The following is a 112,473-nucleotide window of genomic DNA, read 5'->3' as shown; positions in this document are numbered from 1 at the left end:
CAGGATCCGGGGGCCGGCGAGTCCCAGCGTGGCCTTGTGCAGTTCCAGCGCCAGCCGCGCCGCGGCCTCGTCGGAGGACGGGTATACGGTGATGAACTTGCCCGAGCTCCCCCGTGGCGTGGCGCGGGAATTGAGCGCGCTCACCTGTTCGAGCGAGCGGACGAACTTGAATCCCGAATCCTCGCGGAGCAGCACTTCCAGGGCCTTCTCCAGCACTTCCGGTGCGGAGGCGGACGTCGCGGAGACGTGCAATTTCCAGCCTTGCCGGCGCTGCATTCCGGACTGGTGCACAAGGAGGCACCACATCTCGTGTACGTCGGCCGTCCAACGGGCGTCGGCGCCTGTGGTCTGTAACGCCCGGCGGAGCAGACTTTCGAGGTCGACTTCGGTTGCGTGACTCGTCATGCGTGTCCCTCTCAACGGCGAGAACCGCTGGCTGGAATTTCTCCTCGGCGAGAAAAAACGTACAACACGTGCCCGCCGTAAGTCATTTGCCGCGTGAGAGCGCACGGTGTCGCATCGACAATAGGTGGCGCAGTCCGGCGCGAATGGAGGCGTATAAACGCGACCACACCGGAAAATAATCCACGCGTTCGACCGGCGCGGCCGGCCGTACACCGGAACAATAAACAGTGTGCACCAATTAACTCTGAATCAAATCCCGGCGGTAAAGAGGGATTCAGGAGACCTGCGGTGACACGCTGACCTCAACTTCCACAGCGGATCCTATGCCATCGACGACAAAGAGGAGGCATTCCTTCCTTCTTTATCGACCGATCCGCCATTTCGATCTCGGTACCACTTCCCGCGCATCTTTCGATTCCGCTCGATTCCGCTCGGCTCCGCTCGATTCCGCTCGGTTTCGGCATAACGGAAACGGGCGCAGCTCGATGATCACCTCAATTCCATTGGCATCGAGGTGAGTCGGCGGTGCGACGGGTGTGCCGGGGAGGCCGGCCTAGCTCCGCGCCAGGCTCAGCGCCAGCAGGGCGACGTCGTCCTCGCGGTCGCGGCCGAAGCAGGCGAGGAGGGTGTCGCAGAGGGCGTCCAGGCCGGGCAGGGCGCCGACGGCGGCGGAGCGGAGGTGCTCCATCGAGACCGTGAGGTCGGTGCCCCGGGTCTCGATCAGGCCGTCGGTGACCATGAGGAGCCGGTCGGCGGGCTGGAGGACCAGCTCGGTGGGCGGCGGGTGGGGCAGGCCCACCCCCAGCAGCGGACCGGACGCCTTGACGTACTCGGCGCTGCCGTCCTCGCCGAGTATCAGCGGCGGGATGTGGCCCGCGTTGGCGATGCGGGTGCGTCCGGTCGCCGGATCGATCAGGGCCAGGCAGACGGTGGCCGTGACCTCGGCGTGGTAGTGCTGCAGGAGCTGGTCGAGCCGCTCGGCCAGCGCGGCCGGGTCGCTCTCCGCGAGACAGTAGGCGCGCAGCGCGTGCCGCAGCTCGACCATGACGGTGGCCGCCTCCAGCGAGTGCCCCACGACGTCCCCGACCGCGGTGAGCACCTCGTCGCCGACCCGGAGCGCGGCGTAGAAGTCGCCGCCGATCTCGGTCTCCTGGGAGGCGGGCTCGTAGCGCACCGCTATGTCGACGCCCGGCAGTTCGGGCAGCTGGTGCGGGCGGGGCAGGAAGCTGTGCTGGAGGGTGAGCGCGACATGCCGCTCCACCTGGTACATGAGCAGGGGCTCGGCGGTGAGGGCGGTGGCCTGGGCCAGCTGGGCCAGCAGCGCCTCGTTCTCGGGGTTGATCCTGCGCTGCCCGCGGGTGGGCGTGGCCAGGCAGACCGGGACCTTGCCGTCCTGGGTGAGGACCAGCGTCAGCCGGGCGTCGTGCTGGACGCCCGGCCGGAAGAACCCGGTGGGCCACAGCGGCGCCGGCACGGTGGTGATCCGCACCCCGGACTGCCCCCGGGTGAGCCGCCGCAGCAGGCCGGCCACCTCCCGGTGGGCGCCCTCGTCCGGGAGGGCGAGGGAGGTGCGTTCCCGGCAGAGGCCGCGGTACAGCTCGTCGTCCTGGTCGAGGACGAAGACGGCGGCGGGGGTGCCCAGGAGGCGGGCGGCGCCGTCCGCGGCGGCGTCGGCCAGTTCGTGCAGCGAGCGCGCCGCCTGGATGGAGACGATCGTCTCCGACAGCAGTTTCAGCCGCCGTACCAGCGCCTGGTCGTCGGCGCGCAGCCGGGCGGCGCGGACCGCGGCCCGGACGGCCGCGTCGATGTCCTCCGGCTCGGCGGGCACCGTCAGATACGCCTCGGCCCCGGTGTCCAGTCCCGGGCAGCGGTCCGCCGGGGCGACGGAGAGAGCGGAGAAGTGCACGACGGGCAGCCCGGCCATGTGCGGCCGTTCCCTGAGCCGGCGGCACAGCTCGAAGCCGCTCATGTCCGGCAGGTGCACGTCTATGAGGGCCACGTCGGGCAGATGGCCCTTGCGCAGCCGTACGTCGAGTTCGCTGAGCGCCTCCGCGCCGCCGCCGACCGCGACGACCTCGTGCCCGGCCCGGCGCAGCACGGTGCCGATCGCGAACCGGCTCGCGGGCTCGTCGTCCACGACCAGGACGGTCGTGTCTGTCAGCTTGCCGTTGACGTCCATTCTCCCAGCCCCTGGACAACGCCGGTGGGGCAGGCCCGGTGCCGGGCCCGCCCCACCAACCTAACGCCACTGTCACCTGGTCCGGGAGAACACCGCCACCGTGCGTCCCGGAACGAGGAACGTACCCGTATCCGCCGCGTACGAAGCGGACTTGACAACGGAATCCGCCCCCGAGGCCTGCACCGGGTGCAGCCGGTAGCCGGTACCGGCCAGGGCCGCCACCCGCTGCTCCCGCTGCCCCGGCGTCGCGTTGAACACGACGACGAGGTCACCGAGTCGCATGGTGATGACACCGGGTGTCTCGTCCTTCCCGGACAGCGGGAAGGAGAGCTTCGACTGCACCTGTCCAGCGGTGTCCAGCGAGAACGCGTTCTCGGTCGTACGGATTCTCAGCAGATCACGGTAGGCGGCCGAGGCGCCCTCGATCTGTGCGCAGCCGACGCTCACCGAGGTCAGCAGGGGCTTGGCGTACGGCCACTTGGACTCGTTGTCGGCGGCCGTCGGCAGCCCGCGCCCGAAGCCGTTGCCGTCGGCGCAGTTCCAGTGGATGGCGTTGAACCAGTCTCCGCTGTCGAAGGAGTTGCGGTCCAGGGACTTGGAGCGCAGCAGGTCCGTGCCCGCCTGGGAGAGCGACGGGCCCTGCGAGAGGGCGGCCGTGGCCATCGCCAGGACCTGCATCCGGGCCCGGTCGGACGCGGAGGTGTCCTTCGGCAGCTTGTACGTCAACGCGTCGAACAGCGATTCGTTGTCGTGCGCGTCGACATAGGCGAGGGCGTCACCCGGGGCGTCCGCGTATCCGGCGGGCGCGCCGTTGTAGTCGACCTCGGCGCCGGTGACCTCCTTGCCGTCGTCGTCGGTGAACCGGTACTTCGCGAGGTTGCCGGTCAGGCCGACCTTGATCAGGTCCTGGTAGTGCAGCAGCCGGGCCTTCTGCTCGGCCGTCGTGCCGTTGGCGGTGGAGGAGTTGGGGTCGGTGTACAGGCCGGAGGCGAAGCCCTGCACGCCGGGGTCGTCGTCGAAGGGGCCGCCGCCGCGCACCGCGTCCCGGGCCCGGTCGGAGAAGGTCGCGATGCCCGTCCCCGCCATGTTCTGCTGGGTGGCCTGCACGAACCGGGCGTCGTTCGCGACCTCGCCGAAGTTCCAGCCCTCGCCGTACAGGATGATCTTCTTGCCGTCGACGCCGTCCTTCTTCAGGGTCAGCGCGTCCAGCGCCTTGCGGACCGCCAGGATGTTGGCCTTCGGGTGGTGGCCCATCAGGTCGAAGCGGAAGCCGTCGACCTTGTACTCCTTGGCCCAGGTGACGATCGAGTCCACCACCAGCTTGCCCATCATCGCGTTCTCGGGCGCGGTGTTGGAGCAGCAGGTGCTGTTGGCGACGCTGCCGTCGGCGAGCAGCCGCTGGTAGTACCCCGGCACGATCCGGTCGAGGACGGAGGTGTCCGCCTGCCCGCTGGCCGCCGTGTGGTTGTAGACGACGTCCATGACGACCCGGAGCCCGTCCTGGTTGAGGGACTTCACCATCTGCCGGAACTGCACCGTGCGCGCGGTGCCGTCCGGATCGGTGGCGTACGACCCCTCGGGGACCGTGAAGTGGTACGGGTCGTAGCCCCAGTTGTAGGCGTCCTTCGCGGCGACCGCCGAGACGCACTCCTGCTGCTTCTGCGAGTCGGCCGCGTAGGAGGCGAGGTCGCAGTCGGGCGTCGCCTGGTCGGCCTTCTTCTCGGGGACCGTGGCGAAGTCGAAGGCCGGGAGCAGATGCACGTACGAAGTCCCGGACTTGGCAAGGGACTTGAGGTGCTTGGAGCCGTCGCTGCCCTGGTCGGTGAAGGCCAGGTACGTGCCCCGGTCCGCGGCCGGGACCGTGCTGTCCGCCACCGAGAAGTCCCGGACGTGCAGCTCCTGGATCTGGGCGTCCTTCAGCGGTACGGCCTTGGGCTTGGTGTACGTCGACCAGCCGCCCGGCGCCAGGGACCGGTCGTCCAGGTCGACGACGAGACTGCGCTCGGAGTTCGCGGTGAGGGCGACCGAGTAAGGGTCGGTGACCTTGTTGGTGACGATCTTCCGGACGCTGGGCGCCCAGACCTTCACGACGTACCGGTAGGGCTTGTTCTTCCAGGACCTGGCACCGGTGACGGACCAGACGCCGGTGGCGGGGTCGCGGTGCATCGGCTTGACCGCGCCGTCGAGTTCGAGGGCGACGGACTGCGCGGTCGGGGCCCAGACGGAGAGGGTGGGCTTCCCGTGGTGGAAGACCGGGCCGAGGGCGGCCCTGGTGGCCGTCGCGTACACGTCGTCGAGGACCCCGGCGATCTGTACGCCGGTCGCGGCCAGCACCGCGCCGTTCGCCGCGCGCTGGGAGGCGACGAGCTGACCGCTGAGCGCCTCCCGCACCCGGCCGCGGTCGCGCGGGTCGACCGACCAGGCCGTGTAGTCCTTCAGGTGCGGGAACTTCGCCTTCTGGGCGTCGGTGAGGGTGGTCTTCGTCAGCCGCAGCCAGCGCTCGTCGCCGCTGGTCAGCGTCCCGTCCTGGACGGCGATCGAGCCGTCGTGGGAGTACAGCAGCTGGGTGGAGGCGGCACCGTCGACACCGTTCCAGGCGACCGTGTCCCGGTCGATCCAGATCGCCTTGGAGGTGGTCAGGTCGAGCGCGGCGGCGCTGCCGGCGGGCTGCGGGAGCAGGTGCTTCTCCTGGCCGTTCAACAGCCACACCTCGTAGCCGTCGGACTTGAGGTCCAGCGACTGGTCGGCGGAGAGGTCCTTCTCGTCGCCGTTGTGGATGATGTAGCTGAGGCTGGTGGCACCCTCGGTGAGCGGTACCTCGAAGACCGCGCCATAGGCATCAGTCTTCACCGGCTTCAGCGGGTTCGACCAGTCGGTGGGGTTCGCGGCGCCCGTCCAGACGTGCAGGCCCCAGCCGTCGTACTCCCCGTCGGCGCGGTGGTAATGGATGACCGCCTTGGTGGTGTCCTGGGCGGGGTAGTCGGCGGTCGGCCTCTCGGTCAGGACGTCCGCCTTGCCCTGCTCGATCCAGACCTCGCCGGTCTTGGTGACGTCGATGGAGCGGTCGGCGGAGACGTCCTTGTTCCCGTCCTTGTCGATGACGAGGAAGCCGACGTTCGAGGCACCCGGCTTCAGCTTGACGTAGGCGAAGGCGCCGTAGGCGTCCCGGCCGGTGAAGGGGTGGCTCGCGGGCCAGGTGGTCGCCTCGCCGTCGGCGAGGTCGCCCCAGGCGTACAGGCCCCAGTCGGCGTAGTCGTCGTCGGCGCGCTTGTAGTGGACGACCGCGTAGTCGCGGGAGGAGGCGGTGGGCGTCTCGGCGGCGGGCGGGGTGCCGCTGGTGCTCGCGGCCAGGGCGCCGGCGGTGTGCCCGGCGGAGTCGACCACGACCGCCTTGTAGCGCAGGGCGGTACCGGCCGGGACGTCCTTCGCGATGGTCTGGGTGACCTTGTAGGGGGCGTGGTCGGCTGAGCCGAGGACGGTCCACTTCCCGTTGCCGACCTGGGCGGCGAAGACGACGCGGTCGAGCTGTCCGCCGGTGACGTCCGCGGTGAGGTCGACGGTGCCGGTGGCGCCGGCGGCCGGGGCGGTGAGGGTCAGGGCGGGGGCGGTGGTGGGCTTGGCGAGGGCGCCGGTGGCCTTGTAGACGACGGCGGACTCGGCCGGGACGGTGACGGTCACCCGGTTGTCCGTGCCGGAGGTGACGGTGCCGTCGGTGCCGTGGAGCGCGCGGTAGCGCATGCCCGCGGAACCGGTGGCGAAGGTCGCCGTCTGCGCGGTGTCGGCGTTGTTGAACGCGACGACGTACTCCTGGCCGGTCTTCGCGTCCGTCCGGGTGAACGCGTAGATCCCGGCGCCGTCGGCCGCGTAGCGCTCGGTCTGGACGCCGTCGGCGAGGGCGGGGTTGGCCGCGCGGAGCTTGGACAGAGCGCTGATCTGCCGGTAGAGCGGCGCACTCGTGTCGTAGGCGTCACTGGCGTGCGTGCGGTCGGTGCCGATCTCGTCGTCGTCGAGGTAGTCGGCGACCTTCGAGGCGAACATCGTCTGCCGGGCGTCCTTGTCGCCGCCGGAGCCGGTGAAGCCCTGCTCGTCGCCGTAGTAGACGACCGGGTTGCCCCGGCTGAGGAACATCACCTCGTTGGCGAGCCTGTCCTTGGCGAGCAGTTCGGCGTCGGTGGCCTTCGGGTTGTCCTGCTCCAGGAAGGACCCGATCCGGCCCATGTCGTGGTTGCCGAGGAAGGTGACCTGCTCGTAGGCGTTGGCCTTGCCGGTCGTGTACTTGTAGTCGTCGCCGAAGACCGCCGACAGCTTCCGCGCGCTGCCGCCCTGGGAGGCGTAGGAGCGGGCCGCGTCCTGGAAGGGGAAGTCGAGGGTCGCGTCGAGCCGCCCCTGGGTGACGTACGGCGAGGTGACCGACGTGTCGGCGGAGTAGACCTCGCCGAACATGAAGAAGTTCTTACGGCCGTGCCGGGCCGCGTACTGGTCGAGCGCGGTCGCCCACTGCGTCCAGAACTCCATGTTCACGTGCTTCACGGTGTCGATCCGGAAGCCGTCGATGTCGAAGTCCCGCACCCAGCGTTCGTAGATCTTCTCCATCCCGCTGACGACCTCGGGCCGTTCGGTCCACAGGTCGTCGAGCCCGGAGAAGTCGCCGTAGGTGGTGGACTCGCCGGCGTACGTGGAGTCGCCCCGGTTGTGGTACATCGTCGGGTCGTTGAGCCACGACGGCACCTTGCTGTCGCTGGTGACGGTCGGGGTGCGCGGGAAGGAGGCGGTGGAGACCGCCGGGAACTCCTTCTTCCCGTCCGCGTAGTCGGCGTCGTCGAAGGGCTGCCCGTCCTTGGTCAGGTAGGGGAAGGCGCCCTTGGAGAGGTAGTCGTAGGACTTCTCCTCGTAGTCGACGACGTCGGCGGTGTGGTTGGTGATGACGTCGAAGAAGACCTTCATGCCCTTGGCGTGCGCCTTGGAGATGAGGGTCTCCAGGTCCTTGTTGGTCCCGAAGTGCGGGTCGACCTGGGTGAAGTCGGTGATCCAGTAGCCGTGGTAGCCGGCGGAGGCGTTGCTGCCCGTCCCCTGGACCGGCTTGTTCTTGAAGATCGGCGCCATCCAGATGGCGGTGGTGCCGAGCCCCTTGATGTAGTCGAGCCGGTTGGTCAGGCCCTTGAGGTCACCGCCCTGGTAGAAGCCCTTGTCGGTGGGGTCGTAGCCGGTGGAGAGGCGGGAGCCGGTGAGGCCGCCCTTGTCGTTGCCCGTGTCGCCGTTGGCGAAACGGTCCGGCATGACGAAGTAGAACTGCTCGCGGGTGTCGTCGTGCCGGGCGGGCTCGGCGGCGAGTCGCGCGTCGGAGGGTGGCGCGGGCGGGGCGGCGGCGTGTGCGGCGACCGGCTGCACGAGCGCGGCGGCGAGGGCGGCGACGGCGACGGCCGCGACCCGTCTGACATGTATCACCGGCGTGAACTCCTAGCGATAGCGGCTCTCTTGGATCCGTCTGGGTCCGACCCCGCGCGACCGTATCGCTAACGAAAGGTTTACAGCAAGAGGCTTGAAACTCACAGCAAGAACTTTCACGAGGCGTATTGACGCGTTGTCTCAACTGGCCCACGCTCCAGGGTTGTTGAAGCCTGTCCCTCTTGTTTCGGAGCCGCACATGACCGGACACCGACCCCCGGGTGTCTTCAGACGCACGGCCGTCGCGATCGCCGCGGGCGCCCTGGCACTCGCGGGCGTCGTCGCCCTGCCGGCCACCGCCGCGCAGGCGGACACCACCGCCAAGGGCGACGTGATCGCCAACCTCTGGGAATGGAACTGGAACTCGATCGCGTCCGAGTGCACCAACGTGCTCGGACCGGCCGGGTACGGCGCGGTGCAGGTCGCCCCGCCCTCCGAGTCCCTCAAGCAGTCCAGCTACTACTGGTGGGACGTCTACCAGCCCTACTCGTACACCCTGAACAGCCGCTTCGGGACGGCGACCCAGTTCGCCGCGATGGTCACCGCCTGCCACACCGCGGGCGTCAAGGTCTACACCGACGCGGTGATCAACCACACCGCCGCCCAGACCGGCACCGGCTACGACGGCACCACCATCACCAACAAGTACGACACCCCGGACTGGGACCCGAGCGACTACCACACCTCCGCCGACTGCCCCACCTCCGACCTGACCATCCAGGACTACTCGAACCTCACCCAGGTCCAGAACTGCGAACTGCTCGGCCTGCCCGACCTCAAGACCAGCGCGGACAACGTCCGTTCGGGCCTCGCCGCCTTCCTCAACAAGCAGATCGCGCTGGGCGTCGACGGCTTCCGCGTCGACTCGGCCAAGCACATCCCGGCCACCGACATGGCCGCCATCGTCGCCAAGCTGAACACCACCACGTCCGGCGCGGCGCCCTACATCTTCGACGAGGTGTACCCGGGCTCGACCCCGCAGCCCAGCGACTACTACGGCTCCGGTGACGTCCTGGACTTCACCTACGCGAGCAAGATGAAGTCGGCCTTCCAGGGCAACGTGAGCGACCTGTCCTCCCTGGGGAGCAGCGGCATCCTGCCCGCCGCCAACTCGGTGTCCTTCGTGACCAACCACGACACCGAGCGCAACGGCCTGCACATGAGCTACAAGGACGGCGACAGCTACAAGCTCGCCAACCTCTTCGAGCTGGCCTACAAGTGGTCGACCCCGACCATCTACTCCAGCTGGCAGTGGACCCAGAGCGACCAGGCACCGCCGAACTCGTCCGGCTTCGTCACCGACACGAACTGCTCCAGCGGCTGGAACTGCCTCGACCGCGACACCGCCGTCGTCGGCATGGTCGCCTGGCACAACGCGGCCGGCAGCGCGGCCGTCTCCAACTGGCAGACCATGTCGTCCAACGTCATCGGCTTCGGCCGCAGCGGCGCCGGGTTCTTCGCCGTCAACAACGGCTCCTCGTCGGCCACCTACACCTTCGCGACGGGCATGGCCGACGGCACGTACTCCAACGTGATCGACGGCGGCGCGAGCACAGTGACCGTCTCCGGCGGCAACGCGTCGATCACCATCCCCGCGAAGGACGCCGTCGCCTTCTACAACTCCTCCTACACCTGCACCGTCGGCTGCGACGACGGCGGCAGCGGTGGCGGCGGCTCCACCTCCACGGTGACCGCGACCTTCAACGAGTACGCCTCCACCACGACCGGCACCAACGTCTACGTCGTCGGTTCCATCGACGCCCTGGGCGGCTGGGACACCTCGAAGGCGATCCAGCTCTCGTCCTCCGGATACCCGATCTGGTCGGGCGCGGCGAGCGTGCCGATCAACACGTCCTTCACGTACAAATACATCAAAAAGGATAGTTCAGGCAATGTGACCTGGGAGTCCAACGCCAACAGATCGGCGACCACCACCACTTCGGCGGTCTCCCTCAACAACTCCTGGAACGTGGCGAACGCCGACGCCACCGACGTCACCTTCAACGAATACGCCACCACCGACTACGGCACCAACGTCTACGTCGTCGGCTCCATCGCCTCCCTCGGCTCCTGGAACACCAGCGACGCGATCCCGCTGTCCTCGGAGTCGTACCCGACGTGGAGCAAGCTGGTGATCGTCCCGAAGAGCACGACCTTCGCCTACAAGTACGTCAAGAAGGACTCATCCGGGAACGTGACCTGGGAGTCGGGCACCAACCGGTCGTACACGACCGGCACCTCGTCCGGCTACACGGCCAGTGACACCTGGAAGTAGCACTCCGTCCGACCGATGAGCGGGCCGCCACCGGGTACTTCTCCCCCGGTGGCGGCCTCTCACGCGCCCGCTCCCCCGTCCACCTGGAGGATCGCGCCGGAGACGAAGGAGGCGCGGTCGCTGAGGAGCCAGGCGGCGGCTTCGGCTATCTCCTCGGGGGCGGCGGTGCGGCGCAGGGGGGTCACGGTCTTCATGTGGTCGATGACGCCGGGGGTGGCCGCGTCCCAGTCGCGGACCATCTCGGTGAGGGTGCCGCCGGGGGCGACGGCGTTGACGCGGATGCCTTCGGGGCCGTAGGTGACGGCGGCGGACTGGGTGAGGCTGTTGACGGCGCGCTTGAGGGCGCCGTAGACGGGGAGGACGGGGTTGGCGCGCAGGCTGCCGATGGAGGAGTTGTTGACGATGGCGCCGGTGCCGGCGGTGGCGCGGATGGCGGCGATCTCGGCGTTCATGGCGAGCCAGACGCTCTTGAGGTTGACGGCGGTGACCTGGTCGAAGTCGGCCTCGGGGAGTTCGTCCAGGGGGCCGGGGCGCTGGGCGATCGCGCCGTTGTTGAAGGCGAGGTCGAGGCGGCCGTAGACCTCCACGGTGCGGTCCACGGCGGCGCGGACGCTCGCCGCGTCGGCCAGGTCGCAGACCACGTGGTCCACGGTGCCGCCCGCCGCGCGGATCTCCTCGGCCACCGTCTTGAGCTGGTCCTCCGTGCGGGCCGCCAGCAGGACCCGGGCGCCCTCGCGGGCGAAGAGGCGGGCGGCGGCGGCCCCGATGCCGCGTCCGGCTCCGCTGATGAAGGCGACCTTGCCGGTCAGCAGGCCCTGGTAGGTGATCGCGGTGTTTTCCATGGCTTCGAGCCTGGGCCCGGGCCCACGGCTCATCCAGGCACCGGCGGTACCTGGATGAGCGCGGGTGACCGGCGCAGACTGGGGGTGTGGACAGGCGAGAACTGGCGGCGTTCCTGCGGAGCCGGCGGGAGCGGATCTCCCCGGGCGAGGTGGGGCTGCCGTGCGGCCCGCGGCGGCGTACGCCCGGGCTGCGGCGCGAGGAGGTGGCGCAGCTGGCGTTCATCTCGACGGAGTACTACACGCGGCTGGAGCAGGCGCGGGGGCCGCGGCCGTCGCGGGAGGTGCTGGGCGGTCTGGCGCGGGCGCTGCGGCTGTCGGACGCCGAGCGGGTCCATCTGCACCACCTCGCCGGTGCCCCGCCGGCGCCGCCGCCCGGGCCGCCGCGTGAGGTGCGGCAGAGTCTGCTCGACCTGCTGCGCCGGCTCCCGCAGGCCGCCTCCTTCGTGACGTCCGCGACCTGCGAGGTGCTGGCCTGGAACGATCTGGCGGCGGCCCTCATGGAGGACTTCTCCGCGCTGCCGCCGCGCGAGCGCAACCTCATGCGCCGTGCCTTCCTCGGCCCGGGCCCGGTGGGCCGCAGGCTGTACGGGGTGTCGGACGTGGACGCCTTCGCGCGGCACTCGGCGCGTCGGCTGCGGGCCACCGCGGCCCGCTATCCCGACGCGCCCGAGGTGACCGGTCTGGTGGCGGAACTCCTCGCCGGGAGCGAGGAGTTCCGGCGCCTGTGGGAGTCGCACGAGGTGTCCGCCGAGCCCACCCTGACCAAGACCTTCCGGCACCCGGTGGTGGGCCCGGTGACCGTCAACTGCGACGCCCTCGACATCACCGACCGGGACCAGCAGGTGGTGATCTACACCGCCACCCCGGGGTCGCCGTCGGAGGAGGCGCTGCGGCTGCTGTCGGTGATCGGGACGCAGCGGATGGACCGGGCCGATCAGCAGGTGGACTTCCCGGCGTAGATCGCCAGGGCCGTGTTCGAGGCCAGGGTGGCGGTGAACTGCCCGGAGCTGTTGACGGTCACGCTCGTGTTGTTCTGCACGTTGCAGTACGTCCCCGCGGGCAGCGAGGTCTGGTAGGTCCGGGACAGTGAGCTCGACTCGTGGTTGATGGCGACGTATCCCTTGGCGCCCCGGCCGAAGGCGATCGCGTCGCCGCCGTTGTCCCACCAGTTCGTCATCGACTCGCCGCGCACCGCGTTGCGGAAGGCGACCATGCGGATGATCTCGGGCCAGGCGTGCTGGCACTTCCAGCCATCCTGCCAGCAGGCGTTGACGACACCGTTGTCGGGCGGACCCGCGTCGGTGTCCGACCACTCGTAGCCGGAGTTGATGTCGGGGGCGCCGTAGGGGTAGGCGAGCATGAAGACGTTGGCGAGCGTGTAGTTCGCGCCGTCCTTGTAGTTGAGCGTGGAGCCGTTGCGCTCGGTGTCGTGGTTGTCGACGAAGACCCCGGCGACCGAGCTGCTCATGTACCCCCAGCCCTCGCCGTAGTTCTTCAGGTAGGCGAGGTTCTCGTTGTTGAAGACGCGCTTGAGGTCGTAGGCGTAACGGAACTCCTGGACGTCCCCGTTGCCGGTGTACTCGGTGGGCTGGACGGCCTCTCCGGAGCCGTAGATGACCTCCTGCTTCCAGTACACGGACGGGTTGGTCAGCCGGGTCTTGATGTTGGCGAGGTCCTCGGCCGGGATGTGCTTGGCCGCGTCGATGCGGAAGCCGTCGACGCCGAGGCTCAGCAGGTCGTTCATGTAGCCGGCGATGGTCTTGCGGACGTACTCCTCGCCGGTGTCCAGGTCGGCCAGGCCGACGAGTTCGCAGTGCTGGACGTTCCAGCGGTCGGCGTAGTTGGAGACGAGGGAGGTGCAGTCGTCGAAGTCGTAGGAGGAGTACAGGCCGGGGTAGTCGTACTTCGTGTACGACGAGCCGCCGGTGCCGGTGCCGCTGCCCGCCGACATGTGGTTGACGACGGTGTCGACGACGACCTTCACCCCGGCCGTGTGGCAGGTGCTCACCATGTTCTGGAAGGAGGTGCGGTCACCGAGCCGTCCGGCGATCTTGTACGACACCGGTTGGTACGAGGTCCACCACTGCGAGCCCTGTATGTGCTCGGCGGGCGGGGAGACCTGGACGTATCCGTAGCCGGCCGGGCCGAGGGTGTTGGTGCACTCCTTGGCGACGGAGCCGTAGTTCCACTCGAAGAGGACGGCGGTGACGTCCTTGGTGCCGGGCGGGGAGGCCGACGCGACGGACGGGGTCATGACAACGCTACAGGCGGCCAGCGCCAGTGCGGCGGAGAGGGTCTTACGTGCCATGTGGGGTTCCTTCGTCATTGAAGGCCGAGCTGAAGGCTCTTGCAGAAACCTTGCTGAAACCTTGCGGTTGCGCAGATGCTAAAGGCCCGCCACCCAGTTGGGTAGCGGGCCATGTGAAGTTGCTGCAAGAAGTTACCGAGTGACGGCCTGTCAGAACATCAGGCCGTCGTCCACCACACGGTCGTGTCGGCCGGCACCTTCGCCTCGCCGTCGGCCTCCGTCAGCTCACCGCTGGCCAGCAGCACCCGGCCGTAGGCGGGCACCGTCACCGACTCCCCGCTGGTGTTCGCGACGCACACGAACTCCCCGCGCCGGAACGCGAGTACGCCCTCCGGGGCGCGCAGCCACTCCACCGCGTCGCCGGCGCCGAGGTCGGGCTGGGCACGCCGGGTGCTCAGCGCGGCGCGGTACAGCTCCAGCGTCGAACCGGCCACCCCCGTCTGCGCCTCCACGCTCAGCTCGCCCCAGCTGGCGGGCTGCGGCAGCCAGCTGCCCCCGCCGCCGAAGCCGTACGAGGAGCCCTCCCGCGTCCACGGGATCGGCACCCGGCACCCGTCGCGGAAGCCGTCCTGGCCGGCGCCCCGGAAGTACGCGGGGTCCTGGCGGACCTCGTCGGGCAGGTCGACGACGTCCGGAAGGCCCAGCTCCTCGCCCTGGTAGACGTACGCCGAACCGGGCAGTGCCAGCATCAGCAGCGTCGCCGCCCGGGCCCGGCGCAGCCCGAGGTCCCGGTCCCCCGCCGTACGGATCTGGGTGCCAAGGCCCGGCGGATTGGCGAACCGGGTGGCATGCCGGGTGACGTCGTGGTTGGACAGCACCCAGGTGGCGGGGGCGCCGACCGGCCGCATCGCCTCCAGGGTCCGGTCGATGACCGCCCGCAGCTCCTTCGCGTCCCACTCCGTGCTCAGGTACTGGAAGTTGAAGGCCTGGTGGAGCTCGTCCGGGCGGACGTAGTTGGCGGTGCGCTCGACGGTCGGCGTCCAGGCCTCCGCGACGAAGATCCGCTCACCGGCGTACTCGTCGAGGACGTGCCGCCACTGCCGGTAGACGTCGTGCACCCCGTCCTGGTCGAAGAACGGCATGACATCGTTGCCCAGCAGCTTGAGTTGGTCGGCGTCCCCGATGTCCGGGAGCCCCTCCGCCTTCACCAGGCCGTGGGCGACGTCGATCCGGAACCCGTCCACGCCCATGTCCAGCCAGAACCGCAGGATGGAACGGAACTCGTCGCCGACGGCCGGGTGCTCCCAGTTGAAGTCGGGCTGCTCGGGCGCGAAGAGGTGCAGGTACCACTCGCCGTCGGCGACCCGCGTCCAGGCCGGGCCACCGAAGATGGACTCCCAGTCGTTGGGCGGGAGTTCGCCGTTCTCGCCCTTGCCCGGGCGGAAGTGGTACCGGTCGCGCGACGGCGATCCCGGCCCCTCCGCCAGCGCCCGCTTGAACCACTCGTGCTGGTCCGAGGAGTGGTTGGGCACCAGGTCGACGATGATCCGCAGCCCCAGCGCGTGCGCGTCCCGGATGAGCGCGTCCGCGTCCAGCAGGTTGCCGAACATCGGGTCCACGGCCCGGTAGTCGGCGACGTCGTAACCGGCGTCGGCCTGCGGCGAGGCGTAGAAGGGGCTCAGCCAGACGGCGTCGACACCGAGGTCACGCAGGTACGGGAGTCTGGCGCGCACACCCTCCAGGTCGCCCATGCCGTCACCGTTGCTGTCGGCGAAGCTGCGCGGATAGACCTGGTAGATCACCGCGTCCCTCCACCAGTCCCGGCGTCGGGCGACGGTGGCGATGGCGGGGGCCGGTGCGGCGGAATGCTGCTGGCTCATGGCGTCCTTGATGCGTCGTAACTGGGTCATCGGGTCAAAGGGTGGGGTGTAGAGGCGGCCGTGGCCTCAGCGGGGTCGGATGGAGACCACGGCCGCCACCCGTGCCCCGTAAGGGGCGCGGGACTCTATCGATCTGCGGCTTCCGCCGCGTGGGCGCGACCAGCCACAACGGCGCCGCACACACACGACGGCCGACGCAGCTTTTCCGGCAACCGGCGTTACCCCTTCGTGCCGCCGGCGGTGAGCCCGGTCACCAGGTTCTTCTGTACGAGGTAGAAGAACACGGCCACCGGTATCGCGATCAGCACCGCCGTCGCCGTCATCAGGTTCCGCTGTGCGTCGTGCTCGCTGATGAAGCTCTGCAGCCCCACCGCGAACGTGTACTTGTCGTCGCTGAGCATGAACGTGGACGCGAACGCGACCTCGCCGAAGGCGGTGAGGAAGTTGTAGAACGCGGCGACCGCGAGGCCGGGCTTGGCGAGCGGCAGGATCAGCCGGGCGAAGGTGCCGAAGGGGGAGAGTCCGTCGACCCGGCCGGCCTCGTCGATCTCGAAGGGGATCGTGTCGAAGTAGCCCTTGAGCAGCCAGGCCGTGTACGGCACGACGGTGGTGCAGTAGACGAGGATCAGGCCGAGATAGCTGTCGATGAGACCGAGCCGCGACATGATCTGGTACATCGGCACGATCAGCACGGCGATCGGGAACATCTGGGTCACCAGCAGCAGCCACATGAACTTCCGGTAGCCCGGGAAGCGCATCCGGGAGACCGCGTAGCCGGTGGTCGAGGCGAGGATGAGCCCGATGATCGTCGTACCGCCGACGACGATCATCGTCGTGGTGAACCAGTCCCAGAAGCCGGTGTGCTGGAGGACGAAGGAGTAGTTGTCCAGCGTCATCTTGTGCCAGATGCCGCTCGGGTGCAGGTAGTCGTCCTTGTCCGGGCCGAGGGAGAGGAAGATCAGCCAGCCGACCGGGAAGAACGCGATCAGGCTCGCGACGCCCAGGACGCCGTGGGTGACGGCGGTGCCGAGCGGGCCGCGCTCGCCACGGCCGCGGGGGCGGCGGGTGCTGGTCACGGGGGTCTCCTCGGCGACCTGGGCGGAGGTCTCGACGGTGGTCGTACTCATGGGAACTCCTGCCTCAGATCGCGAGCTGCTGGTCGTTGCGGTTGAGCCAGCGGCGGTAGAAGGAGGTGAAGACGATCAGGATGGCCAGCAGCAGCATGCCGTAGGCGGCGGACTGGGCGAAGTCGCGCGGCTGCTGTCCGAAGCCGAGGTAGTAGGCCCAGGTGACCAGGATCTGCGCGTCCGGGGCGGTGTTGCCGAACAGCAGGAAGATGACGGCGAACTGGTTGAACGTCCAGATGATGCCGAGCAGTACGACGGTGGAGCTGACGGACCTCAGTCCCGGCAGGGTGACGTACCGGAACCGCTGCCAGGCGCTCGCGCCGTCCATCTCGGCGGCCTCGTACAGGGTGCCGTCGATGGCCTGGAGGCCGCCGAGCAGCGAGAGCATCATGAACGGCACACCGCACCAGGTGTTGACGAGGATCGCGGCGGCCCGCTGCCAGAACGTGTCCTCCAGCCAGTCGGGTTGCGGCAGATGGAGGAAGTGCAGGGTCGCGTTGATGATGCCGCCGTCGGCGAGCATGAACCGCCAGCCGAAGACGGTGACGAAGGTCGGCACCGCCCAGGGCAGCACCAGGACCATGCGGTAGAGGGTGCGGCCGCGGAACTTCTCGTTGAGCAGCAGGGCGAGGCCGAGGCCGATCGTGTAGTGCAGGGTGACGCAGAGCGCGGTCCAGACAATCGTCCAGAGGAAGTGGGACCAGAAGCGGTCGTAGGACGTCGGGCCGAACAGGATGTCCTTGTAGTTGTCCAGGCCGATGAACTTGTAGGTGGCGTCGATGTGGTTGACGCCGATGGTGCGGGCGGTGTTGAGGCTGTTGGCGTCCGTCAACGTCAGGTAGAAGCCGTACACCAACGGGTAGACGACGAGGGCCCCGAGCACGACGGCGACGGGAGCGATCATCGCGTAGGCGTACCAGTACTTCTGGTAGCCGTTCCTGATCCGCTGGCCCAGCCCGGGGCGGGGCGCGCGGTCACCGTGGCGTTTGCCGGTCGCGCGGTCGATGGCGACTGTCATGGTTCGACACCTTCTGGAAAATCCGGGATGGGCGGGCTGGGCGGGCCGGGCGGCCTGGACACAGGCCGGTGACCGCCGGAGCGCTCCCCCCTGAACGGGGCGCGCTCCGGCGGTCACGCGGGGCCTACTTGCTGAAGTCGGGGACGAGCTTCTCGATCCCGAGTTCGGCGGTGCTCAGCCCCTTGTCCAGGGACTCCTTGCCACCGGCGATCTTGGTCAGCTCGGTGCCGACCGGACCCCACAGGGAGGAGTACTCGGCGAGCGCCGGGCGCGGCTGGGCGGAGGCGAGGACGGCCTGGTAGCCGGCGATGCCCGGGTCGGCCTTGACCGCGGCGGTGTACGCGTCGGAGCGGGTCGGCAGGGTGGAGTTCTTCAGGGCGATCTCCGTCTGGGACTTCGCGGAGGTCATGAAGGCGACGAACTTCTCGGAGGCGGCCTGGTGGGCCTTGTCGATGCCGGCGTAGATCGAGAGGTTGTGGCCGCCGGTCGGGGCGCCCGCCTTGCCGGTGGAGCCGGCCGGGACGGTGGCGATGCCGAGGTTGGACTTGTCGCTGAACGCGGAGCCCTTGTAGAAGTTGGTGATCTCCCAGGGGCCCTCGATGGTCATCGCGACCTTGCCGTTGACGAAGGCGTCCTGGCGGTGGGCGTAGGCGTCGGCGGTGACGTCGGCCTTGTGCAGGCCCTTGCCGGAGTAGAGGTCCAGCCAGGTCTGGTAGCCCTTCTTGGCCGCCGCCGAGGTGATGGTGATCTTCTTGGCGGCGGCGTCGACCATGTCGGTGCCCTCGCCGTAGAGGAAGGGCTGCGTGTAGTACGCGGCCTCGGGGCCCCAGTAGCCGGTGGTCTTGGCCTTGTCCTGGATCTTGGCGGCGTCGGCCTTGACCTCGTCCCAGGTGGTGGGGGCGGCGGTGATGCCGGCCTTCTTGAACAGCGCCTTGTTGTATACGAGCGCGAGGGTGTCGGTGACCAGCGGCACGCCGTAGGTCTTGCCTTCGTACTGGGCCTGGGTGATCAGGCTGGACTGGAACTTGTCCTTGTCCGCGAGCGCGGCGGTGCCGTCCAGCGGCACGAAGTAGCCGGCCTTGGCGAAGGCGGGGGTCCAGCCGACCTCGGAGCGCAGCACGTCGGGGGCGCCCTTGCCGGACTGGGCGGCCGTGTCGAACTTGTTCTGCGCCTGGTCGAACTGGACGTTGACGTACTTGACCTTGATGTTCTTGTTGGCGGCCTCGAACTGCTTGATCAAGGCCTGGTACGTCGGTGCCTCATTGGTGGCGTTGGAGGTGTCCCACCAGGTGATGGTGACCGGGCCGTCCGACTTGCTGTCGCTGTCGCTCCCGCCGCACGCCGTCGCCGTGAGGGCGAGGGACGCCACCAGCGCGGAGGCCGCTATGCCACGCCGCATGAGTTCTCCTTGGGGTGAATGCCCGGGCCTTCGCTGCCGCCGGGCGTCAGGGAACGTAACAGCGATGTAAGCCTTGCGAAAGACCTTGCAGCAAAAAAGTGCAAGAGATCTCCGAAGTTATCCGGGCGTGACCTCTCGGCGACCGCCGTGAGACGCTTGTTTACGGCGGTAGAGCGCTACGGCGGCGACTTGTGCAAGACTCTGCAAGCTCTTGCCGTCACGTTTCATGAGGGAGTGCGATGACGCAGCAGCCCGGACCGGGCCGCCCCCCAGGCCGCATCAGGCGCCCGATCGGTGTGCAAGGGGACATACGGCCGGTACAGTCCAGTGCCGTGACCACACGGCTTGCCGACATCGCAGCGCAGGCGGGGGTGAGCGAGGCGACGGTGAGCCGGGTCCTGAACGGGAAGCCGGGCGTCGCGGCCACCACCCGCCAGTCCGTGCTGGCCGCGCTCGACGTCCTCGGCTACGAGCGTCCGGTGCGGCTGCGGCAGCGCAGCGAGGGCCTGGTGGGCCTGATCACCCCCGAGCTGGAGAACCCGATATTCCCGGCGCTCGCCCAGGTCATCGGGCAGGCGCTGACCCGGCAGGGCTACACCCCGGTGCTGGCCACCCAGACCCCGGGCGGGTCCACGGAGGACGAGCTGACCGAGATGCTGGTGGACCGCGGGGTCGCGGGAATCATCTACGTCTCCGGGCTGCACGCGGACACCACCGCCGACATGCAGCGCTACGAGCGGCTGCGGGCGCAGGGCGTGCCGTACGTCCTCGTGGACGGTTTCTCGCCGAAGGTGCAGGCGCCGTTCATCTCCCCCGACGACCGGGCCGCGATGATCCTGGCCGTCACCCACCTCGTCTCGCTGGGCCACGCCCGGATCGGCCTCGCGCTCGGCCCGAAGCGGTTCGTCCCCGTGCAGCGCAAGATCGAGGGCTTCGTGCGGGCGATGCAGGACCAGTTGGGCCTGGCGGCGGACGTGATCGAGTCGGAGCTCGTGCAGCACTCGCTGTACACCCTGGAGGGCGGTCAGGCGGCCACCACGGCGCTGATCGACCGCGGTTGCACGGCGGTCGTCTGCGCCAGCGACATGATGGCGCTCGGCGCGATACGGGCGGCCCGGCAGCGCGGCCTCGACGTCCCCCGGGACGTCTCGGTGGTCGGCTTCGACGACTCCCCCCTCATCGCCTTCACCGACCCGCCCCTCACCACCATCCGCAAGCCGGTACCGGCGATGGGCCAGGCCGCGGTGCGCACCCTGCTGGAGGAGATCGGGGGCACCCCGGCTCCGCACAGCGAGTTCGTCTTCATGCCGGAGTTGGTGGTGCGCGGTTCCACGGCGTCCGCGCCGAACCTGGGAAACAACCGTGCGGTACTCGCGAAGTAGTCGCGCTGCCGTAGAACATGCGGCGTGAACCCAACCTTGGGATGATCTGTCGAGGACGCCTTTTCTGGCAGACTCTGTGCCTATGAGTGACTCGACCGTGACAGAGCCGGAAGGTCGCGCACAGCAGACCCTTCCGCGGACCGTCACGGGCGAGGGGGAACAGGGGTTCCTACGACGGCTGCGCACGCCGCGCCGGCCCCGGCTCTGGTTCGAGATCCTGCTGATCGCGGTGAGTTACTGGACCTACTCGCTGATCCGCAACGCGGTACCGGAGCAGAAGGCGCAGGCGCTGCGCAACGCGGACTGGATCTGGCGGACCGAGCACCGTCTGGGGATCGCCGTCGAGGAGTCGGTCAACCACGCCGTGAACTCGGTGACTTGGCTGATCGTCGGGATGAACTACTACTACGCGACCCTGCACTTCGTGGTGACGCTGGGCGTCCTGGTCTGGCTCTACCGCAGCCATCCGGGCCGCTACGCGGCGGCCCGTCTCGCCCTCTTCGCCACGACCGGTGTCGCCCTTCTCGGCTACTACCTGTTCCCGCTCGCCCCGCCGCGCCTGATGACCGGGGGCGGCTTCGTCGATACGGTGACGGTCCACCACACCTGGGGCTCGATGGCCTCCGGCGACCTCAAGCACATGTCCAACCAGTACGCCGCGATGCCGTCCATGCACATCGGCTGGTCCCTCTGGTGCGGCCTGACCGTCTTCGCCCTCGCGTCGGTCCCCTGGGTACGCCTCCTCGGCCTCCTCTACCCCACCGCCACCCTCCTCGTCATCGTCGCCACCGCCAACCACTTCTGGCTCGACGCGGTCGGCGGCGCCCTCTGCCTCACCTTCGGCTTCACCGTGGCCCGCCTCTGGTACGGCACCCTCCCGTACGCCCTTCCCCGGCAGCCGACGGGGACGAGTCTGCTGCGGAGCCCTGCGGGCGGCTGAGCCGACTTCGGTACGGGGCGCACGGCCGGTTCGGCACCGCCGGTTCCCACCGTGGTGGCTGAGCGCCGCTGCGGCGGAGAAATAACGGGGAGCCGTCGGCTCAGAAACACCCGCCGGGCCCTGCCCTCTGAGGACACCCGCCGGTCTCTGTCGTCCGCCGCGACGGCGCGCAGCCACGACGGCGGTGACCGGTGGTGCCGAACCGGCCTCGGAGTCGCGCGAGCGCGGTTCCGGAGGAGCCGTCGGCCCCACCTTCCCCCGCCGCGACGGCGCGCAGCCACGACGGCGGGGGCCGGTGGTGCCGGAACCGCCTCGGCCCGGCGGCGGCTCACTTGGCCCGGTGCACCACGTGTCCCCCGGTCACCGTGAGTCGTACCGGTGCCTCGGTCAGTTCGTCTGTCGGGGCGGTCACCGGGTCGAGGGCGAACGCGGTGAGGTCGGCGCGGTGGCCCACCGTGATGCGGCCCGCCGTGTCCCCCTCCCCCGCTGCCCGTGCCGCGTGGCTCGTGCAGCCCTCCAGTGCCTCCAGGCCGGTCAGACCCGGGCCCGATGCCGCGCCGCGCGGGGCGCGGGCCGTCGCGAGGACGGCGCGTACGTCGTAGGGGGCGATGGGCCAGTCCGAGCCGAGGGCGACCGTGGCGCCCGCGTCGCGGAGGTCGCGGAGGCGCCAGGCGCGGTCGGCGCGGTCGGTGCCCAGTCGGCGGGACCACTCGTCGGTGCGGTCGGCGCGCGTGTACGCGGTGTGCGGCGGCTGCATCGACGCGGCCACCCCCAGCTCGGCGAAGCGCGGCAGCAGCGCGTCCGGCGCCGTCTCGATGTGCTCGATCCGGTGCCGGCCTGCCGCGCCGGGCCCCAGCCCCGCCATCACGTCCAGGACGTTCCGTACCGCCGCGTCCCCGATGGCGTGCGTGGCCGTGCGCACCCCGGCCGCGTGCAGGTGCCGTACGGCCGCCCCGTACGCCTCGGGATCCGGCCAGAACGCCTCCGTGCCCTGCCCGTGGCAGTCCGCGTGCTCCAGCCAGGCGGTGCCCCCTTCCACCGTCCCGTCCATGAAGAACTTGACCCCGTCGACCGTCCAGTGCCGGCCGCCCCGCCCCTGCGCCGCGACCAGCTCCGCCAGCCCGGCCCCGTCCACGCCCGGCATGCACCAGGGCGCGAAGCGCAGCCGCAGCGGCAGCACGGTCTCCTCGGCCACCGCCCCGACCAGCTCCGCGTCCCCCGCGTCCATGACGTGCGCCCCGGTCAGCCCGGTGGCCGCCATCGCGGCGAGCAGTTCGACGAGGCGGGCCCGGCGGGCCGCGTACGACGGGCGGGGCATGACCCGCTCGACCAGTTGCATCGCCGCGTGCTCGACGAGGTGCCCGGTGGGGCGGCCCCCGGGGTCGCAGACGACCGCCGACCGCTGGGCGAAGGGCCGGGGGCCGGTGACCCCCGCCGCGGCCAGCGCCGCGCCACTGGCCAGGGCGGAGTGGCCGTCGTAGAGCCGGAGGAAGGCGGGTGCGCCGCCGAGGACGTCCTCGACGAGGGCGCGGTCGACGGGGCGGCCCTCGAACGCGTTGTGGTCGAGGCCGAAGCCGATGACCCAGCCGTCGATCCGTTCGGCGCCGGTGAGCGCCGCCCGCAGGCCCGCCAGGTCGCGGACGCCGGACAGGTCGGCGCCGGTGGCCATGTCCAGGCCCCACACCGGGTGGCTGTGGGCGTCCACCAGGCCCGGCACCAGGTGCGCGCCGTCCAGCGCCACGACCTCGGTGCCGGGGCCCCGCCACTCCCGTACGTCCCGCTCGTCGCCGACGGCGGCGATCACCCCGTCGCGCACGGCGACGGCGGTGGCGTGCGGCCGGGCGGGGTCGAGGGTGCGGACCTCGGCGCCGGTCAGGATCAGGTCGGGGGCGGCGGTGGCGGTCATGGTGCGGTGAACTCCCTTGTTCGGTTGGACTGTTCGGCTACTCGGCCGGTTCGGACGCGAAGTCCGCGTACACCTCGGGCCGTGCGCGGCGCAGCCACCACGCGAGGCCCAGGCCCGCGGCGAAGACGGCGGGCGCGATGACGATCAGCAGGGTGTTGACCGTGTCCGAGGCGCCGGTGAACAGGTCGATGTGGGTGATGACGAGCCCTATCGCGGTGGCGAGGAGGACGGCGGCGACGGTCGGGGCGACCACGGTCCGCAGGGTGCCCTCCTCGTGCCGTACCCGCCGGAAGTAGCAGGGCACCGCGATCGCGGCGAGCAGCTGGAGCGCGAACAGGCCGATCATTCCGGGGGTGTTGACCCACAGCAGCAGCTGGTTGTACGGGTCGGCGCCCGCCGCCCAGAAGCCGATCACGACGACGGCGCCGAGGACGGTCTGGGCGACACCGGCCAGGTACGGGGAGCGGTGGCGCGGGTGGATCCTGCCCAGGGACCCGGGCAGCACGCCCTCCTCGGCGAGGGCGAGGGCGTAGCGGTTGATCGCGTTGTGGAAGGCGAGGAGCGAGGCGATGATGCTGGTCACGATGAAGACGTGCATCAGGTCGGCCGCCCAGCCGCCCACGTAGGTGGTGATGGCGGTGAAGAAGAGGCCCCCGGGGTCCTTGGCGGCGGCCGCGATGACGTCCTGGTTGCCGAAGGCCTGGATGATGATCCACACCATGAAGGCGTAGAAGAGGCCGAGGAAGGCGACGGCCACGTAGGTGGCGCGCGGGACCGTGCGGTTCGGGTCGCGGGCCTCGCGGCGGTAGATGACGGTCGACTCGAAGCCGGTGAAGGCGGCGAAGGCGAAGGCGAGGACGACCGCCGTACCGGAGACGAAGACGTGGCCGGGGGCGAAGGACGCGCCGGACAGGCCGTGCGCGCCGCCCTTCACCAGCACTCCGCCGGCGAGCAGGACGAGGATGCCGGTCTCGGCGACCAGCAGTACGCCGAGCAGTTTGGCGCCGAACTCGATGGAGCGGTAGCCGCCGTAGCCGATGAGGACGAGTCCGGCGAGGGCGATCGGCAGCCACGGGACGTCGATGCCGAAGAGGGCCTTCGCGGTGTCCCGGCCCGCGCTGCCGAGCAGGCCGTAGACGCCGATCTCCATGCCGTTGTAGCCGATGAGGGCGAGCAGGGCGGCGCCGATGCCGACGGGGCGGCCGAGGCCGCGGGTGATGTAGGCGTAGAAGGCGCCGCCGCTCCTGACGTGCCGGCTCATGGTGGTGAAGCCGACAGCGAAGACGGCGAGGGTGATGCCGGCGATGAGGTAGCCGGCCGGGGCGCCGATGCCGCCGAGCAGGACGGCGAGCGGGGCGACGCCGGCCATCACGGTGAGCGGGGCGGCGGCGGAGATGACGAAGAAGGCGATGTCGGCGGTGCCGAGCGAGCCGGAGCGGAGGGTCGCCACGGCGGGTGGCGTGCTCTCCTCGCGAGCGGTGACGGACATGGAGGGGGAGCCCTTCGAGCGCGACGGACGGGGAGGGTTCCGGGCGTGCGGGATGACCGGCGCTACCAGGGCAGGGACTGCCCCGGACCCGTAAATCTAAAGCCTTTCGGTTTTGGCAATGTAGCCTCCTCCTGGACATCCGGGAAGACCCGTTTCACACCTCCGGGGGAGAACACACACATGGGACGGCCGCGCACCGCGCTCCTCGACCGGGAGCGGATCACCACGACCGCGCTGCAACTCGTGGACGAGCAGGGCGACTTCAGCGTCCCGCAGATCGCGAAGCGGCTCGGCACCCAGGCCGGTTCGCTGTATCACCATGTGGACGGCCGGGACGGCATCGTCGAGCTGCTGCGCGAACGGGTCGCGGCGGCGATCGACCCCGCGACGCTGGACCTGGCCCCCTGGGACACCGCCGTGGAGTCCTGGGCCCGCTCCTACCGGGCCGCGTTCGCCGCCCACCCGAGGGCGATCCCGCTCCTGATGACCTCGCCGGTGCGGGCACCCCGGGTCCTGGAGCAGTACGAGCGCGCGGTCGCGGTGCTGCTGGCCGCTGGTTTCGCCCCGGCGGACGTGATGCCCCTGCTGATAGCCCTGGAGAACCTGGTCCTGGGTTCGGCGCTGGACCTGGCGGCCCCGGAGACGATGTGGGAACTGACCACGGAGACACCGACCCCGCACCTGGCGGAGGCCCTGGCGGCGGTGGGGGCGGGCCGGGCGGACCGGGCGTTCGAGGTGGGCCTGACGGGCCTCATGGACCACGCCCGGGCCCTGCTCCGGCGCCCATGACGTACACCGTCCCGGGTATCGCGGGCGTATCGAGAACCGCATACACGGCCGCAACGCCCCGGCGGCTGTCATGGGAGCGTGAACCGAAACGCACCCCTGCCGGCACCTGCCCGCCGCACACGCACGCGCACCGCCCTGCTTCTCTCCCTGGCGGTCCTCGGCCTGGCGAGCGCCGCGTTCGCCCTGCGGCGGCCGCTCATGATGGCCGCCCCGAGGTGCGTGGCCGGGCAGTGGCACGGCTGCTTCGACACGTTCAACGGTGTGGTGCTGATGACGTTGGCCACGCTGCCGCTGGCCGTGCTGGTGGCCTGGGCGCTGGCCCACCGTCGGCGGGCCGCTGGTGTCCCGTGGGCGTGGCGGACGTCGCTGGCGGAGGTGGGCATGGTCCACGGGACGGTGCCGTTCCTGTGGCTGACGATGATGCCCGGCGAGGGGGCCGGCACCGCCCCGGCCCGGGTGAGCCTCGTACCGCTGCGGGACCTGGTCACGATGGGGGCGCTCGGGATCGTCGGCAACCTGCTGGTCTTCGCGTCGCTGGGGTTCTTCGCGCCGGTGCGGTGGGCGGCGATGGCGTCCCTGCCGCGGGTCCTCGCGCTCGGGGCGGGCTGCTCGGTCCTGGTGGAGACCGCCCAGTACGTGCTGCGTCTGGACCGGGTGTCCTCCGTGGACGACGTCCTGGTCAACACCGTCGGCGCCGTGCTGGCCGGGCTGGCGTCGCGCCGCTGGTGGCGTTCCGCGGCGCAGGCGCCCTCGGACGAGCCGCGCCCCGCGCCGACGGCAGCGGGGCCGGCACGCTGAGCCCGTCGCGGCGGCACCCGTGAAGAGGCGCCCGGAGTTCGGTGTCCGGCTGAAACTCACCCTCAGCTACGCCGGGTTCCTGCTCGTCGCCGGCGTCCTCATGCTGGCCGTGATGTGGGTGTTCGTGCTGCGCTGGCTGCCGAACGCCGACGCCAGGTCCATCCAGAAGCGGTTCGGCGCCGTGATCATCCTCGGCCCCAAGCGCTCCGACCTCCTGAACGGCTTCGCCCCCGCCGCGACCGCCGCGCTGGCCTTCCTCCTGGTGTTCGGGCTGGTGGGCGGCTGGCTCCTGGCCGGGCGGATGCTGACGCCCCTCACCCGGATCGCGTACGCGGCCCGGCTGGCCTCGAACGGATCGCTCTCCCACCGGATCCGTATGCAGGGCCCCAGGGACGAGTTCCGTGAACTCGCCGACGTGTTCGACACGATGCTCGAACGACTGGAGTCCCAGGTCGGCGAACAGCAGCGGTTCGCCGCGAACGCCTCGCACGAGCTGCGCACCCCGCTGGCCGTCACCCGGGCGCTCCTGGAGGCCGCCGCCCACGATCCCGCCGAGGACCAGGGCGCGCTCGTCGAACGTCTGCGGACGGTCAACACGCGGGCGATCGACCTCACCGAGGCGCTCCTGCTGCTCAGCCGCGCCGACGGCAGGGGCTTCAGCCGTGAGCCCGTCGACCTGTCCCTCCTCGCCGAGGAGGCCGCCGAGACGCTGCTGCCGCTCGCCGAGAAGCGCCGGATCACGCTCGACGTCACCGGCGGGCCGACCCGGGCCGTCGGCTCCGCTGCGCTCCTCCTGCGGATGGTGACGAACCTCGTCCAGAACGCGATCGTCCACAACCTTCCCGCCGGCGGCACCGTGACGGTGCACACCGAACCGCGGGACGGCGGGAGCGTGCTGCGGGTCGAGAACACCGGCCCCGCGCTGCCGTCGGACCTGGTACCGACCCTCACCGAACCCTTCCGGCGCGGAACCGACCGCGTCCGCGGCGACGAACACGCGGGCGTCGGCCTCGGGCTGGCCATCGTGCACAGCGTGGTCCGCGCGCACGACGGCACCCTCGACCTCGCGCCGCGCCCCTCAGGCGGCCTCCTGGTCACCGTCCGGCTGCCGGACGGGGCGGACCTCAGGCCCCGTAGAAAAGCTCCTCCACGACCGCCCGGGCCCGGCGGGTAGTACGCCGGTACGCGTCGAGCATGTCCCCGGCGTGCCCGTCCCCGTAGCCCAGGTACCGCCCGACGGCGGCCAGTTCACGGCTCTCGGTGGGGAACGTGTCGCCGGCCCGGCCCCGCACCAGCATCACGGCGTTGCGCACCCGGGTGGCCAGCACCCACGCCTCATCCAGTATCGCGGCGTCCTCGGCCCCCAGCAGGCCCGCCGCCTGCGCCGCGGCCAGCGCCTGCCGGGTCCGGGTGGTCCGCAGTCCCGGCTCGGCCCACCCGTGGCGCAGCTGCAGCAGCTGCACGGTCCACTCGACGTCGGACAGCCCGCCGGGACCGAGCTTGGTGTGCAGCTTCGGGTCGGCGCCGCGCGGCAGCCGTTCCGACTCCATGCGGGCCTTCAGCCGCCGGATCTCGCGGACCGCGTCCTCGCCGAGCCCCTCCGCCGGGTACCGCAGCGGGTCGATCAGTTCGACGAACCGGCGCCCCAGCTCCTCGTCCCCGGCGACCGGGTCGGCGCGCAGCAGGGCCTGCGACTCCCACACCAGCGACCAGCGGCGGTAGTAGGCCTCGTAGGACTTGAGGGTGCGCACCAGCGGCCCGGACTTGCCCTCGGGGCGCAGGTCGGCGTCGATGAGCAGCGGCGGGTCGGCGCTCGGGACCTGGAGGAGCCGGCGCATCTCGGCGACCACCTTGTTGGCGGCGTCGGCGGCCTCGCGCTCGTCCACGCCCTCCTGCGGCTCGTGCACGAACACGACGTCGGCGTCGGAGCCGTAGCCCAGCTCGTGCCCGCCGAAGCGGCCCATGCCGATCATCGCGAACCGGGTGGGCAGGGTGTCGCCCCAGCCGTCGCGGACGACCGCCCGCAGGGTGCCGGCCAGGGTGGCCGCCGTCAGGTCGGAGACGGCCGCGCCGACCCGGTCGACGAGGGCGCCCTGGTCGGCCTCGGCGGGCTTGGTCTCGGTGCCGTAGGAGTCGACGATGTCGGCGGCGGCCGTACGGAACAGCTCGCGGCGGCGCACACCGCGCGCCGCCCGTACCCCGTCCTCGGCGTTCTCGGCGCGGCCGACGGCGGCGAGGAGCTCCTGCTCCAGCTGGGCGCGGCCGCGCAGTTCGAGGCCGCCGGCGTCGCCGTCGCCCAGCAGGGCCACGGCCTCCGGGGCGCGCATCAGCAGGTCGGGGGCGAGCCGGCCGGCCGACAGCACCCGGGCGAGGTTCTCGGCGGCGGCGCCCTCGTCCCGCAACAACCGTAGATACCAAGGGGTCTTGCCGAGGGCGTCGGAGACCTTGCGGAAGTTCAGCAGGCCCGCGTCCGGGTCGGCGGAGTCGGCGAACCAGCCCAGCAGGACGGGCAGCAGGGTGCGTTGGATGGCGGCCTTGCGGGTGACTCCGGAGGCGAGGGCCTCCAAGTGGCGCAGGGCGGCGGCCGGGTCGGCGTAGCCGAGGGCCTCCAGGCGTTCCCGGGCCGCCTTGGGGCTCAGCCGTGCCTCGCCGGGGCCGAGTTGGGCGACGGCGTCGAGCAGCGGGCGGTAGAAGAGCTTCTCGTGCAGCCGTCGTACGACGCCCGAGTGCCGCTTCCACTCGCGGGTCAGCTCGGTCACCGGGTCGGCGCGCAGGCCCAGCGAGCGGCCGAGGCGGCGCAGGTCGGCCTCGCCCTCGGGGACCAGGTGGGTGCGGCGCAGCCGGTAGAGCTGGATGCGGTGTTCCATGGAGCGCAGGAAGCGGTAGGCGTCGTCGAGCTGGACGGCGTCGGCGCGGCCCACGTAGCCGCCGGCCGCGAGCGCCTGGAGGGCGTCGAGGGTGGTGCCGGAGCGGAGCGTGGCGTCGGCGCGTCCGTGCACCAACTGGAGGAGCTGGACGGCGAACTCGACGTCGCGCAGGCCGCCTGGGCCGAGCTTCAGTTCGCGCTCGATCTCGGCGGCGGGGATGTTCTCGACCACCCTGCGGCGCATCTTCTGCACGTCGGCGACGAAGTTCTCGCGCTCGGCGGCCTTCCACACCAGGGGTTCGAGCGCGGCGATGTACTCGGCGCCGAGGTCGAGGTCGCCGGCGACCGGGCGGGCCTTGAGCAGGGCCTGGAACTCCCAGGTCTTGGCCCAGCGCTGGTAGTAGGCGAGGTGGCTGCTGAGGGTGCGCACGAGCGGGCCGTTGCGGCCCTCGGGGCGGAGGTTGGCGTCGACGGGCCAGATGGAGCCCTCCACCGTCGTCTCCGAGCAGATCCGCATCATGTGCGAGGCGAGCTTGGTGGCGGAGCGCAGCGCCTTGGCCTCGTCGGCGCCTTCGGCGGCCTCGCCGACGAAGATGACGTCGACGTCGGAGACGTAGTTCAGCTCGTGGCCGCCGCACTTGCCCATGGCGATCACGGCGAGCCGGCAGGCGGCGGCGTCCGCGGGCGCGGCGCGCTCGGCGAGGGTGAGGGCGGCGCGCAGGGTGGCGGTGGCCAGGTCGGCGAGCTCGGCGGCGGTCTCGGCGACGTCGGTGGTGCCGCAGACGTCCCGGGCGGCGATGGACAGCAGGCAGCGCCGGTAGGCGACCCGGAGGGAGATCGGGTCGGCGGCCTCGGCCAGGCCGCGTTCGAACTCGGCGACGCCGGGGTGCAGGTCCCGGGGCTCGTAGGTGACCAGGGCCTCCCAGTCGCGCGGGTGCCGGGCGAGGTGGTCGGCGAGGGCGGCGGAGGCGCCCAGGACGCCCAGGAGGCGGTCCCGGAGCGGCTTGGCCGCTATCAGGGTGTCGAGGAGCTCCCGGCGCGCGGTGTGTCCGGGCTGGGCCTCCAGGAGCCGTACCAGGCCGTGCAGGGCGAGATCCGGGTCGGCCGTGGCACCGAGTGCCTCCAGGAGGACCGGGTCGTCGCGTACGGCGGCCAGCTCCGGGCTGTCCAGCAGCCGCTCGGCGGCCGAGGCATCGGTGAAGCCGTGCCGCAGCAGTCGCGTGAAGGTACTGCTCCTGCGCCCCGGCGTCATGTGCGGCCTCCCCTTGGGATCACGATCATGCTGGCCAGACGAGCCTAACCGCAGAGGCTGTCCCGGGCGCCGATGAGTTTCGCGCCGGATCGTGGTCTGTACGGGCAGACGACGGTGGGAGGCATCATGCGTGAACCCCGGGGCGTACTGGACGCCCGGTACAGCAGCGAGGGCACCTCGGCGCACGACTGGTCCGGGGCGGAGAAGGTGCTGACGGAGTCCGAGCTGTTCTGGATCTCGACGGTACGGCCGGACGGGCGCCCCCATGTCACCCCGCTGCTCGCGGTCTGGCACGGCGGCGCGCTGCACTTCGCCACCGGCCCCGGCGAGCGCAAGGCGCGCAACCTCGCCGGGAACCCGCACGTCGTGCTGACGACCGGCACCAACAGCTCGACCGAGGGGTACGACGTCACGGTCGAGGGCGAGGCGGTGCGGGTCACCGACGACGGGCGGCTGCGCGAGCTGGCGGCGGCCTGGGAGGCGAAGTACGGCCCGTTCTGGCACTACGACGTGGCCGACGGGTACTTCCAGCACGGTTCGGGCCGGGCCCTGGTCTTCGCCGTGGCGCCGCGCAGGGTGCTCGGCTTCGGCAAGGGCGAGCCGTTCAGCCAGACGAAGTGGGAGTAGTTCACCGGCTTTTCATCCGCACGGTCCGATGCGATGGAAAAGGGGAATGTTGGCGTGTGCATGCTCTGTCCGCACCGCCACCAGCCCCTCCCTTCTCCAGCACCGGAGGTTGATGTGTCCGGCAGTTCCGCACGTCCTGGAATGCTGCGCCGCGCCCGTACGGCGGTGGCGTCCGCCACCGCCTTCACCGCGGCCGCGGTCGGCCTGTGGACCGGGCTCGGCGGCACGTCCGCGCACGCCGCGAGCGCCGTACCGACCCCGGACCACGTGATCGTCGTGGTCTTCGAGAACCACGCGTACAGCCAGGTCATCGGCTCGTCCAGCGCCCCGTACATCAACTCGCTGGTCTCCGGCGGCGCCAACCTGACCCAGATGTACGCCGAGACCCACCCGAGCCAGCCCAACTACTTCGCCCTGTTCTCCGGCTCCACCCAGGGCATCACCGACGACAGCTGCTACACTGCGGGCTTCTCCTCGGCCGCCAACCTGGCCTCCGAGCAGCTCGCCGCCGGCCGCACCTGGGCCAGCTACAACGAGACCCTGCCCAGCCAGGGCTCGACCACGTGCAGCAGCGGCAACTACGCGCGCAAGCACAACCCGTGGTTCGGCTTCAGCAACGTCCCGACGTCGACCGCGAAGACCTTCGCCCAGTTCCCGACCGACTACACCACCCTCCCCCAGCTGTCCTTCGTGGTCCCCAACCTGTGCAGCGACATGCACGACTGCTCGGTGTCCACCGGTGACACCTGGCTGAAGAACAACCTCGGCGCGTACGCGACCTGGGCCAAGACCCACAACAGCCTCCTCGTCGTCACCATGGACGAGGACAACCGGCTGGCGGGCAACCGCATCCCGACGGTCCTGTACGGCCAGCCGGTGACGGCGGGCTCGTCCTCCGCCACCACCTACGACCACTACGACCTGCTGCGCACCCTGGAGGACGGCCAGGGCCTGAGCGCGCACGCGGGCAACGCGGCGTCCTCCTCCGACATCACCGGGATCTGGACGTCCTGACGTGTACGTAGCGGACAGCCGCGCGAGCACTCCGGCGACGGCGTCCGTGGAAGGTACCGCCCGGCCCACCGCGGCCGGGCGGTACCGCTCCACGATCGCCCCCACCGTCCTCGCCCTCGGCACGGTCAGCCTGGTCACGGACGTGTCCTCCGAGATGGTGACGGCGGTCCTCCCGCTGTACCTGGTGACGGGCCTGGGCCTGTCCCCGCTGGGCTTCGGCCTCCTGGACGGCGTCTACAACGGCTTCTCGGCGGTCGTACGCCTGGTCGGGGGCCATCTGGCCGACCGGGGCGGCGGCCGGCACAAGTGGGTGGCCGGCGCGGGCTACGCCCTCTCGGCGCTCTGCAAGCCCCTGCTGCTGATCGCCCACACCCTCACCCCCATCGGCCTGATCCTGGCGGCGGACCGTACCGGCAAGGGCCTGCGCACGGCTCCCCGCGACGCCCTGATCTCCCTCTCCTCCACCCCGGAGACCCGGGGCCGCGCCTTCGGCGTCCACCGCGCGATGGACACGGCGGGCGCGCTGCTCGGCCCGCTGGCCGCGTTCCTCATCCTGCGCGCCACGGTGGACGGCTACGACGCGGTGTTCACGGTGAGCTTCTGCGTGGCGGTGGTCGGGGTCCTGGTCCTGGTGCTGTTCGTTCCGGGTCGGCGCTCCTCCCCTACGGCGGACACCGGCACCCGCCCCACCCTGCGCGCCGCGCTCGGCCTGCTCGCCCACCGCGACCTGCGCCGGATCACCGTCTGCGCCCTCCTCCTCGGCCTCGCCACGGTGAGCGACTCGTTCGTGTACCTGCTGCTGCAGCGCCGCCTCGACGTCCCGGACGGCTGGTTCCCGCTGCTCCCGCTGGGCACCGCCGCCGCGTTCCTGCTGCTCGCCGTCCCCCTGGGCCGGCTCGCCGACCGCTGGGGCCGCTGGCGCGTCTTCCTGACCGGGCACGGGGCGCTCCTCGCGGCGTACGCGCTGCTGCTCACCTCCTGGCACGGCTCCGCGCTCCCGTACGCTGCCCTCGCCCTGCACGGCACGTTCTACGCGGCGACCGACGGGGTCCTGATGGCGGCCGCGTCGGACAGCGTCCCGGAGGCCCTGCGCTCCTCGGGCCTGGCACTGGTCCAGACGGGTCAGGCCGGGGCACGTTTCGCCTGCTCGCTGGCGTTCGGCGCGGCCTGGACGCTGTGGGGCGACCGTACGGCGCTGCTCGCGGCCGCGGCGGCCCTGGCGCTCTGCGCCGCCTACGCCCTCACGCTCCGCCCCTTCCGGGAGGCCGCCGTATGACCCTGAGGTCCCGCATCCTGATCCTCGCCGCCGCGCTGGCCGTCCTGGCGGCGATCGCGCTGGCCTCCGTGCTGCACGCGTCGGCCCGGGCGGAGCTCCGCGACCACACCCGGGCGGGCGGCCCGGAGATCACCCCGGGAACGGTGACCCTCACCACCCCGGGCCGCATGGTCTTCCGCAACATGGCCTGGGGTCCGCACCGCGACGAACTGACCACCACCCCCTCCTCGGACCCCGCCGGCCCCCGCACCGCCTCCGGCGTCAAGTGCCTGCGCTTCTACGCCGCCTCGGGCACCGGAGTCTGCCTCCAGGCCGTCCACGGCCCGGTCTCGGACACCTACCGGGCCCTGATCCTGGACGCGCACCTGAAGGAACGGGCCCGCTACGACGTCCCCGGCATCCCGTCCCGGGCCCGGGTCTCCCCCACCGGCCACTACGCGGCGTGGACGGCGTTCGTCGGCGGCGACTCCTACGCCGGCACGAACTTCTCGACCCGCACGGCGATCGTGGACACGCGCACGGGGGCCTACATCCCGTCGCTGGAGGCCTTCCGCATCCGCAAGGACGGCAGGGCCTACCGGTCGGCGGACGTCAACTTCTGGGGCGTCACCTTCGCCCCCGACGACACCACCTTCTACGCGACCCTGGCCACCAAGGGCTCCACCTACCTGGTCCGGGGCGACCTGCGCACCCGCACGGTCACCACCCTCCACCAGAACGTCGAATGCCCGTCCCTCTCCCCCGACGGCACCCGTATCGCCTACAAGAAGCGGGTGCGGGGCCTCCCGAAGGACGCCCCCTGGCACCTGTACGTCCTGGACCTGCGCACCATGCGCGAAACCCCCCTCGCGGAGACCCGGAGCGTGGACGACCAGGCGGTGTGGAAGGACACCCACACGGTCGTGTACGCCCTGCCGGGCGACTACGGGGCGGACCTGTACGAGGTCCCGGCGGACGGCACCGGATCCTCGCGGCGGATCAGCGTCTCGGCGGTGTCTCCGGCGTACGTCGGCTCCGGCGTCGGCTGAGGCGGCCGGGAGCGGCCCGGGATCTCCTCACAGGCGCACGATGACCAGGGCGGTGTCGTCGGTGGCGCCGCCGGGCGGGAGCAGGTCGTCGAGCACCGCGTCGGCGAGGGCTTCGGGGCCGGCCGCCCGGTGGCGGGCGAGCGAGTCGGCCAGCCGGGCCAGGCCGGTGTCGATGTCCTCGCCACGGCGTTCGATCAGGCCGTCGGTGTAGAGCACGAGGACGGCGCCCTCCTCGAAGGCCACGTCGGCCTGGATCCGCGGGGCGTGCTGCGGACGGGCGGCCAGGGGCGGATCGGTGGCCCGGTTGAGGAACTCGACGCTCCCGTCCCCGTGCAGCAGCGCGGGCGGGGGGTGCCCGGCGCTGCTGTAGGTGAGGGTGCGGGTCTCCCAGTCGACGAACGCCGTGGCCACGGTCGTGTTCTCGGCGCCGTCGACGGTACGGGCGTACAGCCCGAGGACCTCCAGGGCGCGGGCGGGGCCCTCGGCGACCAGGGAGGCGGCGGTGAGGGCGCTGCGCAGTTGCCCCATGACGCCGGCGGCGGACAGACCGTGCCCGACGACGTCGCCGACGGCCACGGCGATCCGGTCGCCGGGCAGGTCGACCAGGTCGTACCAGTCACCGGCCACGTTCAGCGCTTCGGCGGCGGGCCGGTACCGCACGGCCGCCGGATGCCGGCCGACCGGGCGGGGAGCGGGCAGCATGGCCTCCTGCAGGGTCAGCGCGACCTCACGGGCGCGGATGAGTTCGGTGACGTCCTCCACCCGGTGCAGCAGCAGCGTCACCCGCCCGTCCGGCCCGATCACGGGCGTGTTGGTCAGGTCGTAGTACCGCTGGTCCCATGCCCCGGGCTGGTCGGGGTCCCCCCGGTCGTACTGCATCGCCACGATGCTGTGCTCACCGGTGTCCGCCGCCCGCCGCAGCGACGCCAGGATCTTGAGCAGGAAGGGCTCGGTGGGGTCCTTGGGCGGAGTGTCGTCGGGCAGGAACCGCCCGACCACCTGCTCACGCGGAAGGCCCCGCAGACGCACGAACTCCGCGTTGGCGTCCACGATGGTCAACTCCGGGGTCACCAGCGCCACCGCCCCGGGGAGCGTCTGGAACACGGCCTCGTAGTCGACCGCGGGTACCTTCATGACATTCCTGCCTCGCCACCGTGTCCGTGCTCTTCTCACGATACGAGTGCACGCGCGGACACCGCGGGGCCGACGGTCCGTGACCGCCGACCCCTTCGCCCGATGAGCGGAACCCCCGCTCTGACCTGCCCCTACAGCACCGGCAGGTTCTTGCGCAGCTCGAAGGCGGTGACCTCGGAGCGGTACTCCTCCCACTCCTGCTTCTTGTTGCGCAGGAAGTGGCGCGGCCCAGAAGCGACCTCACGCGATCGACGTCGGCGCAGCGTTGGCCGGTAGCCGCGAGGTCGTCAGTGGTCGTCGTTGGTCGCCCTGGGCCGCCCTTCGACGGCCCACAGACGGCCCGACGACGCTGGCCCCTGCACCTGGTCCCCAACGCGAAGAGGCCCTGTCCGTCGGCAACTTCAAAGGCACCTCTCTTGAGATGTAGGTGCCGTATCATCCAAGCCGTTGCGCTGATCTATAGAGACACGAGGGGAGAGATCACTCTGTCTATAGCAAGATCGCGATTGGGGTTTCTCCACACACGCAGAGGCCTTTCCCTTTTCTTTGCCGAAACGCTTGTAATTTTCGGAATCCTCTCTGGGTGTTTACAGATCGCATTCTCCCTATGGCCTAGCTCAGTCACCAATGGCGTATGGCTACTAGGATTGTCAGTTGCAACCTCAACCCTCATCGCCGTGGTAAAAGTCGCACCCGGCGAGCACGTAGAACATTCAATCTCGCATCCCGATGTGACAATTTCGATAAGTAAAGGCGATTTGCTCGCAAGGGATTCGCAGTTAATCATTGGCTTTACGGATACTTTCGACACGGACACCGCCGACGGTGTAGTAATTTCACCCAGCAGCGTGCAAGGGCAGTTTCAAAATCGCTTCTACCCTCATTTGCTATCGAATCTCGATGCCGACCTTAGTGCCGCACTGGAGCATCGAGAAATTACGAGCTGTGAGACCAGGGAAAACAAGTCGCGCGGCAAGCTTGCCCGGTACCCTATTGGAACAGTGGCAATCTTAAATCTGCCAGGCAAGCGAATATTCTGCGTCGCCTACGGCAGGATGGGAAATGACTACATAGTCAAGTCCAACGTGGATGACCTATGGAAAAGCCTGAGCCGGACATGGGAAGCAATACGTCAGCACGGTAATCTGCAACCAGTGGCGATATCGGTAATCGGTTCGGAAATGGCACGCGTGACAGCACTCAATCGCGAGAGCCTGCTGAAAATGATAATTCTCTCATTTATTGCACATTCGCGAGAGCGGATAGTAACAAAATCGCTACACGTAGTGATTCACCCTAATGATTTTACTGATTTCGACATGCTCGAAATCAGAGCTTTCTTGCGTAGCCTCTAATATAATCACGGCGGGAGGGGAATCGATGAAGGTATTCCTAAGCTGGTCCGGAGACCGAGCCAAAGCAATGGCAGAGTATTTGCATAATTGGCTCCCGGATGTTATTCAAGCAATTGATCCGTGGGTATCATCTCAAAGCATCTCACAGGGATCCCGCCCTTTGCCGAGCATCGCTGACGAGCTGTCGGGGTGCAACTTCGGAATCGTGTGCGTAACTCCTGAGAGTAGAGGATCCGCGTGGGTTAACTTCGAGGCTGGAGCCCTGTCTAAGGTGCTCGAAGAGTCTGTAGTGGTTCCTCTGCTACTAGACATTGAGAAAGCACAGGTCACGGGACCCCTTTCGCAATTTCAGATGACAATTGGCACCGACCGAGATGAAGTCTTCAAGCTGGTGTCAGACATGAATAAAAACTTGGGCGAATCGAAGCTCGCACCTGACCGACTGGTGCGTTCATTTGAGCAGAATTGGCCCAAGCTGGAGACCGAGTTCAATCGAATTGCGGGACTACAGCAAGCCGGGGTAGAGCTGGCGCATCAAAAAAGATCAGCGGATGACCGTCTGGACGAAGTACTTTTGCTAGCCCGACAGCAAGATAGGAGGCTGTCAGCGCTCGAAAGGTCCCTTGCTACCATCAATCTAAGGTCCCTTGATGCCATCAATCTAGGGACCGGCAATAAGAGCACAGGAAGGTGGCCAGTTAGCAAGAACGCCTCCTCGCATACGCCACAGGAACTCCCAGAGGGCGAACATAATTGGCAAATTGAGGAAAAGGAACGCCAGGTAGTTGACCTAATCTTCAACCAATTGGGGAAGTACAACGTGACGCGAGTCTCTTACGGGACCGACTCGATCAACGCGACCGTCGAAGAATTTCCGAACAGTGACACTGCCCTCGCTGCCGAATTTCGAGACACAGTTGGGAAACTGGCAGAAGACATCCAACGCAGCGTAACCGTCTCCGGACCTGCCACGCAAAAGTACACGCACGCGTGGCCATTCTGATTTTTATCGGGATGGTTCCAGTTTCTTCTAATGGGGCGAAATCTAGGTCTAAGCAGTCGGCTGCAATGATCCTGTAGAGCCCTTTGCTCTCACGGCCGCTCATGGTGAGGGGGCCCTGACAGTTTGTCCGGGTCCCGGCGCCATGAGCGGCTCACACTTGCTCTGGCGAAACAGAGCGAGACCAGCTTCCCAGCTTCCCCGCCCCGCCAGCAGCTCTGTATCCTGAAATAGCCCCGCAACCCGCAGGAGGCAACGCATGCGTGGTCTAGGAGATCACCTCAGTGTTGGTGAGCGCATAGCGTTCTACCGTAGGCGTCGCGGCTACACGCAAGAAGTGCTTGCCGGTCTGGTCGGACGTAGCACGGACTGGTTGGCGAAGATCGAGACGGGGCGCCGGAAGCCACCCCGAATCGACATGCTCGCGGAGCTGTCACGCATCCTGCGCGTACCCCTCGGGGACCTGCTCGGTCAGACCGTGCTCATGGAGGACGAGAAGCAGCAGGACGACGTTCCGGCTGTACGCGACGCTCTCATGAACCCACGCCGGCTGTCTCGTCTACTTTTCGGCCCCGAGGCTGAGGCGCAGCTCCCCACTCCGGCGCCCGTGGCCGTACGTGTGGAGCAGGCGTGGAACGACTACCAAGGTGGGCGACTCGGTAGCGTCATCGCCGCACTTCCCGGGCTCCTCCAGACTGCGCAAGAGTTGGAGGAGCGAGCCGCACGGCACGGCGAGGATCGTAGCGACTGCTGGGCAGTGTCAGCCCGTACCCATCACCTCGCAGCAACGACCCTCGCGAAAATCGGCGAATCGGACATCTCATGGCTCGCCGCCGAACGAGCGATGCGTGCCGCAGACGAGTCTGACGACCCACTCGTGTTGGCGTCCGCCGCACGGTCCGGCACGCATGCCCTACTGGCCAACGGCAGGTACGACGATGCGTTGGAACTAGGCAACACGGCCGCTGCGTGGCTCTCGTCTCGGGTCACGAACAGCGATCCAGCAGCGCTGAGTTTGCTGGGCATGATCCACCTGCGAGCCGCCGTCGCAGCGGCGCGTCACCAGAACCGCCCCACCGCAACCGACCTCTTGGATCGAGCCGAGGAACTCGCGGATGACCTCGGCTCGGATGAGAACTACTGGCAAACCGGCTTCGGACCAACGAACGTCCTGCTTCACCGCCTCTCGGTTGAACTAGATCTCGACAACGTGTCATACGTGGTGGAACACGGCCGGATCAATGTCGATCACATGCCACAGGAACGCAGCGTGTCGCACCGCATCGACTTCGCGCGCGCTCTCTCGCTCAACGGTCAGAGCGATGAGGCGTTCACAGAACTCCGCACGGCCGAACGCACGTCGCCGCAGCTCGTACGCAACAATCCGAGGGTTCGCGAGACGCTGCGGGATCTAATCAAGCAATCACCGGTCACCGGCGGCTCGCGATCGTCCGAGGTGTTCGTGATGGCTCAACGGTGCAGGGCGGTGCAGTGAGTTCAGGCAAGCATGGGGTGCTCGGAGTGGTCGGGTCGGCGGCCGGAGGCGTAGAGGCGTTGCGCACCGGTCTGGTTGAGCCCGCGATGGGGCGCGGCTGGCAGGTGGCTGTCACTCTGACGCCGACCGCTGGCCAGTGGCTACGGATGAGCGGCGAGGTCGAGCAGTTGGAGAAGTTGACCGGCCTACCCGTGCGCGATGAACCGCGCCTTCCTGGCGAGGCACGACCGCACCCACCGGTTGACTGCTACGTGGTAGCCCCCGCGTCGGCCAACATGGTGGCCAAGCTCGCCACGGGCCTGATGGACAACCAGGCACTAACCCAGGTGGGCGAGGCGATTGGCACCCTCGGGTTGCCCGTCGTCGTCTTCCCTCGGGTGAACGCGGCGCACGCCCGCCACCCGGCGTGGCAGAACCACATCGACACTCTCCGGGCGGGGGGCGTGCGCATCGTCTACGGCCTGGAGGTGTGGCCGCTGTACGAACCGCGCGAGGCGCCGGCGGGCCGTGAGCTGCCGTGGGGGGCAGTGCTTGATGCCGTGGACGAAGCGACCCGATGACGAGTCGTCAACCATCCTGACCTGCAAGGAAAGAGGACCCGGACACTCTGTCCGGGTCCTCTGCCGTTCACGGCTACATGCTCATTGGCATGCCAGGGATCAATGAGCGAAGCGGCGAGCTGAAATGCGTGACTCCTGCTGAACTCGCTTTGATCAAAGCGAGTTTGAGGGACGTGCGCCTCAGGGTCGAACGACTACTGAGGCGCACGGATGAACTCACGGCGACGGTGGAGTCTCGCTACCCACAAGCCGCTCAAGCCGGTCAAGCCGCTCACCGAGCAACCGGAGAGCGTCATGAATCGTGCTGAGCTCTGTAGCCAGGGCCGCGAAGGCAGGGCTGCTGCCAGGCTCAGTACCGAGGGGTGTCGCTGGGTCGCGGACGAACGTCCCGCGCCCCTGCTGGGTAAGGATCAACCCCTCGTCACGGAGTTGGCCGTAGGCGCTCTGAACAGTCATGAGCTGCACGCCAAGTTCCTTGGCAAGCGCGCGGGCTGCTGGAAGCCGATCCCCCGCGCCGTACTCGCGATCGGGGCCCGTGATCTTGTCGCGGAACTGCGCCGCAATCTCCTTGGCCGTCGGCGTGGGCTTGGGCACTTCGGGGCTCTGATCCATGCCCCCGAGAGTAACCGGACCTAGGTCAATCTCACGCTGTTCTGTCGCACCCTCTTGACAGTTCAGATTGACCCAGGTCAATCTGAACTCACGCCGGAGCGAGCCCCCAAAAGGGCTTCACCGGCCGTGTTGGCAAGCGCTTGACCTGCACGAATGCAAAGGGCGGGGACGCTGCAATCCCGCTAAAGGCCAGGTGGAACAGGGCTTCGGCCCGTACTGGCGAGGTGGCCCGGTGACCGCGAGCAACGGCCGGCGTGTGGGGACACAGTCCCCCTTGCAGTGCGTTTTCCCTGTTCAGCGGTCTGAAGGAGTGGCAGTGAGTCGACGAAAGCGTTGGGCGCGGCCGTGATCGACCGGTATGGCGGCGCCGTTCTATCCCTGGTTCGTGAGCACCTCGGGGTGCTGCGGACGACCGGTCATCTTCCACCGTTTCGCGGCGGCTAGCGCCGCGCCGGTTGCCTCTTCCCGCCCGTGCGGAGCGCGCCTGGTGCGCGGGTCCGTCCGGGCGGGGTGGGGGGAGCCGGAGTCTCACGGCCCCACCACAAGAGCGGTCCCCGGGTCGCACCCCGGGGACCGCGTGCAGGCACCTGGTTGGAGGACCTGTGGTCACCAGTCTGACAGACGCGGAGCGGGCGGAACTTGCTCGTAAGGCCGCGCAGGCGAACAAGCGCAGCGAGGACAACGCCCGTGTGCGGGGCGGTCGTTGATGGCCGACTCGGAGCACGAGAAGACGAAGGATCCCCTTCCGCAGCGCCCTCGCGGGCCGCACCCGTACCTGGTCGGTCACACGGCCGGGTGCGCCGGGTTCGAGGGGATGCGCTGATGGCGACGGACCCGAAGGCCTGGCGCTTGGAGGCGAGTGCGGACGCGTGGGCCGCCGACCTCGGCCGGCAGGACCCCGCTCCGGCCGCGGCTGAGCTGGCCTGGCAGCAGCAGGAGATCCGCACCGCCTACGAGGACGCGGCTCACCTGACCGAGCAGCCCCGGTAACACCCGCTCGCCTACAGCCCCGGCATTCAGCCGTGAGGGCGCCGGATCGAATCCGGCCCGGGGCGCGCAGTACCCAGTCACTCAACCCGGAAGGAGCCCGACATGGGCAAGAACTTCAGCTGGACCGCGAAGGTCGACGGCAAGACGGTCGCTGACGGAACGTCCAGCGGCGCCGACGACCACACCGCGGACCGCGTCGAACAGGAGGCGTCGCTCAACGTGTCCCTGGCGGCTGGGGTCCCCCGCGGCAAGGTCGACGTCACCGTGACGGAGCGGAAGAGCAACCGGCAGCAGGTCGCCGAAGCCCGCGCCGCCCACAACGGCCGCTGACCGGCTGCCCGATCCGCCGGTCCTGTACCGGTCATCAGCCCCGGCACCGCCGTGATGGCGCGGGATCGAATCCCGCCCGGGGCGCTCTCCCCTTGCCGCGCTGCGGCCCGGGGTTCTTCCCGGGGCGGTCGCCGTCTCACCACACGCCTGCGACCGCTCCGGCTCTCCCGTCCCTCCGACTCAGGAGCCCTTATGCGCACGTACATCGGCCCGCATCAGGCCGTCTCCCCGTACGACTTCGTCGAGCTGGCCCTTGGTACCCCGGTTGAGCTGTGGCTCGGGGTCGAGGGCGAGTCCAGCGCGGAGCGCGCGGCCCGCGAGGACGCGGCGCGCGACATCCTCGCCGACGACCCCGGCCTTCCCGACGGTCTGATCCGCATCGCGGCGCAGGTCATCGAGGAGAACCCGGACCTGTTCGACGTCGTCCCGCTGCCCCGCCCCGCCCGGCGGCGCCGCGCGGCCCGCAAGGGGGTGGCCGCGTGACCACCACAACGCTCGCCCCCGAGGCGCCCGCGTCCGGGGTGCCGCCGCTCACGAAGCCCGAGATGGGGCTTGCCGGCGTCGGCGCGCTCGCCGCGGCCGGCGTCGGCGCGCTCGGTCTGATCTCCTCCTTCGACGCCGTGTCGGCTGCCGCGCTGCGCTGGGGCTTTCACGCTCCGTGGATGCTGCCGGTCGGGATCGACGTGGCCATCCCGGTGTTCACCGTGGCCAACCTGCTGTTGATCCGGATGGACATGGCGCTGGCGTGGGTGCGGTTCGTGCCCTGGGCGCTCACGCTCATCACGTGCGGGCTGAACGTCGCGGCCGGAGTGGGCATGTGGGCCAAGGTCGCGCACGGCACCATGCCGCTGCTGTGGGTGGTGTTCTCGGAGATCGGGGCGCACATCTACGCGGTGCGGATCGGCGCGGCCACCGGCCGGCGTATGGAGAAGATCCGGTTCTCTCGCTGGCTGCTCGCCTTCCCTTCCACCTTCGCGCTGTGGCGCCGCATGACGCTGTGGGAGATCACCTCCTACTCCGAGGCGCTGGCCCGGGAGAAGGAACGGCAGTTGGCCCGCGCGGACCTGCGCGAGCGCTACGGCCGTGGGTGGCGCTCGAAGACCCCGCGGCGCGAGCGCGTGATGCTGCGCATGGGCGACCTGGCCCCCGCCACCGAGCAGGAGACACCCGCACCGCCCGCGGCGGACAACCCGCCGACGCCGGTCAACTCCACCCCGCGCCCGCGCCGCCGGACTCCCGCCAAGGGCAAGGCCAAGGCACAGCGCACCTTCGAGGAGGCGCTGACCGAGGCGCGCACGGCCACCGCAGGGTGGACCGAGGCGGAGCTGACCGCGGAACGTCTGCGGACCACGCTGCGTGTCTCGCAGGCCAACGCCCGCAAGCTGCGCGAGCAGTTGAAGGCGGAGCGCGCCGACGGCCGTCCGCTGTACTCCGTGGACGACGCGGAGGGCGACGGCACGGCGGCTGAGGCTGCCTGATGTTCGCCAAGTGCTTCGACCCGACCGGCGCGCGGCACGGGCTGCCCACCTACCCGTGGCGCTGCGCCCCCGACGGACTCGCCACCAAACGGCAGTTACGGGCCCGCGGCTTAAGGCCTGGCGGGCAGTCGGTCGCGGCGCAGGTGCTGCGTCCGCGCTACCGGCGCGGCCCGCTGGTCGCCTACCTCTACCGCGTCGACCGCTCCAAGCCTGTCCGGCCGATGACACCGAGCAAGTGGGCCGCGCTCGCCAAGGCGAACGAGGCTCGCCGCACCTGTCCCGCGTGCCGACTCGACGCCGGATACGTCATCCCGACCTCGCTCGGCATGTGCGTGCCCTGCGCCTACCCCGAGGAACAGCGCGCCGCCTGAACTGCACATCACCAACCGGCGGTGCCCGTCCGTCACCTCCCCCAGCGACGGCCGGACCCTGCCTCCTGCCCATTCCTCTGAAGGAGTACAGGCGTGAGCCTGAAATGGATCACTGATCTGTTCCGCGGCTCGGGCGGCTCGCTCCATCAGCCGCTTCCCGCCGACTCGGCACGGTTCGTCTGCCTGTCAGGCAGCAAGTTCGGCGTCCACGGCGTGATCCCGGCGTCCCACGCCCGCTTCACGATCAGCCGACGCCGGGCATGGGGACACGACGTCCGCACCTACCCGACCACCGCCCGGGACGGCAGCCCGTTCACGGCCGTCTACACCCGCGTCGCCTACGCCGACGACCTCGGCCTTGAAGTCCTGGTCACTGTCTTCGAGTTCCCCACGGGCAGCGCACTCCCGCCCGGCATGTAAGCAGACGGACCCGGCCGCCCACCTCCTACAGCGACGGCCGGACCCGCTCTCCCTCACACCCGTAAGTGGAAGGACATTCAGTGAAGCACCCCGACGACGACAAGGAACTCTTCAACTGGCTCGAAGCCGAGATGACGGCCGACGAAATCCATGTCGTCGACAACGGCCGTGACCTCGAAGCGTTGCGCGACCTCGACTCCCGCGTGGTCGACCTCGACAAGGCGCGGTCGGCCCGTTCGGAGTCGGCCGACCCGAGCACCCGACCCGGCTCCGACCCGTCGGCTGACTCCGGCGCCGGTGGGTCGGGTGCCGAGTCGGGCGACCCGACCGCGCGCGTGATAGTCGACCAGCCGACCCCGACCGCGACCGCGACGGGTCCGGGCTACCTCGGTCGGCTGCTCGGTGCCCAGCGCCGTGCGGTCGTTCCTGCGTGGCTGCGGTCGAAGGCGGAGCTGCGGACCGCCGCCGCGTGGGTGGCCCGCCACTACGCCCATTCGGTCGGCTATCACGCCCTGCGCTCCCCGGTCTACGCCGCCCGCCTCACCCTCCAAGCCCCGACGGGCGCCGCCCGGTTCGTGGGCGGCACGGTGCGGTGGGTGGCCGACCGCGAGGGCGAACCGGTCCGGCTCGCCGCGGTCCGCCGCGAGGACGCGGCGGAGTACCTGAAGCTGTCACGGCAGCGTGACGGACGGGTCCGGCTGCGCACCCTGGTGGCCGTGCTCGGCATGTTCGTCGGGCTCGGCTCCGCGCTCGCCCTGTACGTGCTCGCCCCCGACTGGCTTCAGGCCGTGTCCGTCGGCACGGTCGTGATGGCGCTCGGGTTCGCCGGCCGCCGCGCGGACGCCCCGGTCATCCAGCGCGCGGTGGAACTGCCCAAGGCCGTCAAGCTCACCAGTGACATCGTGCTGCGCGCTCTCGGCGCGCTGGGGATTCCGGCGATCAACCAGGCGCAGGGCAAGGGCCGGGACGGGTTCGAGTTCACCGCGCCGATCACCCGCGACGGGCCCGGCTGGCGTGCGGAGGGCAACCTCCCCTACGGCGTCACGGTCACCGACGTCATCGAGCGGCGCGACCGGCTCGCTTCCGGCCTGCGCCGCCCGCTGGGGTGCGTGTGGCCCGAGGCGGTACCCAACGAGCACACCGGGCACCTCGTGCTGTGGGTGGGGGACCAGGACATGTCCCGCGCCAAACAGCCCACGTGGCCGCTGCTCAAGTCGGGTTCGGTGGACCTGTTCAAGCCGGTCGCCTACGGCACCGACCAGCGCGGACGCTGGGTCGAAGCGACCCTGATGTACATCGCGGGCGTGATCGGCGCCATCCCGCGCATGGGCAAGACGTTCCTGCTGCGTCTGCTGCTGCTCATCGCGGCCCTGGACCCGCGGGCGGAACTGCACACCTACGACATGAAGGGCACCGGCGACCTCGACCCGGTCGGCGACGCCGTCTCCCACCGGCACGCCGCGGGCGACGACGACGAGTCCATCACCTACTGCCTCAACGACTTCCGGGCGCTGCGCGAGGAACTGCGGCGCCGTACCAAGGTGATCCGCTCGCTTCCGCGGGACGTCTGCCCGGAGTCGAAGGTGACCAGCCAGCTTGCCGACAAGCGCTCCCTGGGTCTGCACCCGATCGTGATCGGGGTGGACGAGTGCCAGGTGCTGTTCGAGCACCCCGAGCACGCCAAGGAGTTCGAGGAGATCGCCACCGACCTGGTCAAGCGCGGTCCGGCCACCGGCATCGTGCTCCTGCTCGCCACCCAGCGCCCGGACGCCAAGGCACTCCCGACGGGTATCTCCGCGAACGCGTCCGCCCGGTGGTGCCTGAAGGTCATGGGCCAGCTCGAAAACGACATGGTCCTCGGCACGTCCGCGTACAAGCGCGGGGTCCGGGCGACCATGTTCGCCTGGGGTGACAAGGGCATCCACTACTTCGTCGGTGAAGGCTCCGACGCCCGGATCGTGCGCTCCGTCTACGTCGACGGCCAGGGCGCCGACGCCATCGGCGCCCGCGCCCGCCGCCTGCGCGAGGAAGCCGGAACCCTGTCCGGGCACGCGCTCGGGGAGGCACCCGAGCCGGTCACCAGCGCGTACGACCTGCTGCGCGACATCCTCGCCGTGGTGCCGGCCGACGAGCCCAAGGCATGGTCCGAGACCGTCGCCGCCCGGCTCGCCGAACTGCGGCCGGAGGTCTACGACGGCTGGGACCCCGAAGGGCTCGCCGCGGCCCTCAAGCCGCACGGCGTGACCACGATCCAGGTGGGGCGCCGGGTGAAGGGCAAGGTCGTCAACCGGCGCGGTATCGACCGCTCCCACATCACCACCGCGATTGCGGAGCGTGACGGAAAGCGGGACGCGGGCTGAGACTCCGGGGCCGCTAGCACTAGCGGCACACCCCGCTAACGTTAGCGGCCCCGCTAGCGCCCCAAACCCACTCTGATCTGGCCGCTAGCGGATAGCGGCCCACCTGCGGAAACCCCTGAAACCCGCCCCGGAGGGCCCGTCATGACCCCCGTCCTGCTCGCTATCACCCTGATTCTCGGTATAACGCTGTGTTACGTCGCGGTGTGTGCTGCCTCGCCGTTCGGCAACTGCCGCAAGTGCAACGGCTGGGGCTTCCAGATGAAGACCGACCGCAAGGGCCGCCAGAAGCGCGGCAAGGACTGCCGCCGCTGCCAGGCCACCGGCAAGCGCATCCGCATCGGCCGCTGGCTCTACAACCGGTGGGCCCGGATCTACCGCGCCGGCGCCTCCTGAGCGCAGGACAGACGACCGTCCGCCATGAGACGGACCCCGCTCCTAGCTGGAGCCAGGCGGGCACGGTCGCCGGTCAGCGCCCCGAGCTTGCCAGCACCCGGGACGCCCGGAGCGTATCCACCCGTCCACCCCGCCCGAAAGCGAGTTTCGCCGTGCCCTTGACCATCTCCGCCGTGCTGCTGTTCGGCGCCGCGTCCGCGTTCGCCGTCAAGACCAAGTCCGCCGGGGGCGGCGCCGCCCTGGTGCTGTTCCTGTTCGGGTTCTTCGCCGCCGGGACCGGCGCGTACGAGCCCATCCACAACCTCGTGCAGGCGTCCGCCGACGCCCTGTCCGCCCTCGGCAACTAGGAAGGCACGCCGTGAACGAACCCGCCCTGTACGGCCGCGACGAGCACGTGCCGACGGCCGTGCAAGTCCACCACCCCACCCCGGTCACCCCCGCGCACACGGCGCCGCTCATGCCCGTGCAGCGCGGCGCCATCCCGGCGGTGGCGAGCGTCATCCTGCCCGACGGCCGGGTCATCACCGGCTACGCGATGGAGCCCGCCAAACCCGAACCCGTCGCCGCCAAGCCGGCCGTCTCCCGTGCAGCGGTGAACATCGCGCTCGGGGGCATCGGGTTCGCCGCGGTGTGCGGCGGACTGTTCCTGCTGACCACGTTCATCGCCGTACTTACCGCGCTCATCCACCAGCTCATCGTCCTCGCCGCCGTCATCTTCGGGGGCTGGGTGGCCGTGCAGGTGTTCAGCGCGAGCGGCCACCGGGGCGGGACCACGGTCAACATCCGCAAGGCCGTCATCAAGCGGAACAAGTTCTACAGCTAGCTACGCCCGGGGCGGGCGCCGTCTCACCACAAGCCTGCGCCCGCCCCGGTCCTCCCGTCCCTCCAAGAGACCAGGAGAACCCCCAGCATGACCCAACCGACCGACATCCGGCGAGTACCGGTCGTGTCCCGGCCCTTCAGGGTTGTGGACGCGTTCCCGGCCAGGAGCGACCCAGAGAGCATCGTTGAACTGTTCCGCGGACCTGGTGGCTGGGCAGAGGGCCTGCGCATGCTCGGCCTGGCCGACATCGGCCTGGAATGGGACACCGCGGCGTGCAGGACCGCGCACGCCGCCGGCCACGCGACCATTCAGACCGACGTGGCCGCCTACCCGACCGGTCCGTTCATAGACCGCGTCACCGGGCTCATCGCGTCGCCGCCGTGCCAGGCCTGGTCCCGTGCCGGGAAGCGCGGCGGGCTCGCCGATCAGGCGCTCGTGCACCAGGCCGTTCACGACCTCGCCCATGGCCGCGACTCCCGCGCCGAGCTCCTCGCTCAGTGCAAGGACGCGCGGTCCCTGCTCGCCGCTGAGCCGATGCGCTGGCTGCACGGCCTGCGCCCCGAGTGGGTGTGCCTGGAGGAAGTCCCCGACGTCCTCCCGCTATGGAAGCAGTACGCCCTGTGCCTCCAGCAGTGGGGCTACAGCACCTGGTGCGGTGTCCTCAACGCCGCCGACTTCGGGGTGCCGCAGACCCGGAAGCGGGCCATCCTGATCGCGTCCCGCATGCGGCCCGTGACGGCGCCCGCGCCCACGCACGCCAAGGACCCGGCGCGCGACCTGTTCGGTGACTGCCTCCAGCCGTGGGTGTCCATGGCGGACGCCCTCGGCTGGGGCGCCACCGACCGCGTCGCCCCCACCGTCACGGCAGGCGGCGGCAAGACAGGCGGTGCCGAACCCTTCCCGTCTCAGGCGCGGCAGGCGCTCCTTGACGCGCAGGGCAGGGGGGCGTGGGTGCTGCACACCAACCGCAATCAGCAGCCCGACGGCAGTCGGCAGACCACTGACCCGCATGGCGCGCCCGCCCCGGCGTTTACCGCGAAGGCGGGCGGCCAGTGGGTGCTGAAGCGCCCCGCCACCACGGTCTGTGCTACCGGCCGGATCGCCCCGCCCGGCCACCGCAACCGTGAGACGGGCGGCGAGTCCCAGTTCGCCAGCCCCGACACCGTCCGCATCACCGTCGCCGAGGCGGCTGTACTCCAGTCATTCCGGCCGGACTACCCGTTCCACGGCACCAAGACCAAGCAGTTCGAGCAGATAGGCAACGCTGTGCCGCCACTGCTCGCCGCACACATCGTCTCCGTGCCAACCGGCATCCCGGTTCGACCGGCCTTGAGGACGGCGGCATGAGCGAGCACCTGTTGCGGTCCGCCCTCGACGCGGCCGCCCGCGGCTGGCACGTCTTCCCCCTGCGCCCGGGAACCAAGCGCCCCGCGCTGCACGGGGAAGCCATCTGCCCCCGCACCGGCCACTGCGCCGACGGGCACGCGAAGTGGGAGCAGCGCGCCACCACCGACCCCGCCCGCATCCGCGCCGCCTGGTCGGCCGGCACGTTCAACATCGGCATCGCCACGGGCCCGTCCGGGCTGGTCGTCGTCGACCTCGACATGCCCAAGACCAACAGCAGTGCGGACGCGCCTAACGGCGCGACGACCTTTGAGGCGCTCTGCGAGCGCGCCGGACACGCCGTCCCGGACACCTACCGGGTGCGGACCGCGAGCGGCGGCACGCACCTGTACTTCACCGCCCCCGACGGCGCCCGGCTGGCCAACACGGCAGGAACCATCGGCGAGTTGGTCGACACCCGCGCATGGGGCGGCTACGTCGTCGCCGCGGGCAGCACCACCGACACCGGACCGTACGAAGCCGTGAGCGGCCCTGTGGCGGCCCCGCTGCCCGAATGGCTACAAACCATCCTGAAACCCTCCCCTGCGCGCTCTATGGGGCCGCTGAGGCTCCCTGCGGTCGACGGGAGCCGCGCGGCCCTGTCCGCACTCGAAGCCGAGTGCGCCGTCGTATCCGCGGCACCGGACAAGCAGCGCAACACCATCCTCAACCGGTGCGCCTTCAAGGTGGGGCGCTTCGTCGCATGGGGCGACATCCCCCGGCACGTGGTCGAAGAGGCCTTCCAAGGGGCGGGCCAGGCGCGGGGGCTCACCGCGGCCGAGTGCCGCGCCACGATCCGCAGCGCCCTGGACAGCTCCATCCGCAAGGCCCGGCCCCGGGAGGCGGCATGAACGCCCCCGCCCGCGCCCCCTTGGAAGGCCAACCCCCCGCCAACGGGGCGCAGGTCGCCGAACTCGCCGCGCCCGCACCGGCCGTGGGCGTCCCGAAGAGTGTCGCCGAAGGCGTCCGAAGTGCTCTTGGTACTGACCCGCACGGCGACGACGGGCGCCGCCCCATCGCGTGGCTGCACATCAACGCGCCTGGTCACGGCGCCATCCCCACGGCCACGTCATGGTGCGCGTGCGGACGCGACCGCTCCGCCGTCGGCATCCGCCGCGTGCTCGCGCTCGCCGCTGATCACGACGCGCACCGCACCACCTGCCTGTTGCGCAACTCCCAGGAAGGACGGGCCGCATGACCGACCAGACCCCCGCCCCGCCCACCATCGACGGCGCCGCGCTCCTCAACGAGGTGGAAGCCTTCCACCGGCGCTTCAACGTCTTCCCCACCGAGGCCGCCTACGTCGCCGTCACCCTGTGGGACGCGCACGCTCACCTGCTCGACTGCTTCGAGTCCACCCCCCGCCTCGCCTTCCTCAGCCCCGAACCCGGCTCCGGGAAGTCACGGGCGCTGGAGATCGTGGAAACCCTCGTGCCCAACCCCATGGCCGCGGTCGACGCGTCCGCCGCCGCCCTGTTCCGCGCGGTCTCCGGGGTCGACGGCAAGCGGCCCACGATCCTGTTCGACGAGATCGACACCATCTTCGGCCCCAAGGCCGGAGAGAACGAACAGCTCCGCGGGTTCATCAACGCCGGACACCGACGCGGCAAGCCGATGTACCGGTGCGTCGGCGACGGCGCCAACCAGACCGTGCAGGCCTTCCCCTCCTACACCGCCGTCGCCGTCGCCGGTCTCGGCTCCCTGCCCGACACGATCCTGACCCGCTCGGTCATCATCCGCATGCGCCGGCGAGCCCGGAACGAGAAGGCGGAGCCCTACCGCTCCCGCATCCACGAGAAGGAGGGCTTCGCCCTGCGCGACCGGCTCGCCGCATGGGCCGAAGCCGCCGGCGGGTTCGTCATGGGCGCGTGGCCGGAGATGCCCGAAGGTGTCACCGACCGGCCGGCGGACGTGTGGGAACCGCTGCTCGCCGTCGCGGACGCCGTCGGGGGCAACTGGCCCCGGCGCGCCCGCGAAGCCTGCACCGAACTGGTCAAGGCCTCCCAGGCCAACGACAAGGGCAGCATCGGCATCCGCCTGCTCACCGACCTGCGCGACCACGTGATGGTGGGCGTCGACCGGCTGCCCACCATCGCCGTCCTCGACCGGCTCAACGCCCTCGACGACGCCCCGTGGGCCGACCTCGACGGCAAGGCGCTCGACAACCGGCGCCTGTCGAAGATGCTCGCCCAGTACGTCACCGCGGAGGGAACCCCCGTCGCCTCCCGGAACATCCGCACGGCCGGCGGGGTCCTCAAGGGCTACTACAGCGAAGACCTCGAAGACGCGTGGGCCCGCTACTGCCCGCCGCCGTCCCCGTAGGTCCGCTACAGCCGCTACAGCCGCTACACCCCAGGTCAAAGGCACATTTCCTGTAGCGGCAGGCACCCGATGTAGCGGCTACGGCCACACCCCCGCACAGCGCCGTAGCCGCTACATCCCGCACGTCCGCTACACAAAAACCCCCGCTGACCTGCGATGTAGCGGCGTAGCGGATGTAGCGGACTTCCCAGAAGGGGTGCACCCCAACGGGCGACAAGGAGAGTCATGCGACCGGATACAGCCCGCATCCCGTCCCTCATTGATTCCACCCTTCGCGGCGGGCTCCCTGACCGGTACCTCACCCCCGACGACATCGCCGAAATGTTCGAGGTACCGAAAGAGACCGTCTACCAGTGGCGGAAGAAACGCACAGGTCCCCCTGGATTCCGCATAGGCAAGTACGTCCGCTACGACCCCGCCGACGTCCGCGCCTACATCGTCCAGCGCAAGAACGCCGATCAAGAAGCCGCATAGCCGAGCCACTACCGCACAGCAGGGAGAGCCCGCTCCGGCTCTCCCTGCTGTGCGTCGAGAGAGGACCGCCGCCATATGGCTGGCCACATCCAAGACCGCTGGTACAAGACCGAGAAGGACGCAAACGGGAAGGAGGTCAAGGTCAGGAGCGACCGCTACGGCACCGGTCTACGCTACCGGGCCCGGTACATCGGTCCTGACGGCACCGAGAAGTCCAAGAGCTACCCCGACGGTCAGAAGCGGCTCGCCGAGAAGTGGCTCACGAAGACGGAAGCCGACATGGACAGCGGCACCTACGTGGACCCGGCCGCCAGCCGAACGACGTTCGGGCAGTACGCCGAGAAGTGGCTGAGCACCCAGACCACCGACCTGACCACCCGCGAGACGGTGACCTCATCGGTTCGCGGTCACGCGATCCCCTACATCGGGACGCGCCCCCTCGGGTCCTTCAAGCCGGAACACATCCGGGACTGGCTGAGTGCGTTGGAACGGGCCGTACCCGCGTCGTCGTACCGACGGGTGATCTACAACAACGTGTCGACGATCCTCAATGCGGCCGTTGACGACGGCCACCTGTTGAAGAACCCGTGCCACGCGCAGTCCGTACGCCCTCCTGCCCCAGGAACCGGCCGGGTAGTGCCGTGGACGGCTGACCGTGTCTTCGGCATCCGGGAGGCACTGCCGGAGCGCTTCCGCGCGGCGGTCGACCTCGGGGCGGGATGCGGCCTTCGGCAAGGCGAGATCTTCGGGCTACCCGTCGACGAAATCGACTTCGATTCCGGATGGCTGCACATCGTGAACCAGGTCAAGGTGACGACCGGGGGGCTCGTGTTCGGTCCACCGAAGCGGAACAAACTCCGTGACGTTCCCCTGTCCGGTCGAGTGGCGGACGTCCTCCAGAGCCACATGAAGGCGTTTCCGCCAGTCTCGGTCACCCTGCCGTGGCTCCGGAAGGACGGCCGCCTGGTGACGCGACGGCTGCTGTTCGCCCGCCTTGACGGCGCCGGCGCGGTACGGCGAACCGACTTCAACGACCGCGCCTGGAAGCCCGCTCTCGTCGCGGCCGGGGTGATACCGAAGCCGAAGCCGGGCGAGCGTCACCAGGCCGCCCGCGAACACGGCATGCACGCCCTGAGGCACTTCTACGCGTCGGTCCTCTTGAACGCCGGGGAGAACGTCAAAGCGCTGAGCCGCTACCTGGGGCACAACGATCCGGGGTTCACTCTCCGGGTGTACACCCACCTCATGCCGAACAGCGATGCGCGCGCCCGCATGGCCGTGGACCGCCTGTACGGGGTGGCCGATCCGGCGCCGGACGGCCCACAGACGGCCCAGGGGCAGTAAGACAGGGTGAGGCCGACGGTACGCGGCCGTCGGCCCCACTCGTTCAATCGGCGAGAAACCCGCTCTGACCTGCGACTACAGCACCGGCAGGTTCTTGCGCAGTTCGAAGGCGGTGACCTCGGAGCGGTACTCCTCCCACTCCTGCTTCTTGTTGCGCAGGAAGAAGTCGAAGACGTGCTCGCCGAGCGTCTCGGCGACCAGGTCGCTGCGCTCCATGAGGGTGAGGGCCTCGCCGAGGTTCTGCGGGAGGGGCTCGATGCCCATGGCGCGGCGTTCGGCGTCGGAGAGGGCCCAGACGTCGTCCTCGGCGCCCGGCGGGAGCTCGTAGCCCTCTTCGATGCCCTTGAGGCCGGAGGCGAGGAGGAGGGCGTAGGCCAGGTACGGGTTGGCGCCGGAGTCGATGGAGCGGACCTCGACGCGGGCCGAGCCGGTCTTGCCGGGCTTGTACATCGGGACGCGGACCAGCGCGCTGCGGTTGTTGTGGCCCCAGCAGATGTACGAGGGGGCCTCGCCGCCGGCGCCCGCCGTGCGCTCGGAGCCGCCCCAGATGCGCTTGTAGGAGTTCACCCACTGGTTGGTGACCGCCGAGATCTCGGCGGCGTGCTTCAGCAGGCCCGCGATGAAGGACCGGCCGACCTTGGAGAGCTGGAACTCCGCGCCCGACTCGTAGAAGGCGTTGCGGTCGCCCTCGAAGAGGGAGAGGTGGGTGTGCATGCCCGAGCCCGGGTGCTCGGAGAACGGCTTGGGCATGAACGTCGCCTGGACGCCCTGCTCCAGCGCCACCTGCTTCATGACCAGCCGGAACGTCATGATGTTGTCGGCCGTGGAGAGCGCGTCCGCGTACCGCAGGTCGATCTCCTGCTGGCCCGGCGCGCCCTCGTGGTGCGAGAACTCGACCGAGATGCCCATCGACTCCAGCATGGTGATCGCCTGGCGGCGGAAGTCCATGCCGATGTTCTGCGGGGTGTGGTCGAAGTAGCCGGAGTTGTCGGCGGGGGTGGGGCGCGAGCCGTCGAGCGGGCGGTCCTTCAGGAGGAAGAACTCGATCTCGGGGTGGGTGTAGAAGGTGAAGCCGAGGTCCGAGGTGCGGGCCAGGGCGCGCTTGAGGACGTACCGCGGGTCCGCGAAGGACGGCGAGCCGTCGGGCATCAGGATGTCGCAGAACATCCGGGCCGTGCCGGGGGCCTCGGCGCGCCACGGCAGCACCTGGAAGGTGGACGGGTCGGGCTTGGCGATCATGTCGGACTCGTAGACCCGGGCGAAGCCCTCGATCGCCGAGCCGTCGAAACCGATGCCCTCGTCGAAGGCCTGTTCCAGTTCGGCCGGGGCCACGGCGACGGACTTGAGGAAGCCCAGCACGTCCGTGAACCACAGGCGTACGAACCGGATGTCGCGCTCCTCCAAGGTCCGGAGCACGAACTCCTGCTGCTTGTCCATCTTCCGCTTCCCCATCCTTGCTGGTCAGGCCGCCTGCTCCCGGTCCCACGGGAGAGCGGTCGGGCACCCGAGCATCACACCACAACAGCATTTCATGCGCGTTGCGGACCTTGATCGCACCGGCGTCCTCGGCCTGAACGGCTCCCATACGGCAGGTGTACTGCTCTGCCGCCCATCTTGCCTGCTCGCGGCGACATCCGTAATGGCCGATCCCGGTTCCTGGTGACGGACGCCACGGCTCTTAAATTTGAATCTCAGATGCAAGTTTTAATAGCGTGGACACCAGCCGAGCCGTTCGGTCGAGCCACAAGGAGCCCCGATGCTGTCCGAGCCGTCCGCAGCCACCGTCCGCGCCAGCCTTCCCGCCGTCGGCGCGGCCATCGGCGAGATCACCGAGCGTTTCTACGCCCGGCTCTTCGCCGCCCACCCCGACCTGCTGAAGAACCTCTTCAACCGCGGCAACCAGGCCGCCGGCACCCAGCGGCAGGCGCTCGCCGGCTCCATCGCCGCGTTCGCCGCGCACCTGCTGGACCATCCGGACCAGCGGCCCGACGCGATGCTCGGGCGCATCGCCCACAAGCACGCCTCCCTCGGGGTCGCCCCCGAGCAGTACGACGTCGTCCACGAGCACCTCTTCGCCGCCATCGTCGAGGTGCTCGGCGAGGCCGTCACCCCCGAGGTCGCGGCCGCCTGGGACGAGGTCTACTGGCTGATGGCGAACGCGCTCATCGCGATCGAGAAGCGGCTGTACGAGGAGAGCGGCGCGGCCGGGCTCCAGCCGTGGGAGGTCGTGGAGCGGGTCCCGGAGACCGCCGACGTCGTGACCTTCCGAGTGCGGCCGGCGGACGGCGGGGCGGCGGTGCGCGGCTTCCGCGCCGGGCAGTACGTCTCCGTGGGCGTCACCCTTCCCGACGGCGCCCGCCAGATACGCCAGTACAGCCTCTCCGGCGCGCCGGGCGAGTCGGTCCGCCAGTTCAGCGTCAAGGCGGACGGCGAGGTCTCCCGGCACCTGCACGCGCACGTGCGCGAAGGTGACGTCGTGGAGCTGTCGGAGCCGTACGGCGACCTCGTCATCGAGGACGGCGGCGACCGCCCCCTGCTGCTCGCCTCCGCCGGCATCGGCGTGACCCCCATGGTCGCGATGCTGGCCGCGCTCGCGGCCGACGGTCACGACGCCCCGGTGACGGTCGTGCACGGCGACCGCTCCCCCGCGGACCACGCCCTGCGCGCGGACCACGACACCTACGCCGCGAAGCTCCCGGACGCCGCCGTCCACCTCTTCTACGAGCGCGACGCCGAGCCGGGGACACGGACCGGCCTGGTCGACCTCACCGGCATCGACATCGCACCCGGCACCCGCGCGTACCTGTGCGGCCCCCTCCCCTTCATGCGCGCGGTCCGCACCCAGCTGATCGAAAAGGGCGTCTCCCCGGCCGACATCCACTACGAGGTCTTCGGCCCGGACCTCTGGCTGGCGTCCGCTTGAACGCCCCCGAAAGGGGCGCGGGGAACTGCGCGACCAGCCACATCGCACCCGCAGTCGCGCACAGCAGACCGCCGCACCCCCCTAGGCGCTAGACCAACCCCGGCCGCCTGGAAATACCGAGCAGCAGAGCCCCCGTCGGCTCCCCCACCATGTCCGCCACCGTCACCGGGTCCAGCGAGGCGAAGAACGCCTCCTGGGCCCGCCGCAGCGCCCCGCGCAACCGGCACGCCGAGCTGAGCGGGCAGGGCGTGACGCTGGTCGCGGTGCCGTCGCAGTCGACGACGTCACCGTCCCCCTCGAACCTCCGCACCAGCGCCCCCACCGAGGCCGTACGCCCCTTCCCGGTCAGCGTGAGCCCGCCGCCCCGGCCGCGCCGGGCGTCGACCAGCCCGAGGTGCTGCAGTTCGGCGACCACCTTCGCGGCGTGCGTGTACGGCACGTCCATGTCCGCCGCGACCTCGCGGGTCGTCGGGCTGGACTCGCCCGCTACGGCGAGCCGCATCAGGAGACGCAGAGCCAGGTCGGTGGAGCGCAACAGCCTCATGACGGCCAGCGTAGGTAATGCGCATCCGTGATTCAAATTATCGGTTTCCTGTCGATTCGCAGGTCTTTCCAGCTCTTTCCTGTGCCCTCCCTACGACTGGCCCCATCTCCCCCATTACGATCAGCGAGCCCCACCGTCCACGTCCCTTTCCCCCAGAAGGACACATCCCATGGGTTCCGCGAAGAACAAGGCCGCCAGTGCCGAACGCAAGGCGCGCATAGAGCAGATGCGCCGCGCGGAGCAGGCCCGTGAGCGGCGCAACCGGATGCTGACGATCGGCGCGAGCGTCGTGGTCGTGGCCGGTCTCGTCGTCGGCGGTGTGGTGCTCGTCAACTCGCAGTCGGACAAGAGCGACAGCTCCAGTGACGCGAAGGGCAGCTCCGGGGACTCCGGGCACTTCACCACCGGCAGCGACGGCGTGCGGACCTGGTCGGGCAAGCTCTCCCGCACCCATGTCGCGGGGACCGTGAAGTACCCGATGCACCCGCCGGTCGGCGGCAACCACAACCCGGTGTGGCTCAACTGCAACGGCAACGTCTACACCAAGGCCGTGAAGGACGAGAACGCCGTGCACGCGCTCGAACACGGCGCGGTCTGGGTGACGTACACCGACAAGGCGAAGAAGTCGGACGTGGACACGCTGGCGGCGAAGGTGAGGCAGACGCCGTACTCGCTGATGAGCCCGTACACGAACCAGACCTCCCCGATCGAGCTGTCGGCGTGGGGCCACCAGCTGAGCGTGACGAGCGCCGACGACCCGAAGGTCGCGAAGTTCTTCGAGACGTACGTGCAGGGCAAGCAGACCCCGGAGCCGGGCGCCTCCTGCACCGGCGGGACGATGTGACGTGAAGAAGCACATCGGCTGGATCGCCGGGACCACGGCGGCCGTGCTGGTCGCGGCCGGTGCGATCACCTACGCGGTCGCCGAGGACGGCGGCGGCTCCGGCCAGGACGTGCCGAGCGCGGACGGGGCGGACGCGGGGTTCGCGCGGGACATGGCGGTCCACCACCAGCAGGCCGTGGAGATGTCGTACATCGTCCGCGACCGCACGACGAACACGGACGTACGGCGGCTCGCCTACGACATCGCGCAGACGCAGGCCAACCAGCGGGGCATGCTGCTGGGCTGGCTGGACCTGTGGGACCTGCCGAAGGTGTCGGCGAAGCCGCCGATGTCCTGGATGGGCATGGGGGACATGCCCGAGCGCGGGGACGGTTCGCTGATGCCGGGCATGGCGACCGACACGGAGCTGAAGAAGCTCGGGACCCTGAACGGCAAGCAGGCGGAGATCTTCTACCTGCAACTGATGACGGACCACCACAAGGGCGGCATCCACATGGCCGAGGGGTGCGTGGCCAAGTGCACCGTCGAGGTGGAGAAGAACCTCGCGCAGGGCATGGTGGACGCGCAGCAGTCGGAGCTGGCGACGATGAAGCAGATGCTGAAGGAGCGGGGCGCGAAGCCGCGCGACTGAACGGGCGTACAAGCAGGGGGATTTGTCGACTTAACGGCACCGCAAGGGTCTGCCGACAATCGCAATCAATCCGTAACGTTCGGCGCGCGACCGAAAACCGGCCAAAGACCCCCAATAAACGTCCACTTGGGGTTTCCTTGGCTCTTTCATTCCCCTGGCATGAACAGTTCACCGAAAGAGTGACGTCCACCGCGTGATCGATTCACGGGCCGTTCCGCCGCTGGCCTCCTGGTGATCACGCGCGACCGACCACTCCATGCGACGAACCGCATAGCAGGGGGCAGTATGAGATCCAACCGTGCCAAGGTGCGGGCCAGCGTGAGCATGGCAGCGACACTGCCGATGATCGCCGGCGCGCTCGCGCTCGGCATACCCGCGGCGCACGCCGCGGACAACCCGGCCCGTGACACCCTCAAGGGCACCAAGCCCACGTGGGCCACGGCCAAGGCGGACAAGGGCGCCACCAACAACGGCGCGCAGGTCAAGGCCCGGGTCTACCTGGCCGGCCAGGATGCCAAGGGCCTCGCGGCCTACGCGAAGGCGGTGTCCGACCCGAGCTCGCCGCTGTACGGCAAGTACCTCAGCGCCAAGCAGGTGCAGGCCCGCTACGGCGCCACCAAGGCCCAGGTGAAGGCCGTCAAGTCCTGGCTGACCGCGTCCGGCCTGACGGTCACCGAGGTCACCCAGCACTACATCGCCGTCTCCGGTGACGTCTCCGCCGCCGAGCAGGCGTTCGGCACCCAGCTGCACAACTACGCCAAGGGCTCGAAGACGTACCGCGCCCCGGCGAAGACCGCGTCGGTGCCGGCCTCCGTCAGCTCCGCCGTCCTGACCGTCACCGGCCTGGACAACGCGCCGCACAAGGCGACCCACGACGACACGCTGCCTCCCCCGGCCGGCGTGTTCAAGAACTCCGGGCCGTTCTCGTCGTACTACGGCTCGAACGTCGCGACCTCGCTGCCGAGCGCGTACGGCTCGAAGATCCCGTACGCCGTCCAGGGCTACACCGGCAAGCAGCTGCGCGCCGCCTACGGCGCCGGCTCCTACACCGGCAAGCACGTGCGCGTCGCGATCACCGACGCGTTCGCCTCGCCGACCATCGCCTACGACGCCGGCACCTACGCCAAGGCGCACGGCGACGCGGCCTGGAAGACCAGCCAGCTGCACCAGGTGCTCCCGGCGAACTACACCAACACCGGTGCCGACGAGTGCGACGCCTCCGGCTGGTACGGCGAGGAGACCCTCGACGTCGAGGCCGTGCACGCGGTCGCGCCGGACGCCGACGTCACCTATGTGGGCGCCGCGTCCTGCATGGACAACGACCTCCTCGACGCCCTCGGCAAGGTGGTCGACAACCACCTGGCCGACATCGTCTCCAACTCCTGGGGCGACATCGAGGCCAACGAGACCCCGGACGTCGCGGCCGCCTACGACCAGGTCTTCCAGCTGGGCGCGGTGCAGGGCATCGGCTTCTACTTCTCCTCCGGCGACAACGGCGACGAGGTCGCCAACACCGGTACGAAGCAGGTCGACACCCCGGCCAACTCCGCCTGGGTGACGGCGGTCGGCGGTACCTCGCTGGCCGTCGGCAAGGGCGACAAGTACCTGTGGGAGACCGGCTGGGGCACCGAGAAGGCCTCGCTGTCCACCGACGGCAAGAGCTGGACCAACTTCCCCGGCGCGTTCACCTCGGGCGCGGGCGGCGGCACCAGCAAGACGGTGACCGAGCCGTACTACCAGAAGGGTGTCGTCCCGGACTCCCTCGCGAAGGCCAACAGCACCACCGGCAACCGCGTGGTCCCGGACATCTCGGCGATCGCCGACCCCAACACGGGCTTCAAGGTCGGCCAGACCCAGACCCAGGCAGACGGCACCGAGGCGTACAGCGAGTACCGCATCGGCGGCACCTCGCTGGCCGCGCCGGTCATCGCCGCGGTCCAGGCCCTGGCCCAGGAGGCGCGCGGCGGGAAGGCGATCGGCTTCGCCAACCCGCTGATCTACTCCAAGTACGGCACCAAGGCCTACCACGACGTCACCGACAACCCGACCGGCTCCGGCCTCGCCGTCGCCCGCGTCGACTTCGCCAACGGCTACGACGCCACCGACGGCCTGCTGACCTCGGTCCGCAGCCTCGGCAAGGACAGCTCCCTGTCCGCGGTCAAGGGCTACGACGACGTCACCGGCGTCGGCACCCCGGCCGGCGGCTACGTCACCTCGTACCGCAACACCAAGCACTGACCCGCTGAACGAAGGGGCGTGGGGTCCGCACAGGACCTCACGCCCCTTTGCGTTGCCGCTACTTGCGCTGCTCCCCGGCGCGGAGACGCAGGAGTCGGCGGAGACCTGGCCGGCGGTGGTGCCGTCTCAGGCGCGGTTCCTGCGGTCCCTGCGGTTCATGCGACGCGTGGCGCTCACGGTGCCCACGACGGCCACGAGTGCCGACCCGGCGATCGAGATGCGGATGGTCAGTGTGTCGGGGAGGTGGTGATGCCGGACCCAGTAGATTCCGTCGGCCACGGCCACCCCCGCCAGGCAGGCAGCCCAGATCGACAGAGCTTTGGATGCGAACAACCGGAGACGTCTGGCGGCCATGAAGGCATGATGCGGCCACACGCCTGCGCCTGGCCAGAGGACGGGCCGCGACGGCGGGACCGGCGCGGGTACACGGTTGTGAGGGTTCGGGGCAGGAAGCGGGACCCTGGTTGCCGTCGGTGTGGACGGCATGGAGTATCGGCGCAATTGCCGTTGCTCCGGGGGGAGTTGTCGTGCCGATTCTGTTCGCTCTGTTGGCGGCCGCCGGGGTGGCCGTCCTGTTGATGCTGTCGGTGCAGCGCCGCGAGCAGCACCGGGAGACGTTGCGGGCCACTCTGTTGCAGACGCAGGTGGAGCTGCTCAAGGCCGCCGCGGCCGATCCGGAGCTGGCCAGGGCCGCGGCGGGGCCGCAGTTCGGCGGCTCGGACGGTGAAGAGGCGCGCCGGCACCTGTTCTTCGAGGCGCAGGTGACCGCCTGGGAGCTGCAGTGGCGCATCGGCGCCATGTCCCGGCACCAGCTCCACACACAGGCCTCGGCCCTGCTGGCCGCCGAGGAGGGGCGCCGGTACTGGGAGCGGGCCCGCGCCAACCGGGCCGGCCTGACCGGCGACGACGACAAGCTGCGGGCCTTCACCAAGGTCTTCGACGAGGCCCGGCAGACGCTGCGACCCGCCGACGCGAGCTGAGAGCCCGGGGCCAAGAGGGCCGGACGCCACGGACGCGTCCGGCCCCTCGCACGTCAGGAGTGCACCGGCTCCGCGGCCTCCGGGACATGCGAGGCGATCACGCGCTCGCGGGTAGCCGGCGGAGCCGACTGGCGGCGGTCCACCGCGAACGCCACGCTCGCGACGCCCAGGCCGAGGACCGCGAGGGCGGCGCCCGCGAGGGCCGGGGAGGTGGCGCCGAAGCCCGCGGCGAGGGCGGCGCCGCCGATCCAGGCGCCGCCGGCGTTGGCGAGGTTGAAGGCGGCCTGGTTGGCGGAGGAGGCGAGGGAGGGGCCGGCGGCGGCGCGTTCCATGACCATGAGCTGGAGGGGCGAGCCGGTGATGAACGCCGCGACGCCCAGCAGCACCACCGCCAGGGCCGCGCTCCACTCCGCCCGCATCAGGACCGGGAAGACGAGCAGGACGGCGACCATGGACGCGAGGCCGCCGAAGAGCGTGCCGCGCATCGCGTGGTCGGCGAGGCGGCCGCCGACGAGGTTGCCGATGGTGGCGCCGACGCCGAAGAGGGCGAGGAGCAGGGTGACGCTGCCCTCGGCGTAACCGGCGGAGTGGGTCAGCATCGGCGTGATGTAGCTGTAGGCGGAGAAGAGGGCGCCGAAGCCGACCACGGTCGTGGCGAGGGCCAGCCAGACCGGCAGGGAGCGCAGGGCGGTGAGTTCGCCGCGCAGGCCGGTGGCGGGGGCCGGGGTGTGCGTGGGGTGGATCAGGAAGTACACCGCGGCCATCGCCGCGACGCCGATCAGGCTCACGCCGAGGAAGGTGGCCCGCCAGCCGAGGTGCTGGCCCATGAGGGTGGCGACCGGGACGCCCGCGATGTTGGCGACCGTCAGGCCCATGAACATCAGGGAGACCGAGCGGGCCTTGCGCTCCGGGGCCACCAGGCCGGTGGCGACGACCGCGCCGACGCCGAAGAACGCGCCGTGCGGGAGGCCGCTGAGGAAGCGGGCGGCGAGCAGGGAGTCGTAGCCGGGGGCCAGCGCCGAGAGCGCGTTGCCGGCCACGAACAGGCCCATCAGGGAGATGAGGACCGTGCGGCGGGGCAGGCGCGCGGTGAGCGCGGCCAGGAGCGGGGCGCCTATGACGACGCCCAGCGCGTACGCCGAGACCAGGTGGCCGGCGGTGGGGATCGAGATGTGCAGGTCGTCGGCGACGTCGGGCAGCAGCCCCATCATCACGAATTCGGTGGTGCCGAGACCAAAAGCGCCGACGGCCAGGGCGAGCAGGGCCAGGGGCATGAAGGGCTTTGCCTTTCGGGGAGCGGGGTTCGCGGGGTTCCGTGCTTTCTAAGTTCAGCTACGGAACAAAGTGTCCCAGCTCCAGTATTCCGACAGGTTACGGCCCGGTGTCCGATTGTCCTTACAAGGGCGAAGGCGCCTCGCTGACCAGCGGGTTCTACGAACCCGATGTGGTCAGGTTCACACGTGCGGCGATCGGCAGGTGATCGCTGCCGGTCCGCGGCAGGGTCCAGGAACTCTCCGGCTCCACGCCCCTGACCATGATCTGGTCGATCCGGGCCATCGGGAACGAGGCCGGCCAGCTGAACCCGAACCCGCTGCCCGCCGCGCCCTGCGTGGAACGCAGCTGCGAGGTGACGGCGTTGAGGGAGCGGTCGTTCATGGTGCCGTTGAGGTCGCCGAGGAGGATCACCCGCGGCAGGCTCTCGTCGGCGATGGCCTCGCCCAGCGCGTCCGCGCTCTTGTCGCGCTGCCGGGCGGTGAACCCGGCGTTCATCTTCACGCGGACGGAGGGGAGATGGGCGACGTACACGGCGAGCGGGCCGTCCGGCGTGGCGACCGTGGCGCGCATGGCCCGTACCCAGCCCAGTTTGATGTCGACGGCCTTCACCCCGGTCAGCCGGTACTTGCTCCACAGCCCGACGGTGCCCTCGACCGCGTGGTACTTGTACGTCGGCGCCAGCGCCTTCTCGTACGTCGGTACGGCCGACGCCTTCAGTTCCTCCAGGGCCACCACGTCGGCCCCGGAGGCGGCGAGGCTCGTCGCCGTACCGGCCGGGTCGGGGTTCTCGGCGTTGACGTTGTGCGTGGCCACCGTGAAGTCGCCGCCGGTGCCGGCCTTGTCGGTGAGCAGTCCGCCGAACATGTTCAGCCAGACGATGAACGGGAGCAGCACGGCGATCAGGGCCGTCGCCGACTTGCGCACCACGCCGATCAGGAAGAGCACCGGGATCAACAGGCCCAGCCACGGCAGGAACGTCTCGGTGAGACTGCCGAGGTTGCCGACAGCGTTGGGGATGCGGGAGTGCAGCAGCAGCACACCGGCCAGCAGCAGCGCCACCGCGCCGGTGACGATGCCCCGGCGCCAGATCCGCGGATCGTCGCGCCAGCCGGACAGCAAGCGGTTCACCAGGCGCCGGAACCGGTCTCCTCGACGCTCGGGTCCCGAGCCGCCGTTGTCCGTCTCCGTCATGTACGCCTGCTGCGCCATACCGTCTGCCTCACAACCTGCCGTGCACACCGTCGTCCCCCGGGATACGACCCTAGGGGATGATCGGCTCCGTTCCCGCCGTCACATGACGGCCGTACGGAAGACGAGGACGAACAAGCCGACAGCCGGGGTTCCGGTTACCGGCGGTCCGGCGGGCACTGTGACGAAACGCGCACACTCCCGCTCACGGCTCCACCGGCGTTTCCGGTGTGCTGACGGGCCGTAGGCCGGCCAGCACCTCGTCCACGATCTGCTCGGCCAGGCCCTCGGGGAGTTCCGCGTCCGGGCGCAGGATCGCCCTGAGCAGCATCGGGCCGGTGAACATGTCGTTGGCCAGGTCGATGTCGATGTCGGCGCGGAGTTCGCCGTTGCGCTGGCCGCGCATCAGCACCTGCCGGCCCAGTTCGCGCCGGGGGTTCACCACGTTGGTGTGGTAGGCCTTCCAGATGCGGGGGCTGCTCTTCATCTGGGCGTAGACGTTGTGCAGGATCGCCGACGAACGGTTCATCAGCCCGCGCTGCCGCAGCGATTCGAGCAGGACGACGAGGTCGTCGCGCATGGAGGTGCCGGGGAGTTCGGGGTCGGGGGGCTCGGCGGCGCGCATCACGTCGACGAAGAGCTCGTCCTTGCCGTTCCAGCGGCGGTAGATGGTGGCCTTGCCGACGCCGGCGGTCCGCGCGATCCGCTCGATGGACAGCTCACCGAGCGGAACGCCGTCCTCCAGGAGCTTCATCACCCCCTCCAGGATGGCGATCTCCACCGCCTCGCTGCGGGGGCGGCCCCTGGCCGGACCCACGGACCGCGGGCCGCTGTCGGCAAGCGTCACGTCATACCGTCCTCTCACTGGCTGCGGGTGATTCTCCCGCAGCCGAAGCCTCCCCCCGTGGATCCCCCGTCGATCCCCCCGTCACCGCGCGGCGGTTCACTCCGCCGCGACGACCAACTCCTGCTCCCGTTCGCCCTGCTGACCGGCCGGCGGCCGGCCCGGCAGGAAGAGGGCCACGACCACGGCGCCGATCAGCGCCACACCCGCGCCGCACAGGGCGGTGAGGTGCATGGCGTGCAGGAAGGCGTCGTTGGCGGGCGTGACCAGGGCCTTGCCCTGCGCCCCGAGCTTGCTCGCGACACCGAGGGTGGCCTCGATGGACTCGCCGGCGGTGTCCCGCAGCCCGGGCGGCAGCGCGCCGAGCTTGCCCTCGATGCCGTTGCGGTACGACGTGGAGAGCACCGAGCCGAGCACGGCGATGCCGAGGGCGCCGCCGACCTGGCGGAAGGTGTTGCTGAGCGCGGAGGCGGAGCCGGCCTTCTCGCGGGGCAGCGCCTGCATGATGACGACCGAGGTCGGCGTCATGATGTGCGCCATGCCGAGGCCCATGAGGAAGAAGACGACCTCCAGGATCCAGATCGGCGTGTCGGCCTCGAAGGTGGCGAAGGCGCCCAGGGTGGCGGCGATCAGCACCAGGCCGCCCGTGGTGGTGGCCTTGTTGCCGAACCGGTCGACGACCAGCCGGGCCCGCGGCGCGAAGATGATCTGCGCGACGGCCAGCGGGAGCAGCAGCAGACCGGACTGGAGCGGCGAGTAGCCGCGCACGCTCTGGGTGTAGAAGACGGAGAAGAAGGTCACGCCCATCAGCGCGAAGAAGACCAGCGCGATGGCGGCCATGGCGGCCGAGAAGACCTTGTTCTTGAAGTAGGTGACGTCCAGGGACGGGTGGTCGCTGCGCTTCTCGTAGATCACGAACCCGGCGAGGACCGCGACGCCGGCGAAGATGGTGGCGAGCACCTTGGCGTCGGTGAAGTCGGCGAGTTCGCCGCCCTTGATGATGCCGTAGACGAGCAGCACCAGACCGACGACGGAGAGCACCACGCCGACGGGGTCCAGGCGGCCCGGGCGCGGGTCGCGCGAGTCGGGCACCAGCCAGATCATCAGGACCAGGGCGATGATCACGATCGGGACGTTGATGAGGAAGACCGAGCCCCACCAGAAGTGGTCGAGCAGCACACCGCCGGTGATCGGGCCGATGGCGATGGCGAGGCCGACTCCGCCGGCCCAGATGCCGATGGCCTTGGGCTGCTCCTGCCGCTCGAAGACGTTCATCAGGACGGCGAGGGTGGCGGGCATCACGAAGGCGGCGCCGAGCGCCATCAGCGCGCGGTAGCCGATCAGCTGGTCGGCCGAGCCGGACTCGGCGGCCAGCGCGGACCCGATGCCGAACACGACGAGGCCACCGATCAGCACCTTCTTGCGGCCGAGCCGGTCACCGACGAGACCGGCGGTGAACAGCAGGCCCGCGAAGACCAGGGTGTAGGCGTTGATCGCCCACTCCAGCTGGCTCTGGGTGGCGCCGAGGCCGGTCGGCGCCGGGGTGGAGATGGTCTTGACCGCGACGTTCAGGATCGAGTTGTCGAGCACCACGATCAGCAGGCTCAGCATGAGCACGCCGAGGATGGCCCAGCGGCGGCGGTGCACCGCCTCGGGTATCCGGGGGCCCGGCGGAGCGTGGTCGGCAGGAGTTGTCATGACGACGAGCCTAGGCCCATTTCAATACGGCACCGTCTCGTATCTGAATTCCTTTACCCAGGCCTTACACAACGCGACATGGCGGCGCCGCCGTGGCCGAACGTCGATGACCGATGGATCACACGGAGGTCCCCTGGCCGAGGAGGGCACGAAGTGCCACCATGGAACCGGTCCGGGGACACCGTGAGGGTGCCTCGAGATGACTTGTTAGGAGCCGTTGTCATGACGCAGTTCTCGGCTGCCCAGACTGTGCAGAACAGCCCCTCCGACGGCAGCAGGACGCTGTACGGGGGTAAGGGCACCCGCCGCATCACGGTCCGCGACATCGCCCTCGCCAAGGAACGCGGCGAGAAGTGGCCCATGCTCACCGCGTACGACGCGATGACCGCCTCCGTCTTCGACGAGTCCGGGATCCCGGTCCTCCTGGTCGGCGACTCGGCGGGCAACTGCCACCTCGGGTACGAGTCGACGGTGCCCGTCACCCTCGACGAGATGACGATGCTGTCGGCGGCCGTGGTCCGCGGCACCCAGCGCGCCCTGATCGTCGGCGACCTGCCCTTCGGCTCCTACCAGGAGGGCCCGGTGCAGGCGCTGCGCTCGGCGACCCGGCTGGTGAAGGAGGCCGGCGTGGGCGCCGTCAAGCTGGAGGGCGGCGAGCGGTCGTACGAGCAGATCCGGCTCCTCGTCGAGTCCGGCATCCCGGTGATGGCGCACATCGGCCTGACCCCGCAGTCCGTCAACGCCATGGGCTACCGGGTGCAGGGCCGCGGCGAGGAGGCCGCCCAGCAGCTGCTGCGCGACGCCAAGTCGATCCAGGACGCCGGCGCGTTCGCGGTCGTCCTGGAGCTGGTCCCGGCGGAGCTGGCGGCCGAGGTGACCCGGGTGCTGCACATCCCGACGGTCGGCATCGGCGCCGGTCCCGACACCGACGCGCAGGTCCTCGTCTGGACCGACATGCTGGGCCTGACCTCGGGCCGGGTCCCGAAGTTCGTCAAGAAGTACGCCGACCTGCGCGAGGTCATGGGCAACGCGGCGAGGGCGTACGCCGAGGACGTCGTGGGCGGGGCGTTCCCGTTGGAGGAGCACTCCGTGCACTGACCGCGCCGTTGAGGAAGCGCCGCGATGGGCCGTCGATCGTCTGACGGCTTCGTCGTGGCTGGTCGCGCAGTTCCCCGCGCCCCTTCGGGGCGTGTCCTTCGGGGGGCTGTCCAGAGCCACTGCGGAAACACCGAGGCCGGCCCGCCGATCTTCCCCCGTCGGCGGGCCGGCTGCCGTTTGGGGTCAGAGGGGTGCGGGGCGGATCCAGCGGAACTCGCCGTCCTGCCGGATGTCGGTGGGGAGCAGGCCGGCGGCTGTGGCGACCGCGGCCGAGGCGTGGTGGTCGGGGTGGATGTGGGCGACGACCGTGGGCACGTGCTGCCGGGTGAGCCAGTCGGTGAGGGCGCGGGCCGCCTCCGTGGCGATGCCCCGGCCCTGCCACGGGGTGCCGACCACCCAGGCGATCTCCGCGACGGGGCCGGTGACCGTCGCCTGGACATAACCCGTGAGGCAGGAGTCGGGGCGGAGGCGGATCACCCAGTTCAGCCAGGAGACGGCCGGGTCGGGGGAGCCGGTGGTGAGGCGCCGGTAGCGGGAGCGGAGGGCCTCGGGGGTGTCCGGTGTGCCGCCGGTGAAGGTGTGCAGGGCCGGGTCGCGGAGCGCCGCGGCCATCTCCTCGGCGTGGTCGACGCGCAGCGGGAGCAGGTCGAGCCGGTCGGTGGTGATGGCCTGGGCCGCGAGGGTGGTCACGCCGTGAAAGGTACGCCCCCGTCCGTGTCGGCGGGCTGTCGGTGGCTGTCGGCCGGGGTGTAGGCGGGCTGTCGGCGGTTTGTCGGTACGGCCTGGCACGGTTCTTCCCATGACGCGAAACGACAACAACGCCGTGACCGTTCGGGGGCTGGTGAAGCACTACGGCGACACCAAGGCGCTCGACGGAGTTGATCTGGACGTCCGCGAGGGCACCGTGATGGGGGTCCTCGGACCCAACGGGGCCGGCAAGACGACCCTGGTGCGGATCCTGTCCACACTGCTGCGGCCGGACGCGGGCGAGGCGACCGTCGCCGGGTACGACGTGCTGCGCCAGCCCCGCCAGTTGCGCCGGGTGATCGGCCTGACCGGGCAGTACGCCTCGGTCGACGAGAAGCTGCCCGGCTGGGAGAACCTGTACATGATCGGGCGGCTCCTCGACCTGCCGCGCAAGGACGCCCGGGCCCGCGCCGACGAGCTGCTGGAGCGGTTCTCGCTGACCGACGCCGCCAAGCGGCCGGCCTCCACCTACTCCGGCGGTATGCGACGCCGGCTCGACCTCGCCGCCTCGATGATCGGCCACCCCCAGGTGCTGTACCTGGACGAGCCGACCACCGGTCTCGACCCGCGCACCCGCAACGAGGTGTGGGCCGAGGTCAAGACGATGGTCGGCGAGGGGGTGACCGTGCTGCTCACCACCCAGTACATGGAGGAGGCCGAGCAGCTCGCCACCGAGCTGACCGTCGTGGACCACGGGAAGGTCATCGCGAACGGCAAGGTGGAGGAGCTGAAGGCCAGGGTCGGGGGGCGGACGCTGCGCGTCCGGCCGGTCGATCCGCTGCAGATGCGGCCGCTCGCCGCGATGATCGACGAGCTGGGGATCACCGGGCTCGCCTCCACCACCGTGGACACCCAGAGCGGCACCCTGCTGGTGCCGATCCTCAGCGACGAGCAGCTGACCGCCGTGGTCGGCGCCGTCACCGCGCGCGGTATCACCATCAGCTCCATCACCACCGAACTGCCCAGCCTGGACGAGGTGTTCCTGTCCCTCACCGGCCACCGCGCCAGTGCCCCGCAGGACGCCACGCCCGCCGACGACCGCCAGGAGGTCGCCGTATGAGCGCCGCCACCGCAACCGCCCCCCATGCCGCCGCGGACGGCCGTATCCCGCTGCGCGGGCATCTGCGGCACACCGGGGCCCTGATCCGCCGCAACCTGCTGTGGATCCGGCAGGACCCCGAGTCGATGTTCGACGCGCTGCTGATGCCGGTCGTGTTCACGCTGCTGTTCGTGTACGTCTTCGGCGGCTCGATCGGGCAGGCGCTCGGCGGCGGTCAGGACGGGTACGTCCAGTACGTCATCCCGGGCATGATCGCGATGATGAGCATGACGCTCTCGCAGGGCGTCGGCACCGGCTTCAGCCAGGACTTCAACTCCGGTGTGATGGACCGGTTCCGGTCGCTGCCGATCGGGCGCGGCTCGGTGCTGTTCGCGAAGATCTCGGTCGAGCTGGTGCGGATGCTGTTCGCGACGGCCGTGCTGATGATCGTCGCCGTGCTGGTCGGGTTCCACATCACCCACTGGGCCGGGCTGTTCGCCGCGGTGGGCCTGTCCGCGGTGTTCGCCTCGTCGATCATGTGGGTGTTCCTCACCCTGGGCGTGATCCTGAAGAACGCGCAGTCCGTGCAGGCGATGGGGTTCCTGGTGCTGTTCCCGCTGCAGTTCGGCTCGTCGATCTTCGCGCCGACGAACTCGATGCCGGGCTGGCTGCAGGCCTTCACCGACTACAACCCGCTGTCCACGCTGGCCGACGCGGCGCGCGGGCTGATGGTGGGCGGCCCGGTCGCGCACGACCTGTGGGTGACGCTGGGCTGGTCGGTGGCGATCACGGCGGTGGCGGCACCGTACGCGATCCACAAGTTCCGCACGAAGAGCTGACGTTCACCAGTACACCTGTCAGATCAGGGCGGTGACCTCCACGAGGGAGAGGTCACCGCCCTCGGCGTACGCGGACGCGTAGGCGCCGTCGTCGGCGAGTGCGGCCCGGACCCGGTCCTCCGCCCGTTCGCGGGTGGTGCGCTCCATGCCGACGGCGACATGGCCGGCCGGCACCAGGGCGTCGGCGGCGCCCAGGCAGCGGGCGGCGTCCCGGGCCCGGGTGCCCCCGTCGGCGCCGGCCAGGGCGACCGCGGCGACGGTCATGCAGACGGACGGCAGATGCGGGGTGATGGCCTCGCTCAGCGGGTCGGCGGCGAGCCGCAGGGCCTGCCGGATCTTGTCCAGGGCCGCCGCGGAGAGGCCGTCGAGGGCGTCCGCCCAGGCCTCCTGGGTGAGGATCAGGGCGTCGAAGACGACGAAGTGCGCGATCTTGAACTCCTGGCGCAGCAGCCGGAGTTGCTCACGGGCGTCGTCGAGGTGGCCGTTCAGCAGGAGCCAGGAGGTGAGGAAGAGCCGGGCGGCGGGCATCGCCTCGTTGCTCAGGACGTCGTTGTCGGCGATGACCTGGCGCAGCAGCCGTTCGCCGCGCTCACTGTCGCCCGACTCGATCAGCACGCTGCCGAGGCGGGCGTTGAGCACGGCGACCTGGGAGCGGGCGCCGAGCAGGGCGGCGTGCTCGATGGCGGCCTCGTAGTCCGCGGCCGCCGCCGGGTACTCGCCCCTGCGCTCCCGGGACTCGGCCCGCGCCGAGAAGGCCTCGGCGGCGCCCCAGTCGTCCCCCAGCAGCGCGAACAGCTCCAGCGACTCGTCCGCGTCGCGGGTGGCGTCGCCCGCCCAGGCCATGCGGTTGGCGAGCAGGTTGCCGCGCATCGCGAGGGAGGCGGCCAGCTCCCAGTCGTAGCCGGGTGTCCGCCGGCAGGTGTCGACGGCGGCGTCGAGGACGGTCCGCAGCCGGTCCAGGCCGCCGGTCAGCATCACGGCGAAGATCCAGAACATGCCCGGGGCCCGGCAGGTCTGCGGCAGGCCGGGCTCGTAGGCCTCGGTGACGGCCCGCAGCTTGGCCTGCGCCTCGGGTGTCTGCCAGATGTCCAGCTCCGTGTCCATGCAGGCCAGATGGGCCAGATGGAGACCGCGCCGGGCCTCTTCGAGGACCTCGCCGGTGTACGGCGGCGGGGTCTCGGTGCAGCGCTGCCAGACCGGTTCGGCACGGCGGAGCGGTGCCGCGTAGGGGTCGGGGCCGAGGGCCATCACGTCGGCGCACCAGGTGCGGGTCTCGATGCGCTGGTCGTGCAACTGCCAGTACCAGAACAGGGAGTGCAGCAGGCAGAGCCCCTCCTGTTCGTCCCGTACGGCCACCGCGTGCCTGAGGGCGGTGCGCAGGTTCTCGTACTCCAGCTGGAACCGCGCGATGGCGGCCCGCTGTCCGGGGCCGCGCAGCAACGGGTCGGTGGTGCGGGCGAGTTCGCGGTAGTACGTCAGATGGGCGCGCTCGGCGGCGGCCCGTTCGCCGCTCTCGTCGAGGCGTTCGCCGGCGTACTCGGCGACGGTCTCCAGGAGCCGGTAGCGCATCTCGCCGTTCCCGGCCGAAGGGGCCGCCACCACCAGGGACTTGTCGACCAGGGAGCCGAGCGCGTGGAGGGCGGCGGGGCCGCAGACGGCCTCGGCGGCGGCCAGGTCGCAGCCGCCCGCGAAGACGGAGAGCCGGCCGAGGACGTCCCGTTCGGCGGCGTCGAGCAGGTCCCAGGACCAGTCGACGACCGCGCGCAGGGTCTGCTGGCGGGGCAGCACGGTACGGCTGCCGGAGGTGAGGAGGCGGAAGCGGTCGTCGAGCCGGTCGGCTATCTGGCGGGGGGTGAGCATCCGCAGCCGGGCGGCGGCCAGTTCGATGGCGAGGGGCAGTCCGTCCAGGCGGCGGCAGATCTCGGCGCAGGCCGCCGCGGTCTCCTCGTCGGCGTCGACGGTGAAGCCGGGCCGGGCGGCGGCGCCCCGGTCGGCGAGCAGCCGGAGCGCCTTCGGCCCGGGCAGCGGCTCCACCGGGCGCAGCAACTCCCCCGGCACGCCGAGGGGTTCACGGCTGGTGGCGAGGATCGTCAGGTCCGGGCAGCGCTCCAGGAGCTGGGCCGCGAGGTCGGCGGCCGCGTCCACGACGTGCTCGCAGTTGTCGAGGACGATCAGCATCCGGCGCCGGGCGCAGTGCTCGACGAGCCGCCCGACCGGGTCGTCGTGCCGGTCGGCGGCGGCCCGCATGCCCTCGGCGCCGGCGCCGTACAGCACGGTCTCGCGGGCGCCGAGCGCGCTGAGCACGGCCTCGGGGACGGCGGCCGGGTCGTCGACGGGGGCCAGCTCGGCCAGCCAGATCCCGTCCCGGGCGGCGTACCGCACGGTCTCGGCGGCCTCCTGCGACAGCCGGGTCTTGCCGGCCCCGCCGGGCCCGAGCAGCGTGACCAGGCGGGCGGATCCGAGGTCGCCCCGGATGGCCTCGATGTCGGCCTCGCGCCCGACGAAGGAGGTGAGCCTGGCCCGCAGGTTGCCGGGCCGGGCCGGGGCCTCGGCGGCCACCGCGGGCACCGGGTCCAGCAGCTCGGCGTGCAGCGCCCGCAGTTCCGGCCCGGGGTCGGAACCGAGGCGGTCGGCGAGCAGACGGCGTACGGCGTCGTACGCGGCCAGCGCCTCGGCGGTGCGGCCGGTGGCGCCCAGGACGCGCAGGCGCAGCGCCTGGAGCGGCTCGTCCAGGGGGTGGGCGTCGCACAGGGCGGTCAGCTCGGGCAGGGACTGCTCGGCCTGGCCGAGGGCGAGGGCGGCGGTGTGGCGGGCGCGCAGCGCGTCCAGGCGGCGGACGTCGACCCGGGCGGCCTCGGCGGTGCGGTCGGGCAGGTCGGCGAGGGCCGGGCCGTGCCACAGGCCGAGGGCGTCGTCGAGGACGGTGGCCGCCTTGGCGGGGTCGCCGTCGGCGAGGGCGCGCAGGCCCTCGCCGGTGAGCCGCTCGAAGCGGTGCAGGTCGACGTCGTCGGGGGCGGCGGCGAGCCGGTAGCCGCCCTCGGTGGAGTCGATCGCGTCCGCGCCGAGCGCCCGCCGCAGCCGGCCGACCAGCGCCTGCAGCGCGCCGCTGGCGTCGGCGGGGGGTTCGTCACCCCAGACCTCGTCGACGAGCAGCCCCGCGGGCACCCCGCGCCCCGCCCGCAGGGCGAGCACGGTCAGCAGGGCACGCAGCCGCGCCCCGCCCACGGGGACGGCCGTGCCGTCGGGGCGGAGTGCCTGGGTGGTGCCGAGGATCCGGTAGCGCACGGGGTCCATTGTCCCTGGGGACGTCGGTGACGGTCACGGGGTTTCGCCGACGGGGGTGTCGCCGCCCGGGGGCGGGGCCGGGAAACCAGGTATGTGGGTATCAGGGGCGCAGGACGTGGGTGGTGTCCGGGGTATCGAGGGTGATCAGGGCGCCGCAGGTGCGGCGGACTCGGCGACGGCCGGCGGTCATGCCGAGGTCGGTCTCGCCGAACCACTTCGGGCAGCGGCCGGCGGGAACCGTCGTGAGGGTCCCGGGGACCGCCTCCAGACCGCGTCCCGTGCTCCGGAGGACGAGGCCGCCCGCCCCCTTCCCCGGATCTTCCGGCACCGGCTCGGGGGCGTCGAAGCGGAACTCCTCGTGGACCAGGGCGAGGGCGTGCACCCGGCCGGTGGTGGGGAGGTCGGGGCCGCCGTGGTTCTCCACCCAGGCCTCGGCGCCGTACCCGGCGCTCTCCCGCCGGGCCCGGGCGCCGTACGCGACGAGTTTCCAGGCCACCTCGTCGCCCACCGCGAACGGGGTGCCGCAGCACTCCATCTGCCAGTCCTCGTAGAACACCTTCAGCAGGGGCATGGCACCAGCCTCCGGGAACCGAACGCCCGTCGCGAACCGTTTTCACTTGCGCCGAGAGGTATTTCCCCAGCACCCGAGGCGTTTTTCCGCCGCGCCAGGTACGGTCGGTCGGACCCGCGTCGACCACCCAGCCCTCCAGGAGCCCCGCCCATGACCGCCACCACCGCCCGCTCCAGCGAACGGCGGATCAGTCCCGTCTTCGTCGGGATCCTCGCCGTCACGGCGGTCACCGGGTGGGCCACCTGGACCGGGTTCGCCGAGCAGCCCGGGGTCGCGGTGTTCCTGTTCGTGACGGCGGCCTGGATCGTCTCCCTGTGCCTGCACGAGTACGCGCACGCGCGCACCGCCCTGCACGGCGGGGACATCACCGTGGGTGCGAAGGGCTATCTGACCCTGAACCCGCTGAAGTACACCCACGCGCTGCTGAGCATCGTGCTCCCGGTGCTGTTCGTGATCATGGGCGGGATCGGTCTGCCCGGCGGCGCCGTCTTCATCGAGCGGAGCCGGATCCGGGGCCGCTGGCGGCACAGCCTGATCTCGGCCGCCGGTCCGCTGACGAACGTGCTGTTCGCCGCCGTCTGCACCGCCCCCTTCTGGCTGGACGCCCTGGACGGCGTCCCCGCCGACTTCCGTTTCGCCCTCGCCTTCCTCGCGCTGCTCCAGGTCACGGCCGCGATCCTGAACTTCCTGCCGGTGCCGGGCCTGGACGGCTACGGCGTGATCGAGCCCTGGCTGTCGTACAACGTCAAGCGCCAGGTGGAGCCGTTCGCGCCGTTCGGCCTGCTGTTCGTGTTCGCGCTGCTGTGGGTGCCGTCGATCAACAGCGCGTTCTTCGACGTGATCGACGCGCTGCTGCGCGGGCTGGGTGTCGACGACTTCTCGCAGTACTGCGGTCAGGAGCTCTACCGCTTCTGGCAGGGCACGAACGACTACTGCTCGGCCGCCGGCTGACCCTCACGCCGACAGCGGGAACTCCTCGCCCAGTTCCCGGAACACCGCCGTGTTCAGGGCGAACGCCCGCTTGCACTCGGCCACCACCCGCTGCTTCTCCAGGTCGTCGGCGTCGACCGCGTCCAGCAGCTCGCGGTAACCGCGCTTGAAGGCGGCCGGGTTGGCGATGTCCTCGAAGACGTAGAAGCGGACGCCGTCGCCCTTGCGCTCGAAGCCCCAGGTCCGCTCCGCGCGGTCGCGGATGATCTGGCCGCCGGAGAGGTCGCCGAGGTAGCGGGTGTAGTGGTGGGCGACGTAACCGGCGGGCCACCGCTCGGCGCACTCCCGCACCCGCGCCGCGTACTCCTCGGTCGCGGGCAGCGCGGTGAGACCCGTCCGCCAGCCGGCCCCGCGCAGATGCGCCAGGTCCCGCTCCAGCGCCGCCAGCCGGTACAGCTCCGGCCGCACGAACGGCCCGGCCACCGGGTCCGAGGCCAGCAGCCCGGCCGTGCCGCTCTCCAGCGCGTCGTAGACGAACCAGAGTTGCTCGGTGTAGCGGGCGTACGCCGCCACGCCGAGCCGGCCGCCCAGCAGATCGCTCATGAACGTCGAGGTCTCCGCCTCCACGTGCTGTTCGTGGGACGCGGTGCGGATGAGTGTCGAGAACGAGTCCATGGGCAACATCCTCTAAGGTAAGCCTTACCTAAGTCAATGACCTTGCCGACGCTTCGTCGGTAAAGTTACCGACACAGTGTCGGTAAAAAGGTACCGGAAAAAAGCCCGCCCCCGAGGAGAGGGCGGGCCTGACGTCAAGGGGCTACGGCAGGGTCAGGATCTCCGCGCCGGTGTCCGTCACCACCAGCGTGTGCTCGAACTGCGCGGTGCGCCTGCGGTCCTTGGTGACGACCGTCCAGCCGTCGTCCCACATGTCGTACTCGTGCGTCCCGAGCGTCAGCATCGGCTCGATGGTGAAGGTCATCCCGGGCTGCATCACGGTCGTCGCGTGCGGGCTGTCGTAGTGCGGGATGATCAGCCCGGAGTGGAACGACGAGTTGATCCCGTGCCCCGTGAAGTCACGCACCACCCCGTACCCGAAGCGCTTGGCGTACGACTCGATGACCCGGCCGATGATGTTGATCTGCCGGCCCGGCTTGACCGCCTTGATCGCCCGGTCCAGGGACTCCCGGGTCCGCTCGACCAGGAGCCGGCTCTCGTCATCGACGTCCCCGACCAGGTAGGTCGCGTTGTTGTCGCCGTGCACCCCGCCGATGTACGCGGTGACGTCCAGGTTGACGATGTCACCGTCCTGGAGCACCGTCGAGTCCGGAATGCCGTGGCAGATGACCTCGTTGAGGCTGGTGCACAGGGACTTGGGGAAACCGCGGTAGCCGAGCGTGGACGGGTAGGCCCCGTGGTCGCACATGTACGCGTGCGCCACCTTGTCGAGCTCGTCCGTCGTCACACCCGGCGCGATGATCCTCGCGGCCTCCTCCATCGCCTGCGCGGCGATACGGCCGGCGATCCGCATCGCCTCGATGGTCTCCGGGGTCTGCACCTCGGGCCCGGTGTACGGGGTCGGCGCGGGTTTGCCGACGTACTCGGGGCGGCGGATGTTTCCGGGTACCGAACGGGTGGGAGAGAGCTCCCCTGGTACGAGCAGCGACTGGCCAGACATGCCAGCGAGTCTAACCAGCGTGCATGCGGGAACATTTGACATCCTCCCCCTCAAAAGAGGGGGATTCCAACCCAGGCGGGTTGAGGTTCACGGGCACTCGAACGGCTGGTGGCCGCTGTCACCCCTCCGGCACCGACTGAACGTCGGGGGCGAGGGATCCCGCCCTGTCCTGCCGCGACGTTGATACTCGCGTTCTCATCCGCGTTGCAGGTGAACCCGCAGGACACGCAGACGAAGTCGGCTTGGCTCTTGCGCGACTTCTTCTCGATCCACCCGCAGGCACTGCACCGCAGAGATGTGTACGGCGCGGGAACGTCCTCGACCCGGCCCGGAGCCTTCTGCTCCGTGCGCCGTCTCAGCAGGCCCCACCCCTGAGCGAGGATCCCCCGGTTCAGCCCCGCCTTCTGTCGGACATTCCTGCCCGGCTGCTCGACAGTTCCCTTCGCCGAGCGGGTCATGTTCCTGATGTGCAGTTTCTCGAACCGGATCACCTCGTAGGTCCGGGCGAGCATGGTGCTGGTCTTCTCGCACCAGTCCTTGCGCCGGTTCACCCCACGCGCCTTGAGCTCGGTGACCTTCGCGTATGCGGCAGACTTGAGAGCGCTGCCCTTCGGAGCCCGAGCTGCACGGCGCTCGTGTTTGCGGATCTGTGCCCGCTCCTTGACCGTGAGTTGCGGACAGGTCAGTTTCCGGCCGTCCGAGAGGGCAGCAGTGATCTTCACGCCGCGGTCGATGCCGATGACCCCGGTCACCGCCGACGCATCGACCCGCTCGGGAACGACAGCGAACGCCACATACCATTGCCCGTTACGGAAGGTCACCCGGAACGTCTTCGCAGCGGGAAGCCGCCCGCCCTTGCCCTTGGCGCTGAGGCGGAAACGGACCCACCCACAGCCGGGCACCTTCACCTGGGCCCACCGTCGGTTCAGCTTCTGCACGACCGCGGAGCGGCCCAAGACCTGCTTACCGGTCTTCGGGTTCAGCTTCGGCTGGCCATCCGGCCCATACTCGGGCACCCGTTCGGTGCCGATGACGCGGAAGCCTTCATGCACGTGCTTCCTGCGCCAGGTCGGCTCACCGAACCCCGAGGTGAAGCGGGCGTTCCTGGCGTTGGCGAAGTCCTTCAGGGCCTGCTGCTGCACATCCGCGTTCCCGGCAGCCAGCCACTCGTTCTCCCGCCGGGCCGCAGTGAGCTGGCGGCACTGCTCCGCAAAACCCGGCGCGGACCTACGGCCCGGCTTCCAGTGGGTGTGCTGCTCCACCGCCAGATTCCACACGTACCGAGCATGTGCACAGTGCAGCAGCATCTGCTCCGCTTGCACAGGCGTCGGACACATCCGGAAACGCGACATGACACGAAGCTAGCCACCACGTTCCCCACCCGCGCACGCAATCGACCAATATCACCCGTGAGGGTGACCCACACACCCACCCCTGAGAATCTCCTGACCACCAACCATTCGAGACCGCCCCCAGGCCCGTACACGGAAACGAGGAATCGCCCCGGCGAGGACTCCTTTATCCTTATTCCGCTCCGCGGGAGCGGGTATCCACCCCGGCCCTGAAGGACCGGGCACCCTGCGCGAAAGACAGGGTGGATGGCGAAAGGAGCCGGTCATGGCCCTGTTCAAGAAGCGGACCGTCGCGAAGGCGGGCGAGTGGTACTACTGCCTGCAGCACAAGAAGGTCGAGGAGGGCCCCGAGTGCCCCGCCAAGGACCGGTTCGGCCCTTACGCCACCCGTGAGGAGGCCGAGCACGCGATGGAGATCGCGCGCGAGCGCAACCTCCAGTGGGAGAACGACCCGAAGTGGCACGACGCGCCGGCCGGGGACGCCACGGACGAGGACTGATCAGGACTGGGTGGGGGCCGCTTCGGTGGCGGTGGCCGCCGCCGCGGCGGTGCGCCGGGCGCGCAGTCGTACGGCGTGTTCGTCGGTCCGCGCGTCGTACGACATCAGGGCGGGCAGGCACAGGGCCAGCAGGCCGACCGCGCCCGTGCAGAGCAGACCGCCCGCGCCGACCGACGCCCGCACCCCCAGCCATCCGGCCATGCCGCCGGCCCGGACCTGGCCGAGCGTCGGACCCACCGAGTACGACAGCAGCTCGATCCCGGCGAGCCGGCCGCGCAGTTCGTCGGGGATCGTCTGGTTCCACATGACGCCGCGGAAGATTCCGCTGACCATGTCGCAGCCACCGGCGACGGTGAGGAAGAGCAGCACCAGCCATACGTTCGGCACGGCGCCGGCGGCGGCGATCGCGAGGCCCCACAGCGCGGCGGCCAGCACCACCATCCGCCCGTGCCGGTGCACGCGGGACGTCCAGCCGCTAACGAGGCTCACGACGAGCGCCCCGGCCGGGACGCTCGCGTACATCAGCCCCAGGGACCACTCCGCGTGCAAGTCGTCGGCCAGGAACGGGAGTACGGCGAGCGGCATCGCCAGGAACATCGCGGCGAGGTCGACGGCGTAGGTGCCGAGGAGTTCCTTGCGGCTCCATGCGTAGCGGGCGCCTTCCGCGATGGAGCGGAGGGAGGGCCGGGCGGCCTCGTGGGCGGCGGGGGACGCGGCGATGGGGACGATCAGGACGACGGAGACCAGGAACGTGACGAGATCGGCGCCGTAGGCCCAGCCGAGGCCCGCGTACGCCACGACCAGGCCGGCGACGGCGGGGCCCGCGACGCCGCCGACCGTCCAGCGGAACGAGTTGAGGGCCGCCGCGGCCGGCAGGTCGTCGTGGGCGACGATCCTCGGCCAGAGCGAGTCGAGCGCCGGGCGCTGGACCGACCCGAGGGCGGAGGAGAGCGCGGCGACGGCGTACAGCGGCCAGACGGCGGGGTGCGGCAGCAGGGCGTTCACCAGCAGGCCCGCGCTGAGCAGACCCTGACCGGCCTCGGTCCACACGATCAGCGTGCGCTTGTCGAGGGCGTCGGCGAGGGCGCCGCCGTACAGCCCGAACAGGATGAGCGGCAGCAGCTCGACGGCGCCGATGGCTCCTACGGCGGTGGCGGAACCGGTGAGGTCCTTGATCTGCACCGGCAGCGCGACGAACGTCAGGAAACTCCCGAAGTTGCTGACGAGCCCCGAGACCCACAGGCGCCGGAAGTCGGCGGAGGCGTGCCAGGGGGCGAGGTCGGGCAGAAGACGGCTACTCACGCCGACCCATGTTGAATCCTGCCCTCCGCCCCAGCAAACCCTTTTCTCGCCCACCCACCCACCCGACTCGGTTCGTGGAGAGGCGAGGTGAGGGGGCTCGGGCAGCCGCGTCTCGATCGGCGGCGGGCGAGGGGGCCGAGGCCGGGTTGGGTTGTCGGTCGGGTGCGGCGGGGTGGGGGCTGGTCGCGCAGTTCCCCGCGCCCCCAAGAAGGTGGGTCCACTGGTCGTGCCCCGACAGGGGCGCGGGGAACTGCGCGAGCAACCACCACGCGCCCGCAGCCGACATCCGCGCCCCCCCGGCTGCCTCACCAGGGCGGCGGAGGCGGGGCCGTCACTGTTTCCGCCAGGCGGGTCAGGCGGTCGCGGAAGCGGCGGCGTCCTCGGGGGGAGGGGCCGTTCTCGCCGGTGGCCGCGCTGACGAGGTGTTGGACCGTGTCCAGGTCGAGTTCCGCGCCGTGGGGGACGACGAGGGTCTCGTGGGCCATCGCGGTGACCGCGTCGTCCGTGGCGGTGGAGAGGGCGAGGACGGTCACGCCGGCCCGGCGGGCCGTGTGGACCCGCTCCAGCAGGGCTTCGGTCTCCCCCGGCGCGACCACCAGCAGCGTCTCGCCCCGGCGGGCCGCCTCGATGCGGCCGGGGCCGACCGCGAGGTGCGCGGGGTCGGTGGGGCGGGCGCCGTACCGGACGAGCGTCGGCGCCAGTTCCGGCGTACCGGACCACGCCGCCTCGTCCACCAGGTGCGCGGCGAGATGCCACGGCTCGTGGTCCGGGGTGCCCAGCAGCAGCAGTCCGCCGCCGTGACCGACCACCGAGCCCCGCAGTGCGCCCGCGAATCTCCGCGTCGCCCCCAACCACTCGGTCCCGGCGAGCACTTCACGCAACAACGCGACCCGTACGGCGTCCATGCCCCCGCATACTGCCGCAATCGACCACTCGTGACGCGGAGTTCACCCCGAATTCGCCCGACCCGGGGAGAAGGCGGCCCATGAGCGACGTAGAAGCAAGCATTCCCTTTCGCGCGGGCAAAGAGGGGTACGCCAGTTTCCGGATCCCGGCGGTGGTGGTCTCCCGGGCGGGCACCGTGCTCGCGTTCTGCGAGGGGCGGGTCGGCTCCGCCGCCGATCACGGGCACATCGACATCGTGGTGAAGAGGTCGAGCGACGGCGGGCGCACCTGGGGGGCGCTCCAGGTCGCGGCGAGCAACGGGACCGATCTCGCCGGGAACCCGGCCCCCGTCGTGCTCGACACCGGCCGGATCCTGCTGGTGCATGTGCGCAGCGCCGCGTCCGCCACCGAGGACGCGATCCTGCGCGGGCAGGTGTCGGACGCCGACGGGCGGCGGGTGTGGGTGCAGCACAGTGACGACGACGGGGTGAGCTGGTCGGCGCCGGTCGAGATCACCAAGTCCGTGAAGAAGGCCGGGTGGCGGTGGTACGCCACCACCCCGGGGCACGCCCTGCAGCTGCGGTCGGGGCGGGTCGTCGTACCCGGCAACCACACCCTTCCGCCGGCCGGGACCGACAACGGGACCGAGGGGAAGTACAACAGCGGGCACTGTCTGCTCAGCGACGACCGCGGTGAGACCTGGTATCTCGGGTACCTCGACGAGAACACCAACGGGTACGTCAATGTGAACGAGACCACCGCCGCCGAACTTCCCGACGGGCGCGTCTACTTCAACACCCGCAACGACTCCCCCGCGCCGGGGAACCGGGCCGACGCGCACTCGAAGGACGGCGGGCGGACGCTGGTGAAGCCGTTCCGGCCGCAGGCGGGGCTCGCCGCGCCCGTGTGCGAGGCCAGCGTGCTCCAACTGCGCGATCCGGACGTGCTGCTGTACTCCGGGCCGGGTGATCCGGCCGCCCGCGCCCTGATGACGATCCGCGCCTCCGCCGACGGCGGTACCACCTGGCGGTCCGCGTACACCGTGGACGGACTGCCCGCCGCCTACTCCGATCTGACCCGGGTCGACGCGGCCACCGTGGGGCTCCTGTACGAGACGGGCGACTTCAGCGCGTACACGACGATCACGTTCCGGCGGGTGCCGGTGAACCGGCTCACCTGACCGGGTACGGCCGTCGGCCCGGACGTAGAGTCGGCCCATGACCTCTACCGAGAGTGCACAGCAGCCGGCGGCCGACAAGGCTCCCGCCGCCGCCAAGGACCCCTGGGACCTGCCCGACGTCTCCGGCCTGGTCGTGGGCGTGCTCGGCGGCACCGGGCCGCAGGGCAAGGGCCTCGCCTACCGGCTGGCCCGGGCCGGCCAGAAGGTGATCATCGGCTCCCGGGCCGCCGAGCGCGCGCAGGCCGCCGCCGACGAGCTCGGGCACGGTGTCGAGGGCGCCGACAACGCCGAGTGCGCGCGCCGCAGCGACCTCGTGATCGTCGCCGTGCCGTGGGACGGGCACGGCAAGACGCTGGAGTCGCTGCGCGAGGAACTGGCCGGCAAGATCGTCGTGGACTGCGTCAACCCGCTCGGCTTCGACAAGAAGGGCGCCTACGCGCTCAAGCCGGAGGAGGGCAGTGCGGCCGAGCAGGCCGCGGCGCTGCTGCCGGACTCTCGGGTCACGGCCGCGTTCCACCACCTCTCGGCCGTGCTGCTCCAGGACCCGGAGATCGAGGAGATCGACACCGATGTGATGGTCCTCGGCGAGGTGCGGGCCGACGTCGAGATCGTGCAGGCGCTGGCCGGGCGGATCCCCGGGATGCGCGGTGTCTTCGCGGGACGGCTGCGCAACGCCCACCAGGTGGAGTCCCTGGTCGCGAACCTGATCTCGGTCAACCGCCGCTACAAGGCACACGCCGGGCTCCGCGTCACGGACGTCTGAGCGGATGGGGGACACTGGTGGACGCCACCAGTGTCCCCCGCCATACCCGAAAGCGGCCCCTATGCCCCGTCTCGCCTTCTACGCCCTGGCCGTCTGCGTCCTCGCCGTCGTCGCCGCCGTCGTCTCCTTCGTCCAGGGCAGCTGGCTGATCGGTGTGGTCTGGGTGCTGCTGACGGGGCTGTCGTCCAACATGACCTGGTACTACGCGAAGCGCGGGCGGCAGCAGGAGAAGTCGGTCACCAGCTGACCGGCTGCCGCTCCTCGCCCTCCAGGAGGACCCGCCCGCCGATCTCGACCCAGCCGAACGGCTGGGGTGCGGTGAGGATCTGCGAGCCCCTGCCCTGGGTGATGTTCAGGGCCCGGCCCAGCTGCGCGGTGAGCAGCAGGGCCGCCGCGCCGGTCGCCTCGTCCTCGTCGATGCCGTCGTTCCGGCCGGGGAAGGCGCGGGCACGGACCCGGCCCGCCGACTCGTCCTCCCACGCCCATGCGTAGATCCACTCCCCCGGCGGCGGCACCGGCAGCGCGTTCACCTCGGCGGCGGTGCCGTACTGGCGCAGGGTGCGCGGCGGGGCCCACTCCGGGAGCGCCTCGATCCAGCTGAACTCCCCGTCGAGGCGGGCGCCGACCACCCCGGCCGGTGTGACCAGTTCGGGCACGTCCAGCAGCCAGGCCGTGCCGACGCAGGGGTGCCCGGCGAAGGGCAGCCGCAGGGTGGGGGTGTAGATGTCGACGACCCCGCGCTCGGGGTCGTCCACGAACACGGTCTCGCTGAACCCGAGCTTCGCCGCCAGCGCCTGCCGGTCCTCCCGCTCGGGCAGCACCGAGCCGTCCCGGACGACGCCCAGCTCGTTGCCGTACCCGCCGTTCGCCGCGCAGAAGACCCGCAGCACGTCGTAATCAGTCACGGGGGCATTGAAGCATCCGGCGGACTATCCCTCGGTACGACGGCGGCGCATCGCGTAGACCACGCCCGCGCCCGCGGCCACGGTGACCGCGGCCGCCGCGCCCAGGGCGGTCGCGGGGAGGGACGAGCCGGTGGAGGCGAGGGCGCCGCCGGTGGCTCCGGTGCCGCCGGTCGTGGAGCCGGTGCCTCCGTCGTCGGCCGAGCCGGAGGAGTCCGAGGTGGTGGCGGTGGGGGTGGACGTGGCGGTCGAGTCGCCGGACGGCAGCTGGGCGTCGTCGGTGAGGGCGACGGCGAGGTCCAGCGGGTCGAGTGCGGTGCCGGCCGTGTAGTAGCCGCTGAACGCCTTGGCGCCGGCGTCGGTGAGGGTGGCGGTGACGTCGTCCAGGGTGATGACGTCGCCCGTGGGGGTCAGGGCGGTGGAGTCGGTCTTCAGGTCGGCCAGTTCGACGCCCTCGGTCGTGGTGCCGAGGCTCGTGACGTCGGCGGTCAGTGCGCCTCTGCCGCCGTCGAGCGTCGCGCGGAGGTTGCCGAGGGTGAGGTCGAGGCCGTACGTGCCGTTGCTCTCGTGGCCCTTGAAGGTGACCGCGCCGGCGAAGGCGGCGGAGAGGGTGCCGGCGTCGGTGTCGTAGTCGCCGGTGGCGTCGGCGAAGGTGAACGCGCCGTTGCCGGCGGCCTGGCTCGCCCCGCCCGAGGTGGTGATCCTCCCCTGGGCCACGCTGCCGACGACGTAGGTGCGGAAGGATTCCTTCACGCCCCAGGTGAGGGTGCCGTCGGCTATGTCGCCCTCGGCCGGGGTCTGCTCCGTCGGGGAGGCCGACGCGGAGGCGGAGGCGGAGGCGGAGGCGGAGGCGGAGGCGGAGGGCGAGGCCGTCGGGGAGGCGCTCTGGGACGCGGACGACGACGGGGTGGTCGTCGGAGTGGCCGATGGGGACGGGGACGGGGACTGCGACTCCGTCGTCTTCTGGGCGACCGTGAGCGGGTCGCCGGCCGCGCCCTCGTAGCTCGCGCTGCCGAAGACGTCCGCCGCCTCCTTGGTGAGGGTGGTCGTCATGTCCGTCATCGCGCGGGTGACGGTGACCGTGGCGAGCGGGACGTCGTCGGTGGTCGTGCCGTTCCTGGTCACGTCCGCGGTGATCTCCGCCGCGCCGCTGTCGAACCGGACGTCGGAGAGCGTGAGGTCGAATCCGTGGGCCTGGGAGACGATGTGGAGGCTGCCCTGGAAGGCGAGGTCCACGGTGTGGGTGTCGGAGTCGTAGTCGCCGGTGCCCTGGGTGAAGGTGAAGGCGCCGTTGCCGGCGGCCTGGCTCGCGCCGTCCGCCGGGGTGAAGGTACCGGCCGCGTAGGTGGTGACATAGGTGCGGTACGACTGCTTGATGCCCCAGGTCAACTCGTAGCCGCTGAGCGGCGTTCCGGCGGCCGAGGCGGCGGTCGCCGCGGTGAGCGCGCCGGCTCCCAGGGTGACCGCGACGGCGGCGGCGAGGGCGAGCTTTCTGGGGGCGGTGGTGACGGGCATGTGGCTCCTCATGGGTGGTCCGGGGGCCCGGCGGGTCCCCGGCGGGGGTCAGTCCTCGTCGGCGGGGGCGGGCCCGGCCGCCGGTCGGGTCCGGCGCCGACGGACGGCGACCGCGAAGAGCGCGGCGGCCAGCAGGGCGCCCGTGGTGAGGACGATGGGCAGGACGGGGGTGCCGGCGTCGGCGGAGGCCGCGGTGTCGCTCGCCACCGGCCGCGCCGAGGTGGGGCTCGGTGCGGGTGTCTCCGTCTCGTCGGCCGCGCTGCCCAGGTCGGGCAGGGCGGGCAGCGGGGCGTCGGCGGTGAGGGCGACGGCGAGGGAGACCGGGTCCATGGCGGTGCCGGCCTGATACATGCCGCCGAAGGCCTTGGCGCCCCGGGAGGTGAGTTCCGCGGGGGCCTCCGTCAGCTTCACCAGGCCGGCGGTGGCCTTGAGGCCCTTCGCGGCGAAGGTGACCAGCGGGACCTTCCGGCCGGTGAAGTCCGCGCTCGTCACATCGGCGTAGAGGGTGCCCTCGCCGTCCCGCACGGTGGCCCGCACCGCGCTCAGCCTCAGGTCGAGGCCCTGCTCGCCCGTGAAGCGGAGCGCGCCGGTGAAGCGCGCGGTCAACTCGCCCTTCGCGTAGGTCCCTTCGCCCTTCGGGAAGCGGAAGAGCGCCCCGCCGTCCTCGGCACCGCCGGACAGCGTCCACCGGCCGCGGGCGATGTCACCGGTGACGTACTCCCGGAAGGTGCGGCGCACGCCCCAGTCGACGGCGCCGTCCTCGATGGAGTTCTTCGCGGTGGGCTTGTGGGTGGCCGACCCGGACGGTGTCGGTGACGGTGTGGGCGTCGGCGTGGCCGCCGGTTCGACGTCCGCCGCCAGGCTCACCGGGTCCAGGGTGGTGCCGGCGGTGTAGTAGCCGGCGAAGGACCTGGCGCCCTGGGAGGTGAGGGTGGCGGGCACGTCGTTCAGGACGACGGCGGTGCCGCCGCCCCGCATGTCGATCCCGCCGAGGGCGAGGGAGGCGAAGGGCACCTGCGAGGACGTCGTGACCGTCCCGGTGCCCTTCGCCTTGCTGGTGACGTCCAGATAGAGGGTGCCGGTCGAGCCGGTGATCCGGACGGTGGGGCGGCCGAGGGTGAGGTCCAGCTGGTAGGTGCCGTCGCTCTCCCGGTGTCCGACGAAGCGCACCCCGCCGGCGAAGGACGCGGTGAACGCGCCGGTTGCGCCGTCGTAGGTGCCGGTCGCCGAGGGGAAGCGGAACTGGCTGCTGCCCACGGTCGCCGCGCCGCCGGTCAGGGAGTAACTCCCCTTCGCTATCGGCCCGGTGACATAGCTCTGGAAGGACGATTTCACGCCCCAGTCGAGCCGGCCGCCCTGCACGGTGCGGGTCGCGGCGTGCGCGGCGGTGACCGGGAGCAGCAGGCCGGCCAGTACGGCCGCGCACACCACGGTGACCAGGGCACGAAGGCGCGGGGGCATGGGGGTCCTCCGGAGACGACGGACGGAACGGCACGACGGGCACGACGGGCACGACGGACGTGACGGATGTGGTGGGTACGACCGCCCGTGGCGAGTTTAGGTAAGGCTAACCTAAGCTATACGTCGGGTCGCCGGGAAGGCGACCTCCAGCGACCGAGAGGAACGGACGGGACCGTGCGACGTTTGCGCACTCGACTGGCGGGAGCACTGGTCTGTGCGCTCGCCCTCACCCTGACGGCGACCGCGTGCGGGGACTCGGCACCGACCGCGGCCACGGCCACGGCAACGGCAACGGCAACGGCAACGGCAACGGCAACGGCAACGGCAACGGCAACGAAGGCGGCCACCGCCGACCGGGTCGAGCCGCTCACGGACACGCCGGCGCCCGAACTCCCGGTCACCGTCGCCTCCGCCGACGGCAGGAAGGTGACGGTCCGCCAGGCGCGGCGGATCGTGCCGCTCTCCGGCAGCCTCAGCGAGATCGTGTTCACGCTCGGGCTCGGCGACCGGGTGGTCGCCCGGGACATCACCGCGACCTTCCGGCAGGCGGCGAAGCTCCCGGTCGTCACCCGCAACCACGACGTCTCCGCGGAGAGCGTGCTCTCCCTCAAGCCCGACCTGGTGATCGCCGAGACCACGTCCGGCCCCGAGGAGGCCGTGGAGCAGATCCGCGAGGCCGGTGTGCCGGTGCTGGTCGTCGCGCCGGCGCAGGGGCTGGACGACGTGGGCCCGCGGATCGCGGCGGTCGCGGGCGCGCTCGGCGTCCCGGCGGCGGGGACGGAGCTGACACGGCGGACCGAGGCGCGGATAGCCGCCGTACGCAAGGAGGTTCCGCGGGCGGGCGGGAGCGGGAGGCCGCGGGTCGCGTTCCTGTATCTGCGCGGCTCGGCGTCGGTGTACCTGATCGGCGGGAAGGGTTCGGGGGCCACCTCGCTCCTTGAGGCGGCGGGCGCGGTGGACGCGGGGGCCGAGTCGGGCCTGGCGAAGGACTTCACCGCGATCACCACCGAGGCGCTCGCGAAGGCCGCGCCGGACGCGATCCTCGTCATGACCAAGGGACTTGAATCGGTCGGCGGGATCGACGGGCTGGTGAGGATCCCGGGCGTCGCGCAGACACCGGCCGGGATGAACCGGCGGGTGGTGTCGGTCGAGGACGGGGTGCTGCTCAACTACGGGCCGCGGACGGACCAGGTGCTCAGGTCGGTGGTGGCGCAGCTGTACGGGGAGGACGCGCGGTGACGGCGCGTCGGGGCCGGTTGCTGACGGCGGGGCTGGCCGTCGTCCTGCTCGTCCTGGTGCCGGTGGCGGCGGGGCTGGGCGCGTACCCCGTTCCCACCGCCGACGTCCTCGGCTCGGTCCTGCACCGGGTCGGTCTCGGCGGTACGGCGCTCGGCCGGGTGCCCGAGTCCGTGCTGTGGAACGTGCGGTTCCCTCGGATCGTGCTCGCGCTGCTCGTCGGTGCCTCGCTGGGCTGCGCGGGCGCGTTGATGCAGGGCGTGTTCGGCAATCCGCTCGCCGAGCCGGGGGTGATCGGGGTCTCCTCCGGGGCGGCGGTGGGGGCGGTCGCCGCGATCGCCTTCGGCGTGGACTTCCTGGGCAACTGGACGGTGTCCGTCTTCGCGTTCGTGTCCGGGCTCGGGACGGTGCTGCTGGTGTACGCGACGGCCCGGTCCGGGGGCCGTACGGAGGTGGTCACGCTGATCCTCACGGGGATCGCCGTGAACGCGTTCGCGGGGGCGCTGATCGGTCTGTTCCTGTTCTTCGCGGACACGGCGGCGGTCAGCCAGATCACGTTCTGGCAGCTGGGCTCGCTCGCGCAGGCGACCTGGCCGAAGGTGCTCGCCGTACTGCCGTGCGCGGTCCTCGGTCTGGCCCTGGCCCCCTGGTACGCCCGCCGTCTCGACCTGCTCTCCCTCGGCGAGCGCCCGGCCCGTCATCTGGGGGTGGACGTGGAACGCCTGCGGCTCACCCTGGTCCTGGTCATCGCCCTCCTCACGGCGGCGGCGGTGAGCGTCTCCGGGATCATCGGCTTCGTGGGCCTGGTCGTGCCGCACCTGCTGCGGATGGCGGCGGGGCCGGGGCATCGGTTCCTGATACCGGGGAGTGCGCTGCTGGGAGCGGTGACCCTGCTGTCCGCCGACCTCGCCGCCCGGACGGTGGCCGCCCCCGCCGAACTCCCCCTCGGCGTCCTCACCGCCCTCCTCGGCAGCCCGTTCTTCCTCTGGCTCCTCCACAGAACCCGCCGCCGACAAGGGGGTTGGGCATGAGCCCCACGCCGATTCCGACGGGGTCGCGCCGTTGCCGGTTCCGGTCGGACGCCGAGTGCCGCGCCGTCGTGGCCGATCGCGCAGTTCCTCCCCCAGCCTTCGGCCGGGGGTACCCCCAGCGCCCCTGACGGGGCGCTGCAGTTCGGCTCTTCGACACAGTCCCCCACTCCTTGCCGCCGCTCACTCATTTCCGCCGCGACGGCGCCCGGCCACCGCGGCGGTGTCCGGCGGTGCCCGATCGTCCTCGACCCGTCGACCGAAGGGGCTGTCTCATGAGACTCCTCCGCTCTCGCCCCGTGCCGCCCCCGCGCCCCGCCCCCAGTGAAGTCCTTGCCGAGGCCGCGGAGTTGCGGGTGGATCTCGGAGGGCGGCCGGTCCTCGACGGTGTGGATGTCGACGTCCGGGCCGGGGAGGTCCTTGCGTTGGTGGGGCCCAACGGGGCCGGGAAGTCGACGTTGTTGGGGGCGCTTGCCGGGGATGTGGTGGGCGGGGGTGGGGCGGTGCGGCTGTTCGGCCGGACCGCCGCGGAGTGGACCGCGGCGGAGCTGGCGTTGCGGCGGGCCGTTCTTCCGCAGGCGGCCGTGCTGTCGTTCCCGTTCACGGTCGAGGAGGTCGTGCGGATGGGGCGGGCGCCGCATGTCACCGCCACACCGGACGAGGACGAACGGGCCGTCGGTGAGGCGATGGCGGCCACGGAGGTGGCCGGCTTCGCCGTGCGGCCGTTCTCCGCGTTGAGCGGTGGTGAGCGGGCCCGGGTGGCGCTCGCCCGGGTGCTCGCGCAGTGCGCGCCGCTGCTGCTGCTCGACGAGCCGACCGCCGCGCTCGATCTCAAGCACCAGGAACTGGTGTTGCGGCTCTGCCGGGACAGGGCGCACGCCGGTGACGCGGTGGTCGTGGTGCTGCACGACCTCGCGCTGGCCGCCGCCTACGCGCACCGGGTCGCGATCCTGTGCGCCGGTCGTGTCGCCGCCGTCGGCCCGCCCGCCGAGGTCTTCGAGGAGCGGTTGCTGTCGGAGGTCTACGACCAGCCGGTCGAGGTGTTCCCGCATCCGCGCACCGGCGCGGTCGTCGTCGCACCGAAGCGACGCACTTGACCTTCCCTTTACCTCTCCTTGGCGTCGCTTTTGAGCCGCCGAGATCAAGCCGTGTCTGTGATCTTTCTGTGTCTGGTGAATCACACCCCGCACGGGTATGAGTGAGGTAAGCCTCAGGTAAGTTAGGCCAGCCTCACCACACCATCACCCTCGCTGGGAGCCTGCATGCGTGCCGTCCGACTCACCGTCACCGCCGCCGCCACCGCGGTGGCTCTGACCGCCCTCTCGGCCTGCACGGCGAAGAGCGACGCCAAGGACGGTGACGCGATCAAGGTCACCGCCGCCGACTCGAAGTGCGAGACGTCCACCAAGTCCGTTCCCGCCGGGCACGTCACGCTCGCCATCGAGAACACCGGTTCCAAGGCCACCGAGGTCGAGATCCTCTTCCCGGACGACCGGATCGTGTCCGAGAAGGAGAACATCGGGCCGGGGACGAAGTACACGCTCACCGCCGAGGTGAAGGCGGGGTCGTACGAGATAGCCTGCCGGCCCGGGATGAAGGGGCACGGCGTGCGGCAGAAGCTGACCGTCACCGGCTCCGGCACCGTGGCCAAGCGCAACCCGGTGCTCGACAAGGCCGTCGCCGACTACCGCGAGTACGCGCAGGAGCAGGCCGACGCCACCGTCCCGCTCGCCGAGGTCTTCGCCAAGGCCGTCAAGGCCGGTGACCTCGCGGCCGCGCAGAAGGCGTACTCCCCTTCGCGGCTCGGCTGGGAGCGCACCGAGCCGATCGCCGAGTCCTTCGGTGACATCGACCCGAAGACCGACACCCGCGCCGACGGCCTGGAAGAGGGCCAGAAGTGGACCGGCTGGCACCGCCTGGAGAAGTCCCTGTGGGCGGACAAGAAGATCGGCGCCACCGAGGCGACCCTCGCCGACCAGCTCGTCACCGACCTGAAGGACTGGCAGAAGCGGGTCGGCAAGGCCGAGATCACCCCGACCTCCATGGCCAACGGCGCCAAGGAACTCCTCGACGAGGTCGCCACCGGCAAGGTCACCGGTGAGGAGGACCGTTACTCCCACACCGACCTGGTCGACTTCAAGGCCAACGTCGAGGGCGCGCAGAAGGCGTACGAGCTGCTCAAGCCGGTCGCCCAGAAGAACGACCAGGCCCTGACCACCGAGCTGGACAAGCAGTTCGCCGCGCTGAACACGCTGCTCGACAAGTACCGCTCGGACAAGACCTCGTACGACTTCGTGTCCTACGACAAGGTCACCAAGGACCAGCGCAAGGAGCTGTCCGACGCGGTCAACGCCCTCGCGGAGCCGCTGTCGAAGCTCGCCGCGGCCGTGGTGAAGTAGGGGGCCGGGAGATGAGCGAGAACACGACTCCCTCGCGCCGGGCGGTCATCGGCTGGGGCGGGGCCGGGCTGGCGCTCGGGGCCGCCGTGGCCGGGGGCGCGGTGGCGATGGCGCAGGCCGGCGACGACATGGACCCGGCCGCCGCCGAGACCGGTGGCGCCGTCGCGTTCCACGGCGCCCACCAGGCGGGCATCGCCACGGCCGTCCAGGACCGGCTGCACTTCGCCGCGTTCGACGTGAAGACCGACGACCGGGACGGGTTCGTCCAGCTGCTGAAGGACTGGACGGCCGCGGCCCGGCGGATGACCGCGGGCCAGGCCGTCGGCGAGGGCGCGTACGGCGGGCTCGCCGAGGCGCCGCCGGACGACACCGGCGAGGCCCTCGGGCTGAAACCGTCCCGGCTGACGCTGACGATCGGCTTCGGGCCGTCCCTCTTCGAGAAGTTCGGGCTGGCCGGGCAGCGGCCCGCCGCCCTCGTCGACCTGCCGAAGTTCCCCGGCGAGAACCTCGACAAGAGCCGTACCGGTGGCGACCTCTGCGTCCAGGCCTGCGCCGACGATCCGCAGGTCGCCGTGCACGCCATCCGCAACCTCGCCCGGATCGGCTTCGGCAAGGTCGCCATCCGCTGGTCCCAGCTCGGCTTCGGGAAGACCTCGTCGACGACCCCCGACGCCCAGACCCCCCGCAACCTCATGGGGTTCAAGGACGGCACCCGCAACATCGCGGGGACCGAGACCGACCGGCTGAAGAAGTTCGTGTGGGTCGGGGACGGGGACGGGTCGGACTGGATGACCGGGGGGTCGTATCTCGTCGCCCGGCGCATCCGCATGAACATCGAGACCTGGGACCGGACCTCGCTCCAGGAGCAGGAGGACGTCTTCGGCCGGGACAAGGGCGAGGGCGCGCCGGTCGGCAAGGCCAAGGAGCACGACGAGCCGTTCCTGAAGGCGATGAAGCCGGACGCCCATGTGCGCCTCGCGCACCCGGACTCCAACGGCGGGATCACCATCCTGCGCCGGGGTTATTCGTTCACCGACGGCACCGACGGGCTCGGTCGGCTCGACGCCGGTCTGTTCTTCCTCGCCTACATGCGGGACGTGGGCAAGGGGTTCGTCCCGCTACAGCGCAGGCTGTCCGCGTCGGACGCGCTCAACGAGTACATCCAGCACGTGGGTTCGGCCGTCTTCGCCGTCCCGCCCGGCGTCCGGGACAAGGACGACTGGTGGGGCCGGACACTGTTCTCCGAAGGGGCGTGAGCCGTGTTCTCCAACTACCTGATCGGGCTGCGGGAAGGGCTGGAGGCCTCGCTCGTCGTCTGCATCCTCATCGCCTATCTGGTCAAGACCGGGCGCACGGACGCCCTGCGGCCGATCTGGATCGGGATCGGCGTGGCGGTGCTGATCGCCATGGGCTTCGGGTGCGCGCTCGAATTCGGTTCCCAGGAGCTGACGTTCCAGGCGCAGGAGGCGCTCGGCGGGTCCCTGTCCGTCGTCGCGGTCGGCCTGGTGACGTGGATGGTGTTCTGGATGCGGCGCACCGCCCGGCACCTCAGGTCGGAGCTGCACGGCAAGCTGGACGCGGCCCTCGCGATGGGCACGGGCGCGCTGGTCGCCACCGCGTTCCTCGCCGTCGGCCGCGAGGGACTGGAGACCGCCCTGTTCGTGTGGGCGTCCGTGCACGCGGCCAGTGACGGCACCCCGCGCCCGCTGATCGGCGTGGCGCTGGGCCTGGCCACCGCGGTGTTCCTGGGGTGGCTGTTCTACCGGGGTGCGCTGCGGATCAACCTCGCCAAGTTCTTCACCTGGACCGGCGGCATGCTGGTCGTGGTCGCGGCGGGCGTGCTGGCGTACGGCTTCCACGACCTCCAGGAGGCCGACTGGATCCCGGGGTTGACCAATCAGGCCTTCGACATCAGCGGCACCATTCCGCCGGACAGCTGGTACGGGACGCTGCTGAAGGGCGTGTTCAACTTCCAGCCGGACCCGACCGTGCTTCAGGTCACGGTGTGGCTGCTGTACCTGGTCCCGACGCTCGCCCTCTTCCTCGCCCCGGTAGGGTTCGCCTCCGGGAAGGGGAAGGTGAAGGCACCTGATGACGCACCTGACGACCAGGGATCGCGGCCCTCGACGGCTCCGCAGGCGTGACCGGAACGCACTCCTGGCGGTCTCGCTGACCGTCATGGCGCTGTCGGCGAACGGCTGCGTGGTGGTGCACGGGGAGCGCGAGGTGCTCCCCGCCACCACCCGCGCCGAGGCCGCCAAGGCGCTCAAGCAGTTCACGGCCGCGTACAACAAGGCCGATGAGGCCTACGACGGCTCCCTGGACGCGGACTACACGACCGGCGCCCTCGCCGACATCGACTCCGCGCGCCTGAAGGCCGGGCACGCCAACAGCCCGAGCGGCAACTCCGGCCACTCGGCGCTGGAGTTCGACGACGTCACGTACACCATCCCGAAGAAGGCCGGCTGGCCCCGCTGGTTCGTCGCCGACGCGCACGGCAACAAGGGCGGCGACGACCGCTGGCTGCTGGTCTTCACCCGCGACAGCCTCTCCGAGCCGTTCCAGGTGGCGTATCTGACGCTGCTCGCCCCGGACTCCGTACCGAAGTTCACCACCGGCAAGGACGGCTGGGCGGAGGCCGTACCGGCGGACAGCGCCCAACTGGCCGTCTCCCCCGGTGATCTGAGCCAGGACTACGCCACGTACCTGAAGAGCGGCTCCACTGTCTTCGCGGACGGCGCGCACACCAGCGGCTGGCGCGCGGACCGCGAGAAGTCGACCAAGCCGGGCCTGGCGACCCAGTACATCGACGAGCCGCTGACCGCCGGCGACTACGCGCCGCTCGCGCTGCGCACCACCGACGGCGGGGCGCTGGTGTTCTTCACCACCCGCTACTACGCCAAGCAGACCGCGGCCGCGGGCACCTCGGTGCCGACGCCGAACGACGACGTCAAGGCCCTCACCAAGGGCGAGATCAAGCAGTCGCTGACCATGCAGTTCGTCTCGAACCAGGTCGCGCTGGACCCGGCGGGCACCGGGAAGGTGTCGGTCCTGGGGCGGATCCAGGGCCTCACCTCGGCGGAGGGGTCCTAACGCCTCAGCGGCCAGGCGGCGCCCGCCCGGTCGGCCTCCTCGCCCGGGTGCCGGGCGCAGGCGTCGGTGAGGGTCTCCAGGAGGCTCAGCGGTTCGGGCAGCGCGTGCTCGGGGCCGCGTACCCAGTGCACCCGCTGCCGGTCGTCACCGGGGAGCCGGGCGGGCGGTACGAGGACGTACGACCCCCGGCAGTGCCAGCGCAGGCCGGGGTGCTCGTCCATGGTCTCGGGGTGGCAGTCCAGCGCGCAGGGCCACCACTCGTCCTCGTCCTCGGGGGTGCCGCGGGTGAGGGTGAAGAACAGCAGCCGGCCGTCGTCGCTCTCGGCGACCGGACCGACCTCGACACCGCCCGCGAGCAGCCGCTCCAGCGCCTGCCGGCCGGCCTCCAGGGGGACGTCGAGGACGTCGTGGGTCATGCCGGTCGCGGTGATGAAGTTGGCCTGCGGCTGGTGCCGGGCCCAGCGCTCGATCTGGGCGCGGTCGGTGGTCGACTGCGTCTGCCAGGCGAACGACACCGGGTGCCGGGCGGGCGTCGGGCAGCCGACGCGGTCGCAGGAGCAGCCGTAGCCGGGCGCGGGGTGTGCGGCGGGGGCCAGCGGGAGGCCGGCCGCGGCGGCGGCGAGCAGCAGGGCCTCACGGCCGCCGTCGTCGGGGGCGGCGGCTTCCTTGGCGCGCCGTCCGAGCAGCCACTGGGAGAGTTTGCCCTGCCGGCCGGTCCGGCCGCCGAACGTCGCGCTCATCTATCGCCTCGCCTCGCTGTGGTCCCGACAGGATGCCTTATGGCCCCATCTGGGTGCGAAGCGGGGTACCTGGGGCGGCGACCGGGGCGGTGGCCGAGGCCGTGACCGGGGCGGTGACCGGGGCGGTGGCCGGGGCGGTGGCCGGGTGTTGTGTCAGCGGGGCGGCCATGGGTCGCCCCAGGCCGCGTCCCGGGCCGCCTTGTACAGGTCGCCGTGGCGTTTGGTGACCGTCGTGCGGCGCAGCTGCTCGTCGGGCTCGCACAGGTCGAGCAGGACCTGGCCCTTGCGGATCTGGGGCCGCCGGACCACCCGGGCCGGAGCCGGGACGGGCGGGAAGCGGGTGGCGGCCACGTAGCTGAACTTCTCGTCCTCGTAGGCCAGCGACCCGCCCTTGACCTGGCGGTGCAGGGAGGAGCGGCTGACCCGGGCCGAGAAGTGGCACCAGTCCGTGCCGGGGACGATCGGGCAGGCGGCGCTGTGCGGGCAGGGGGCGGCGATGTGGAAGCCGGCGGCGATCAGGCGGTCGCGGGCCTCGATGATCCGGGCGTATCCGGCGGGCGTGCCCGCCTCGACGATCACCACGGCCCGCGCGGCGGCCGCGGCGGCGTCGACGAGGGCCGTGCGGGACGCCTCGTCGAGTTCGTTGAGGACGTACGACACCGTGACGAGATCGGTGCTCTCGATGGTGAGCGCCGCTCCGATCCGGGAGCGCTGCCACTTCGCGTCCCGCAGCGCGGGGTTGGCGGCGGCGAGCTCCCGGCCCAGGGCCAGCGCCGGCTCGGCCCAGTCGAGGACCGTCACCGGCCGCTCGCCCGCCCAGGTGTCGGTCACCGCCCAGGTCGCCGCGCCCGTCCCGCCGCCGACGTCCACATGGCTCCCCGGCACCCATCCCTCCGGCACCGCGTCGGCGAACGCGTCCAGCGCGGACCGTACCGCCTCGAAGGTGGCCGGCATCCGGTACGCCGCGTACGCCACCACGTCGGCCCGGTCGCGCAGGATCGGCGCGTCGGTCGGGGTCGCCCCGCGATAGCTGGCGATCAGCCGTTCGACGGCGGAGGCCGCCTGCTTCGGGGGGAGCCCGTCGAGGACGGCCGACAGGGTGGCGCGCAGCCGCTCGGCCGGGGACAGGGAGCTCCGGGCTGCGGAGCCGTGCGGCACGGGGCCCTGGGGTGCGGGGTGGTTCACCCGGCGATTGTATGGACCGCACGGGCCAGCCGGGTCGCCGCGGCGGCCCGGGGGGCGCTGTCGCCGGGCCGGCGGCGCGGATGCACGGTGTTGGTCAGCAGCACCAGGAACGTGTCCGACGCCCGGTCCAGCACCAGGCTGGTCCCGGTGAACCCGGTGTGGCCCGCCGCGCCCCGCCCCGCGAGCTGGCCCATGAACCACGGCTGGTCCACGAGGAAGCCGAGACCGGGCGGGGCCAGCAGCAGGTCCACGAAGTCGGGGCCGAGGATCCGCGCGGGGCCGTACGCGCCGCCCGCGAGCAGCGCACGGCAGAAGACCGCCAGGTCACGGCCGGTGGAGAAGAGGCCCGCGTGACCGGCCACCCCGCCCAGCGCCCAGGCGTTCTCGTCGTGCACCACGCCCCGCAGCATCCCCCGGTCCGTCTTGGCCCAGGGCCGCCGCTGGTCCTCGGTGGCCGCGGCGCCCGGGCAGGGGCCGAAGTCGGTGGCGTGCATGCCGAGCGGGCGGGTGATGCCCTCGCGGACCAGGACGTCGAGCGGGCGGCCGGTGATCCGCTCCAGGACGTACTGGAGCAGCAGCAGGTTCAGGTCCGAGTAGCGGTAGGTGCCGGGCGCGCTGCTCGGTGCCTCGGCGCGCAGCAGGTCGAGGCGGGCCGGGTCGTCGGGGCAGTCGTAGAGCGGGAGTTCGGGGCGCAGGCCGGAGGTGTGGGTGAGGAGCTGGCGGACGGTGATGCCGTGCACGGCGGCCGCGTGGAAGTCGGGGAGGTAGGCGCCGACCCGGGCGTCGATGCCGAGGGTGCCGCGTTCCAGTTGCTGCACGGCGGCGACCGCGGTGAAGAGCTTGGTGAGGGAGGCCAGGTCGAAGGGGGTGTCGACGGTCATCGGGACCCGGGCGGCGGCCGGCAGTTCGACACCCGTGTCGGAGCCGGGGTCGTAACGGGACCAGCGCACGGCCCAGCCGGCCGCCTCCTGCACGGCGATCACGGGCCCGCGCCCGGCGACCACGACGGCACCGGCCGCCCACGGCCGCACGCCGGCGGTGAGGTCGTGCACCTCGCGGACGAGGTGTCTGAGTTCCGCGGGGTCGAGCCCGGCCCGTTCCGGTGTCTCGACGCGCAGTCTCGGTACGCTCAGCTCCCCGCTCCCTCCGCCCTCGCACGGGTGTTCCCACGTGCTGCCCAGGGACGGCACATTCCCACGAAGCAGGCCAGTGCCACCAGTGCCCCCGCCAGTTGGACGATCGCCATGGGCACGGCGGTTCTCTCCCCGGCGATCCCGACCAGCGGCGAGGCGATCGCGCCGACCAGGAACGAGGTGGTGCCGAGCAGCGCGGACGCGGAGCCGGCGGCGTGCCGGGTGCGCAGCAGGGCGAGGGACTGGGCGTTCGGGAGGGTGAGGCCCATCGTGGACATCAGGACGAAGAGGGCGGCGGCGACGGGGGCCAGGCCCACCGGGCCGAAGGCGCCGGCCGACATCAGCAGCAGGGCGGTCGCGGCGAGCACGGTCACCACCAGCCCCGCGCCCAGCACCTTGTCCAGGCTGACCCGCCCGACCAGCACCTTGCCGTTGACCTGCCCGGCGATCACCAGACCGACCGAGTTGACGCCGAAGAGCAGGCTGAAGGTCTGCGGGGAGGCGCCGTAGATCTCCTGGATCACGAACGGGGACGCGGCTATGTAGGCGAAGAGGGCGGCGAAGGCGAAGCCGCCGGTGAGCATGTAGCCGCTGAAGGGGAGGTCGGCGAGGAGGGCGCGCATGGCGCGTACGGCGGTGGCCGCGCCCCCGGCGTGCCGGTCGGCGGCCGGGAGGGTCTCCGGCAGCTTCGCCCACACCACCGCGGCCAGCAGGGCGCCGACGCCCGTCAGCACGACGAACACCCCCCGCCAGTCCGTCACCCGCAGGATCTGCCCGCCGATCAGCGGCGCGACGATCGGGGCGACCCCGGAGACCAGCATCAGGGTGGAGAAGAAGCGGGCCATGGCGACCCCGTCGTAGAGGTCGCGTACGACGGCCCGCGCGATGACGATGCCGGCCGCGCCCGCGAGGCCCTGGGCGAGCCGGAAGGCGACCAGCGTCTCGACGTTCGGCGCGAGCGCGCACAGGGCGGTGGCGACGACGTACACGGCGAGGCCGGCCAGCAGCGGGCGGCGGCGGCCCCAGCGGTCGCTCATCGGGCCGACGACCAGCTGGCCGAGGGCCATGCCGGCGAGGCAGGCGGTGAGGGTGAGCTGGACGGTCGCGGCGGGTGCGTGCAGGGAGCGGGTGACCTCCGGCAGCGAGGGGAGGTACATGTCCATCGCGAGCGGGGGCGTCGCGGTGAGACCGCCGAGCACGAGGACGAGGAGAAGACCGGCCCGGCGGGCGGCGGGCGGCGCGGCGATATGGCTACCGGTCGCGGTGGTTTTCGGGGGTACGACGGTGTCCTGCGTGTCCGATGTCGGCGGTGCCGGCTGCTCGGGCATTGCCCCTCACTCTCTCCGTGTCTGTCGCACTCGCTGATTCCCTTGCTTGGTGAACCCCGATGTCCGCCACCTATGCTCTCAGCTCGTACAGACTGCCTGGAAACACATGAGCGAGGGTGGGGCGGCCGGGATGGCTAATCAGAAGGTGCGATGGGGAATCCTGGCGACCGGCGGGATCGCGGCCGCGTTCACGGCGGACCTCGTCGATCTGCCGGACGCCGAGATCGTCGCGGTGGCCTCGCGGTCGACCGCGTCGGCGGAGGCGTTCGCGGAGCGGTTCGGGATCGGCCGGGCGTACGGCGACTGGGAGTCGCTGGCCCGGGACGAGGAGATCGACGTCGTGTACGTCGCCACTCCGCACTCGGCGCACCGGGCGGCCGCCGGGCTCTGCCTGGAGGCGGGGCGGAACGTGCTGTGCGAGAAGGCGTTCACGCTCAACGGGCGGGAGGCCGAGGAACTCGTCGCACTGGCCAAGGAGCACGACCGCTTCCTGATGGAGGCGATGTGGACGTACTGCAACCCGCTGGTGCGGCAGCTGACGGCGCTGGTCGCGGACGGGGCGATCGGCGAGGTCCGCACGGTCCAGGCGGACTTCGGCCTGGAGGGTCCGTTCCCGCCGGCGCACCGGCTGCGGGACCCGGCGCTGGGCGGCGGCGCGCTCCTCGACCTCGGCGTGTACCCGGTGTCGTTCGCCCATCTGCTGCTCGGTGAGCCGGACGGGATGTCGGCGCGAGCGGTGCTCTCGGAGGAGGGCGTCGATCTCCAGACGGGTGCACTGCTCTCCTGGGAGAGCGGTGCTCTCGCCATGGTGCACTGCTCCATCGTCGGCGGCACCGGCACCAGCGCCTCCATCACCGGCTCGCGCGGCCGGATCGACATCCCCGACGGCTTCTTCCACCCCGAACGCTTCGTCCTGCACCGCGACGGCCGCGACCCGCAGGAGTTCGCCATGGACCCCGCCGACGGCCCCCGCAACACCCTCCGCCACGAGGCCCGCGAGGTGATGCGGGCGCTGCGGGCGGGCGAGAAGGAATCCCCCCTCGTCCCCCTCGACGGCACCCTCGCGGTCATGCGCACCCTGGACACCCTCCGGGGTCAGATCGGCGTCCGTTACCCGGAAGAAGCGTAAGCAAAAGCGCCCCTTTAGGGGCGCGGGGAACTGCGCGACCAGCCCCCACAACGCCGCACCCGACCGACAACCCCACCCGGCACCACCCAACGCAGCGCCTACGCTGCGCCCCATGAATGCCAACCAATCAAGGGTCGCGATCGTCACCGGCGCCGGTTCCGGCATCGGCCGCGCCGTCGCCGCGGAACTGCTCCGCACCGGCTGGTCGGTGGCCCTGGCCGGCCGCCGGTCGGAGCGGCTCGCGGAGACGGCCGCGCTGGTGCCGGACGGCGCCTCGGTCGCCGTACGCACGGACGTGGCGGAACCGGCGGACGTCGACGGCCTGTTCGCCACGGCCGTGGACCGGTTCGGACGCCTGGACCTGCTGTTCAACAACGCGGGGACCTTCGGCCCCGGCGGGGTACCGGTCGAGGACCTCCCCTACGAGGCGTGGCGGCACGTCGTGGACACCAACCTCAACGGCGCGTTCCTGTGCGCGCAGGCGGCGTTCCGGCAGATGAAGGAGCAGGACCCGCGGGGCGGGCGGATCATCAACAACGGGTCGATCTCGGCGCACACGCCCCGCCCGCGGTCCGTCGCCTACACCGCGACCAAGCACGCGCTGACCGGTCTCACCAAGGCGCTGTCCCTGGACGGGCGGCCGTACGACATCGCGGTGGGGCAGATCGACATCGGCAACGCGGCCACCGACATGACGGCCCGGATGCAGGTCGGCGCGCTCCAGGCGAACGGGGAGGTCGCCCCGGAACCCGTGATGGACGTCGAAGACGTGGCGCGGACCGTGCGGCACATGGCGGAGCTGCCGCTGGGGGCGAACGTGCAGTTCGCGACGGTGCTGGCGACGGCGATGCCGTACGTCGGGCGGGGCTGACCCGCCGTTCAGCCGGAGCCTCCGCAATCTATACAAGCGGAATCTCAACCTCCGCGGTATTGCGGCCGGTAACGAGCCTATGCTCGACTCTTCTCCACCAGAACTTCACACTTGGAGCTCTGGGATTCCGCTGACCATACCGAGGGGGGAGGCGGCAGCCGTTCCACCGGACCGGAGTGGGGGTGGACCCGCGTGGGACCGCGGGTACGCACCGGTGGGTGGAGCGGCTGCCGCGTGACGTCAGCCGGCCTGCGGGTCGCCCGGGGCGTCCGCGCCGTCCGGAGTTGCCGCCTTGCGCCCGCTGCGCCGGCGCAGTGCCCACGCCCCCGCGCCCAGCAGCGCGAGCGTGCCCGCCCCGCCCTCCGCGAGCCGCCACGGCGACGGGCCGGAGGACGTCGAACCGGACGCGCCCGTCCCGGCCGCCCCCGCGGCGCCCTTGGCCTTCGACGGCGAGGGGCTCGCGCTGGCCCCGCCCTCGCTCAGCGGATCGACCAGCAACCCCACCGACTGCGCCGAACTGCCCTTCCCGAAGCCCCAGTCGAGCAGCGCGGCGGTCTCCTCGTAGACGGCGTTGCTGCCGCTGGCCGGGTGCATCACGGTGACCAGCAGGGTGCGGCCGTCCCGGGTGGCGGCGCCGGTGAAGGTGTTGCCGGCGTTGCTGGTGTAGCCGTTCTTGACGCCGAACAGGCCCTTGTAGGTGTCCAGGCCCCAGGAGCCGGTGAGCAGGCGGTCGGTGTTCTGGATCTGGAAGGTCTTCTTGCCGCCCGCCGGGAAGTCCGCGGTCTTCGTGCCGCAGTAGCCCCGGAACTCGTCGTCCTTCAGGCCGTGCCGGGCGAAGAGCGTCAGGTCGTACGCGGAGGACAGCTGCCCCTTGTGGTCGAAGCCGTCCGGGCTGACCACATGGGTGTCCAGGGCCTGTAGGTCGACCGCCTTGGCCTGCATCTCGGCGACGGTCTTCGCGATGCCGCCGTTCATGTGGGACAGCACGTGCACGGCGTCGTTGCCGGAGCGCAGGAAGACGCCCTGCCACAGCTGCTCGACGGTGTAGGTGAGGCCGGGCTTGATGCCGACCAGGCTGGAGCCGGACGGGACGTCGGAGATGTCGGAGTCCTTGACCTTGTAGCGCCCGCTCCGCTCGAACTTCTTCAGCACGGTGTCCGCGAACAGCATCTTCAGCGTGGACGCGGGCGCCAGCCGCCGGTGCGCGTTGCAGGAGGCCAGCACCTCCCCGCTCGTGCAGTCGGCGAGCAGCCAGGCCCGGGCGGTGATCTTCTTGGGCAGGCCGGTGGCGCCGCGTACCTGTATGCCGCCGCGGGCCAGTCGCTCGCCGCCTATGACGGTGGCGGCGGAGGCGGGGGCGGCCGCGGAGATCTCCGCGGAGAGAGGGAGAGCGGCGGCCGTCAGTCCGAGGGCGGCACGCCGGGTCAGCCGAGAGGAATCGCGCATCCCGGGACCGTACACCGCAGGCCAGTGGGGCTACCTGGCAGTACCCCTCCCCCGGCCAGGAATTTGCTGTCTTATGAAAGTTTGCTAAGACCTCGCCGTTTCTCAGCTCTGACACATCTTTTACCCAGGGCGACTCAAAGGTTTCTCCCTAGCTTGAGCCCGCGCCCACAGCGGGCGCCAAGAACCTTCGAGGAACGGGATGTTTGGCATCTATCTCAAGCGCGAGCTGGGCCGCAGAAAGAAGGCGGCCCTGGTCATCGCACTGGGTCTGGCGCTCGGTATCGCGCTGGTCATCACGGTCAGCTCCGTGTCGGCCGGTATGTCCAAGGCGCAGGACAAGGTCCTCCAGTCGCTCTACGGTCTCGGCACCGACATGACGGTGACCAAGGCCCAGTCGGCACCCACCTCGGGCAGCTCCGGCGGTCCGAGCTTCAAGTTCGACGCCAAGTCGAGCAGCAGCTCCAAGCAGAGTTCGGACCGCGTGATGACTCAGGGCGGTCAGGCCCTGAAGTCGACCCTGGTCTCCAAGGTCGCCGACCAGAAGGGCGTGGAGAGCGCGGTCGGAGCGCTCTCCCTCAACGTCACCAAGGTCAACGGCTCCTTCACCCAGGGCAAGGCGCAGAGCAGCTCGGGCTCCAGCTCCAGCTCCAGCGGCACCAACGGCGGCGGCCAGGGGCAGCCGGGCGGCGGCACCTCCACCGGCCAGCCGCAGGTGCAGGGCGGCGGCGCCAACTTCAACGTGAACAGCTACTCGGTGGTCGGCGTCGACGTCGCCCACCAGGGCCTCGGCCCGCTGGCCTCGATGAAGATCACCTCGGGCAAGACCTTCACCTCGGCGCAGACCAGCGCCAAGGTCGCGCTGGTCAGCAAGTCGTACGCCAAGGAGAAGAAGTACAAGGTCGGCTCGACCTTCAAGATCTCCGGCACCAAGTTCACGGTCATCGGCATCGTGACCCCGGACAGCAGCGAGTCCGACACCGACCTGTTCGTCCCGCTGAAGCTCGCCCAGACCCTCGGCGACGCCAAGAACCAGGTCACCACGATCTACGTCAAGGCGACCGACTCGAAGCAGATCTCCACCGTGAAGAAGGAGATCCAGTCGAACATCTCGGGTACGACGGTCACCACCTCCGCCGACCTGGCGTCCACCGTCTCCGGTTCGCTCTCCACCGCCTCCAGCCTCGCGACCAGCGTCGGCAAGTGGCTCTCCATCGCGGTGCTCGCGGCGGCCTTCCTGGTGGCGGCCCTGCTGACCTCCTCCGCGGTCTCCCGCCGGGTGCGTGAGTTCGGCACCCTGAAGGCGCTCGGCTGGCCCTCGCGCAACGTGACCCGTCAGGTCGTCGGCGAGTCCATCGTCAACGGTCTGGTCGGCGGCGCCCTCGGTATCGCCCTCGGCGTCGGCGCGGCCTACGCGGTCACCGCGATCAGCCCGAAGCTCACCGCCCAGCTCGGCTCCACCGGCGGCGGTGGCGGCGGCATGGGCGGCGGTCCGGGCGGCGGCGGTCCCGGCCAGCAGTCCACCCAGAACACCCTGGAGATCGCGCTCACCGCGCCCGTCTCCCTGACCACCATCGCCCTCGCGGTCGGCCTCGCGGTCACCGGCGGTCTGATCGCCGGCGCGATGGGCGGCTGGCGCGCCTCGCGGATGCGCCCGGCCGACGCCCTGCGCAGCGTCTCGTAACCCCCCGCCCCCCTTGACCGGGGCGCCGCCTCCGATCCCCCCGGGACGCGGCGCCCCACCTCACTCAGCACCCAGTGGAGAACCCATGTACAGACTCACCGGAGTCACCAAGCGCTACACGCGGGGCAAGGAGACGGTCGAGGCGCTGCGCGGCATCGACCTGACCATCGAGGACGGCGACCAGCTCGTCATCCAGGGCCCCACCGGCGGCGGCAAGTCGACGCTGCTCCAGATGATCGGCGGTCTTGACCGCCCGACCGAGGGCAGCGTCCTGCTGGACGACGTCGACCTCGCCAAGGTCAGCGAGACCAAGCTGACCCGGCTGCGCGCCGAGAAGATCGGCATCATCTTCCAGGCGTTCAACCTCATCCCGACGCTCACCGCCCAGGAGAACGTCGAGACCGCCCTCGTCCCGCTCGGCATCAAGCCGGCCGAGCGCCGCGAGCGCGCCGCCGAGGCGCTGCGCTCCGTCGGTCTCGGCGAGCGCCTCGCGCACGCCCCCGCCGAGCTCTCCGGCGGCCAGCAGCAGCGTGTCGCGATCGCCCGCGCGCTGGTCAAGAAGCCGAAGGTGCTGCTCGCCGACGAGCCGACCGGCAACCTCGACGAGGGCACCCGCGACGACATCATGGCCCTGCTCGAAGGCCTCTGGCACGAGTACGGGCTGACCTTCATCATGGTCACCCACGACTCCTCCATCGCCCGCCGCGCCCCGCGCCTGGCCACCATCAAGGCCGGCCAGATCACCCTCACCGAGCAGGGCGGCGGACAGCGGTACGCGCAGCAGGCGGCGGGGCACGGCGGCCGGCCCCAGCAGGCCCAGCAGGCCCAGCAGGCGGCGTACGGCCAGCAGCCGTACGTGCAGCAGCAGTACGGGGGCGGCCAGGGTTACTGACCGTCGGACGTGAGCGGCCCGGGGCCGCTCACCGCTTGAGGAGCCGGTCGATCTCGGCCGTCTGCTCGGCGGTGAGCGGCCCCTTCGCGAGCGCGCCGGCGTTCTGCTCGGCCTGGGCGACGGACCGGAAGCCGGGGATCGGGAGGGTGCGCGGGCCGCGGGCCCAGATCCAGGCGAGCGCGCCCTGGGCGAGGGTCCGCCCGTCGCTGGTGAGGACCTCGCGGACGGCCTCGATCCGCTCGACCCACTCGGGGTCGGCCCCGGCGCCGTCCCCGAAGCCGGGCAGCCAGGCCGGCGGCCTGCTCCGGATGTCCCCGTCCCCGGCCCCCGCCCGCCGCCCCGCGAGCAACCCCATGGCCAGCGGCCCTCGGTTGATGCCGGCCAGCTCCAGCTCCTCGCTCAGCGCGGTGAGTTCAGGCGCGTCCTGGAGCACGTTGAGGGTGTACTGCACGGCCGTGCAGTGCGGCCCCTCGGCGAAGACGGCGGCACGGGCCGGGTCGTCGGTGCTCCAGCCGTAGCCGCGGATCAGCCCCTCCCCCACCAACTCCTCGCAGACGTCGCGGAGTTCGGCGGCGCGCACTGGGTCGCCGTCGGAGATGTGGAACTGGTAGAGGTCGACGTGGTCGGTGCCGAGGCGGCGCAGGGAGGCGGTGAGGGCGCGGCGGACGTGGGCCGGGGAGTCGTCCTGGCCGACGGAGGTACGGGTCTCCTCGTCGAAGAGGTTGCCCCACTTGGTGGCGATGACGACGTCGTCCCGCCGCTTGCCGAGGGCCCGGCCGAGGACGCGCTCGCTGTGCCCGGCGCCGTAGGTGTCGGCGGTGTCGAAGAAGGTGACGCCGAGGTCGAGGGCGCGGTGGATGGCCCGTACGGACTCGTCGTCGTCGACCTTGCCCCAGCCGAGCGGCTGCCCGCTCGGGTCCTGCCACTCACCGCCGATGGCCCAGCAGCCGAAGCCGAGCGCGCTGACGCGGATGCCGGAACGTCCCAGGGTCCTGGTGGTGCTGTCGGTTTCCATGCCGAAGACGCTAGGAGTTGGAGCGCACCCGAAGACAAGGGAATTACCGGAGCCGCTGCCGGACATCCGGCACGCACTACCCGATGCCCAGGACCGGCAGGCACTCCTCGACGCCGCTCAGCTCGATGTCGTCCCGGCGGCCCGCTTCCCACACGTCTCTGGTGAGCCGCCACTGCTGGATCCGCGCGGGCTCACCGCGGCGGGTGTCCCAGTCCGTGCCGTTCGGTTCATAGCCCAGGCCCCGGGAGACGCGGTTGGACGCCTCGTTGTCGACGAAGGCGTCGCTGCCGGCCTCGCGCGCGCCCAGCCCGGCGAAGGCCAGATGCAGGATCGCCGCCCGCATCTCCCTGCCGAGCCCCTGTCCGCGGCTGCCGGGGGCCAGCCAGGAGAAGCTGGACACCGTGCCGAACCGGGCGAAGTCCCTGCCGACGAGATCCTGCATGCCGACCGGTTCACCGTCGACGAGCACCGCGAAGTACAGCCGCCACGCGTCCGGGCTCACCCGGGCGCGACCGGCCCACACGGCCCGCAGCCACCGCCACTCGCGGTCCGGGCTGTCGGCGTAGAACGAACTCGGGTCGTCGAACGGCCACGGCTCGACGTCGGCGACCCCGGCCCGCACGAGCGGCACCAGTCGTTCCAGCAGTTCGTCGGAGGCACCGGCCAACGTCAGCCGCGGTGTACGGACTTCGACGTTCAGCGGCGGATAGGTATGAGCCACGCCCGGACGCTAGCCATCCCGCCCGGCGACCGCATCCGGTTTTCTCCGTCCGCGCAACCCGTCCCGCCCGGGCGAACACTGACTGACAGTGACGTGGCGCTTGCTTCTTGCTTCACCCGAAAAGACTGCGGAAATATACAAATTGACCCTCTTCGGCCGATCGGTAGACAGGTCGCGAGAGAGGGAGAGGGGGGCGTATGACGCAGGGACGAAAAATCGCGGTCATCGTGCTGGCGGCGGCCGGAGTGATCTCCACGCCACTGATCTGGCTGGCGGGCGGTGCCGACGCGGGACAACTGGCCGGGGCCTCCATTCAGGCCGCTGTCGGCATCGTCGCCCTGGTCTGGGCCCTGTTCCAGCATCCGGAAGACCGTACCGAAGACACCGCCGTACGGACCGGAGTGGCACGCGCGAGCGGCGGCGGCCGAGCTGTCACCGGCATCAGACGCGCACAAGGCCGCGGCAGCGGACCAGCACGCGCTGAGCGGACCGGCAATGCCACTGCCACTGGCAAGGACAGCACCGCCACCACCGGCATCGACTACAGCTGACCTGCCCGACTGCGCTGCAAGCGCCCAGGGGGACAGAAGGAAGATCGCATGGCCCAGGGAGACAACCGCCGAAGCGGCCTGGACAGCGCCGCTGCGGTGGACACGGCGATCGATACCGGGGCCGCCACGGCCTCATCCGGAGGCACAGCGGTGAGCGGTCACCGCGGGCCGGCCCCGGGAACCCGTCGCGGTCCGGTCGCTTCGGTGCATCTGTCCGCCTCCGGAGATGCGACCGCCGCCTCCGGAGGACTCGCCAACACGGGCTACATCGCCGCGCTCACCCTGCAGCAGCGCGGACCCCAGGAACCCGCCTCCTGGCCGCACCAGGTCGGTGTCATCCCGCCCGTCACACGGTCCTTTCTGCACCGCACCGAGGCCCACCTCCTACGGGCGAAGATCAACAGCGGCGGCACCGCAGTCCTGACTCAGCTACTGACCGGCATGGGCGGGGTGGGCAAGACCCAGCTCGCCGCCGACTATGCCCGCACCGCCTGGAACGACCCCAGCGCAATCGGCGGCTTGGACGTCCTGGTGTGGACTACCGCCAGCAGCCGCCAGGCCATCGTGAACGGATACGCACAGGCCGGTGTCGAGCTGTGCCGAGCCGACCCCAACGATGCGGAAACGGCTGCCCGCACCTTCCTCGCGTGGCTCAGCCCCAAGGCCACGGCGAGGACATGCCGGTGGCTGATCGTCCTGGACGACGTCGCCGACCCCACCGACGTGAACGGGCTGTGGCCCCCGGACAGCCCCCACGGCCGCACCCTGGTCACCACCCGCCGCCGGGATGCCGCGTTGACCGGCCTGGGTCACCACACAGTCGAGGTCGGCCTGTTCACCGAAGGCGATGCCCTCACCTATCTCACCAAGTGCCTGACGGGACACGGTCGCGACGGCGAATCGGCCGACCAGCTGACTGTCCTGGCAGCAGATCTCGGACATCTGCCCTTGGCCCTTTCCCAGGCGGCCGCCTACCTCATCGACTCCGGCGAGACGGTGGCCGACTACCGCCACCGGCTGGCCGACCGGTCCACGCCCCTGACCGACACCACACCCGGGGCTCTGCCCGACGGACAGGCCCTTCCGCTCGCCGCTGCCTGGTCTCTGTCCATCGACCGCGCAGACGCTCTGCACCCGGCCGGCCTGGCCCGCCCGATGCTTCACCTGACCAGCCTGCTCGATGCCAACGGCATCCCCGACACCGTCCTGACCAGCGAGCCTGTTCTCGCCCACCTCACCACGCACCGCTCGTGCCCCGCCCCGGCCTCGGTCTCCCGCCGGGACGCGGTACACGCCCTGCGCGCGCTGTATCGGCTCAGTCTCATCGGCCACACCCCTCGCACCCCCCATCAGGCCGTTCGGGTTCATCAGCTCATCCAGCGCACCACCCGCGACGCCCTCACCCCGCATCAGCACGACCAAGCCGTCCGCACGGTCGCCGATGCTCTGGTCTGCGCCTGGCCCTCAGTCGAACGCGACACCGGGCTCACCCAGGCCCTGCGCGCCAACGCACAAGCTCTCACCGCCTGTGCCGAAGACGCCCTGTACCGGCCCAACGCGCATGCGGTGCTGTATCGCTTGGGCACCAGCCTCGGCGAGGCCGGCCAGGTCGCCGCCGCCCGAGACCACTACCGGCATCTGGCCGACACGAACACCCGCCGCCTCGGCCCCGATCATCCCGACACCGTCACCGCTCTGGGCAATCTGGCCCGATGGCGAGGCGAGGCGGGAGACGCCGCTGTCGCCGCAGACGCCCTCGCCCACCTGCTGGAACGTACGGTGCGGGTGCTGGGCAAGGATCACCCCGACACGCTCACCACACGCCACAGCCTCGCCCGCTGGCGGGGCCGGGCGGGGGACGCCGCCAGCGCCGCAGCCGGCCTCGCCGAACTGCTACCCGACCAACTGCGCGTCCTGGGACCGGACCACCCCGACACGCTCACCACACGTGGCTACCTCGCGTTCTGGCGCGGCAGGACGGGCGACGCCGCAGGAGCCGTGGCAGGCCTCGCCGACCTCCTGCCCGACCAGGAACGCATCCTCGGCCCGGACCACCCCGACGCTCTCGTCACCCGTGGCAACCTCGCGCAGTGGCGGGGCCGGGCGGGGGACGCCGCCACCGCCGCAGCCGATCTCGCCGAGCTGCTGGAGCGCAAGGAGAAGGTGTTGGGCCTCGAACACCCGCACACTCTGGCGACCCGGAAAATGCTCAGCCATTGGCGGACCCAGGCGGAACAACGACAAGGCGTCAAGGAGGCCTGAGCCGCTTCCGCGTCAAGTCACGGACGCCGCGCTTCCGCAGGTCTTGGCCGCCTAGGCCTGCCCGGTCTCGAAGCGGGAGATGCGGCCGTCGGTGTCGACGGTGAAGTTCCAGCGGGTCAGCATCTCGCCCCAGGTGTCGTTGCGGTAGTGGGCGACGAGGGAGCGGCCGCCGTTGGACTCGTTGTCGACGTCGATGTGGCCGTTGGAGGAGAAGATCTCCCGGTCGATCCACTCGTCGAGGTTCCGGTCGGAGCCGTCGTCCGCCATGGTGGCGCCCGGGGAGAGCAGGTCGAGGAAGCTCTCGCGGTCGTGGGAGTTGAGGGCGGTGACGAAGGCCCGTACGGCCGGATCGCTGAGCTTGTCCGTTTTGATGGTCATGCCGGTCAGCCTCACACCGCGGCCGGGGGCCCGCCACCCGAACGGCGGCGCGGACGGGCCGTTCGGGTGGGGCGGATGCGACGGTGGAGACCCGTGATCCGTAGTCGCCGATGGGAGCCACCGTGAGCTGTTGTGACCGACGAGACGTGGGGCTGCTGCTGCTCCGGCTGGGGACCGGCGGGGTGCTGGCGGCGCACGGCGCGCAGAAGCTGCTCGGCTGGTTCGGCGGGGGCGGGATCGAGGGCACGGGCCAGTTCATGGAGTCGGTCGGGTACGCGCCCGGGCGGCAGAGCGCGATGGCGGCGGGGCTGGCGGAGGCGGGCGGCGGCACGCTGCTGGCGCTGGGCCTCGCGACCCCGGCGGCGGGGGCGGCGGCGGCCGGTGCGATGGCGGGCGCGGCCGCGCTGCACATGCCGAACGGGTTCTTCGCGGCGGAGGGCGGCTACGAGTACGCGGCGAGCCTGGGCCTGACCGCGGCCGGCCTGGCGGTCTCGGGTCCCGGCCGGCTCTCCCTGGACCACGCGTTCGGGCATGTCTTCGACCGGGGCTGGATGGTCCCGGCGGCGCTCGGTGTGACGGCCGCGGTGACGGCGGCGGTGATCGGGGCGCGGAACCAGCGGGTACGGCGGGAGAAGGAGGGCGAGCAGGAGGCGCTGTTCGAGGAATGACCGCGGGCCGGGGCAGACTTCCCGTCATGACGGAACAGCGGACGACACCGCCTGCGCAGGACCCGGACATCTGGACCTCCGTCGAGGACCTGTGGACCTGGCTGGACGCCCACCGCGCGCACGGCGGCGAGACCGGCCTCGTGCTGCGCATGCTGAAGCTCACGGAGGAGGTCGGCGAGGTCGCCCAGGCGGTGATCGGCGCGACCGGCCAGAACCCCCGCAAGGGCGTCACCCACACCTGGGAGGATGTACAGGGCGAGCTGTGCGACGTGGTGATCACGGCGCTGGTGGCGCTGCGGACGCTCACGCCGGACACGCGAGGGGTGTTCGAGCGGCACCTCGCCGGGGTGCGGGAGCGCTCGCTGGGCCCGGCCGCGCCCTAGCCCGGCCCGTGCCCGTACGCGTTCTTCAGCGGGAGCGCTCGACGCTCCACCGGGGCAGCCGCTCGAAGAAGTCGACCGCCTCGCTCCGCCATCTCGGCCGCCAGCCGGTGGCCACCAGGGCGGCCTGTTCCGCGTGGTCGCGCATCCGGGAGCGCAGCCCGGCGGCCACCCCGCGCTCCTCGGCGATCTCCCGGATGGTGGCGATCGTCGCGGCCGTGCAGGCGGGATCGCCGAGCGCGTTCTCCACCACGGCGCGCTCCGCCCCCTTGAGGGAGGAGAGCAGGGCGGTCACCAGATAGCTGCGCTTGCCGTCGCGGATGTCGGTGCCGGTGGGCTTGCCCATCTCCGTACCGTCCCCGAACAGGTCCAGATAGTCGTCCCGCAGCTGCGCACAGATCCCGACCAGCCGCGCGTAGCGCCGCAACTCCCCTTCGTGGTGAGCCGGTTGTCCGCCGGCCGCCAGCAGTCCCAGTTCCAGGGGCGCCAGCAGCGAGTAGCGGGCGGACTTGAAGTCCGCCACCTGGTGCAGGACTTCGGTGTCCGGGAGTTCCCCGGTGACATCGCGTTCCAGGTCGACGACCTGGCCCAGGATGGTCTCGGCCGCCGCCCTGGTGTGGGCCTCGGTCATGGCCTGCCGGACCGGCGGTGACACCCGCGCGTCGAGCAGTGCCCGCAGGGAGAGGGCCAGCGCGAGGTCGCCCGCGAGCACGGTGAGGGCGAGCGCGGTCCGGGGGCGGCCGGGGAACCGCTCGCGGTAGGCGTAGTACGTGGAGGGGCCGCCGCGCCGGGTGGGGCTGTCGTCGATGAGGTCGTCGTGGACCAGGCCGTGGGTGTGCAGCAGTTCGAGGCTCAGGGCCGCCTCGTCCAGTCCGGCCACGGGCCCGTCGGTCACCAGGCGGGCCGCCTCGTGCAGGATCACCACGCGGATCCGTTTGCCGCCCCGCAGGGACAACTCCCGCAGCAGCTCCAGGCATTCGGGAGTGAAGCGGCCGTACGTCGGGGTGTCGAGGGCACCGTCCAGGGAGGCGAAGTACTTCTCGAAGAGCCTCTCGAAGGACTGGGCGTGCCCGGCCAGCCGGGCCGTCAGGGAGGCGGTGACACCGTCGGTGTCGGGCATGGGCGGGAGCTCCTGAGGAGGGCGCGCGGACAGGGACGTCCATGATGCGCGACGGGACGCCGATCTCCCGCATCCCGGCACCGGCCGGCGCCGGACCGGCCGGTGCCGGCGGGGCTCAGGAGGCGGCGGCCCGGCCGATCGTCACGCGGAGGTGCTTCATCAGCGGCTGGTCGCTCTGTTCGCTGTAGTCGCATAGGGCGATCAGCACGTTCATCTCGGGCATGTAGCCGGCCGCGCAGCCGCGGGGCACGTCGTAGGGGACGGCGAGGTAGCCGTTCAGGGTGCGGGTGGTGCCGTCCTTTGCGGTGCTGGTGATGTCGACGGGGTCGAACTCCGCGATACCGCGTTCGCGCATGTCGGCCGGGTTCATGAAGACGAGGGTGCGAAGGTTCTTGACGCCCCGGTAGCGGTCGTTGTCGGAGTAGATCGTGGTGTTCCACTGGTCGTGGGAGCGCATGGTGCCCAGCGCCAGGGTGCCGGGGGCGGGGACGACGTCCGGCAGGGGTGCCGAGGAGAACTCCGCGCGTCCGGAGGGCGTGCTGAAGACCAGTTCGCGGGCGGGCTGGCGGATGCGGAAGCCGAGCGGCAGCCGGACCCGCCGGTTGAAGTCCTCGAAGCCGTCGAGGACTTGGGCCATGGTGTCGCGGATGCGGTCGTAGTCCTCGACGTACCAGGCCCAGGGGGTGGTGCTGGCGGGGAGGGCGGCGCGGGCGATGCCGGCGATGACGGCGGGTTCGGAGAGCAGGTGGGCGGAGGCGGGCTTCTTCATGCCGACCGACAAATGCACCATGCTCATCGAGTCCTCGACGGAGGTGCTCTGGACGCCGCAGCGCTGGTGGTCCTTCTCGGTGCGGCCGAGGCAGGGCAGGATCAGCGCCTGCCGGCCGTGCACCAGATGGCTCCGGTTGAGCTTGGTGCTCACCTGGACGGTGAGCGCGCAGCCGCGCAGGGCCCGGTAGGTGGCCTCGGTGTCCGGCGCG

General features: G+C 70.8%; 99 protein-coding genes and 3 pseudogenes (2 of these 102 cut by a window edge). 59 read left to right on the top strand and 43 right to left on the bottom strand.

Going from position 1 to position 112,473, the window contains the following annotated elements; all coding sequences use genetic code 11:
* The 3 genes from lanL to pulA form a co-directional block, all read right to left on the bottom strand.
* A protein-coding gene (lanL, locus tag ACIPSJ_RS05900) for a class IV lanthionine synthetase LanL (RefSeq protein ID WP_401343847.1) crosses the window boundary here: on the bottom strand, positions 1-405 show its beginning. It extends 2,340 nt beyond the left edge of the window; 405 of the gene's 2,745 nt are visible here — the first part of the coding sequence; the start codon lies at positions 403-405; the stop codon falls past the left edge of the window.
* Between the two features lie 553 nt (positions 406-958).
* Positions 959-2,584: a SpoIIE family protein phosphatase gene (locus ACIPSJ_RS05895; RefSeq protein WP_401343845.1), complete on the bottom strand. Its 1,626-nt coding sequence runs from the start codon at positions 2,582-2,584 to the stop codon at positions 959-961.
* A gap of 72 nt (positions 2,585-2,656) precedes the next feature.
* Entirely contained in the window at positions 2,657-8,029 is a 5,373-nt protein-coding gene (gene pulA / locus ACIPSJ_RS05890) for a pullulanase-type alpha-1,6-glucosidase (RefSeq protein ID WP_401343842.1), read from the bottom strand.
* 199 nt (positions 8,030-8,228) lie between these two features.
* Between pulA and ACIPSJ_RS05885 the strand changes: the two genes are divergently transcribed.
* On the top strand, positions 8,229-10,304 hold the full coding sequence (locus tag ACIPSJ_RS05885) for a carbohydrate-binding module family 20 domain-containing protein (RefSeq protein WP_401343840.1): 2,076 nt from the start codon (positions 8,229-8,231) through the stop codon (positions 10,302-10,304).
* A 59-nt stretch (positions 10,305-10,363) separates the two neighbouring features.
* Here the strand turns inward: ACIPSJ_RS05885 and ACIPSJ_RS05880 are convergent, their stop codons facing one another.
* Positions 10,364-11,146, bottom strand: a complete 783-nt coding sequence (locus tag ACIPSJ_RS05880; RefSeq protein WP_401343837.1) for an SDR family NAD(P)-dependent oxidoreductase — start codon at positions 11,144-11,146, stop codon at positions 10,364-10,366.
* Between the two features lie 86 nt (positions 11,147-11,232).
* Between ACIPSJ_RS05880 and ACIPSJ_RS05875 the strand changes: the two genes are divergently transcribed.
* Entirely contained in the window at positions 11,233-12,105 is an 873-nt protein-coding gene (locus tag ACIPSJ_RS05875; protein WP_401343834.1) for a helix-turn-helix transcriptional regulator, read from the top strand.
* Here the strand turns inward: ACIPSJ_RS05875 and ACIPSJ_RS05870 are convergent.
* From ACIPSJ_RS05870 to ACIPSJ_RS05850, 5 genes are all read right to left on the bottom strand, one after another.
* Complete coding sequence (locus tag ACIPSJ_RS05870; RefSeq protein WP_401343831.1) at positions 12,081-13,454, bottom strand: alpha-amylase family protein; 1,374 nt, start codon at positions 13,452-13,454, stop codon at positions 12,081-12,083. The two genes, ACIPSJ_RS05875 and ACIPSJ_RS05870, sit on opposite strands and share 25 nt — an antisense overlap.
* 158 nt (positions 13,455-13,612) lie before the next feature.
* Positions 13,613-15,274, bottom strand: a complete 1,662-nt coding sequence (locus ACIPSJ_RS05865) for a glycoside hydrolase family 13 protein (RefSeq protein WP_401344588.1) — start codon at positions 15,272-15,274, stop codon at positions 13,613-13,615.
* A gap of 218 nt (positions 15,275-15,492) precedes the next feature.
* Positions 15,493-16,401, bottom strand: a complete 909-nt coding sequence (locus ACIPSJ_RS05860) for a carbohydrate ABC transporter permease (RefSeq protein WP_355718791.1) — start codon at positions 16,399-16,401, stop codon at positions 15,493-15,495.
* Between the two features lie 13 nt (positions 16,402-16,414).
* Positions 16,415-17,419, bottom strand: coding sequence for a sugar ABC transporter permease (locus ACIPSJ_RS05855; RefSeq protein ID WP_359225177.1), 1,005 nt, complete (start codon positions 17,417-17,419; stop codon positions 16,415-16,417).
* A 124-nt stretch (positions 17,420-17,543) separates the two neighbouring features.
* On the bottom strand, positions 17,544-18,818 hold the full coding sequence (locus ACIPSJ_RS05850) for an extracellular solute-binding protein (RefSeq protein ID WP_359225180.1): 1,275 nt from the start codon (positions 18,816-18,818) through the stop codon (positions 17,544-17,546).
* 332 nt (positions 18,819-19,150) lie between these two features.
* Between ACIPSJ_RS05850 and ACIPSJ_RS05845 the strand changes: the two genes are divergently transcribed.
* Together ACIPSJ_RS05845 and ACIPSJ_RS05840 are read left to right on the top strand one after the other, a co-directional pair.
* Positions 19,151-20,200, top strand: coding sequence for a LacI family DNA-binding transcriptional regulator (locus ACIPSJ_RS05845; protein WP_359225182.1), 1,050 nt, complete (start codon positions 19,151-19,153; stop codon positions 20,198-20,200).
* 82 nt (positions 20,201-20,282) lie between these two features.
* Positions 20,283-21,140, top strand: a complete 858-nt coding sequence (locus ACIPSJ_RS05840) for a phosphatase PAP2 family protein (RefSeq protein ID WP_401343827.1) — start codon at positions 20,283-20,285, stop codon at positions 21,138-21,140.
* A 328-nt stretch (positions 21,141-21,468) separates the two neighbouring features.
* Here the strand turns inward: ACIPSJ_RS05840 and ACIPSJ_RS05835 are convergent, their stop codons facing one another.
* Positions 21,469-23,046, bottom strand: coding sequence for an amidohydrolase (locus ACIPSJ_RS05835; protein WP_401343824.1), 1,578 nt, complete (start codon positions 23,044-23,046; stop codon positions 21,469-21,471).
* Between the two features lie 37 nt (positions 23,047-23,083).
* Complete coding sequence (locus ACIPSJ_RS05830) at positions 23,084-24,535, bottom strand: APC family permease (RefSeq protein ID WP_359225190.1); 1,452 nt, start codon at positions 24,533-24,535, stop codon at positions 23,084-23,086.
* 180 nt (positions 24,536-24,715) lie between these two features.
* Between ACIPSJ_RS05830 and ACIPSJ_RS05825 the strand changes: the two genes are divergently transcribed.
* The 3 genes from ACIPSJ_RS05825 to ACIPSJ_RS05815 all read left to right on the top strand — a co-directional run bounded on the left by ACIPSJ_RS05825 (position 24,716) and on the right by ACIPSJ_RS05815 (position 27,296).
* Positions 24,716-25,324: a TetR/AcrR family transcriptional regulator gene (locus ACIPSJ_RS05825; protein WP_401343820.1), complete on the top strand. Its 609-nt coding sequence runs from the start codon at positions 24,716-24,718 to the stop codon at positions 25,322-25,324.
* Between the two features lie 78 nt (positions 25,325-25,402).
* A complete protein-coding gene (locus tag ACIPSJ_RS05820; protein ID WP_401343818.1) occupies positions 25,403-26,122 on the top strand; it encodes a VanZ family protein in 720 nt (239 codons plus the stop codon).
* Positions 26,123-26,141: 19 nt separating this feature from the next.
* On the top strand, positions 26,142-27,296 hold the full coding sequence (locus ACIPSJ_RS05815) for a sensor histidine kinase (protein ID WP_401343815.1): 1,155 nt from the start codon (positions 26,142-26,144) through the stop codon (positions 27,294-27,296).
* Here ACIPSJ_RS05815 and ACIPSJ_RS05810 read toward each other — a convergent pair.
* Positions 27,247-30,240, bottom strand: coding sequence for a bifunctional [glutamine synthetase] adenylyltransferase/[glutamine synthetase]-adenylyl-L-tyrosine phosphorylase (locus ACIPSJ_RS05810; protein ID WP_401343812.1), 2,994 nt, complete (start codon positions 30,238-30,240; stop codon positions 27,247-27,249). The genes ACIPSJ_RS05815 and ACIPSJ_RS05810 overlap by 50 nt on opposite strands.
* Positions 30,241-30,366: 126 nt before the next feature.
* Here ACIPSJ_RS05810 and ACIPSJ_RS05805 point away from each other — a divergent pair, with 126 nt between their 5' ends.
* The 4 genes from ACIPSJ_RS05805 (at position 30,367) to ACIPSJ_RS05790 (ending at position 34,185) form a co-directional block, all read left to right on the top strand.
* The gene (locus tag ACIPSJ_RS05805) at positions 30,367-30,867 is read left to right on the top strand and encodes a pyridoxamine 5'-phosphate oxidase family protein (protein WP_401343809.1); all 501 of its coding nucleotides are present in this window, start codon (positions 30,367-30,369) and stop codon (positions 30,865-30,867) included.
* 141 nt (positions 30,868-31,008) lie between these two features.
* Positions 31,009-31,881, top strand: coding sequence for an alkaline phosphatase family protein (locus ACIPSJ_RS05800; RefSeq protein WP_355718888.1), 873 nt, complete (start codon positions 31,009-31,011; stop codon positions 31,879-31,881).
* 1 nt (position 31,882) lies between these two features.
* Positions 31,883-33,157: an MFS transporter gene (locus ACIPSJ_RS05795; protein WP_401343806.1), complete on the top strand. Its 1,275-nt coding sequence runs from the start codon at positions 31,883-31,885 to the stop codon at positions 33,155-33,157.
* Positions 33,154-34,185: a TolB family protein gene (locus ACIPSJ_RS05790; protein ID WP_401343803.1), complete on the top strand. Its 1,032-nt coding sequence runs from the start codon at positions 33,154-33,156 to the stop codon at positions 34,183-34,185. Before ACIPSJ_RS05795 ends, ACIPSJ_RS05790 begins: the two co-directional genes overlap by 4 nt.
* 27 nt (positions 34,186-34,212) lie before the next feature.
* On the opposite strand, the gene ACIPSJ_RS05785 is transcribed toward ACIPSJ_RS05790, so the two are convergent.
* Together ACIPSJ_RS05785 and ACIPSJ_RS05780 are read right to left on the bottom strand one after the other, a co-directional pair.
* Positions 34,213-35,319, bottom strand: coding sequence for a SpoIIE family protein phosphatase (locus tag ACIPSJ_RS05785; RefSeq protein WP_359225211.1), 1,107 nt, complete (start codon positions 35,317-35,319; stop codon positions 34,213-34,215).
* 131 nt (positions 35,320-35,450) lie between these two features.
* Positions 35,451-35,537: pseudogene (locus ACIPSJ_RS05780) on the bottom strand (glutamine synthetase); the annotation flags it as partial.
* 459 nt (positions 35,538-35,996) lie between these two features.
* Here ACIPSJ_RS05780 and ACIPSJ_RS05775 point away from each other — a divergent pair.
* From ACIPSJ_RS05775 to ACIPSJ_RS05760, 4 genes are all read left to right on the top strand, one after another.
* The gene (locus ACIPSJ_RS05775; protein WP_401343799.1) at positions 35,997-36,674 is read left to right on the top strand and encodes a macro domain-containing protein; all 678 of its coding nucleotides are present in this window, start codon (positions 35,997-35,999) and stop codon (positions 36,672-36,674) included.
* Entirely contained in the window at positions 36,619-37,677 is a 1,059-nt protein-coding gene (locus tag ACIPSJ_RS05770; protein ID WP_401343796.1) for a toll/interleukin-1 receptor domain-containing protein, read from the top strand. The genes ACIPSJ_RS05775 and ACIPSJ_RS05770 overlap by 56 nt, the downstream gene beginning before the upstream one ends.
* A 256-nt stretch (positions 37,678-37,933) precedes the next feature.
* The gene (locus tag ACIPSJ_RS05765; RefSeq protein ID WP_401343793.1) at positions 37,934-39,169 is read left to right on the top strand and encodes a helix-turn-helix domain-containing protein; all 1,236 of its coding nucleotides are present in this window, start codon (positions 37,934-37,936) and stop codon (positions 39,167-39,169) included.
* 59 nt (positions 39,170-39,228) lie between these two features.
* A complete protein-coding gene (locus tag ACIPSJ_RS05760; RefSeq protein ID WP_401343790.1) occupies positions 39,229-39,729 on the top strand; it encodes a flavoprotein in 501 nt (166 codons plus the stop codon).
* A 216-nt stretch (positions 39,730-39,945) separates the two neighbouring features.
* Here the strand turns inward: ACIPSJ_RS05760 and ACIPSJ_RS05755 are convergent, their stop codons facing one another.
* On the bottom strand, positions 39,946-40,341 hold the full coding sequence (locus ACIPSJ_RS05755) for a GntR family transcriptional regulator (RefSeq protein ID WP_401343788.1): 396 nt from the start codon (positions 40,339-40,341) through the stop codon (positions 39,946-39,948).
* Positions 40,342-41,163: 822 nt separating this feature from the next.
* Between ACIPSJ_RS05755 and ACIPSJ_RS05750 the strand changes: the two genes are divergently transcribed.
* The 16 genes and pseudogenes from ACIPSJ_RS05750 (at position 41,164) to ACIPSJ_RS05675 (ending at position 53,029) form a co-directional block, all read left to right on the top strand.
* The gene (locus ACIPSJ_RS05750; RefSeq protein ID WP_401343785.1) at positions 41,164-41,331 is read left to right on the top strand and encodes a hypothetical protein; all 168 of its coding nucleotides are present in this window, start codon (positions 41,164-41,166) and stop codon (positions 41,329-41,331) included.
* A gap of 102 nt (positions 41,332-41,433) precedes the next feature.
* Positions 41,434-41,661 carry a hypothetical protein gene (locus ACIPSJ_RS05745; RefSeq protein WP_401343782.1) on the top strand — a complete coding sequence of 76 codons (228 nt, stop codon included), beginning with the start codon at positions 41,434-41,436 and terminating at the stop codon, positions 41,659-41,661.
* Between the two features lie 192 nt (positions 41,662-41,853).
* Positions 41,854-42,144: a hypothetical protein gene (locus ACIPSJ_RS05740; RefSeq protein WP_401343779.1), complete on the top strand. Its 291-nt coding sequence runs from the start codon at positions 41,854-41,856 to the stop codon at positions 42,142-42,144.
* A complete protein-coding gene (locus ACIPSJ_RS05735; protein WP_401343776.1) occupies positions 42,141-43,139 on the top strand; it encodes a DUF2637 domain-containing protein in 999 nt (332 codons plus the stop codon). The genes ACIPSJ_RS05740 and ACIPSJ_RS05735 overlap by 4 nt, the downstream gene beginning before the upstream one ends.
* A complete protein-coding gene (locus ACIPSJ_RS05730; RefSeq protein WP_401343773.1) occupies positions 43,139-43,510 on the top strand; it encodes an RRQRL motif-containing zinc-binding protein in 372 nt (123 codons plus the stop codon). The genes ACIPSJ_RS05735 and ACIPSJ_RS05730 overlap by 1 nt, the downstream gene beginning before the upstream one ends.
* Positions 43,511-43,603: 93 nt before the next feature.
* On the top strand, positions 43,604-43,930 hold the full coding sequence (locus tag ACIPSJ_RS05725; RefSeq protein ID WP_401343770.1) for a hypothetical protein: 327 nt from the start codon (positions 43,604-43,606) through the stop codon (positions 43,928-43,930).
* 80 nt (positions 43,931-44,010) lie between these two features.
* On the top strand, positions 44,011-46,290 hold the full coding sequence (locus tag ACIPSJ_RS05720) for a cell division protein FtsK (protein ID WP_401343767.1): 2,280 nt from the start codon (positions 44,011-44,013) through the stop codon (positions 46,288-46,290).
* Between the two features lie 141 nt (positions 46,291-46,431).
* The gene (locus tag ACIPSJ_RS05715; protein WP_401343764.1) at positions 46,432-46,683 is read left to right on the top strand and encodes a hypothetical protein; all 252 of its coding nucleotides are present in this window, start codon (positions 46,432-46,434) and stop codon (positions 46,681-46,683) included.
* Positions 46,684-46,835: 152 nt separating this feature from the next.
* Complete coding sequence (locus ACIPSJ_RS05710; RefSeq protein ID WP_401343761.1) at positions 46,836-47,030, top strand: hypothetical protein; 195 nt, start codon at positions 46,836-46,838, stop codon at positions 47,028-47,030.
* 11 nt (positions 47,031-47,041) lie between these two features.
* Positions 47,042-47,506, top strand: a complete 465-nt coding sequence (locus tag ACIPSJ_RS05705) for a hypothetical protein (RefSeq protein ID WP_401343758.1) — start codon at positions 47,042-47,044, stop codon at positions 47,504-47,506.
* Between the two features lie 228 nt (positions 47,507-47,734).
* Entirely contained in the window at positions 47,735-48,853 is a 1,119-nt protein-coding gene (locus ACIPSJ_RS05700; protein ID WP_401344586.1) for a DNA cytosine methyltransferase, read from the top strand.
* Positions 48,850-49,740, top strand: a complete 891-nt coding sequence (locus ACIPSJ_RS05695) for a bifunctional DNA primase/polymerase (protein WP_401343755.1) — start codon at positions 48,850-48,852, stop codon at positions 49,738-49,740. The genes ACIPSJ_RS05700 and ACIPSJ_RS05695 overlap by 4 nt, the downstream gene beginning before the upstream one ends.
* A complete protein-coding gene (locus ACIPSJ_RS05690) occupies positions 49,737-50,087 on the top strand; it encodes a hypothetical protein (RefSeq protein ID WP_401343752.1) in 351 nt (116 codons plus the stop codon). The genes ACIPSJ_RS05695 and ACIPSJ_RS05690 overlap by 4 nt, the downstream gene beginning before the upstream one ends.
* Positions 50,084-51,267, top strand: a pseudogene (locus ACIPSJ_RS05685) (DUF3631 domain-containing protein). Before ACIPSJ_RS05690 ends, ACIPSJ_RS05685 begins: the two are co-directional and overlap by 4 nt.
* A 169-nt stretch (positions 51,268-51,436) precedes the next feature.
* Positions 51,437-51,685, top strand: a complete 249-nt coding sequence (locus ACIPSJ_RS05680) for a helix-turn-helix transcriptional regulator (protein WP_401343749.1) — start codon at positions 51,437-51,439, stop codon at positions 51,683-51,685.
* 75 nt (positions 51,686-51,760) lie between these two features.
* On the top strand, positions 51,761-53,029 hold the full coding sequence (locus tag ACIPSJ_RS05675; RefSeq protein ID WP_401343746.1) for a tyrosine-type recombinase/integrase: 1,269 nt from the start codon (positions 51,761-51,763) through the stop codon (positions 53,027-53,029).
* Positions 53,030-53,104: 75 nt separating this feature from the next.
* Here ACIPSJ_RS05675 and glnA read toward each other — a convergent pair whose 3' ends face one another.
* Positions 53,105-54,466 carry a type I glutamate--ammonia ligase gene (glnA, locus tag ACIPSJ_RS05670; protein ID WP_355718820.1) on the bottom strand — a complete coding sequence of 454 codons (1,362 nt, stop codon included), beginning with the start codon at positions 54,464-54,466 and terminating at the stop codon, positions 53,105-53,107.
* A gap of 319 nt (positions 54,467-54,785) precedes the next feature.
* On the opposite strand from glnA, the gene ACIPSJ_RS05665 reads away from it, so the two are divergent.
* Positions 54,786-55,952: a globin domain-containing protein gene (locus ACIPSJ_RS05665; RefSeq protein WP_401343743.1), complete on the top strand. Its 1,167-nt coding sequence runs from the start codon at positions 54,786-54,788 to the stop codon at positions 55,950-55,952.
* 88 nt (positions 55,953-56,040) lie between these two features.
* Here the strand turns inward: ACIPSJ_RS05665 and ACIPSJ_RS05660 are convergent, their stop codons facing one another.
* Positions 56,041-56,496, bottom strand: a complete 456-nt coding sequence (locus ACIPSJ_RS05660; protein ID WP_355718825.1) for an Rrf2 family transcriptional regulator — start codon at positions 56,494-56,496, stop codon at positions 56,041-56,043.
* A 169-nt stretch (positions 56,497-56,665) separates the two neighbouring features.
* Between ACIPSJ_RS05660 and ACIPSJ_RS05655 the strand changes: the two genes are divergently transcribed.
* The 3 genes from ACIPSJ_RS05655 (at position 56,666) to ACIPSJ_RS05645 (ending at position 60,209) form a co-directional block, all read left to right on the top strand.
* Entirely contained in the window at positions 56,666-57,340 is a 675-nt protein-coding gene (locus ACIPSJ_RS05655; RefSeq protein ID WP_401343740.1) for a DUF3105 domain-containing protein, read from the top strand.
* 1 nt (position 57,341) lies between these two features.
* On the top strand, positions 57,342-57,971 hold the full coding sequence (locus ACIPSJ_RS05650) for a DUF305 domain-containing protein (protein ID WP_401343737.1): 630 nt from the start codon (positions 57,342-57,344) through the stop codon (positions 57,969-57,971).
* A 324-nt stretch (positions 57,972-58,295) separates the two neighbouring features.
* A complete protein-coding gene (locus ACIPSJ_RS05645) occupies positions 58,296-60,209 on the top strand; it encodes a S53 family peptidase (protein ID WP_359223301.1) in 1,914 nt (637 codons plus the stop codon).
* Between the two features lie 126 nt (positions 60,210-60,335).
* Here ACIPSJ_RS05645 and ACIPSJ_RS05640 read toward each other — a convergent pair whose 3' ends face one another.
* Positions 60,336-60,563 (bottom strand): hypothetical protein, encoded by a 228-nt coding sequence (locus ACIPSJ_RS05640; protein WP_359223257.1) that lies wholly within the window; start codon positions 60,561-60,563, stop codon positions 60,336-60,338.
* A 173-nt stretch (positions 60,564-60,736) separates the two neighbouring features.
* Between ACIPSJ_RS05640 and ACIPSJ_RS05635 the strand changes: the two genes are divergently transcribed.
* Positions 60,737-61,189: a DUF6082 family protein gene (locus tag ACIPSJ_RS05635; RefSeq protein WP_359223255.1), complete on the top strand. Its 453-nt coding sequence runs from the start codon at positions 60,737-60,739 to the stop codon at positions 61,187-61,189.
* Between the two features lie 53 nt (positions 61,190-61,242).
* Here ACIPSJ_RS05635 and ACIPSJ_RS05630 read toward each other — a convergent pair whose 3' ends face one another.
* From ACIPSJ_RS05630 to ACIPSJ_RS05615, 4 genes are all read right to left on the bottom strand, one after another.
* Positions 61,243-62,463: an MFS transporter gene (locus ACIPSJ_RS05630; RefSeq protein ID WP_401343733.1), complete on the bottom strand. Its 1,221-nt coding sequence runs from the start codon at positions 62,461-62,463 to the stop codon at positions 61,243-61,245.
* 157 nt (positions 62,464-62,620) lie between these two features.
* A complete protein-coding gene (locus ACIPSJ_RS05625; RefSeq protein WP_401343730.1) occupies positions 62,621-63,673 on the bottom strand; it encodes an endonuclease/exonuclease/phosphatase family protein in 1,053 nt (350 codons plus the stop codon).
* A 184-nt stretch (positions 63,674-63,857) separates the two neighbouring features.
* Positions 63,858-64,499, bottom strand: coding sequence for a TetR/AcrR family transcriptional regulator (locus ACIPSJ_RS05620; protein ID WP_401343727.1), 642 nt, complete (start codon positions 64,497-64,499; stop codon positions 63,858-63,860).
* A 96-nt stretch (positions 64,500-64,595) separates the two neighbouring features.
* Positions 64,596-66,194 carry an MFS transporter gene (locus ACIPSJ_RS05615; RefSeq protein WP_401343724.1) on the bottom strand — a complete coding sequence of 533 codons (1,599 nt, stop codon included), beginning with the start codon at positions 66,192-66,194 and terminating at the stop codon, positions 64,596-64,598.
* Between the two features lie 222 nt (positions 66,195-66,416).
* Between ACIPSJ_RS05615 and panB the strand changes: the two genes are divergently transcribed.
* Complete coding sequence (panB, locus tag ACIPSJ_RS05610) at positions 66,417-67,292, top strand: 3-methyl-2-oxobutanoate hydroxymethyltransferase (protein ID WP_359223245.1); 876 nt, start codon at positions 66,417-66,419, stop codon at positions 67,290-67,292.
* Between the two features lie 183 nt (positions 67,293-67,475).
* Here the strand turns inward: panB and ACIPSJ_RS05605 are convergent, their stop codons facing one another.
* On the bottom strand, positions 67,476-67,982 hold the full coding sequence (locus ACIPSJ_RS05605) for a GNAT family N-acetyltransferase (RefSeq protein ID WP_401343721.1): 507 nt from the start codon (positions 67,980-67,982) through the stop codon (positions 67,476-67,478).
* 109 nt (positions 67,983-68,091) lie between these two features.
* On the opposite strand from ACIPSJ_RS05605, the gene ACIPSJ_RS05600 reads away from it, so the two are divergent.
* Together ACIPSJ_RS05600 and ACIPSJ_RS05595 are read left to right on the top strand one after the other, a co-directional pair.
* Positions 68,092-69,099 carry an ATP-binding cassette domain-containing protein gene (locus tag ACIPSJ_RS05600; protein ID WP_359223241.1) on the top strand — a complete coding sequence of 336 codons (1,008 nt, stop codon included), beginning with the start codon at positions 68,092-68,094 and terminating at the stop codon, positions 69,097-69,099.
* Positions 69,096-69,917: an ABC transporter permease gene (locus ACIPSJ_RS05595; RefSeq protein WP_359223239.1), complete on the top strand. Its 822-nt coding sequence runs from the start codon at positions 69,096-69,098 to the stop codon at positions 69,915-69,917. Before ACIPSJ_RS05600 ends, ACIPSJ_RS05595 begins: the two co-directional genes overlap by 4 nt.
* 18 nt (positions 69,918-69,935) lie before the next feature.
* On the opposite strand, the gene ACIPSJ_RS05590 is transcribed toward ACIPSJ_RS05595, so the two are convergent.
* A complete protein-coding gene (locus tag ACIPSJ_RS05590; protein WP_401343717.1) occupies positions 69,936-73,211 on the bottom strand; it encodes a BTAD domain-containing putative transcriptional regulator in 3,276 nt (1,091 codons plus the stop codon).
* A 91-nt stretch (positions 73,212-73,302) separates the two neighbouring features.
* On the bottom strand, positions 73,303-73,773 hold the full coding sequence (locus ACIPSJ_RS05585; RefSeq protein WP_401343714.1) for a DUF6578 domain-containing protein: 471 nt from the start codon (positions 73,771-73,773) through the stop codon (positions 73,303-73,305).
* A 150-nt stretch (positions 73,774-73,923) separates the two neighbouring features.
* Here ACIPSJ_RS05585 and ACIPSJ_RS05580 point away from each other — a divergent pair, with 150 nt between their 5' ends.
* A complete protein-coding gene (locus ACIPSJ_RS05580; protein ID WP_359223234.1) occupies positions 73,924-74,724 on the top strand; it encodes a site-2 protease family protein in 801 nt (266 codons plus the stop codon).
* A gap of 3 nt (positions 74,725-74,727) precedes the next feature.
* On the opposite strand, the gene ACIPSJ_RS05575 is transcribed toward ACIPSJ_RS05580, so the two are convergent.
* From ACIPSJ_RS05575 to ACIPSJ_RS05565, 3 genes are all read right to left on the bottom strand, one after another.
* Complete coding sequence (locus ACIPSJ_RS05575; protein ID WP_401343711.1) at positions 74,728-75,378, bottom strand: heme oxygenase (biliverdin-producing); 651 nt, start codon at positions 75,376-75,378, stop codon at positions 74,728-74,730.
* A 142-nt stretch (positions 75,379-75,520) separates the two neighbouring features.
* Positions 75,521-76,378, bottom strand: a complete 858-nt coding sequence (gene map / locus ACIPSJ_RS05570) for a type I methionyl aminopeptidase (protein WP_401343708.1) — start codon at positions 76,376-76,378, stop codon at positions 75,521-75,523.
* 50 nt (positions 76,379-76,428) lie between these two features.
* A complete protein-coding gene (locus tag ACIPSJ_RS05565) occupies positions 76,429-77,685 on the bottom strand; it encodes an RNA-guided endonuclease InsQ/TnpB family protein (protein WP_401344584.1) in 1,257 nt (418 codons plus the stop codon).
* Between the two features lie 310 nt (positions 77,686-77,995).
* On the opposite strand from ACIPSJ_RS05565, the gene ACIPSJ_RS05560 reads away from it, so the two are divergent.
* A complete protein-coding gene (locus ACIPSJ_RS05560) occupies positions 77,996-78,229 on the top strand; it encodes a hypothetical protein (RefSeq protein WP_355718874.1) in 234 nt (77 codons plus the stop codon).
* On the opposite strand, the gene ACIPSJ_RS05555 is transcribed toward ACIPSJ_RS05560, so the two are convergent.
* Complete coding sequence (locus tag ACIPSJ_RS05555) at positions 78,230-79,531, bottom strand: MFS transporter (RefSeq protein ID WP_401343705.1); 1,302 nt, start codon at positions 79,529-79,531, stop codon at positions 78,230-78,232.
* 305 nt (positions 79,532-79,836) lie between these two features.
* Positions 79,837-80,436, bottom strand: a complete 600-nt coding sequence (locus ACIPSJ_RS05550) for a hypothetical protein (RefSeq protein ID WP_401343703.1) — start codon at positions 80,434-80,436, stop codon at positions 79,837-79,839.
* Positions 80,437-80,516: 80 nt separating this feature from the next.
* Here ACIPSJ_RS05550 and ACIPSJ_RS05545 point away from each other — a divergent pair, with 80 nt between their 5' ends.
* The 3 genes from ACIPSJ_RS05545 (at position 80,517) to ACIPSJ_RS05535 (ending at position 82,606) form a co-directional block, all read left to right on the top strand.
* Positions 80,517-81,596, top strand: a complete 1,080-nt coding sequence (locus ACIPSJ_RS05545; protein ID WP_359223226.1) for a sialidase family protein — start codon at positions 80,517-80,519, stop codon at positions 81,594-81,596.
* 37 nt (positions 81,597-81,633) lie between these two features.
* Positions 81,634-82,359 (top strand): NADPH-dependent F420 reductase, encoded by a 726-nt coding sequence (npdG, locus tag ACIPSJ_RS05540; RefSeq protein ID WP_401343700.1) that lies wholly within the window; start codon positions 81,634-81,636, stop codon positions 82,357-82,359.
* A gap of 61 nt (positions 82,360-82,420) precedes the next feature.
* Positions 82,421-82,606: a hypothetical protein gene (locus tag ACIPSJ_RS05535; RefSeq protein ID WP_359223222.1), complete on the top strand. Its 186-nt coding sequence runs from the start codon at positions 82,421-82,423 to the stop codon at positions 82,604-82,606.
* On the opposite strand, the gene ACIPSJ_RS05530 is transcribed toward ACIPSJ_RS05535, so the two are convergent.
* Genes ACIPSJ_RS05530 through ACIPSJ_RS05520 form a run of 3 tightly spaced genes read right to left on the bottom strand, consistent with a single transcriptional unit; the run spans position 82,596 to position 86,237 of the window.
* Positions 82,596-83,264 (bottom strand): PhzF family phenazine biosynthesis protein, encoded by a 669-nt coding sequence (locus ACIPSJ_RS05530; RefSeq protein ID WP_401343697.1) that lies wholly within the window; start codon positions 83,262-83,264, stop codon positions 82,596-82,598. The two genes, ACIPSJ_RS05535 and ACIPSJ_RS05530, sit on opposite strands and share 11 nt — an antisense overlap.
* 24 nt (positions 83,265-83,288) lie before the next feature.
* Positions 83,289-84,776 carry an HtaA domain-containing protein gene (locus tag ACIPSJ_RS05525; protein ID WP_401343694.1) on the bottom strand — a complete coding sequence of 496 codons (1,488 nt, stop codon included), beginning with the start codon at positions 84,774-84,776 and terminating at the stop codon, positions 83,289-83,291.
* Positions 84,777-84,824: 48 nt separating this feature from the next.
* Positions 84,825-86,237: an HtaA domain-containing protein gene (locus tag ACIPSJ_RS05520; protein ID WP_401343691.1), complete on the bottom strand. Its 1,413-nt coding sequence runs from the start codon at positions 86,235-86,237 to the stop codon at positions 84,825-84,827.
* 183 nt (positions 86,238-86,420) lie between these two features.
* Between ACIPSJ_RS05520 and ACIPSJ_RS05515 the strand changes: the two genes are divergently transcribed.
* The 7 genes from ACIPSJ_RS05515 (at position 86,421) to ACIPSJ_RS05485 (ending at position 93,993) form a co-directional block, all read left to right on the top strand.
* Entirely contained in the window at positions 86,421-87,476 is a 1,056-nt protein-coding gene (locus ACIPSJ_RS05515; protein ID WP_401343688.1) for a hemin ABC transporter substrate-binding protein, read from the top strand.
* A complete protein-coding gene (locus ACIPSJ_RS05510) occupies positions 87,473-88,504 on the top strand; it encodes a FecCD family ABC transporter permease (protein WP_401343685.1) in 1,032 nt (343 codons plus the stop codon). Before ACIPSJ_RS05515 ends, ACIPSJ_RS05510 begins: the two co-directional genes overlap by 4 nt.
* Positions 88,505-88,776: 272 nt before the next feature.
* Positions 88,777-89,598 (top strand): heme ABC transporter ATP-binding protein, encoded by an 822-nt coding sequence (locus ACIPSJ_RS05505; protein ID WP_401343682.1) that lies wholly within the window; start codon positions 88,777-88,779, stop codon positions 89,596-89,598.
* A gap of 165 nt (positions 89,599-89,763) precedes the next feature.
* Entirely contained in the window at positions 89,764-90,900 is a 1,137-nt protein-coding gene (gene efeO / locus ACIPSJ_RS05500; protein ID WP_401343679.1) for an iron uptake system protein EfeO, read from the top strand.
* 11 nt (positions 90,901-90,911) lie between these two features.
* Positions 90,912-92,156, top strand: a complete 1,245-nt coding sequence (efeB, locus tag ACIPSJ_RS05495) for an iron uptake transporter deferrochelatase/peroxidase subunit (RefSeq protein WP_359223208.1) — start codon at positions 90,912-90,914, stop codon at positions 92,154-92,156.
* A 3-nt stretch (positions 92,157-92,159) separates the two neighbouring features.
* Positions 92,160-93,044, top strand: coding sequence for an iron uptake transporter permease EfeU (efeU, locus tag ACIPSJ_RS05490; protein WP_401343674.1), 885 nt, complete (start codon positions 92,160-92,162; stop codon positions 93,042-93,044).
* Complete coding sequence (locus ACIPSJ_RS05485) at positions 92,992-93,993, top strand: hypothetical protein (RefSeq protein WP_359223204.1); 1,002 nt, start codon at positions 92,992-92,994, stop codon at positions 93,991-93,993. Before efeU ends, ACIPSJ_RS05485 begins: the two co-directional genes overlap by 53 nt.
* Here ACIPSJ_RS05485 and ACIPSJ_RS05480 read toward each other — a convergent pair.
* The 4 genes from ACIPSJ_RS05480 to ACIPSJ_RS05465 all read right to left on the bottom strand — a co-directional run bounded on the left by ACIPSJ_RS05480 (position 93,990) and on the right by ACIPSJ_RS05465 (position 98,379).
* Positions 93,990-94,733: a bifunctional DNA primase/polymerase gene (locus tag ACIPSJ_RS05480; protein WP_401343672.1), complete on the bottom strand. Its 744-nt coding sequence runs from the start codon at positions 94,731-94,733 to the stop codon at positions 93,990-93,992. The two genes, ACIPSJ_RS05485 and ACIPSJ_RS05480, sit on opposite strands and share 4 nt — an antisense overlap.
* Before the next feature lie 153 nt (positions 94,734-94,886).
* Positions 94,887-95,861 carry a small ribosomal subunit Rsm22 family protein gene (locus ACIPSJ_RS05475; RefSeq protein ID WP_401344582.1) on the bottom strand — a complete coding sequence of 325 codons (975 nt, stop codon included), beginning with the start codon at positions 95,859-95,861 and terminating at the stop codon, positions 94,887-94,889.
* 53 nt (positions 95,862-95,914) lie between these two features.
* On the bottom strand, positions 95,915-97,108 hold the full coding sequence (locus ACIPSJ_RS05470) for a serine hydrolase domain-containing protein (RefSeq protein ID WP_401343670.1): 1,194 nt from the start codon (positions 97,106-97,108) through the stop codon (positions 95,915-95,917).
* Entirely contained in the window at positions 97,048-98,379 is a 1,332-nt protein-coding gene (locus tag ACIPSJ_RS05465; protein WP_401343667.1) for a multidrug effflux MFS transporter, read from the bottom strand. Before ACIPSJ_RS05465 ends, ACIPSJ_RS05470 begins: the two co-directional genes overlap by 61 nt.
* Before the next feature lie 130 nt (positions 98,380-98,509).
* Here ACIPSJ_RS05465 and ACIPSJ_RS05460 point away from each other — a divergent pair, with 130 nt between their 5' ends.
* Positions 98,510-99,508, top strand: a complete 999-nt coding sequence (locus ACIPSJ_RS05460; protein ID WP_401343665.1) for a Gfo/Idh/MocA family protein — start codon at positions 98,510-98,512, stop codon at positions 99,506-99,508.
* 112 nt (positions 99,509-99,620) lie between these two features.
* Positions 99,621-100,379, top strand: coding sequence for an SDR family oxidoreductase (locus ACIPSJ_RS05455; RefSeq protein WP_401343662.1), 759 nt, complete (start codon positions 99,621-99,623; stop codon positions 100,377-100,379).
* A gap of 240 nt (positions 100,380-100,619) precedes the next feature.
* Here the strand turns inward: ACIPSJ_RS05455 and ACIPSJ_RS05450 are convergent, their stop codons facing one another.
* Complete coding sequence (locus ACIPSJ_RS05450) at positions 100,620-101,825, bottom strand: D-alanyl-D-alanine carboxypeptidase (RefSeq protein ID WP_359223192.1); 1,206 nt, start codon at positions 101,823-101,825, stop codon at positions 100,620-100,622.
* A 199-nt stretch (positions 101,826-102,024) separates the two neighbouring features.
* Between ACIPSJ_RS05450 and ACIPSJ_RS05445 the strand changes: the two genes are divergently transcribed.
* Positions 102,025-103,506: an ABC transporter permease gene (locus ACIPSJ_RS05445; protein WP_359223190.1), complete on the top strand. Its 1,482-nt coding sequence runs from the start codon at positions 102,025-102,027 to the stop codon at positions 103,504-103,506.
* Positions 103,507-103,591: 85 nt separating this feature from the next.
* Positions 103,592-104,278: pseudogene (locus ACIPSJ_RS05440) on the top strand (ABC transporter ATP-binding protein); the annotation flags it as partial.
* A gap of 148 nt (positions 104,279-104,426) precedes the next feature.
* Here ACIPSJ_RS05440 and ACIPSJ_RS05435 read toward each other — a convergent pair.
* Together ACIPSJ_RS05435 and ACIPSJ_RS05430 are read right to left on the bottom strand one after the other, a co-directional pair.
* Positions 104,427-105,413: an aldo/keto reductase gene (locus ACIPSJ_RS05435; protein WP_359223187.1), complete on the bottom strand. Its 987-nt coding sequence runs from the start codon at positions 105,411-105,413 to the stop codon at positions 104,427-104,429.
* 76 nt (positions 105,414-105,489) lie between these two features.
* Entirely contained in the window at positions 105,490-106,134 is a 645-nt protein-coding gene (locus ACIPSJ_RS05430) for a GNAT family protein (RefSeq protein ID WP_359223185.1), read from the bottom strand.
* A gap of 197 nt (positions 106,135-106,331) precedes the next feature.
* Here ACIPSJ_RS05430 and ACIPSJ_RS05425 point away from each other — a divergent pair, with 197 nt between their 5' ends.
* Positions 106,332-106,685: a hypothetical protein gene (locus tag ACIPSJ_RS05425; protein WP_401343657.1), complete on the top strand. Its 354-nt coding sequence runs from the start codon at positions 106,332-106,334 to the stop codon at positions 106,683-106,685.
* Between the two features lie 204 nt (positions 106,686-106,889).
* Complete coding sequence (locus tag ACIPSJ_RS05420) at positions 106,890-108,947, top strand: tetratricopeptide repeat protein (protein ID WP_401343654.1); 2,058 nt, start codon at positions 106,890-106,892, stop codon at positions 108,945-108,947.
* Between the two features lie 51 nt (positions 108,948-108,998).
* Here the strand turns inward: ACIPSJ_RS05420 and ACIPSJ_RS05415 are convergent, their stop codons facing one another.
* The gene (locus tag ACIPSJ_RS05415; RefSeq protein WP_359223180.1) at positions 108,999-109,325 is read right to left on the bottom strand and encodes a nuclear transport factor 2 family protein; all 327 of its coding nucleotides are present in this window, start codon (positions 109,323-109,325) and stop codon (positions 108,999-109,001) included.
* A 122-nt stretch (positions 109,326-109,447) separates the two neighbouring features.
* On the opposite strand from ACIPSJ_RS05415, the gene ACIPSJ_RS05410 reads away from it, so the two are divergent.
* Entirely contained in the window at positions 109,448-109,993 is a 546-nt protein-coding gene (locus ACIPSJ_RS05410) for a DoxX family protein (RefSeq protein ID WP_401343649.1), read from the top strand.
* Between the two features lie 26 nt (positions 109,994-110,019).
* On the top strand, positions 110,020-110,376 hold the full coding sequence (locus tag ACIPSJ_RS05405) for a MazG-like family protein (protein WP_355727035.1): 357 nt from the start codon (positions 110,020-110,022) through the stop codon (positions 110,374-110,376).
* A gap of 25 nt (positions 110,377-110,401) precedes the next feature.
* Here the strand turns inward: ACIPSJ_RS05405 and ACIPSJ_RS05400 are convergent, their stop codons facing one another.
* Together ACIPSJ_RS05400 and ACIPSJ_RS05395 are read right to left on the bottom strand one after the other, a co-directional pair.
* Positions 110,402-111,493, bottom strand: a complete 1,092-nt coding sequence (locus ACIPSJ_RS05400) for a polyprenyl synthetase family protein (RefSeq protein ID WP_401343646.1) — start codon at positions 111,491-111,493, stop codon at positions 110,402-110,404.
* A 115-nt stretch (positions 111,494-111,608) separates the two neighbouring features.
* On the bottom strand, positions 111,609-112,473 hold the final stretch of the coding sequence (locus ACIPSJ_RS05395) for an FdhF/YdeP family oxidoreductase (RefSeq protein ID WP_401343644.1). It continues 1,487 nt past the right edge of the window; only the last 865 of its 2,352 coding nucleotides appear in the window; its start codon lies beyond the right edge, outside the window; its stop codon occupies positions 111,609-111,611.

Source organism: Streptomyces sp. NPDC090088 (assembly GCF_044747345.1).
GTDB lineage: Bacteria > Actinomycetota > Actinomycetes > Streptomycetales > Streptomycetaceae > Streptomyces.
Note: the sequence above shows the minus strand (reverse complement) of the source record. Positions and strands in the feature narration are given on the sequence as shown.

What these genes read in the sequence shown, in the direction of transcription:
- ACIPSJ_RS05895 (WP_401343845.1), bottom strand. Translation starts at nt 2,584, where the DNA reads ATGGACGTCAACGGCAAGCTGACAGACACGACCGTCCTGGTCGTGGAC.
- ACIPSJ_RS05885 (WP_401343840.1), top strand. Translation starts at nt 8,229, where the DNA reads ATGACCGGACACCGACCCCCGGGTGTCTTCAGACGCACGGCCGTCGCG.
- ACIPSJ_RS05880 (WP_401343837.1), bottom strand. Translation starts at nt 11,146, where the DNA reads ATGGAAAACACCGCGATCACCTACCAGGGCCTGCTGACCGGCAAGGTC.
- ACIPSJ_RS05870 (WP_401343831.1), bottom strand. Translation starts at nt 13,454, where the DNA reads ATGGCACGTAAGACCCTCTCCGCCGCACTGGCGCTGGCCGCCTGTAGC.
- ACIPSJ_RS05865 (WP_401344588.1), bottom strand. Translation starts at nt 15,274, where the DNA reads ATGAGCCAGCAGCATTCCGCCGCACCGGCCCCCGCCATCGCCACCGTC.
- ACIPSJ_RS05860 (WP_355718791.1), bottom strand. Translation starts at nt 16,401, where the DNA reads ATGAGTACGACCACCGTCGAGACCTCCGCCCAGGTCGCCGAGGAGACC.
- ACIPSJ_RS05855 (WP_359225177.1), bottom strand. Translation starts at nt 17,419, where the DNA reads ATGACAGTCGCCATCGACCGCGCGACCGGCAAACGCCACGGTGACCGC.
- ACIPSJ_RS05850 (WP_359225180.1), bottom strand. Translation starts at nt 18,818, where the DNA reads ATGCGGCGTGGCATAGCGGCCTCCGCGCTGGTGGCGTCCCTCGCCCTC.
- ACIPSJ_RS05840 (WP_401343827.1), top strand. Translation starts at nt 20,283, where the DNA reads ATGAGTGACTCGACCGTGACAGAGCCGGAAGGTCGCGCACAGCAGACC.
- ACIPSJ_RS05835 (WP_401343824.1), bottom strand. Translation starts at nt 23,046, where the DNA reads ATGACCGCCACCGCCGCCCCCGACCTGATCCTGACCGGCGCCGAGGTC.
- ACIPSJ_RS05830 (WP_359225190.1), bottom strand. Translation starts at nt 24,535, where the DNA reads ATGTCCGTCACCGCTCGCGAGGAGAGCACGCCACCCGCCGTGGCGACC.
- ACIPSJ_RS05825 (WP_401343820.1), top strand. Translation starts at nt 24,716, where the DNA reads ATGGGACGGCCGCGCACCGCGCTCCTCGACCGGGAGCGGATCACCACG.
- ACIPSJ_RS05810 (WP_401343812.1), bottom strand. Translation starts at nt 30,240, where the DNA reads ATGACGCCGGGGCGCAGGAGCAGTACCTTCACGCGACTGCTGCGGCAC.
- ACIPSJ_RS05805 (WP_401343809.1), top strand. Translation starts at nt 30,367, where the DNA reads ATGCGTGAACCCCGGGGCGTACTGGACGCCCGGTACAGCAGCGAGGGC.
- ACIPSJ_RS05800 (WP_355718888.1), top strand. Translation starts at nt 31,009, where the DNA reads ATGCTGCGCCGCGCCCGTACGGCGGTGGCGTCCGCCACCGCCTTCACC.
- ACIPSJ_RS05790 (WP_401343803.1), top strand. Translation starts at nt 33,154, where the DNA reads ATGACCCTGAGGTCCCGCATCCTGATCCTCGCCGCCGCGCTGGCCGTC.
- ACIPSJ_RS05785 (WP_359225211.1), bottom strand. Translation starts at nt 35,319, where the DNA reads ATGAAGGTACCCGCGGTCGACTACGAGGCCGTGTTCCAGACGCTCCCC.
- ACIPSJ_RS05770 (WP_401343796.1), top strand. Translation starts at nt 36,619, where the DNA reads ATGATTTTACTGATTTCGACATGCTCGAAATCAGAGCTTTCTTGCGTA.
- ACIPSJ_RS05765 (WP_401343793.1), top strand. Translation starts at nt 37,934, where the DNA reads ATGCGTGGTCTAGGAGATCACCTCAGTGTTGGTGAGCGCATAGCGTTC.
- ACIPSJ_RS05755 (WP_401343788.1), bottom strand. Translation starts at nt 40,341, where the DNA reads ATGGATCAGAGCCCCGAAGTGCCCAAGCCCACGCCGACGGCCAAGGAG.
- ACIPSJ_RS05750 (WP_401343785.1), top strand. Translation starts at nt 41,164, where the DNA reads ATGGCGACGGACCCGAAGGCCTGGCGCTTGGAGGCGAGTGCGGACGCG.
- ACIPSJ_RS05745 (WP_401343782.1), top strand. Translation starts at nt 41,434, where the DNA reads ATGGGCAAGAACTTCAGCTGGACCGCGAAGGTCGACGGCAAGACGGTC.
- ACIPSJ_RS05740 (WP_401343779.1), top strand. Translation starts at nt 41,854, where the DNA reads ATGCGCACGTACATCGGCCCGCATCAGGCCGTCTCCCCGTACGACTTC.
- ACIPSJ_RS05730 (WP_401343773.1), top strand. Translation starts at nt 43,139, where the DNA reads ATGTTCGCCAAGTGCTTCGACCCGACCGGCGCGCGGCACGGGCTGCCC.
- ACIPSJ_RS05715 (WP_401343764.1), top strand. Translation starts at nt 46,432, where the DNA reads ATGACCCCCGTCCTGCTCGCTATCACCCTGATTCTCGGTATAACGCTG.
- ACIPSJ_RS05700 (WP_401344586.1), top strand. Translation starts at nt 47,735, where the DNA reads ATGCTCGGCCTGGCCGACATCGGCCTGGAATGGGACACCGCGGCGTGC.
- ACIPSJ_RS05695 (WP_401343755.1), top strand. Translation starts at nt 48,850, where the DNA reads ATGAGCGAGCACCTGTTGCGGTCCGCCCTCGACGCGGCCGCCCGCGGC.
- ACIPSJ_RS05690 (WP_401343752.1), top strand. Translation starts at nt 49,737, where the DNA reads ATGAACGCCCCCGCCCGCGCCCCCTTGGAAGGCCAACCCCCCGCCAAC.
- ACIPSJ_RS05680 (WP_401343749.1), top strand. Translation starts at nt 51,437, where the DNA reads ATGCGACCGGATACAGCCCGCATCCCGTCCCTCATTGATTCCACCCTT.
- ACIPSJ_RS05675 (WP_401343746.1), top strand. Translation starts at nt 51,761, where the DNA reads ATGGCTGGCCACATCCAAGACCGCTGGTACAAGACCGAGAAGGACGCA.
- glnA (WP_355718820.1), bottom strand. Translation starts at nt 54,466, where the DNA reads ATGGACAAGCAGCAGGAGTTCGTGCTCCGGACCTTGGAGGAGCGCGAC.
- ACIPSJ_RS05665 (WP_401343743.1), top strand. Translation starts at nt 54,786, where the DNA reads ATGCTGTCCGAGCCGTCCGCAGCCACCGTCCGCGCCAGCCTTCCCGCC.
- ACIPSJ_RS05660 (WP_355718825.1), bottom strand. Translation starts at nt 56,496, where the DNA reads ATGAGGCTGTTGCGCTCCACCGACCTGGCTCTGCGTCTCCTGATGCGG.
- ACIPSJ_RS05655 (WP_401343740.1), top strand. Translation starts at nt 56,666, where the DNA reads ATGGGTTCCGCGAAGAACAAGGCCGCCAGTGCCGAACGCAAGGCGCGC.
- ACIPSJ_RS05645 (WP_359223301.1), top strand. Translation starts at nt 58,296, where the DNA reads ATGGCAGCGACACTGCCGATGATCGCCGGCGCGCTCGCGCTCGGCATA.
- ACIPSJ_RS05640 (WP_359223257.1), bottom strand. Translation starts at nt 60,563, where the DNA reads ATGGCCGCCAGACGTCTCCGGTTGTTCGCATCCAAAGCTCTGTCGATC.
- ACIPSJ_RS05630 (WP_401343733.1), bottom strand. Translation starts at nt 62,463, where the DNA reads ATGCCCCTGGCCCTGCTCGCCCTGGCCGTCGGCGCTTTTGGTCTCGGC.
- ACIPSJ_RS05625 (WP_401343730.1), bottom strand. Translation starts at nt 63,673, where the DNA reads ATGGCGCAGCAGGCGTACATGACGGAGACGGACAACGGCGGCTCGGGA.
- ACIPSJ_RS05615 (WP_401343724.1), bottom strand. Translation starts at nt 66,194, where the DNA reads ATGACAACTCCTGCCGACCACGCTCCGCCGGGCCCCCGGATACCCGAG.
- panB (WP_359223245.1), top strand. Translation starts at nt 66,417, where the DNA reads ATGACGCAGTTCTCGGCTGCCCAGACTGTGCAGAACAGCCCCTCCGAC.
- ACIPSJ_RS05600 (WP_359223241.1), top strand. Translation starts at nt 68,092, where the DNA reads ATGACGCGAAACGACAACAACGCCGTGACCGTTCGGGGGCTGGTGAAG.
- ACIPSJ_RS05595 (WP_359223239.1), top strand. Translation starts at nt 69,096, where the DNA reads ATGAGCGCCGCCACCGCAACCGCCCCCCATGCCGCCGCGGACGGCCGT.
- ACIPSJ_RS05590 (WP_401343717.1), bottom strand. Translation starts at nt 73,211, where the DNA reads ATGGACCCCGTGCGCTACCGGATCCTCGGCACCACCCAGGCACTCCGC.
- ACIPSJ_RS05585 (WP_401343714.1), bottom strand. Translation starts at nt 73,773, where the DNA reads ATGCCCCTGCTGAAGGTGTTCTACGAGGACTGGCAGATGGAGTGCTGC.
- ACIPSJ_RS05580 (WP_359223234.1), top strand. Translation starts at nt 73,924, where the DNA reads ATGACCGCCACCACCGCCCGCTCCAGCGAACGGCGGATCAGTCCCGTC.
- ACIPSJ_RS05575 (WP_401343711.1), bottom strand. Translation starts at nt 75,378, where the DNA reads ATGGACTCGTTCTCGACACTCATCCGCACCGCGTCCCACGAACAGCAC.
- map (WP_401343708.1), bottom strand. Translation starts at nt 76,378, where the DNA reads ATGTCTGGCCAGTCGCTGCTCGTACCAGGGGAGCTCTCTCCCACCCGT.
- ACIPSJ_RS05565 (WP_401344584.1), bottom strand. Translation starts at nt 77,685, where the DNA reads ATGCTGCTGCACTGTGCACATGCTCGGTACGTGTGGAATCTGGCGGTG.
- ACIPSJ_RS05560 (WP_355718874.1), top strand. Translation starts at nt 77,996, where the DNA reads ATGGCCCTGTTCAAGAAGCGGACCGTCGCGAAGGCGGGCGAGTGGTAC.
- ACIPSJ_RS05550 (WP_401343703.1), bottom strand. Translation starts at nt 80,436, where the DNA reads ATGGACGCCGTACGGGTCGCGTTGTTGCGTGAAGTGCTCGCCGGGACC.
- ACIPSJ_RS05545 (WP_359223226.1), top strand. Translation starts at nt 80,517, where the DNA reads ATGAGCGACGTAGAAGCAAGCATTCCCTTTCGCGCGGGCAAAGAGGGG.
- npdG (WP_401343700.1), top strand. Translation starts at nt 81,634, where the DNA reads ATGACCTCTACCGAGAGTGCACAGCAGCCGGCGGCCGACAAGGCTCCC.
- ACIPSJ_RS05535 (WP_359223222.1), top strand. Translation starts at nt 82,421, where the DNA reads ATGCCCCGTCTCGCCTTCTACGCCCTGGCCGTCTGCGTCCTCGCCGTC.
- ACIPSJ_RS05525 (WP_401343694.1), bottom strand. Translation starts at nt 84,776, where the DNA reads ATGCCCGTCACCACCGCCCCCAGAAAGCTCGCCCTCGCCGCCGCCGTC.
- ACIPSJ_RS05520 (WP_401343691.1), bottom strand. Translation starts at nt 86,237, where the DNA reads ATGCCCCCGCGCCTTCGTGCCCTGGTCACCGTGGTGTGCGCGGCCGTA.
- ACIPSJ_RS05505 (WP_401343682.1), top strand. Translation starts at nt 88,777, where the DNA reads ATGAGACTCCTCCGCTCTCGCCCCGTGCCGCCCCCGCGCCCCGCCCCC.
- efeO (WP_401343679.1), top strand. Translation starts at nt 89,764, where the DNA reads ATGCGTGCCGTCCGACTCACCGTCACCGCCGCCGCCACCGCGGTGGCT.
- efeB (WP_359223208.1), top strand. Translation starts at nt 90,912, where the DNA reads ATGAGCGAGAACACGACTCCCTCGCGCCGGGCGGTCATCGGCTGGGGC.
- ACIPSJ_RS05485 (WP_359223204.1), top strand. Translation starts at nt 92,992, where the DNA reads ATGACGCACCTGACGACCAGGGATCGCGGCCCTCGACGGCTCCGCAGG.
- ACIPSJ_RS05480 (WP_401343672.1), bottom strand. Translation starts at nt 94,733, where the DNA reads ATGAGCGCGACGTTCGGCGGCCGGACCGGCCGGCAGGGCAAACTCTCC.
- ACIPSJ_RS05465 (WP_401343667.1), bottom strand. Translation starts at nt 98,379, where the DNA reads ATGCCCGAGCAGCCGGCACCGCCGACATCGGACACGCAGGACACCGTC.
- ACIPSJ_RS05460 (WP_401343665.1), top strand. Translation starts at nt 98,510, where the DNA reads ATGGCTAATCAGAAGGTGCGATGGGGAATCCTGGCGACCGGCGGGATC.
- ACIPSJ_RS05455 (WP_401343662.1), top strand. Translation starts at nt 99,621, where the DNA reads ATGAATGCCAACCAATCAAGGGTCGCGATCGTCACCGGCGCCGGTTCC.
- ACIPSJ_RS05450 (WP_359223192.1), bottom strand. Translation starts at nt 101,825, where the DNA reads ATGCGCGATTCCTCTCGGCTGACCCGGCGTGCCGCCCTCGGACTGACG.
- ACIPSJ_RS05445 (WP_359223190.1), top strand. Translation starts at nt 102,025, where the DNA reads ATGTTTGGCATCTATCTCAAGCGCGAGCTGGGCCGCAGAAAGAAGGCG.
- ACIPSJ_RS05435 (WP_359223187.1), bottom strand. Translation starts at nt 105,413, where the DNA reads ATGGAAACCGACAGCACCACCAGGACCCTGGGACGTTCCGGCATCCGC.
- ACIPSJ_RS05425 (WP_401343657.1), top strand. Translation starts at nt 106,332, where the DNA reads ATGACGCAGGGACGAAAAATCGCGGTCATCGTGCTGGCGGCGGCCGGA.
- ACIPSJ_RS05415 (WP_359223180.1), bottom strand. Translation starts at nt 109,325, where the DNA reads ATGACCATCAAAACGGACAAGCTCAGCGATCCGGCCGTACGGGCCTTC.
- ACIPSJ_RS05405 (WP_355727035.1), top strand. Translation starts at nt 110,020, where the DNA reads ATGACGGAACAGCGGACGACACCGCCTGCGCAGGACCCGGACATCTGG.
- ACIPSJ_RS05400 (WP_401343646.1), bottom strand. Translation starts at nt 111,493, where the DNA reads ATGCCCGACACCGACGGTGTCACCGCCTCCCTGACGGCCCGGCTGGCC.